This window comes from Carboxylicivirga fragile (assembly GCF_050589805.1).
In the GTDB taxonomy this organism is placed as follows: Bacteria; Bacteroidota; Bacteroidia; order Bacteroidales; family Marinilabiliaceae; genus Carboxylicivirga; species Carboxylicivirga fragile.
This window is the reverse complement of sequence record NZ_JBNGOY010000003.1, coordinates 1-115,343: the sequence shown is the minus strand read 5'-3', so window position 1 is coordinate 115,343 and position 115,343 is coordinate 1. Positions and strand designations below refer to the sequence as shown.

Annotated in this window: 105 protein-coding genes (1 of these 105 running past the window's edge); 32 read left to right on the top strand and 73 right to left on the bottom strand. The window is 35.2% G+C overall.

All coding sequences use genetic code 11. From position 1 onward, the window contains the following. The 59 genes from ACRD7B_RS02320 to ACRD7B_RS02030 all read right to left on the bottom strand — a co-directional run. Nucleotides 1-856, bottom strand: partial view of a T9SS type A sorting domain-containing protein gene (locus ACRD7B_RS02320; protein ID WP_430822846.1) — the 5' portion only. Its footprint begins 407 nt before the window's first position; only the first 856 of its 1,263 coding nucleotides appear in the window; it begins with the start codon at nucleotides 854-856; its stop codon lies beyond the left edge, outside the window. A gap of 56 nt (nucleotides 857-912) precedes the next feature. After that, nucleotides 913-1,866: a hypothetical protein gene (locus ACRD7B_RS02315; protein ID WP_430822845.1), complete on the bottom strand. Its 954-nt coding sequence runs from the start codon at nucleotides 1,864-1,866 to the stop codon at nucleotides 913-915. Nucleotides 1,867-1,876: 10 nt separating this feature from the next. Then, nucleotides 1,877-3,328 (bottom strand): MBOAT family O-acyltransferase, encoded by a 1,452-nt coding sequence (locus ACRD7B_RS02310; RefSeq protein WP_430822844.1) that lies wholly within the window; start codon nucleotides 3,326-3,328, stop codon nucleotides 1,877-1,879. A gap of 51 nt (nucleotides 3,329-3,379) precedes the next feature. Beyond that, on the bottom strand, nucleotides 3,380-3,946 hold the full coding sequence (locus ACRD7B_RS02305) for a serine O-acetyltransferase (protein ID WP_430822843.1): 567 nt from the start codon (nucleotides 3,944-3,946) through the stop codon (nucleotides 3,380-3,382). A gap of 65 nt (nucleotides 3,947-4,011) precedes the next feature. After that, the gene (locus ACRD7B_RS02300; RefSeq protein ID WP_430822842.1) at nucleotides 4,012-5,022 is read right to left on the bottom strand and encodes a polysaccharide deacetylase family protein; all 1,011 of its coding nucleotides are present in this window, start codon (nucleotides 5,020-5,022) and stop codon (nucleotides 4,012-4,014) included. Nucleotides 5,023-5,040: 18 nt separating this feature from the next. Then, the gene (locus tag ACRD7B_RS02295; RefSeq protein ID WP_430822841.1) at nucleotides 5,041-6,183 is read right to left on the bottom strand and encodes an aminotransferase class I/II-fold pyridoxal phosphate-dependent enzyme; all 1,143 of its coding nucleotides are present in this window, start codon (nucleotides 6,181-6,183) and stop codon (nucleotides 5,041-5,043) included. 94 nt (nucleotides 6,184-6,277) lie between these two features. Continuing rightward, nucleotides 6,278-7,189 carry a hypothetical protein gene (locus tag ACRD7B_RS02290; protein ID WP_430822840.1) on the bottom strand — a complete coding sequence of 304 codons (912 nt, stop codon included), beginning with the start codon at nucleotides 7,187-7,189 and terminating at the stop codon, nucleotides 6,278-6,280. Nucleotides 7,190-7,193: 4 nt separating this feature from the next. Then, nucleotides 7,194-8,441 carry an MBOAT family O-acyltransferase gene (locus tag ACRD7B_RS02285; RefSeq protein ID WP_430822839.1) on the bottom strand — a complete coding sequence of 416 codons (1,248 nt, stop codon included), beginning with the start codon at nucleotides 8,439-8,441 and terminating at the stop codon, nucleotides 7,194-7,196. 235 nt (nucleotides 8,442-8,676) lie between these two features. Then, on the bottom strand, nucleotides 8,677-9,696 hold the full coding sequence (locus tag ACRD7B_RS02280; protein ID WP_430822838.1) for a hypothetical protein: 1,020 nt from the start codon (nucleotides 9,694-9,696) through the stop codon (nucleotides 8,677-8,679). A gap of 2 nt (nucleotides 9,697-9,698) precedes the next feature. Continuing rightward, nucleotides 9,699-10,904, bottom strand: a complete 1,206-nt coding sequence (locus ACRD7B_RS02275; RefSeq protein WP_430822837.1) for an MBOAT family O-acyltransferase — start codon at nucleotides 10,902-10,904, stop codon at nucleotides 9,699-9,701. A gap of 557 nt (nucleotides 10,905-11,461) precedes the next feature. Beyond that, nucleotides 11,462-11,701 carry an acyl carrier protein gene (locus ACRD7B_RS02270; RefSeq protein WP_430822836.1) on the bottom strand — a complete coding sequence of 80 codons (240 nt, stop codon included), beginning with the start codon at nucleotides 11,699-11,701 and terminating at the stop codon, nucleotides 11,462-11,464. An 18-nt stretch (nucleotides 11,702-11,719) separates the two neighbouring features. Then, the gene (locus ACRD7B_RS02265; RefSeq protein WP_430822835.1) at nucleotides 11,720-12,376 is read right to left on the bottom strand and encodes a GNAT family N-acetyltransferase; all 657 of its coding nucleotides are present in this window, start codon (nucleotides 12,374-12,376) and stop codon (nucleotides 11,720-11,722) included. Continuing rightward, nucleotides 12,363-13,868, bottom strand: a complete 1,506-nt coding sequence (locus tag ACRD7B_RS02260; RefSeq protein ID WP_430822834.1) for an AMP-binding protein — start codon at nucleotides 13,866-13,868, stop codon at nucleotides 12,363-12,365. Before ACRD7B_RS02260 ends, ACRD7B_RS02265 begins: the two co-directional genes overlap by 14 nt. Before the next feature lie 25 nt (nucleotides 13,869-13,893). After that, nucleotides 13,894-14,544, bottom strand: a complete 651-nt coding sequence (locus ACRD7B_RS02255) for a hypothetical protein (RefSeq protein WP_430822833.1) — start codon at nucleotides 14,542-14,544, stop codon at nucleotides 13,894-13,896. A 33-nt stretch (nucleotides 14,545-14,577) separates the two neighbouring features. Further along, a complete protein-coding gene (locus ACRD7B_RS02250; protein WP_430822832.1) occupies nucleotides 14,578-14,865 on the bottom strand; it encodes a hypothetical protein in 288 nt (95 codons plus the stop codon). Between the two features lie 109 nt (nucleotides 14,866-14,974). Further along, entirely contained in the window at nucleotides 14,975-16,462 is a 1,488-nt protein-coding gene (locus ACRD7B_RS02245) for an AMP-binding protein (protein WP_430822831.1), read from the bottom strand. Nucleotides 16,463-16,499: 37 nt separating this feature from the next. Next, nucleotides 16,500-17,555: an ATP-grasp domain-containing protein gene (locus tag ACRD7B_RS02240; protein ID WP_430822830.1), complete on the bottom strand. Its 1,056-nt coding sequence runs from the start codon at nucleotides 17,553-17,555 to the stop codon at nucleotides 16,500-16,502. 46 nt (nucleotides 17,556-17,601) lie between these two features. After that, nucleotides 17,602-18,195, bottom strand: a complete 594-nt coding sequence (locus ACRD7B_RS02235) for a sugar transferase (protein WP_430822829.1) — start codon at nucleotides 18,193-18,195, stop codon at nucleotides 17,602-17,604. A gap of 157 nt (nucleotides 18,196-18,352) precedes the next feature. After that, on the bottom strand, nucleotides 18,353-19,669 hold the full coding sequence (locus ACRD7B_RS02230; RefSeq protein WP_430822827.1) for a phenylacetate--CoA ligase family protein: 1,317 nt from the start codon (nucleotides 19,667-19,669) through the stop codon (nucleotides 18,353-18,355). 15 nt (nucleotides 19,670-19,684) lie between these two features. Continuing rightward, complete coding sequence (locus tag ACRD7B_RS02225; RefSeq protein ID WP_430822826.1) at nucleotides 19,685-20,818, bottom strand: hypothetical protein; 1,134 nt, start codon at nucleotides 20,816-20,818, stop codon at nucleotides 19,685-19,687. Nucleotides 20,819-20,848: 30 nt separating this feature from the next. Further along, nucleotides 20,849-22,000, bottom strand: coding sequence for a glycosyltransferase family 4 protein (locus tag ACRD7B_RS02220; protein ID WP_430822825.1), 1,152 nt, complete (start codon nucleotides 21,998-22,000; stop codon nucleotides 20,849-20,851). A 16-nt stretch (nucleotides 22,001-22,016) separates the two neighbouring features. Continuing rightward, nucleotides 22,017-23,165, bottom strand: coding sequence for a glycosyltransferase family 4 protein (locus ACRD7B_RS02215; RefSeq protein ID WP_430822824.1), 1,149 nt, complete (start codon nucleotides 23,163-23,165; stop codon nucleotides 22,017-22,019). Nucleotides 23,166-23,172: 7 nt separating this feature from the next. Beyond that, nucleotides 23,173-24,072 (bottom strand): NAD-dependent epimerase/dehydratase family protein, encoded by a 900-nt coding sequence (locus ACRD7B_RS02210; protein WP_430822823.1) that lies wholly within the window; start codon nucleotides 24,070-24,072, stop codon nucleotides 23,173-23,175. Continuing rightward, the gene (locus ACRD7B_RS02205) at nucleotides 24,069-25,166 is read right to left on the bottom strand and encodes a glycosyltransferase (RefSeq protein WP_430822822.1); all 1,098 of its coding nucleotides are present in this window, start codon (nucleotides 25,164-25,166) and stop codon (nucleotides 24,069-24,071) included. Before ACRD7B_RS02205 ends, ACRD7B_RS02210 begins: the two co-directional genes overlap by 4 nt. Nucleotides 25,167-25,195: 29 nt before the next feature. Continuing rightward, a complete protein-coding gene (locus ACRD7B_RS02200; RefSeq protein WP_430822821.1) occupies nucleotides 25,196-26,146 on the bottom strand; it encodes an ATP-grasp fold amidoligase family protein in 951 nt (316 codons plus the stop codon). Between the two features lie 47 nt (nucleotides 26,147-26,193). After that, nucleotides 26,194-26,874 carry an HAD-IB family hydrolase gene (locus ACRD7B_RS02195; RefSeq protein ID WP_430822820.1) on the bottom strand — a complete coding sequence of 227 codons (681 nt, stop codon included), beginning with the start codon at nucleotides 26,872-26,874 and terminating at the stop codon, nucleotides 26,194-26,196. Between the two features lies 1 nt (nucleotide 26,875). Beyond that, on the bottom strand, nucleotides 26,876-27,979 hold the full coding sequence (locus ACRD7B_RS02190) for a pyridoxal phosphate-dependent aminotransferase (RefSeq protein WP_430822819.1): 1,104 nt from the start codon (nucleotides 27,977-27,979) through the stop codon (nucleotides 26,876-26,878). Between the two features lie 86 nt (nucleotides 27,980-28,065). Then, on the bottom strand, nucleotides 28,066-29,181 hold the full coding sequence (locus tag ACRD7B_RS02185) for a hypothetical protein (protein WP_430822817.1): 1,116 nt from the start codon (nucleotides 29,179-29,181) through the stop codon (nucleotides 28,066-28,068). An 11-nt stretch (nucleotides 29,182-29,192) separates the two neighbouring features. Next, nucleotides 29,193-30,449, bottom strand: coding sequence for an EpsG family protein (locus ACRD7B_RS02180; RefSeq protein WP_430822816.1), 1,257 nt, complete (start codon nucleotides 30,447-30,449; stop codon nucleotides 29,193-29,195). A gap of 7 nt (nucleotides 30,450-30,456) precedes the next feature. After that, nucleotides 30,457-31,560, bottom strand: a complete 1,104-nt coding sequence (locus ACRD7B_RS02175) for a glycosyltransferase (RefSeq protein WP_430822815.1) — start codon at nucleotides 31,558-31,560, stop codon at nucleotides 30,457-30,459. A gap of 41 nt (nucleotides 31,561-31,601) precedes the next feature. Further along, nucleotides 31,602-32,759: a glycosyltransferase gene (locus tag ACRD7B_RS02170; RefSeq protein ID WP_430822814.1), complete on the bottom strand. Its 1,158-nt coding sequence runs from the start codon at nucleotides 32,757-32,759 to the stop codon at nucleotides 31,602-31,604. Beyond that, nucleotides 32,760-33,794 carry a glycosyltransferase family 2 protein gene (locus ACRD7B_RS02165; protein WP_430822813.1) on the bottom strand — a complete coding sequence of 345 codons (1,035 nt, stop codon included), beginning with the start codon at nucleotides 33,792-33,794 and terminating at the stop codon, nucleotides 32,760-32,762. A 32-nt stretch (nucleotides 33,795-33,826) separates the two neighbouring features. After that, entirely contained in the window at nucleotides 33,827-34,798 is a 972-nt protein-coding gene (locus tag ACRD7B_RS02160) for a glycosyltransferase (protein WP_430822812.1), read from the bottom strand. Nucleotides 34,799-34,808: 10 nt separating this feature from the next. After that, complete coding sequence (locus ACRD7B_RS02155) at nucleotides 34,809-36,287, bottom strand: O-antigen translocase (protein ID WP_430822811.1); 1,479 nt, start codon at nucleotides 36,285-36,287, stop codon at nucleotides 34,809-34,811. Further along, complete coding sequence (locus ACRD7B_RS02150) at nucleotides 36,287-37,414, bottom strand: DegT/DnrJ/EryC1/StrS family aminotransferase (RefSeq protein WP_430822810.1); 1,128 nt, start codon at nucleotides 37,412-37,414, stop codon at nucleotides 36,287-36,289. The genes ACRD7B_RS02155 and ACRD7B_RS02150 overlap by 1 nt, the downstream gene beginning before the upstream one ends. 4 nt (nucleotides 37,415-37,418) lie before the next feature. Beyond that, entirely contained in the window at nucleotides 37,419-38,303 is an 885-nt protein-coding gene (locus ACRD7B_RS02145) for a formyltransferase family protein (protein WP_430822808.1), read from the bottom strand. Beyond that, the gene (locus ACRD7B_RS02140) at nucleotides 38,296-39,225 is read right to left on the bottom strand and encodes a DegT/DnrJ/EryC1/StrS family aminotransferase (RefSeq protein WP_430822807.1); all 930 of its coding nucleotides are present in this window, start codon (nucleotides 39,223-39,225) and stop codon (nucleotides 38,296-38,298) included. Before ACRD7B_RS02140 ends, ACRD7B_RS02145 begins: the two co-directional genes overlap by 8 nt. A 1-nt stretch (nucleotide 39,226) precedes the next feature. Continuing rightward, on the bottom strand, nucleotides 39,227-40,165 hold the full coding sequence (locus ACRD7B_RS02135) for a hypothetical protein (RefSeq protein WP_430822806.1): 939 nt from the start codon (nucleotides 40,163-40,165) through the stop codon (nucleotides 39,227-39,229). Then, nucleotides 40,147-40,572: a sugar 3,4-ketoisomerase gene (locus ACRD7B_RS02130; RefSeq protein ID WP_430822805.1), complete on the bottom strand. Its 426-nt coding sequence runs from the start codon at nucleotides 40,570-40,572 to the stop codon at nucleotides 40,147-40,149. The genes ACRD7B_RS02135 and ACRD7B_RS02130 overlap by 19 nt, the downstream gene beginning before the upstream one ends. Further along, nucleotides 40,566-40,967 carry a sugar 3,4-ketoisomerase gene (locus tag ACRD7B_RS02125; protein WP_430822804.1) on the bottom strand — a complete coding sequence of 134 codons (402 nt, stop codon included), beginning with the start codon at nucleotides 40,965-40,967 and terminating at the stop codon, nucleotides 40,566-40,568. The genes ACRD7B_RS02130 and ACRD7B_RS02125 overlap by 7 nt, the downstream gene beginning before the upstream one ends. Before the next feature lie 129 nt (nucleotides 40,968-41,096). Next, on the bottom strand, nucleotides 41,097-42,311 hold the full coding sequence (gene wecC / locus ACRD7B_RS02120; RefSeq protein ID WP_430822803.1) for a UDP-N-acetyl-D-mannosamine dehydrogenase: 1,215 nt from the start codon (nucleotides 42,309-42,311) through the stop codon (nucleotides 41,097-41,099). 97 nt (nucleotides 42,312-42,408) lie between these two features. Then, nucleotides 42,409-42,618 (bottom strand): four helix bundle protein, encoded by a 210-nt coding sequence (locus ACRD7B_RS02115; RefSeq protein ID WP_430822874.1) that lies wholly within the window; start codon nucleotides 42,616-42,618, stop codon nucleotides 42,409-42,411. After that, nucleotides 42,615-42,764, bottom strand: coding sequence for a four helix bundle protein (locus ACRD7B_RS02110; RefSeq protein ID WP_430822802.1), 150 nt, complete (start codon nucleotides 42,762-42,764; stop codon nucleotides 42,615-42,617). Before ACRD7B_RS02110 ends, ACRD7B_RS02115 begins: the two co-directional genes overlap by 4 nt. 69 nt (nucleotides 42,765-42,833) lie before the next feature. After that, complete coding sequence (gene wecB / locus ACRD7B_RS02105) at nucleotides 42,834-43,952, bottom strand: non-hydrolyzing UDP-N-acetylglucosamine 2-epimerase (protein ID WP_430822801.1); 1,119 nt, start codon at nucleotides 43,950-43,952, stop codon at nucleotides 42,834-42,836. Nucleotides 43,953-44,459: 507 nt separating this feature from the next. Further along, nucleotides 44,460-45,443 (bottom strand): T9SS type A sorting domain-containing protein, encoded by a 984-nt coding sequence (locus ACRD7B_RS02100; protein ID WP_430822800.1) that lies wholly within the window; start codon nucleotides 45,441-45,443, stop codon nucleotides 44,460-44,462. A 153-nt stretch (nucleotides 45,444-45,596) separates the two neighbouring features. Continuing rightward, on the bottom strand, nucleotides 45,597-46,385 hold the full coding sequence (locus tag ACRD7B_RS02095; protein ID WP_430822799.1) for a hypothetical protein: 789 nt from the start codon (nucleotides 46,383-46,385) through the stop codon (nucleotides 45,597-45,599). 434 nt (nucleotides 46,386-46,819) lie between these two features. Beyond that, nucleotides 46,820-47,926, bottom strand: a complete 1,107-nt coding sequence (locus tag ACRD7B_RS02090; RefSeq protein ID WP_430822798.1) for a glycosyltransferase family 4 protein — start codon at nucleotides 47,924-47,926, stop codon at nucleotides 46,820-46,822. A 1-nt stretch (nucleotide 47,927) separates the two neighbouring features. Then, entirely contained in the window at nucleotides 47,928-49,496 is a 1,569-nt protein-coding gene (locus tag ACRD7B_RS02085) for a lipopolysaccharide biosynthesis protein (protein WP_430822797.1), read from the bottom strand. A 10-nt stretch (nucleotides 49,497-49,506) separates the two neighbouring features. After that, nucleotides 49,507-50,541, bottom strand: a complete 1,035-nt coding sequence (locus ACRD7B_RS02080) for a polysaccharide deacetylase family protein (RefSeq protein ID WP_430822796.1) — start codon at nucleotides 50,539-50,541, stop codon at nucleotides 49,507-49,509. Further along, a complete protein-coding gene (locus tag ACRD7B_RS02075) occupies nucleotides 50,522-51,487 on the bottom strand; it encodes a glycosyltransferase family 2 protein (RefSeq protein ID WP_430822795.1) in 966 nt (321 codons plus the stop codon). The genes ACRD7B_RS02080 and ACRD7B_RS02075 overlap by 20 nt, the downstream gene beginning before the upstream one ends. Further along, nucleotides 51,488-52,366 (bottom strand): glycosyltransferase family 2 protein, encoded by an 879-nt coding sequence (locus tag ACRD7B_RS02070; RefSeq protein WP_430822794.1) that lies wholly within the window; start codon nucleotides 52,364-52,366, stop codon nucleotides 51,488-51,490. Beyond that, entirely contained in the window at nucleotides 52,363-53,604 is a 1,242-nt protein-coding gene (locus ACRD7B_RS02065; RefSeq protein WP_430822793.1) for an O-antigen ligase family protein, read from the bottom strand. The genes ACRD7B_RS02070 and ACRD7B_RS02065 overlap by 4 nt, the downstream gene beginning before the upstream one ends. Continuing rightward, nucleotides 53,597-54,841 carry a glycosyltransferase family 4 protein gene (locus ACRD7B_RS02060; protein ID WP_430822792.1) on the bottom strand — a complete coding sequence of 415 codons (1,245 nt, stop codon included), beginning with the start codon at nucleotides 54,839-54,841 and terminating at the stop codon, nucleotides 53,597-53,599. The genes ACRD7B_RS02065 and ACRD7B_RS02060 overlap by 8 nt, the downstream gene beginning before the upstream one ends. Next, nucleotides 54,842-55,975 carry a glycosyltransferase family 4 protein gene (locus tag ACRD7B_RS02055; protein WP_430822791.1) on the bottom strand — a complete coding sequence of 378 codons (1,134 nt, stop codon included), beginning with the start codon at nucleotides 55,973-55,975 and terminating at the stop codon, nucleotides 54,842-54,844. It abuts the gene before it with no gap. An 11-nt stretch (nucleotides 55,976-55,986) separates the two neighbouring features. Continuing rightward, nucleotides 55,987-58,365: a GumC family protein gene (locus ACRD7B_RS02050; protein WP_430822790.1), complete on the bottom strand. Its 2,379-nt coding sequence runs from the start codon at nucleotides 58,363-58,365 to the stop codon at nucleotides 55,987-55,989. Next, nucleotides 58,365-59,126 carry a polysaccharide biosynthesis/export family protein gene (locus ACRD7B_RS02045; RefSeq protein WP_430822789.1) on the bottom strand — a complete coding sequence of 254 codons (762 nt, stop codon included), beginning with the start codon at nucleotides 59,124-59,126 and terminating at the stop codon, nucleotides 58,365-58,367. The genes ACRD7B_RS02050 and ACRD7B_RS02045 overlap by 1 nt, the downstream gene beginning before the upstream one ends. 299 nt (nucleotides 59,127-59,425) lie before the next feature. After that, a complete protein-coding gene (def, locus tag ACRD7B_RS02040; protein ID WP_430822787.1) occupies nucleotides 59,426-59,980 on the bottom strand; it encodes a peptide deformylase in 555 nt (184 codons plus the stop codon). Between the two features lie 7 nt (nucleotides 59,981-59,987). Continuing rightward, nucleotides 59,988-60,401 carry a Holliday junction resolvase RuvX gene (gene ruvX, locus ACRD7B_RS02035; protein WP_430822786.1) on the bottom strand — a complete coding sequence of 138 codons (414 nt, stop codon included), beginning with the start codon at nucleotides 60,399-60,401 and terminating at the stop codon, nucleotides 59,988-59,990. Between the two features lie 74 nt (nucleotides 60,402-60,475). Next, nucleotides 60,476-63,790, bottom strand: a complete 3,315-nt coding sequence (locus ACRD7B_RS02030) for a ligand-binding sensor domain-containing protein (RefSeq protein ID WP_430822785.1) — start codon at nucleotides 63,788-63,790, stop codon at nucleotides 60,476-60,478. Between the two features lie 198 nt (nucleotides 63,791-63,988). On the opposite strand from ACRD7B_RS02030, the gene ACRD7B_RS02025 reads away from it, so the two are divergent. The 4 genes from ACRD7B_RS02025 to ACRD7B_RS02010 all read left to right on the top strand — a co-directional run bounded on the left by ACRD7B_RS02025 (nucleotide 63,989) and on the right by ACRD7B_RS02010 (nucleotide 67,112). Further along, a complete protein-coding gene (locus ACRD7B_RS02025; RefSeq protein WP_430822784.1) occupies nucleotides 63,989-64,567 on the top strand; it encodes a TetR/AcrR family transcriptional regulator in 579 nt (192 codons plus the stop codon). Nucleotides 64,568-64,615: 48 nt separating this feature from the next. Then, nucleotides 64,616-65,248, top strand: a complete 633-nt coding sequence (locus tag ACRD7B_RS02020) for a nitroreductase family protein (protein WP_430822783.1) — start codon at nucleotides 64,616-64,618, stop codon at nucleotides 65,246-65,248. A gap of 23 nt (nucleotides 65,249-65,271) precedes the next feature. Next, entirely contained in the window at nucleotides 65,272-66,432 is a 1,161-nt protein-coding gene (locus tag ACRD7B_RS02015) for an iron-containing alcohol dehydrogenase (protein WP_430822782.1), read from the top strand. Nucleotides 66,433-66,620: 188 nt separating this feature from the next. Next, entirely contained in the window at nucleotides 66,621-67,112 is a 492-nt protein-coding gene (locus ACRD7B_RS02010; RefSeq protein ID WP_430822781.1) for a hypothetical protein, read from the top strand. A 97-nt stretch (nucleotides 67,113-67,209) separates the two neighbouring features. On the opposite strand, the gene ACRD7B_RS02005 is transcribed toward ACRD7B_RS02010, so the two are convergent. The 3 genes from ACRD7B_RS02005 to ACRD7B_RS01995 all read right to left on the bottom strand — a co-directional run bounded on the left by ACRD7B_RS02005 (nucleotide 67,210) and on the right by ACRD7B_RS01995 (nucleotide 69,473). Next, complete coding sequence (locus ACRD7B_RS02005; protein ID WP_430822780.1) at nucleotides 67,210-68,151, bottom strand: collagen-like domain-containing protein; 942 nt, start codon at nucleotides 68,149-68,151, stop codon at nucleotides 67,210-67,212. Between the two features lie 57 nt (nucleotides 68,152-68,208). Further along, complete coding sequence (locus ACRD7B_RS02000; protein WP_430822779.1) at nucleotides 68,209-68,667, bottom strand: hypothetical protein; 459 nt, start codon at nucleotides 68,665-68,667, stop codon at nucleotides 68,209-68,211. Nucleotides 68,668-69,107: 440 nt separating this feature from the next. Further along, nucleotides 69,108-69,473, bottom strand: coding sequence for a hypothetical protein (locus tag ACRD7B_RS01995; RefSeq protein WP_430822778.1), 366 nt, complete (start codon nucleotides 69,471-69,473; stop codon nucleotides 69,108-69,110). Nucleotides 69,474-69,558: 85 nt separating this feature from the next. On the opposite strand from ACRD7B_RS01995, the gene ACRD7B_RS01990 reads away from it, so the two are divergent. The 5 genes from ACRD7B_RS01990 to ACRD7B_RS01970 all read left to right on the top strand — a co-directional run bounded on the left by ACRD7B_RS01990 (nucleotide 69,559) and on the right by ACRD7B_RS01970 (nucleotide 74,282). Further along, nucleotides 69,559-70,059 (top strand): hypothetical protein, encoded by a 501-nt coding sequence (locus ACRD7B_RS01990; protein ID WP_430822777.1) that lies wholly within the window; start codon nucleotides 69,559-69,561, stop codon nucleotides 70,057-70,059. Beyond that, entirely contained in the window at nucleotides 69,954-70,955 is a 1,002-nt protein-coding gene (gene xerA / locus ACRD7B_RS01985) for a site-specific tyrosine recombinase/integron integrase (protein ID WP_430822873.1), read from the top strand. Before ACRD7B_RS01990 ends, xerA begins: the two co-directional genes overlap by 106 nt. 310 nt (nucleotides 70,956-71,265) lie before the next feature. Beyond that, on the top strand, nucleotides 71,266-72,345 hold the full coding sequence (locus tag ACRD7B_RS01980) for a toxin-antitoxin system YwqK family antitoxin (RefSeq protein WP_430822776.1): 1,080 nt from the start codon (nucleotides 71,266-71,268) through the stop codon (nucleotides 72,343-72,345). Nucleotides 72,346-73,286: 941 nt separating this feature from the next. Further along, nucleotides 73,287-73,994, top strand: coding sequence for a hypothetical protein (locus ACRD7B_RS01975; protein ID WP_430822774.1), 708 nt, complete (start codon nucleotides 73,287-73,289; stop codon nucleotides 73,992-73,994). 3 nt (nucleotides 73,995-73,997) lie between these two features. Further along, nucleotides 73,998-74,282, top strand: coding sequence for a hypothetical protein (locus ACRD7B_RS01970; protein ID WP_430822773.1), 285 nt, complete (start codon nucleotides 73,998-74,000; stop codon nucleotides 74,280-74,282). A gap of 46 nt (nucleotides 74,283-74,328) precedes the next feature. On the opposite strand, the gene ACRD7B_RS01965 is transcribed toward ACRD7B_RS01970, so the two are convergent. Further along, nucleotides 74,329-75,501, bottom strand: a complete 1,173-nt coding sequence (locus ACRD7B_RS01965; RefSeq protein WP_430822772.1) for an MFS transporter — start codon at nucleotides 75,499-75,501, stop codon at nucleotides 74,329-74,331. Nucleotides 75,502-75,616: 115 nt separating this feature from the next. Between ACRD7B_RS01965 and ACRD7B_RS01960 the strand changes: the two genes are divergently transcribed. From ACRD7B_RS01960 to ACRD7B_RS01925, 8 genes are all read left to right on the top strand, one after another. Next, complete coding sequence (locus tag ACRD7B_RS01960) at nucleotides 75,617-76,468, top strand: helix-turn-helix domain-containing protein (RefSeq protein ID WP_430822771.1); 852 nt, start codon at nucleotides 75,617-75,619, stop codon at nucleotides 76,466-76,468. A gap of 369 nt (nucleotides 76,469-76,837) precedes the next feature. Then, nucleotides 76,838-77,596: an NYN domain-containing protein gene (locus ACRD7B_RS01955; RefSeq protein WP_430822770.1), complete on the top strand. Its 759-nt coding sequence runs from the start codon at nucleotides 76,838-76,840 to the stop codon at nucleotides 77,594-77,596. A 122-nt stretch (nucleotides 77,597-77,718) separates the two neighbouring features. Further along, nucleotides 77,719-78,663, top strand: a complete 945-nt coding sequence (locus ACRD7B_RS01950) for an alpha/beta fold hydrolase (protein WP_430822769.1) — start codon at nucleotides 77,719-77,721, stop codon at nucleotides 78,661-78,663. A gap of 24 nt (nucleotides 78,664-78,687) precedes the next feature. Beyond that, complete coding sequence (locus ACRD7B_RS01945) at nucleotides 78,688-79,254, top strand: Crp/Fnr family transcriptional regulator (RefSeq protein WP_430822768.1); 567 nt, start codon at nucleotides 78,688-78,690, stop codon at nucleotides 79,252-79,254. A gap of 84 nt (nucleotides 79,255-79,338) precedes the next feature. Then, nucleotides 79,339-79,938, top strand: a complete 600-nt coding sequence (locus tag ACRD7B_RS01940; RefSeq protein ID WP_430822767.1) for a CDP-alcohol phosphatidyltransferase family protein — start codon at nucleotides 79,339-79,341, stop codon at nucleotides 79,936-79,938. Nucleotides 79,939-80,074: 136 nt separating this feature from the next. Continuing rightward, a complete protein-coding gene (locus ACRD7B_RS01935; RefSeq protein WP_430822766.1) occupies nucleotides 80,075-81,217 on the top strand; it encodes a hypothetical protein in 1,143 nt (380 codons plus the stop codon). 529 nt (nucleotides 81,218-81,746) lie between these two features. Further along, nucleotides 81,747-84,266, top strand: coding sequence for a trans-4-hydroxy-L-proline dehydratase (hypD, locus tag ACRD7B_RS01930; RefSeq protein WP_430822765.1), 2,520 nt, complete (start codon nucleotides 81,747-81,749; stop codon nucleotides 84,264-84,266). A 174-nt stretch (nucleotides 84,267-84,440) separates the two neighbouring features. Further along, a complete protein-coding gene (locus ACRD7B_RS01925; protein ID WP_430822764.1) occupies nucleotides 84,441-85,352 on the top strand; it encodes a glycyl-radical enzyme activating protein in 912 nt (303 codons plus the stop codon). 200 nt (nucleotides 85,353-85,552) lie between these two features. Here the strand turns inward: ACRD7B_RS01925 and ACRD7B_RS01920 are convergent, their stop codons facing one another. Next, nucleotides 85,553-86,098, bottom strand: coding sequence for a hypothetical protein (locus ACRD7B_RS01920; protein ID WP_430822763.1), 546 nt, complete (start codon nucleotides 86,096-86,098; stop codon nucleotides 85,553-85,555). Between the two features lie 292 nt (nucleotides 86,099-86,390). On the opposite strand from ACRD7B_RS01920, the gene ACRD7B_RS01915 reads away from it, so the two are divergent. Beyond that, nucleotides 86,391-87,284 carry an SMP-30/gluconolactonase/LRE family protein gene (locus tag ACRD7B_RS01915; protein ID WP_430822762.1) on the top strand — a complete coding sequence of 298 codons (894 nt, stop codon included), beginning with the start codon at nucleotides 86,391-86,393 and terminating at the stop codon, nucleotides 87,282-87,284. Nucleotides 87,285-87,367: 83 nt separating this feature from the next. Beyond that, the gene (locus ACRD7B_RS01910; RefSeq protein WP_430822761.1) at nucleotides 87,368-89,197 is read left to right on the top strand and encodes a glycoside hydrolase family 2 protein; all 1,830 of its coding nucleotides are present in this window, start codon (nucleotides 87,368-87,370) and stop codon (nucleotides 89,195-89,197) included. A 107-nt stretch (nucleotides 89,198-89,304) separates the two neighbouring features. Here the strand turns inward: ACRD7B_RS01910 and mscL are convergent, their stop codons facing one another. Together mscL and corA are read right to left on the bottom strand one after the other, a co-directional pair. Continuing rightward, entirely contained in the window at nucleotides 89,305-89,727 is a 423-nt protein-coding gene (gene mscL / locus ACRD7B_RS01905) for a large-conductance mechanosensitive channel protein MscL (protein WP_430822760.1), read from the bottom strand. Between the two features lie 178 nt (nucleotides 89,728-89,905). Further along, nucleotides 89,906-90,970: a magnesium/cobalt transporter CorA gene (corA, locus tag ACRD7B_RS01900; RefSeq protein ID WP_430822759.1), complete on the bottom strand. Its 1,065-nt coding sequence runs from the start codon at nucleotides 90,968-90,970 to the stop codon at nucleotides 89,906-89,908. Between the two features lie 367 nt (nucleotides 90,971-91,337). Here corA and ACRD7B_RS01895 point away from each other — a divergent pair, with 367 nt between their 5' ends. The 4 genes from ACRD7B_RS01895 (at nucleotide 91,338) to ACRD7B_RS01880 (ending at nucleotide 94,900) form a co-directional block, all read left to right on the top strand. Further along, nucleotides 91,338-92,648, top strand: a complete 1,311-nt coding sequence (locus ACRD7B_RS01895) for an ADP-ribosylglycohydrolase family protein (protein ID WP_430822758.1) — start codon at nucleotides 91,338-91,340, stop codon at nucleotides 92,646-92,648. A gap of 114 nt (nucleotides 92,649-92,762) precedes the next feature. Further along, nucleotides 92,763-93,476 carry a porin family protein gene (locus ACRD7B_RS01890; RefSeq protein ID WP_430822757.1) on the top strand — a complete coding sequence of 238 codons (714 nt, stop codon included), beginning with the start codon at nucleotides 92,763-92,765 and terminating at the stop codon, nucleotides 93,474-93,476. Nucleotides 93,477-93,578: 102 nt separating this feature from the next. Beyond that, the gene (locus ACRD7B_RS01885; RefSeq protein WP_430822756.1) at nucleotides 93,579-94,682 is read left to right on the top strand and encodes an aminotransferase class V-fold PLP-dependent enzyme; all 1,104 of its coding nucleotides are present in this window, start codon (nucleotides 93,579-93,581) and stop codon (nucleotides 94,680-94,682) included. 29 nt (nucleotides 94,683-94,711) lie between these two features. Next, the gene (locus ACRD7B_RS01880) at nucleotides 94,712-94,900 is read left to right on the top strand and encodes a hypothetical protein (RefSeq protein WP_430822755.1); all 189 of its coding nucleotides are present in this window, start codon (nucleotides 94,712-94,714) and stop codon (nucleotides 94,898-94,900) included. A 30-nt stretch (nucleotides 94,901-94,930) separates the two neighbouring features. On the opposite strand, the gene ACRD7B_RS01875 is transcribed toward ACRD7B_RS01880, so the two are convergent. From ACRD7B_RS01875 to ACRD7B_RS01845, 7 genes are all read right to left on the bottom strand, one after another. After that, on the bottom strand, nucleotides 94,931-96,202 hold the full coding sequence (locus tag ACRD7B_RS01875; protein WP_430822754.1) for a bile acid:sodium symporter family protein: 1,272 nt from the start codon (nucleotides 96,200-96,202) through the stop codon (nucleotides 94,931-94,933). A 163-nt stretch (nucleotides 96,203-96,365) separates the two neighbouring features. Then, on the bottom strand, nucleotides 96,366-96,758 hold the full coding sequence (locus ACRD7B_RS01870) for a hypothetical protein (protein ID WP_430822753.1): 393 nt from the start codon (nucleotides 96,756-96,758) through the stop codon (nucleotides 96,366-96,368). Between the two features lie 407 nt (nucleotides 96,759-97,165). Further along, nucleotides 97,166-98,002, bottom strand: a complete 837-nt coding sequence (locus tag ACRD7B_RS01865) for an FKBP-type peptidyl-prolyl cis-trans isomerase (protein WP_430822752.1) — start codon at nucleotides 98,000-98,002, stop codon at nucleotides 97,166-97,168. 443 nt (nucleotides 98,003-98,445) lie between these two features. Continuing rightward, nucleotides 98,446-100,572, bottom strand: a complete 2,127-nt coding sequence (locus ACRD7B_RS01860) for a methyltransferase domain-containing protein (RefSeq protein WP_430822751.1) — start codon at nucleotides 100,570-100,572, stop codon at nucleotides 98,446-98,448. 26 nt (nucleotides 100,573-100,598) lie between these two features. Then, nucleotides 100,599-101,540, bottom strand: a complete 942-nt coding sequence (locus ACRD7B_RS01855; protein ID WP_430822750.1) for a diacylglycerol kinase catalytic domain-containing protein — start codon at nucleotides 101,538-101,540, stop codon at nucleotides 100,599-100,601. Then, nucleotides 101,541-102,554 carry an SPFH domain-containing protein gene (locus ACRD7B_RS01850; protein ID WP_430822749.1) on the bottom strand — a complete coding sequence of 338 codons (1,014 nt, stop codon included), beginning with the start codon at nucleotides 102,552-102,554 and terminating at the stop codon, nucleotides 101,541-101,543. Between the two features lie 176 nt (nucleotides 102,555-102,730). Further along, the gene (locus ACRD7B_RS01845) at nucleotides 102,731-103,432 is read right to left on the bottom strand and encodes an NUDIX hydrolase (RefSeq protein ID WP_430822748.1); all 702 of its coding nucleotides are present in this window, start codon (nucleotides 103,430-103,432) and stop codon (nucleotides 102,731-102,733) included. A gap of 319 nt (nucleotides 103,433-103,751) precedes the next feature. On the opposite strand from ACRD7B_RS01845, the gene ACRD7B_RS01840 reads away from it, so the two are divergent. The 9 genes from ACRD7B_RS01840 to ACRD7B_RS01800 all read left to right on the top strand — a co-directional run bounded on the left by ACRD7B_RS01840 (nucleotide 103,752) and on the right by ACRD7B_RS01800 (nucleotide 115,283). After that, a complete protein-coding gene (locus ACRD7B_RS01840) occupies nucleotides 103,752-104,684 on the top strand; it encodes a TonB family protein (RefSeq protein WP_430822747.1) in 933 nt (310 codons plus the stop codon). Nucleotides 104,685-104,749: 65 nt separating this feature from the next. After that, nucleotides 104,750-105,541: a hypothetical protein gene (locus ACRD7B_RS01835; protein ID WP_430822746.1), complete on the top strand. Its 792-nt coding sequence runs from the start codon at nucleotides 104,750-104,752 to the stop codon at nucleotides 105,539-105,541. A gap of 87 nt (nucleotides 105,542-105,628) precedes the next feature. Then, a complete protein-coding gene (locus ACRD7B_RS01830; RefSeq protein ID WP_430822745.1) occupies nucleotides 105,629-106,327 on the top strand; it encodes a hypothetical protein in 699 nt (232 codons plus the stop codon). A 1-nt stretch (nucleotide 106,328) separates the two neighbouring features. Continuing rightward, nucleotides 106,329-108,161, top strand: a complete 1,833-nt coding sequence (locus ACRD7B_RS01825) for a hypothetical protein (RefSeq protein ID WP_430822744.1) — start codon at nucleotides 106,329-106,331, stop codon at nucleotides 108,159-108,161. 153 nt (nucleotides 108,162-108,314) lie between these two features. Continuing rightward, the gene (locus tag ACRD7B_RS01820; RefSeq protein WP_430822743.1) at nucleotides 108,315-110,807 is read left to right on the top strand and encodes an AAA family ATPase; all 2,493 of its coding nucleotides are present in this window, start codon (nucleotides 108,315-108,317) and stop codon (nucleotides 110,805-110,807) included. A 2-nt stretch (nucleotides 110,808-110,809) separates the two neighbouring features. Then, nucleotides 110,810-112,051 (top strand): McrC family protein, encoded by a 1,242-nt coding sequence (locus ACRD7B_RS01815; protein WP_430822742.1) that lies wholly within the window; start codon nucleotides 110,810-110,812, stop codon nucleotides 112,049-112,051. Between the two features lie 13 nt (nucleotides 112,052-112,064). Beyond that, nucleotides 112,065-112,736, top strand: a complete 672-nt coding sequence (locus tag ACRD7B_RS01810) for a hypothetical protein (protein ID WP_430822741.1) — start codon at nucleotides 112,065-112,067, stop codon at nucleotides 112,734-112,736. 62 nt (nucleotides 112,737-112,798) lie between these two features. After that, nucleotides 112,799-113,221 (top strand): hypothetical protein, encoded by a 423-nt coding sequence (locus tag ACRD7B_RS01805; protein ID WP_430822740.1) that lies wholly within the window; start codon nucleotides 112,799-112,801, stop codon nucleotides 113,219-113,221. A gap of 13 nt (nucleotides 113,222-113,234) precedes the next feature. Continuing rightward, nucleotides 113,235-115,283 (top strand): DUF5724 domain-containing protein, encoded by a 2,049-nt coding sequence (locus tag ACRD7B_RS01800; protein ID WP_430822739.1) that lies wholly within the window; start codon nucleotides 113,235-113,237, stop codon nucleotides 115,281-115,283. Nucleotides 115,284-115,343 lie beyond the last annotated feature (60 nt).

The following is a 115,343-nucleotide window of genomic DNA, read 5'->3' as shown; positions in this document are numbered from 1 at the left end:
CTCTCCAGGTAGTTGTACTTTGAACACCAGCATCATTATATGTTAAAATGTCCGCATAATCCAATAGATAGTGAGTTCCACTCAACCCTCCCACATAATTACGAATATGCTCCCACTTTAAATAAGCTTGATAACCGACTTCATCAATTGCCAAATTACCAGCATCCGTATCAACAGGGCCAGTAGTCCATATCATTTTAGTGCCAAGGTTATTATCAGCAATATAATCTTCAAATTCATGCATCGCATCAATATAGTTTTGCATAGTAACCCGATTTCCTGTTAGAGATACATCACCAGCATCAAGTCCCCAGTTTTCAGAACCATCGATACCTGCTTCCGTTTTTCCTGCCCAACGCACATGATAAACAGGATCATATTGACCAGTTGGCTCTTTCTGACTAACTTCATAAGACCATCCATACATAAACCCAAACAAAGTCCAACCACCTTGATTACTATAACTCAAACTTGTTTTTACTTGCGAAATGGCAGCATCATTTGTCCAAAAGTCATCAGCAACATCATACCATGACCAACCTGTAGTAGATTCACGCGTACCCCAATGAGCTGCATTAAATCTAAGACCATTGGTTAAGCTTTTACTAGGGGTACCGTATGTTTGTTTATTAAATTGGAACTTACTATTTAAATCCTCGAGCAACTGACCTCCATTCACATAGTTAGAGCCATGACTTGCACCAACCATAGCCACCCATATTTTTTCCACCTTATCTATCCATTCCTGAGGTATTTTATCATATTGATCAACTACAGTATGATCAGCAACAATTATTTGAGCTGTACTGAAAAGATAAAACTGTCCTAAAATCAGAGTTAGTATGAGTTTTTTCATCATTCTTAATTTAATGGTTATTTGGGTTAAATTATAAACAAACTATTATTAAATAGTTAAATATCTGAAATGATTTTATTAAGCAAGTTAGTTTGATTAATTAGCTTAATCAACTCTTCATTAAAAATATTTACCCCTTTTTGATTTAAATGATTATCATCAAAAAAATGAATACTATCCTCAATGTTTATATTCTTGTTAAAATTATAATAGTTACCATGGCTAGTCATCAAGTCATTAAAAATGTCAACATTCACATAACTATCGTACAAAACAGAACTAACAGGAGCAAACACTAGCAGTAATTCCGAGCCATTATTATTAATTAGTTGTATTATATCCTCGAAAGCCTCTAGTTGTTCATCCAAAAAAATAAGCTCCTTACTACCTATCGAATCCCCAACAAATTGCTTATTCAATTTAGTTTCAACATATCCCCCATTAATATATATATCAATTCCTTTTACCTTTGGTTCAATGTGGTTGTCATGAATACCAAAAAAATCAGATATAACACTATAAAAAAGAGTATTGTACACTTTCGTATGATTTACCTTTAACGAAAGTTTAAGAATTTCAAAATTAACCTCATCATTCGATATAATGTCAAGAAAGGACTCCATGCCATCAATGGTCATTATTTCAGGATATACCTCTAGAATTACCAATTTTGGGCCTAATTGATCTAAATACTTATTTAAAAGAATTTTTGTTTGCATTGGTGTTTGGGCACTCGTTCCTAAGTTAAAAGTTTTATACCCATTCGCTTCAAAATTTCTTGTATCAAACCCCCTATATGCATGAGAAGAACCTAAAAACAATATATCAACATCACTAACAGTTTTAACCTCTTTCAACCTTGTATATGTGTGCCCGAAAGAACCAATTCGATAATTAAAATTTGTCTTTAGTTTCTCAGGTTCAAACTGAGCCCAAATAACAAGTAAACTTAAATAGCACACTATCGAAAAAAGAGCAAATGATAAGAGAGTTAAAAAAAATCTTTTCACAATTTATACTTTAAAACTGAAAATAAATAAATGGACTTTCGCTGGTTTGCATAAATAAACCAATCATGAAAATGATACACGAATAAAAAGCCCATCGAATAGGGCGCTTATAATTATGACCTAAGTTCTCAATGGCATACTTACCCCTTCTTCCATTCCACTCAATAATCACAAAAATTGCAATAAGAATTAAAGTTGTTAGTGCCCCACTTAAATTTGGAAAAAATGGCTTCATAAATAAAGAAGGCGATAATACTTTAATAATAATATCAAATGCCTGACCTACATTTTCTGCTCTAAAGAAGATCCATGCAAATACAGTCAATAAAAATGTGATAATAATGGCGCCAGACTCTCTTAATCCCGGTAGAAAGGATTTATTAGCAACTATTTCAATGTTCTTGCGATTATTCTTAGTCAGCATCAATGGAAGAAAATAGATAGCGTTTAAAGCTCCCCAAATAATGAAGGTCCAGTTTGCACCATGCCAAAATCCACTCACCAAAAAGATGATGAATGTATTTCTAATTTTCATCCATGTTCCACCTTTGCTCCCGCCTAATGGTATGTATAAATAATCACGAAACCAGGTCGACAATGAAATATGCCAACGCCTCCAAAATTCGGCAATATCCCGTGAGAAATATGGAAAAGCAAAATTCTGCATTAAATTAAAACCAAACAAGCGCGAGGTACCAATAGCAATATCCGAATAACCAGAAAAATCACCGTAAATTTGAAAGGTAAAAAAGATGGCTCCAAGAAATAGTGTGCTCCCAGAGTAGAGTTCACTATTGTTAAAAATAATATTAGCGAATTCTGCACAATTATCAGCGATAACCAGTTTTTTAAAAAATCCCCACAGAATCTGCCTTAATCCATCAACTGCCTTTGAATACTCAAAACTACGTTTTTTATAAAACTGTGGTAGTAAGTTAATGGCCCTTTCAATAGGACCAGCAACTAATTGTGGAAAGAAACTCACATAAGCCGAAAAAGCAATAAAATCCTTTGTTGGTTCAAGTTTATACTTATAAACATCAAAGGTATAGCTTAGGGTTTGAAACGTATAAAAACTAATTCCAACAGGTAAGATAATGTGTAATGAACTAATCTGAATGTCTCTGCCAAAGAAACTAAATGCAGAAGTAAAGTTATCTATAAAAAAATTATAATATTTAAAGAAGCCTAAAAAACCAAGGTTAACACAGATGCTAGTCCATAACAGAACTTTCCGAATATCTTTCCGCTCTTCGGTTCTTAGTCTATGCCCAATTAAGTAATCAACGACTGTACTAATAACGATCAATAACAAAAAGCGATAATCCCACCAGCCATAAAAAACATAACTGGCAGCTACTATTAATAAATTCTGCAGTCGAAGGTTTCTATTGCATATAAACCAATAGAGTATAAAAACAAGCGGAAGAAATACGGCAAAATCAAGTGAGTTAAATAACATTTTACAACAATTAACCTACGTCTAAATTATATGACAGATGATATACTTAATTTACTTCCATTTAAACACTTTGGACGTACCTGGCAATACCGTACTATTGTCGGGTACATTATTATATACTGTTGCATTAGCACCAATAATAACATTGTTACCAATCGTTATTTTTCCAATAATAACAGCTCCCGCAAAAACTTTTACATTATCCTTCAAGGTTGGAGCACCTTTATCGGTACCACCAATTGTTACTTGTTGAAAAATGGTACAGTTTTTCCCAATTGATTCAGCACCAATTGCACTTGCAAAACCATGAATAATGACCAATCCCTCACCGATATTTTGGGATTGTATATAAAGGGTTGATTGTTGGCGACAAATGAAATTAAAGAAAAAAGAAAACGGACGAGTTCTGTAATAAAAAAGATTTCTAAACTCTTTACAGAATGATAACATATAAAGTAACCCAAAATAAATTCCGTACTTTTTATCCATATTATCTAAACCGCGAATAATATCAGCTTTTATTACTTCTTTATTTGGATGTAACAAAAACAAAATCAAATGTGGAATACAACGAATGGCATTTATAAATAGTAGTATGTATTCTTGTGGGGAGTTCATATCGTAATATTATTTAATTTCAAAATTTAAACTATATAGTAAGTGATAAATACCACCATCACTATTTATACTTCAACAAATTTACTTATAAAAGGCGTCATACCATTTACAAACATATCAATATGCGCAGTAGTCATAGTACTATTAATTCCCAAACGAGGAATTGAATGTAATTCGTTGACTTGTTTTTTAAAGATATTATCCTTCTCAGTTGTAAAAGCCATTTTAAGACCACACTGCTCGGCTATTACAAAATCTTTTTCACCAGCCTCATTTTTTGTTCCATAAGGATAAGCAAAATACGAAACGCTATCTCCTATAACCTCTTCCAAGCGTTTAATCGACCCCTTAATCTCCTCAACCACCTCTTTTTCATCAAGTTGCCTTAACGCTAAATGATTAACCGTATGTGCTCCTATCGTTGCAAGAGGATGCTCACTTAACTCCTTCACTTGATCCCATGACATAATTAATTCATCATTCAAACCGTAAAGGTCAATATCAGTATTTTCAAAAATCGCATTTACCCTATTCCGATACTCGTTCTCACTTTTACTCTCTAAAAGCAATACCTTTATCTTAGAAAATGCAATTCTTTTCTCCTCTTCACTGCTTGTATGAAATAAATACTTTTTATCATCATAATCAAACTCTATTGTATCATTCTTAAGGATATATTGCTCCACTAGATACCACCAAAGTGTGACTTTTTTATCGGAATAACCTGTTGTTACAAATACCGAAAATGGTGCATTATACTTTTCAAAAACAGGTAATGCATGCGTTAGGTTATCAACATAACCATCATCAAAGGTAAAGGTCACAAATCGTTTAGTTTTTTTACGTGAGGTTAAACGCTCATAAAATTCATCAAGCGAAACCATGTCAATATTTTGAGAAATAAAGTATTGAATTATTTCTTCGAGAAAACTTTGAGTTATTTGTAAACCTTTTGTAATTAGATGACCTTCTTCATTCTGAATACGATGAAACATTATCGCATGTCCAATTCCTCCGTAAAAGGGACGAAACAACTTATGAATTTTAGTTTTTTGTATGCGTTCTGCCTTATTCATCCGGTTTCAACTTCTATATTAAAAACAGCTTTTTATAACGTTACATATATTCTCTCTATCAGTTTCTGAAAGGTTAGAACCAGAAGGAAGACATATTCCAGTTTTAAACAATTGCTCAGATGTTCCATTTAATACACTTGGATAAGAAGAGAATATTGGTTGCATATGCATCGGCTTCCACAAAGGTCTGGATTCTATATTATATTTCTCAAGCGCTACTTGAATATCGGAATAAGTAACCTTAGTTTTGTTTTCATTAATAAGCATAGTTGTTAACCATCTGTTAGAGAAAAAATCACTACTCGGTTCTTCTAGAACTTGCAAACATTCGATATTTTCAAAAGCCTTTTTATAGAAAACGCCATTGGCTCTTCTTTGTTGAACTCTTTCATCAATTACTTCCATTTGACCACGTCCAATCCCCGCCAGCACATTGCTCATTCGATAATTATAACCAATCTGGCTATGTTGATAATGTGGTGCATTATCCCTGGCTTGGGTTGCTAAGAATCTTGACTTTGAAATCAAAGTTTCATCATTTGAAAGTAAGGCTCCTCCACCCGATGTTGTAATAATTTTGTTTCCATTAAATGACAAGATTGCCATTCTTCCAAATGAACCCAATGCTTGCCCTTTATAAGTACTTCCCAGCGCTTCGGCAGCATCTTCAATAACTGGAATTTTATACTCATTGGCAACACTCATAATTTCATCCATCTTGGCAGGCATACCATATAAATGAACAACCACAATAGCTTTAACCTTACCAATGGTACCATTCTTTTTTCGTTCCACTAAGGCTTTACGAAGTAAATCCGGATCCATATTCCAGGTTTCCTTCTCACTATCAATAAAGACAGGCACAGCACCCTGATATACAATTGGATTAACAGATGCCGAAAAAGTAAAAGTGGAAACAAGTACTTCATCTCCTGAGTTAACTCCTAACATGATTAAAGCTAAGTGCAGGGCAGCCGTACCAGAACTCAAAGCAGATGCATGTTTCACATTGCAATACTTTGCCAAGATATTTTCCAATTCATTAACATTAGGTCCTAATGGAGCAATCCAATTCTGTTCAAAAGCTTCATTAATGTATTTCTGTTCATGCCCAGACATGTGTGGGCTAGACAAATATATTCTTTTCAAAGTATCACTCATAATAGTTAAATCTAATTATTTAATGTTCTTCTAGACTGAACGTTTGTATTTGAATTGCACTCAAACACAAAAACTCTTTCCACAATAACCCAAATTAATTGATTGAAGTAATTTTGTTTAATTCTTCACTGACAATACTATTAAGCACTTTTTGTCCATAGTTATTAATATGTAAAGGGTCAGAAAAATATTTTCTTTCTGAAATTATACTATCCACATTCATATTTAAATATGAAATCTGACTATTAGACAAACTATACGTTTCTAAAAAGTCGTTAAACTCTTTATAATCATTAACATTAAAAGTTCTCAACTTAGCATTATAAACAGGCATATTTACAAGTATAACTTTGGAATTTTTAGAAATTATTAAGTCAATCGCTTCTTTAAAAATCGCAATATTAGATTCTTTCATATAAATATTCACTGCTCCTTCACTCGCTTTAAGTTCTTCGTCAATGCGAGAATGTAGCTGACTTGTTTTTACATTTTGAAACTTCCCCAGGTAGCCTTTAATAATATTCACAATTAATCGAGAATCAAATCTCGATGTACGAACTATTTTACGAATATAATATTCACGTGTCGTCGCAAATTCTTTAATGTATACATTTATTGATTCATCATCCATAAATGGAAAGAATGCCGTATAGACATTTGCCGATGTTTCAACACCGGAAAAAATAACAGGCGACAACTCAAACACTACAGTTTCAAATCCCTCAGGATGTTTATGGTAAACTTGTTTTATCATTTCCAATCGCTCTCTGATTGAAACGCCTTCGTGCGAATAATTACTAACGGTTAACCCTGTTTTATTTTCAACCACATTTCTGTCAAAACCAGACATAAACATTGAAGAACCATTAAATAATACCTCAGTTTGTTTTTCCAAACCATAATACTTATTTAAACCTCTCAACAGTACTGTCGACAATCCAAAATCTATTATAAAAAATGCTACAACCAGCACGAGTAATTTTATAACAAAATCCTTTTTCTTCATTATATTAAAATTGAAAATAAATAAAGTTACCTCCTTCAAAAACACCGAATAATATTATTCCAAATAGAACCGTTAAGTAGGCGGCATAACGTAAGTATAATTTTCGATTCCAATAAGAATTGAACGCAACAGGCATAAATTCATTCTTAAAATCTTTTATAAGTAGTAAAAAGATGCCAATAAAAGAATATAACAAGGTTGTTAGATCAAGATATGGGACACCTATATTCGTAAATAACTTATCAAAAATTGCCCAAGAATCTTCAATTGTTACAGCTCTACCGAATATTTGGGAAGCCGAAAACAATACAAATGTGACCAACATACAAGAAAAAAGGTACAGTGAACTTTTCGTTAATTGATACTTTTCTTCAAGCCTAAACCTTCTTTTGTGCAGTAGCGCCTCTATACTTAAAAAAGTACCTTGCGTAAGTCCCCACATTATCGATGTCATATCGGCGTGATGCCATATCCCACTTAAAAGAAAGGTTACCATTAAAGCTATTATTATACCAAGCATTCCAATTTTTCTGAAAGCAAAAGATAATGGAGTGTAAACATAATCAGTTAACCAAGTTATTAACGACATGTGCCAACGACGCCAAAACTCAGCCATACTTGTTGCAAAAAATGGTCTATTAAAATTTTGCATTACATCTATTCCTAAGATCTTTGCAACACCTATAGCGATTAACGAATAACCACCTAAATCAGCATATACTTGGAAAGGATAAAGTACTGTGGCAATTAATAAGCTAGTTCCATTATGACCAAGAATATCACCATAGATAGCATCAACATATATTCCAATTCTATCAGCTACAACTAATTTCATAAAATATCCCCACAGCATCATTTTTAATCCACCCGAGATATTACTGAAATTTATTTGTTTAAGGTTTTTGAATTGTGGTAACATATTGCCCGCACGTTCAATTGGACCTGAAAGAATTAAAGGAAAGAAAGCAGTAAATAAAGCCACTCGACCAAAATGTTTATCAGCCTTTATGTCTTCATTATAGACATCGATAGTATAACCAATACTCATAAAGGTATAATAGGAAATACCTATGGGGAGAATGAATTTTATCTCAGGTAAAGGCCACCTAAGGTTATTCAATTCCAACAATTCGAGTAATTCATTATTTATTATTGTAAAATACTTAAAAAAGAATAGTGGCACTAAAATCAAAGCTACATTAATCCGCATCAGCAACAACTTCCTATCTTCATCTCCAGTTGAATCAATCATTCTGGTAAAAATATAGGTTGAAGCTGTGATTGCTAATAATAAGATTGCATAAACAGGCTTTATATTAATGTAGAAAAAATAACTTGCCCCCAGTAGCACCATCCACCTATACTTAACAGGCGTTAGGTAGTAAAGTAAGATTACTATGGGGAAAAAGATGAAAAAATTAAAAGAAGTAAAAAGCATATTATCTACTTAACATTTTGAATTACTATACAATAACTACACTCACAAATCATCTCCACTGTTTCACATCAATGGTATCTGAATAAACAATATTCATTATACTATCAGCAATAAATGGTCGATAGTGAAAAGTTTCATACCAATTGGTATAATCACTTGTTATGAAGTTTTCTCCTGTAAAATCGTAAAGGTGATCACCAAAAACCATTTTTAGACTACTCTTATCCTCTGGTGAGAATTTAACCTGATCGTAAATTGGACTAAGAACAACCTTGTATTTAGTATTATTCCGCTCCAATATCTCTTTTATTTCCTTTAGCATTTCAATATGTGAAGCTTGTAATTTTTGCTCTTCTTCATACGACTCATTCTCCTGCTCGTAAAAGATATGTCGGTTCTCCTTATAATATTTTGCAGTGTTGCTATTTATTTGAAGATCTAATGTGTCCAGCAGAATTTGATTATTCTCATAATCAATAGAGATACCTCCATCTTGTATTATTCCAGAAGTCAAAGCACTTTCTTGTCCAGTAATCATATACGAATAATAGCCAAGTAAAAACTTGAGCTCAAAATACGATTTAAAAAAAGTAAAATGAAATTTGAACCAACTCTCCTCAGAAACCAATGGGTGCTTAATATTCAAATGTTCGTCATAATTATCATTGATGCAAACACCATTTCGGCAAAATAAGATAAAAACATTATCAAGATTAGTTCCCCTCTTCTCTAAAAACTTTATCTTCTTATAGATTCCAAATAATGATTCTCCAGAGGCATCAAATACAAAAGGTTTTGCATTTTCATCCAGATACTTCTCCCATGACCTAGCCTTAAAGGCTATTGCTCTCGAGCTTCCAAAAATAAAGGAATTATAATCGTACTTCTGATCTAAAAAAATCTCGGTTGATATATAATCGCGATTAGGAACAATCTCAGTATCATAGAAGGTATCATATTCTCCAACAATCTTAAATGGATCAAAGTGAATGTAAAGCCCAATAAAAACTAACAGTGGAATAACCAATGCCGTACCAAAAACGACTATTTTAATGTAAAACTTTCTCATCACTAATATTTAAAATAGATAAAGGATCCACCATTGTTAAAAACCCCCATCAACAATATCATATAAAACACAATTGAATAAGATAGGTAGCGTACCAAGTTCTTATCAAATACCCATACCAAAATTCGAGGTTTAAACTCATTCTTAAAATCTTTTAAAAGCAATACACCAAGCCCTAAGAGCGCAAAGGCAAGAGTTGTCATATCGAGATATGGGACACCTCTATCAACAAAGATTTTATTAAATATCATCCAAGATTCACCCAAGGTATCTGCTCTACCAAATACCTGTGAAGATGTAAATAAGATGAATGTAGTAATTATGCAAAAAGTAATGTATAAAGCTCGGGAGTTAAGTCTGTATTTTTCCTCAAATTTATTTCTCCGTTTATGAAATATAGCTTCAATACTTAAAAAAGTACCTTGTGATAATCCCCACATAACTGAAGTCATATCAGTGTGGTGCCAAATACCACTTAACAAAAAGGTAACCATTAAAGCAATTATAATTCCAATCATGCCAATTTTACGAAATGTAAAAGACAATGGTGTATAAACATAGTCTGTTAACCAAGTAATTAATGACATATGCCATCGTCGCCAAAAGTCAGCCATACTTGTCGCAAAAAATGGCCGTTCAAAATTCTGCATAACATCAAATCCCATAAGTTTAGCCACACCAATGGCGATTAATGAATACCCTCCTAAATCGGCGTATACTTGAAAAGGGTAGAGTACAGTCGCTATTAATAAACTATTCCCATTATGACCAACAATATCACCATATACATTATCAATATATATACCTAAACGATCGGCAACAACTAATTTCATAAAATAGCCCCAAAGCATAAATTTTAAACCAGCCGACAAGTTATGAGCTTTAATTGATTTAATATTTTTGAACTGCGGAATCATATTTCCGGCTCGTTCAATTGGGCCTGATAATATCAAAGGAAAGAAGGCTGTAAATAATGCAACAATACCCAGATGTTTTTCTGCTTTTATATCTTCATTATATACATCAATTGTATATCCAATACACATAAATGTGTAATACGAAATTCCGATTGGTAATAAGAAGCTAACTTCAGGTAATGGCCACCTTAAATTATTAGCAACCATTAGATCCAACAATTGATTATTTACAAAGGCAAAATACTTAAAAAATAAAAGTGGCAACAGGATTAAGACGATATTGACTCGCATCAATAACCTTTTTTTATCTTCATCGGGACTTGAATCAATCCACCTTGTAAAAATGTAAGTTGACAGCGTAATGAACAGAAGTAAAACTACATATACAGGCTTAATGTTAATATAAAAGAAGTAACTAGCTCCGAGCAACACAATCCATCTATACTTTACCGGAACCAGATAAAATAACAACAGGACGATCGGGAAGAAAATAAAAAAATTTAACGAGGTAAAAACCATTACAAATACGAATTAATCATCTATTTCTAATATAATCGAACAAAAAATGACATAAGGCATAAAATAAGTATCATTTCATCATCCTTCAACGAAATTATAGCAATGCAAAAATAGAAATTTTGTCAGCGCTACAGGGCAGAATTTGGTCAATTTGATAAGTGATCTATTTGCACTGATAAACTACATTAAAATCCCCATCAAACAATAAAAGAATAGGCTCTCATCATTTACTAAATAAATAGTAAACAAGAAGAGCCTAATAGTCTTTTACCAATAAGTAGTATCCTATATATCAATACATAATATAGTAGGACTGCTAATTACACAAGCTATACCTTTGTCAATAAGATATCTACCATGTCACCGACATTGCGCATCTTATTCAATTCCTTTAATCTAAATTTAACTGAGTACTTTTCTTCAACTTCATTTATTAATAACATGTGAGATAATGAATCCCAGTTTTCAACGTCGTTAGCTGTTAGTTCATCAGTAACTTCAAGCGTATCGTTATTAAACACTTTTCTAAACAATACTGTCAATTCCTTATACATTTCAGCTCTTTCCATAAGTAATAGTTTAATTAGTTATAATTGTCTTTTTAATAATAATTTTTTGTTAGAAGGCAAATATTTTAACACAGTTAAATCCTCACACTCAACCGAATCAACCACCTCAAAACCAATTTTTTGATTCGCTTTTAAAGCAGGTATATTACACTCAAACACCTGAGTATGCGCTATTTTTATTTCAGGGTTCTTTTCTTTATAATAAGCAAATATCTCTTCTGTCAGTCGACCTAGTAGGCCTTTCTTTCGGAATGATTCAATAACATAACCTGCCCCTTTCTGTACAGTACCATCTATGTAATCAATGTGAACTTGATTTAATAATCCACTCACCTTTGCAGCCTTTTGTATTGCCTGAGGAGGTAACACAAAACTTAACAAGTTACCTTTCAATTTACTCGACGCTAATCCTTCGCTACCTTCAACCCAAGCGCTTAAAGCAGCTACTATTTGGTTATCTGACTCAGCCACCATAAAACTAGACACAGATAATTCACAACCATCTATCTCTTCTTCAAGCACCTGCGTTAAATAATCTTCAGTTTCTGCTTCAGTAACTCCGAAGATCGAACTATAAGATAACACTTCTGTACCACTCTTTTCAGCTTCAATAATAGTTTTAACCAGAAAAGGTATATCTGCCTCCGTCGCATGACGTATGTTAATATAATCCATCACTCAATTGTTTTTTTAACTCTAACCGATCCGTTTTACCATTCGTATTAATTGGAAACTTTGAAACAAATACAAACTTTGATGGTATCATATATATCGGCAACTTTGTTTTTAAATATTCCTTGACTACAGCTTCATTATTTGGCTCTTCATTTTCAATGAACATGGCAATTTCATCAGTACCAAAACTGTTCTGATACACAACTGCAACTGCATTACTACCTTCAAGTACGTCTCGCACATGACATTCAATCTCGCCCAATTCAATTCTATAACCTTGAATTTTAACTTGGTAATCTAATCTACCACTTAGCATTAAATCACCCTGATCATCAATATAACATGCATCACCAGTTTTATAAAAACGCATTTGTTCATTATTGTACTCAGTAGTAAAAAATGAACTTTCATTTTTCTCAGGATTACGCCAATATCCTAAAGTTACTTGATCACCGGCTACACAAAGCTCTCCTTTTTTATTCTTTGGTAAAATTTTACCTTCTTCATCACAAATAATAGCATAAACCCCATCCATAGGCTTTCCAATACAGAACATTCCATTTAACTCTTTATTCTCTCCTTCACGAGTGTATAAATTATGAGTACAATAAATGGTAGCTTCTGTTGGACCGTATAAATCAAATATTTTAGCATTTGGAATACACTTAGACCATTCATCAATTAAACTTAAAGGTGATGCTTCAGCTGTTAATATATTATACCTTAATTCTGGCAAATCAATTTCATCGAAATATGGTTTAAGAAACCTGACCATAGATGGCGCCATAGCCCCAAATGTTAACGCTTGCTCTTCAAGCAACTCAGAAGCATAGCTATATTTTATTCTATCATGAGGGATGGTGTACATACATGCTCCCTTTGTTAAAGGCACAAGAAAAGATTGAACAGATACATCGAAAGTTAAATCGAAACATTGTAAACATCTATCATTCTCATCAATCTCAAAGCCAATATCCCAGAATGATTTTAAAAATGCACCAACATTCTTTCTAGTAATAGTTACTCCTTTCGGAGCACCTGTACTCCCCGAAGTAAATAAGATATATGCTAATTCTCTATCATCAATTTCGCTAAGTTCCAGATTAAGACTCGAAAACTCTAAATCTTTAGTTTTAATCGTATTAATGGAATCAAAAAAAGATTTATCACTTGAGTCAACAATCCAAGAAACATCAGCCTGTTTAATGATCTCTTCACCTCTATTTCGTGGATGTCCTGGATGAATCGGAACATAAGCGAAACCTTCCATCCATAACGCTAATATAGATGCGTAAGTTTCAATATCATCATTCGTAATTAAGCCTATATTTTTAGACGGTGTATTTATGGATTTTAGCTCTTTTCTAATTTTAGAAATACTTTCACCTAATTCTGAATACGTATAGTGCTTCTCATCAATAAAAAAAGCATTTCTTTGAGAAAAAGATTCAATAGCATTAACTATTGGTTGTAAAATGTAATTTTGAAACATAATTTCTAATCCTTAAGATTTATTATCAGCGACTTAATTCTTTATAAAAAATAAACTTACCATTTGATGGCAACAACTCATTAATCTTTTCATTATTTGAATTGTATTCCTCACTTAGCTCAAACTTCATCAGTTTAAAGTTCTGAATGGAGGCTGCATTATTTGCAAAAACTTGACAATATACACCTGTTGCTTCAGGGTGTAGATTAATTTGTTCCTGACAGAGCCTAACTAAAAGTAAATTCCCTTGATGCTCGGGCGCAACATATGCGGCTCCCAACCAAAAACTACCAGGTTTATATTCTGTGGACAGCTCGGAACAAATATGGTTTAATTTATTAGCCCGCATAAGAGCTTCTCTAGGCAATAAAAAACCTAACAGATTACCTTTAACATTTACTGAGGGAATTCCGTTTAAGGCTTCAACCCAAGCACTAAGCGATGCAACTGGTCTACCTTCGTATTCTGCAACAACAAAACCCGACAACCATAAATCACAATCTTCCATATCTTCCATCAACGCCTCAGACAACAAACTACGGACTTCAGCTTCTGTCAATCCAAATAATGTTGAATAACTTAACCTATCAGTTCCCGATTTCTCAGCTTCAATAATGCTTTCAACTATAAAATCGATGTCGGATTCATTCGCTTTCCTGAATGTATAATCTTTCATATTTTAATATTTACAATATATTGAGACGACAGTTTATGAACTAATTGTATCGCTTATAAAACTAGCTAAGGATTCAACATTTTTATAAGGACTATCAGGTCGGCCTAGAGCTTTCTCATCCACTAAATCAATTCGAGTTTCGAATCGCTCGTAAACCTTTTCTTCAATACTTATCAATAAATTTGCGAGACTAAGCGAGCCAAAACAACTATCCTGCCCTATTAACATTGTTGTTTCTTCAACTATTATATTGCATTCTAAATCATTCTTATTTTGATTTTTGATGCAATCAAGTATCAACTGTATAACTTCTTTTTTCATGCGTCAATAATTTATTTTCATTATCCATTTGAACACGAACAATCATGCTCAACAGATTAGACACCCTCTATCAATGTGTAATTCTTTCTTAAAACACGTCTACTGTTTATTAAACTAATTTTCTCAATTGTGGCCTATCAACCTTACCATTAATATTCAATGGAAATTCAATGTCACAAATCAGTTTTGTCGGACACATGTAAACTGGCAACTTAGTTTTTAAATAATTTGCTAATTCCTTTACATCAATTTTTCCCTCAATAAACAATGCTATTTCTGTATGACCTAATCGATTATCAAAAATAACAGCCACTGCGTTATGACCTTGAGAAAATTCGCGTGCTAAATGTTCTATTTCACCCAGCTCAATTCGATAACCTTGCACCTTTACTTGATAATCCAATCTTCCGGAAAGCATTATATCAGAATCAGAATCAATAAAACAAAGATCTCCTGTTTTATAAAATCTTTTCTCTTTGCCATTATATAGTTCTATAAAAAAGGCTTCCTCATTTTTCAGTTCATTCTTCCAATATCCTTTTGTAACAAGTTCTCCTGAAACGCAAAGCTCACCTTTCTCACCCTTCAATACCTCCTTATTGTCTTCATCAACAACAAGAATATCAACACCGTTTAAAGGCTTTCCAATTGACAACATCCCATTTAAATGTTTATTTTTCTTATTCTGGTAAAACTCAGAATATGTGCAATATATGGTCGCTTCAGTTGGACCATATAAATTATAAATATTTGAATTTGGAATGCAATCCTTCCATTCCTTAATTAAATCAAGAGCTGATGCCTCCGCACAAAGAATATTACATTTTAAATGTGGTAAATCAATCTCTTCAAAATATGGGCGTAAGAACCGTATCATCGAAGGAGGTGTCGCTCCAAATGTTAATTCATGATCTTCAAGTAATTCAACAGTATATGTTGGTTTTATCTTGTCATGACCTACTGTATAAGTACAAGCCCCTTTTTGTAGTGGCACCAAATACGATTGAATTGAAATATCAAATGAAAGATCGAAATACTGTAAACACTTATCCGTTTCATCAACTTGGAAACCAATCTGCCAAAAAGCACTCATAAAGGCAACCAAGTTAGCTCGTGTAATGGGCACGCCTTTAGGTTTACCTGTGCTACCAGAAGTAAATAGGATATAGGCTAAACTATCTTCATTGGTATTGACTGGCACAAGGTTTAATTCGCAATCAGAAAGCTCCTTACTCTTAATAATGACAACTTCCTGATAATGACAATCCAGTGAAGAATCAATAAACAATCCAATTTCCGCTTCTTCAATAATTCCTTGCCCTCTATCCAAAGGATAACTAGGGTGAATAGGTACATATGCCAATCCTTCTAACCATATTGCAAAAATTGATGCATATGTCTCTAAGTCATCATTAGCCATTAATCCAACGTTCTTGCCTTCAAAGTCAGATTCTTGTATTCTTGCTCTAACCTTTGATATGCATAAGCCAAAATCGCGATACGTATAATAGGATTCTCCTATCATAAAAGCATTACGATCCGCAAACTGCTCAATAGAATTTAAAACTGGATTTAATATTTCTTTTACAAACATCATTATTCTTTATAAAACCACGAATTTAGAAAAGTTATTTCTAACTAAACAATTGTGACTCCTTCATGATAATTGGTTGCTCATCCACATCGCGAAGGAAAATCATGTCTTTTTCAAACTCATACAATTTGAATTCCATATCGAAGTTAGGATCTCCATCGAGCAATCTAATCATATCCTCAGGAATGTTAGCTCCACCAGCGGCATATGCTTGAGTAAATGCAACAAAACGTACATTAATCTCTGTCACCATAGGCTTACCATCAGCATCTTCTTTTAAATCTACCGTAAAAAAACCATGCTTTGGTGCGCCTGTCTTTTCAATCATAGTTTCAATAGCCTGCTTGGCAACATCAAATACACCCTCGTCATTTACTAAACGTCCAAAACACGTATTACCTGTTATTCCCGATGGGGAAACCTTTGACATGATGTAGTAAACCCTTTCAGCAATTGCACTTCTAACTAACTTACCATTATAATAAAGCATCTTACAGCCTAGATTTCTTCCTGGCAGGTATTCACTAGCCAAAAACTTCTCAACATTTGGATTTATTGTAATCCAATTTTTTAAGTCACCAGCAGATTTAATCAGCATTGAACCAAGACCACTTGAGCCTAAGGCACTTCTTATCCAAAATGGATAGGCCAACTTCCCTTCTTGTTCATCAATGTCAGCATCTTTATCGATGGTAAATGACTTTGGAACTATTCCTAACGGCATTAAGGCATCGGTTAATTGTGCTTTATCAACAATAACAGATGCGAGGTTATAATCAGGCAATAATACTTTACAAGGAAAATCATAACTTTGAGCTCTTTTGGCCCACTCTACAACTTCCAATTCAGGGTTTATTATTGCAATATCAATTTTCTCTTCTTTTATTATTTTATCAATCTCTTCCCAATAGTTTGGCGCATCAACACGAGGAACTAAATAAGTTTTATTAAACAACTCATTCATATAAAGTCCAATGGCGTACTTATTAATATCAGTGCCAATGATCTCATAACGTGCATACTTACTATATTTTCTTAATGAATGTGCAAAACTACGTGGAGTTACACCGCCTACACCAGTAATTAATATTTTCATAGCTATCAGGTTTTATTAATAATGTTATTGTATCTATTTTAAGATATTAGTTTTTACTACCAGTAAAACGTGGCATAGCCACATCCCCTTCATGCGAAATTCCTTCGCGCTTGAACACTTTAAAAAAGGTTAAGAATAATATTTTAATATCGAGCCAAAAACTTCGGTTCTCAACATACCAAACATCCAACTTAAATTTATCGTCCCAAGATATTGCGTTACGACCATTAACTTGTGCCCAACCTGTAATACCAGGTAAGACTTCATGACGTTTATTCTGAAAATCGTTGTACAATGGCAAATAATCCATCAACAAAGGTCGTGGTCCCACAAGGCTCATCTTTCCAATTAAGACATTGTACAAACCTGGTAATTCATCCAAACTCGAACTTCTCAGAAAAGCACCGAATTTTGTCATACGTTGAGCATTGGGTAAAAGCTTACCGTTTGGATCGGTCGCATTCGTCATTGACCTAAATTTATACATATTAAAAGGCTTGGCATCTTTACCTGGTCGAACCTGTGAAAACAATACAGGTTTTCCATGATAGATCAAAACAAACACCGCCGTTATTAATGAAACAGGCAATACAACTGTCAATCCAAGCAATACTACAACTAAATCAAGTAGTCGTTTCATATAATTCTAATTTACTTTCATTTGCCATATGGAACTCTCAAGTAAATTTTATCATCCTTCTGTGTGAAAATTTAGATAATCAAATTTACATGGTCGTTTCATGTGTAAATATTTTATTAGTCACATGGGCGCGCTAGCAAACGCACTCGCCATGAACTTATTTATTAGTAAAGTTATTTAATACTTTTTTTCTCTTACCTGATGATAATACCGGAATTTCATCAACATACTCAATCTCAACTTTGGCGCCTTCCCCTAAATAGGCTGCAAATTCTTCCTTTAATTCTTCAGCTCGACTAAATTCACCGTCAAGATTTAAAAGAAACTTATAGTCTGTTTCAGAATTCTGAATAAACTGATATTGTTTTACCTCTTTGTATTTCCACAGGTTATTTGTTACAATGTAAGAAGACATCAGAGAACCAGAAGTATCGTAAATCAAATCCATCTTTCTACCTTCAATACTTTTAAATACCGGTCTAATATCACCAAACACTTCTTTTTGATCAAGTACACCTATATCGCCAGTATCGTAACGAATTAGAGGCATGCAAAAGTTGAACAAATCAGTAATGACTATCCGACCAGCTTCTCCATATGCAACAGGTTTATCAGAATCCAAATCTAGAATTTCGACATGGTAACTAGCATTGTTTATTAAAAACTCATCAGAACCATCATTTAATTGTTGAGCAATAATGCCATTTTCCATGTTAGAATAACGTGAAACGGCATTGGCATTTAGATATTTTGAAATCAATTCTCTACTAGCCTTGCTAAAAGCCTCAGACATTGCGATGATTGCTTTCACATTGTGATTTAGTGGCTTTAATTCATTCTTTTGCATATAAAATGCGATAGCATCATAAACCGACGAATAGGCCAAAAGAGCTTTTGCACTTTTATCCTTTTGTAATGCTTTTACAATTTGTGGCAAAGTCTCATCATCAAGTATGGATACATCAATCGGAACTATATTTTGCATCTTCTGCAGTAGACTGCCCTTTTGATTGACTTTATTCCAGATTTTGAAATAGAACAACTTCTGACCAATATCAAAACCAGCGAGCTTACCAAAATAAATGGTATCACTGGTATTACGAATGCTTTTACGAAGATCTTGTTTTATCGAAAATGGAGTACCTGTTGAACCACTGGTTACAACACTTTTAAATTCTTGATAGGACTCATTAGAACTTACGAATTGCGCATCATTATCACGAATCAATAATTTATTTACTACCGGAAAATCAGTTAATGTAGTGCTTTCAATACCATTATAATATGGAACACTCTCGCATACATGCTTGAGTAGTGTTTTTAAGTAAGCTCCATGCTGTTGATTTGATTTAGTACCTGAATAATGCTCAACCTGCTGTTGCACATCATTAAAGTGCGATCGTAACTTACCTCCTTTTAACAAGTCCATTTGCCAAAAGGCTAATGCTCTAACTTTATCTCCTATACCTGCCATTCGTAATTAATTACTTTATTTCTGACTCACAAGATCCATTAACTCAACCGAATTCATGAATTCAATATCCGGCCAACGTTTTTTCACTTCCTTCAGTAAACGCTTAAGATCAGATAATCCTTTTTTACGGTTTTCGACTGAGATATGTCCACAATAATTAACCCGGTGTGAACTTATAACAGCAGGATGCTTCATTCGAAAGGCCACTTCAATCTGCTTTAGTGTATAATTTACCCAATCAAACCCTCGATCTTCACATGGTTCAAAAAGCACATTCCGGATGTTATAGATCATCCCTAATTTATTCTTCTTGCCGATGTAATTAATCTCTTTTCTAAACTGTCCTTCTCCAAGGTGTTCATTCTTGATGAATGGTGTATCAAGGTATTTTATTCCATTTCTATGAAGATGCTGATGAAGCGAACTATGCTCTGGCTGCCCGGGGGCGTTAAAGTAGACTGAGCGAAATCCAAATACTTTCTCAAAGGCATTTAAACCATCCTCGATAATAGGTCCAAAGTTTAAGGTTTCTTCTAATTTCCAAAAATCAAAAGCTGCACTCCAGTCGATTGTGGCATAACCCGTGCTTGAGATACTTGTGTAAGAACGATTCTTTAAAACCGTCAATATTTCAGGATCACGTTTTGCCAACTTCTCATTTAATACTTTCAAGCTAATATGCTCTCTGCCGTGAAATTGAGGCATAAGATAACCTTCATCCATTCCCTTTTTCCATAAATCCCAAGTCCCTGAATAGGCCTTATCGTCACGGTCTGCTAACTTTTTAAAAGTCTGCGGTAGCAATTCATATCTGTATTCTTGATAATCCTCCTCGACCATTCTATCATAGTCAATATTGCATGGTACCGAGAAAGCTGTTACTTTGGCATGCTCCCCATTTTTACCTTTAACAGAGTCAAGGGTTTCGTATAGTATTTCTAAATCTTCACGATTTTCCATCGCATCATAAGCATCAAACCTTAATGGCACTTCCAAACCAGCTTGATCCATGCGTTCCCTTGCTTCTTTTGAGTCTACTCTAACATTTCCATAATCATCAACCGCTAGTACAAGTATTTTACGATTAGTCTTCCAACCTAGCAGGTTTTTAAGGTGAAGTTGGACATTAGTTTTGAGCGTATTAATCATGGACATTTGATGTATTAGAATATTCTATTATTATTTTGATGCGCTCATGTGCGCCTCTCTTATTTGATCGGCATTTGCTGAAGTAAATTTCTTAGCTTCTTGAATGGCATTTTCACAATACTCAGCATATAGGTTTTTATCGTCTTTCAGATTCTGAACAAAAGCTGCCATCTCGTTAATATGATTCGAAGTAAAAGCATCGCCAGTTTTACTTGATTCAAGCAAACGAGATAAATCTGAATCTTTACCACCGATGCAAAGAATAGGAGTACCCGCACCTAACAAATTAAATGTTTTACTTGGTATTGAAACGTTAGCTAAAGATTGAGAAAGCGATACCACGCCTAAATTAGTCGCAGCCAAACCTGCCAAAAATAACTCAACTGATTGTTTCGGAAGTAACTGACAATTGTTCAATTTCCTCTGTTCAATTTCCTCATTTAGCATCTTGTATTTCCAGCCTTGTCCCGCAATTACTATCATTATATCATTGTTATCCTTCAATTGCTCAGCTAAATCGACCAAAGCTTCAACTTCATGCTCTTTGCCCAAATTACCAGAATACATAACGATAAACTTATCTTGAAACCCATATTTCACAACGAATGGATTATCCTTAGTAGAATAATCGGGTAAATTGAAGCCTGAAGACCAAGCTGGAATGACTTTAATTTTCTCTTTATCAACATAATTACTTAAACTATCAGCCATTCCTGAAGTTAAAGTAACCAACGATTTGGCATACTTTAAATACTTCCGATTAACCGATGTCCAAAATTTAATGATAAAATTATCATTCTTTGTGAAATTACCCATGTGTATTGCATCTGGGTATAAATCTAAAACCAATAACGAAAAACATCTTTTCTTTAGAAAAGCTAATAGGAAAACTATTGTTGGTGGATTAGTGGAAAAAAACAGCTCATATTTACGATACTTTGTTAGCACATTAAAGAACACCTGTATTGTTGCAAAAATCCATGATATGGCTCTTGTCAATGTACTCTTACGGTTGTATTTATATAGGTTATGAACCTTTATTTTTTCACTAAGTTCCGAATCCATACTCACAAGATAGCCTGTCATCAAAACTATTTCATCATACCCTTTGGCAAAGGCATTGGCAATATCAATAGACAGGTAACCCGAATCTTGATTAACTAATACAATTTTCTTCTTCATTTCTCAAATAGGATTCTTAATTGAAAACTTTCAAGAAGTTTTCAGCCTCAACTTTTATTCTCTGTCCGTAGTCTTCATAAATCTTTGCTTGCATATCCCTCTTTGGCATTTCTACTAAGATGTCAGCTAACTCCATATATTTTTCAGCGTTAAAGAACTTAGCAAATTCACCCACTTGTTCAATATTGACAGGAATATTTGATGCTACAACTGGCACCTGCAACGATCTGGCATCCTCAATAACCGTACTCCACCCTTCAAAAAGACTAGGCTGAATAATGGCTTGACTATTTTTCATCAATTGAATTTGATCTTGTCGAGGAATAAGCTTCAACATACTTATTTGATCTTCCAATTGGTTTTCTTCTATTATCCTCAATAATTCGGCGATATAAGGTGATTGCTTATTCTGAGGAAAACTTCCTGTAAAGACGATGTGCTTTTTAACACCTCTCTTCTTCAACTCTGCCAAGGCTAATAAAACGGCTTTATGGTTTTTATGCGTGTGAAATTGATTGCATACCATAAAATACTCATCGGGACAATTGTACTTAGAATTAAGCACTTCTTTGCTTACTTCTTCAAAATCTTCATTTATGGTAACAAAATGATAAACATGTATTTTTAAACGTTTCTTCAGTTTGTAAAACTTCGAAAAATCATCTTTAACAGCTTGACTCGAGACAACTAAATCCGATGTGTTTCGCAACATAAAAAATAGACGAATAGCTCGATGAATTAAGGTTTCTTTCGTGAAAAATTCAGGATAATACTTGTGCTGTAAATCTGCATACCAAGCAATAACCTTAGCCTTAGTACGTGTTTTAATCGGGTAATTTCGATTAGGATAAACCGCATCAAGTTCATGTTCCTCGATGAGATCGTCGACAAATAAGTTTTTTCGACTCATCCATGATTTCCAAAATCCTTTGATAATGGATGGAGTCGTCTTTTTTACAAATGTTATATATGGATACTTTATATCTCCTAGATGTTTCTCTAATTCGCTTGTATAAAAGAACACGACTTCAGGTTTATCCTTATCGTCTAAGTAATTTAAAGTCTTTACTAGATTAATTACATATGTAATGCCACCCATCCAGGTAGCTTGGAAGTCGAATAACAGTCCTAATTTGACTCTTTTATCTCCGGCTTGATTTGTCATTTTATACTTAGTTAATGCTTTTTACCCATTTATAATAATCCTTTAAACCATCATTGATATCAACTTCAGGTTTGTAACCTAACTCTTGTAAACGAGATATATCGGCTCGCCAGTTTAACGGATCTCCTTTACGATTTGAGCCTGAAAAACGATAATCTACTTTTTCATTATAAAAGCCAAAGAAAATACCAACAGCATCTTTTATTTTGACTTCTACGCCATTTGCTATATTAATAATCTCAGCTTCAAAACTTGTGTTCTTAGCAACTAATTCAATGGCTCTTACTAAATCATCTACATGAATAAAATCGCGAGACTCCTCTCCAGTACCAAATAATTCAATGGACCCTTTAGTTTCTGTCTTTTTATTCAAATCCCAGAATAACTGTTTCATTAAGCCCGTTCCATAAACAGAGAAGATTCGTAATGAACACGTCTTTATCCCAAAAAACCGATGGAACTCTTCACATATTTGTTCAGCTTGGTGCTTATGAATTCCGTATGGAGATAGTGGGCCTGTAGGATCACTTTCCTTTATAGGTAATTGTTGTGGATTACCATATACGGCAGCGCTACCAAGGTTGATAAATTGACATGCCGATTGATACTTATTTATCGCTGAGAGAATATTAAATACATTAACTGTATTTAGATAATAATCTCGCATCGGATTTTTTATCGAATCAGGTACACTTGCTGCTCCGGAGCAATTTACACACAAGTCAAATTCGTTATTCTGAAAAACATTATTAAAATCAGAATTAGAAGCATCTATTAAAAAATAAGTATCCGCTTCTGCATAATCAACAACTACATCCGCTCCCCAAACAGAATGCCCATTACTTTTAAAGTGTTTTACCAAATGTTGACCAATAAACCCTTTTGAACCAATAACAACTACCTTCATCTGTTATGTTTTTGAGTTATGAAATTATAGAAGCGCTCTCCTATGTGTTCTTTGGAGAAAGCTTTAATATCACTCTGCCCTTGGACACCAAATTCAGCTCGCATGGTGGCATCATCCATCAATTTTGACAAGTTCGTCTCAAACAAATCGTCATTAAAAAGAGGAATCAGAAAACCATTATTTCCATCATTAATCATTTCAGCTGGTCCGGCATTACAGTCGTAGGCTATTACTGGCAAACCAGAAGACATAGCTTCTCCAATCACATTTGGAAAACCCTCGGAGCTTGATGTAAAAGCGAAAATTGAGCTCTTATTTAAAATTTCATCAATGTTATTCTGCTTTCCCGTAAAAATTACTTGCTCCGCGATATTTAAATCACTTGCTAATTGTTTCAAACGATCCATATTGTTTTGCTTCAAATGATCGTATCCAACCAACATTAATTTCCAATCGGGATTAGCTATTTTTGCAAAAATCTGAATCAAGCGATCTTGATTTTTACTTTTGATTAAGCGCCCAACCATTACAACAACTTTATCTCTTTGCAACTCTGGTTCCGCCATTTTTATTTCTCGAATCGGATTACCAATAACAGCAATGTTGTCATGTAAGGTGTGCTTAAGAAAAATATCTTTCCCTCGTTCCGTTTGCAGTATTACACCTGTAGCTTTAGGATACAACCAATGACGTAAAGCATCGTGCAACTTCCCAAGACTCTTATCTGGTTGGCTCCGATCCGAAACGTAGGTTTTGTAGTTTAATCCGAGTAGTGATAGTAAAAAGAAGTTATTCCAATACTCACCAAAACTCAATAAGGTATCAGGGCCTAATTGCTTAACTTTCTTTCTTAAAAAAAACAATGTTTTTACAGTACTGAAAAAACGTTTCTTGTTATTAAATTCAAACGCCGGTTTATGTATTGTAATGTTATCAGGAACAGAGAAAAACATTTCACGTGTTATTCCATACAAAATCAAGTGTACTTCAACATTTGGTTTAGCTGAAAAAATCGCCGCCAATTCCGACATAACACGTTCCATCCCTCCAGCTTGAAGAGATGGGATAACTAAACAAATTCGTTTATTACTCATGATTGTACTCGATGAATAAATAAAGTTCTTTAGGACTTAATTGTAGATAAATCAATCTTCTCTCCAAAACTCAAATCCATTTCGTATGGCAATAATTGATCAAAACCTCCTCCATGGCATTGTGTAATTTCACCGAAGTAGAGCACCCCATCCACATCATAAAAGTCTACACGAACATATTTATATAATTTGGCAACTTCTTTACCAAATTCAATCATCTTATCCAGGGTCGCTGGTGGATCAATATCTTCGCCTGTAATATCAGATAAATCCTTCCCTTTGCGAGCCCATGTGAAATCCATCTGTTTCCAGTTGGCATCATAAATATTTCGCTTATTTGAGCCCTCACGATCAACCGACACATAAATAAACTCAAGTTTACCCTCCACAAAGTTTAGTTTGTAATCATTAGGTACATAACCATCCTTATCAAACAGCATCTTCTCTACTACAATGCGAGGTTCTATATTTTTATACTGCCACTCTCTCTCGATCCAAAAATAGTTGGTCTTCATCCATTTTCGATAGTAGTGTCTAATCTCTTTCCAATCCTCCTTGTTCTTATCCCTAACAATAACCGTATTTCCAAACCCATGGTTTGTTTTCATGGCGATTGGATAATCAGGTAGGTTCTCAGGTTTTAAATCACGGTAGTTCGTTGTATGAAATGGAAGTGGAATGAGATATTCTTTACCAAATTTCTCTGCAATGTATTCGCGAGCAGCATACTTATCTGCATGAATCGTATAATGTTCTTGACGATCGTGAATTTTCAACCATTGCAATTTCTCATTAAGAGTAAGTGGGTTTTCTAAATCCAATGGATAATCTTGAAAAATAGAAAATTTCTTTTTCAAATACGTTTCATCTGAATAACGTTTACTTGTAAAATACAGTCTCAAATTTTTAACGCCCAGATACAATGGAAAAAACAGTCTATTGTTTTCTATTAAATTCTTAAAGAACGACTTCGCACTCATCTTTTTATGGTTTATTTCTCTATTATTATCAAACCTTGATTACCCAATCACTTTGACCAGATAATCTCTTGGAAATTATTTTCTTTACTCCAATTCTGTGACATAGACTCTGACACAACTACGGCTTTCTCAGTTAATCGCATCATAGGTAAATCAGAAGGGCTATCCGAATAAGAAATACTATCTGAATAATCTAAATCTTCATTACCAAAATAAGCTTCGATACGTTTAACTTTTTCGGTATAAATACAATCTTTACCCAACATCTTACCTAAGCACTTTTTTCCATCCGAACTAAAAGCCAATTCAGTAGCAATAAGATGCTTAATACTATATTCTTGAGTAAAATATTTTAAATAAACGGCATACCCTGCTGAAACAACAATGATGTTATAATCTTTTTTTTGAAGGTCTAATAATTCATCAAGTACTTTGCTAATCAAGTTTGGTTTTATCTGCGTTAAGTAATACTCCTTTGCATATTCATTAAGTGTATCAGAAGAAACACCTTTTAACTGCATTAATTTAAACTTCTTAATAACACCAGCATTCGGAAAAAACTTATTTAAAAAAAGATTAAACCTTAGTTTTAAGAGCACAAGCAAACTGAAATTCAGAAATCTCATTGAAGACTTATTGCTTTTCTTTCGAACGAAGTCGACAAAAGCATCGGCCGTCTGAAAGTTTGCTAAAGTCTCGCAAAAATCAAAATAAGCAATTTTGTTCATCTTACTTATTCAGGAATTGCTTGATAACACCTTGTACACGTTTCATTTGTTCACGTGTGCCAATGGTAATTCTGAAACAATCTAGTAACAATGAACTATGTGCAAAATCACGAACGAAAATATCCGATGCTTCAAAGTGTGCTATCAAATCATTTTTATTCACTAAACTTGATACTCGAATCAACAAAAAGTTACCCGCATCATTAAATGTCTCTAACGAAGGACTCATAGAGCTAATGAATTGTACAAATTCTTTCTTTGCCTTGTTCACCTCCTTAACGTAATCATACATGTATTTTACGTCATTCAAGGCGGCAATAGCAGCTACTTGAGCAAAAGTTGTAAAATTCTTAGGATTACGAACTTTAGAAATAGTATTGATATTGTCAACAGAAGACAACATATAACCAACTCTAAAAGAAGCCAAGGCAAATGCCTTCGACATTGTTCTAGAGATAAGTATATTATCATACTTAAATATTAATTCTTTAGCTGTTACACCAATAAACTCAAAGTAGGCCTCATCAATTAAAAATAATGTTTCAGTAAAAGTACTCAACAACCTCTCTAAATAATCAAGTGGTAGTAAGTTGCCTGTAGGATTATTAGGATTACAGATATAAACCAATGATGGATTGGTACGGTAAATATCATTTTCAAAACGACTCTCCGAAAGCGTAAAATCATTGGTATATTCACTATAGTAGACTTTTCCTCCCTGAGCTTCACAAGTCAAACGAAAATTATCGTAGGTAGGCCCTAAAATTAAAACCGGATCTCCAACACTAATAAAAACACGTGCAATATACTCGTGTAACACATCAGAGCTAGCAAAGTATTGTAAGTTACCCTTTGGCACTCCTGCATATTCAGCAAAAGCTTTGTGCAACTCTTCACAATAAGAACTTGGATATAGATTATAATCAGGTTGATCATTCATCAACTCCATCAATCGCTCATGAACCAGAGGGCTTGGTGGAATTGTTGCTTCATTCCAATCTAGTTTTAAAATATTGCTTCTTTCGCTTTTAGGTACATCCCAAATTTTATGAGAAGCCAATTTATATGGTGCAAGGTTCCGTAAATATTTATTAACGTATCTCATTGTATTTTATTTATTCCGTTTTCTTCGAGTTAATTATTATCGGGGTATAATTTCAACACTAATTTAATAGTAATTACACAACTTATTTAGTTTTTATAAAGATTCCCTAACTTATCAGTTGTTATAAATTCAATATCAGGCCAGAGCTTTAACATTCGTTTAATTAATTCATCAAGCATAGTTAAATTAACCTTTCGATTATCTTCATTCAAGCTACCAACAAAATTAATACGATGTGTTCCAATTATAGCTGGTTTGCCCCAAAAAAAAATGATCTTAAGACGATTCAAAACATCATCAATCCAGTTAAACGTGGGTTTAAGTGATGGTTCAAAAAAACAATTACGTACAAAATATCGTTGACCTAATTTATTCTTCTGACCTTGATAATGATATATTCGTTTGTATTGCTTCACCGCATCTGGCGATAATTGTACTGGTAATCCTTGAAAATATTTTATTCCATTTTTCCACAAAACATCGTTATGCGAATTATGCCACACATAACAAGGTGCAATAAATGATTCTGATCGAAAGCCATATAATTCTTCAAACATTGAAGTGCCTTCCGATACTATATCTTCATGTAAAGCAATACCTTGATTAGAATGTGCATCAAAGGCAGCCATAAAGTTGCTCCTGTTGGTTAAATCAATATCTAAATCAATACCGAATACACCAGTATTAAATGCATCAAGTAGCACTTGATTTCCTGATTGCAAAGCTTTAAGCCACTGCTCTACATTGACATGTTCTCTACCATGAAATTGGGGATGATAAACCCCTTCCTTCATTCCTTGCTTGATGATCTCAAAAGCATTCTTTGCATTACCTTTATTGGCATAGGTATCTGTGCTTTTTTCAAAATGATATTCTTTAAAACCCGAGGCTTTTATCTTCTCAAAATCAGGATTAGCAACAACACTATTAGCAGTTATTACAGGATGATTTCCAAGGTGATCAACATGATTTCTAAGCATCTCAAAAGTAGCAGACAAATCATCATCTGATTCTAAAGAATCCAAATAATTAAACGGATTCTTTTTTACATCAACACCTTTTTTACTAAGAAAATCGACACTTTCATTTGATGGTATTCGCTCACTACCCCAATCGTCAGATTCAAAGAGGACATATTTCTTCTTTAATCTATGACCGGAGAAGTTTAGTAAATGCTTTTTAGTATTATTTAGAACAAACATTTACAGATGTTTTAATTAAATAGAAAATCAGACAAAGATATTTCTGTTACAAATAACGGTAAGCAGAAACCAGGTGTAATAATCCACGCATTTATACAATCTGCGGCATTTCTAAACTGTAAAGCTGCAAATATCAACATAGGAAATACACCAATCAAAGCTAATGGGTATACTCTACCCGTTGGCTTCTTTATATAATACATTAACATATATAGTGTACCGAAAAGAACAAATAGAATTTGAAACCTTCCTCCAAAGGATGGGATTGTTTTACCAAAATTAACAAAGGATATCAGTAATAATAAAAAACTATATAGATTTTTATCCTCCTTTTTGATTTCTATATTTCGGTAAGTATATCCTACTATCATAATGGCAATGGATAAGTAATAGAATATTATGTCTCTACCAAAACTTACATACCATATCGCTTGCTGCATCGTTTGTCTTCTTCCGGAAGCATACTCTTCATTAGAATACATCTCATATCGAGTTTCCAATGCACCACCTAATTTTTGAGATATAACTTCAAAAACAGGCCCCATAAAGCTAGGCAATATGAATGATAGAACAGCTAAGGAAAAATAAATAGAATTGCGATTACCTGCAAAATAATAAATTACCAATAGGGCATTTACTGAAATCATGCTAAAATGAACAAGACAAGCACTTAAGGTAATTAATAAGTACCTAGCATCCTTGTATAAAATAACATAGTAAGCACCATAAAAGAATATCCATATTGCCGTCCACATCCTAAACCCGTTAATAGCAGTAACAGGTAAAATAAAAACAAAGAAAGCCATAAAAAGATATGTATGCCATCCCATATTTTCTTTAAAGCGATTGTAAAGAAGATTTATTGATTTGACATGCGCAATGCTAAATACGGCGGCAAATACTGCAAACAAGGCACTGTAATGACTTGTGAATCGACTTACAATAAAGGTAATTAATGGCTGCACAATATCAACAGTTGTATCCGATGAGTACATTCCTCCAATCATCTGATAAAAATCAGAAAAAGGCAGATATGAGAACTTCACCAATCGCCTTGCATATTCAGCACCATCAGCAAATATATTTACAACAAATGTTAAGCCGATATATACCATAAATAAATAGACTATTTTTTTAGCAATAGGCCTACTATAGTTCAAAATTGCAAATACAAAGGCCAGAAATGGCCATACAATAAAAAGTATTAAAAAATACTTATTATCAGTCGCTACAGAATTAGTATTGTATTTGATTGCCTTACTTAACATATGTCAACTACATGATATCTAAAAAGCTTCGAGATATATTGCTAATATGATAATTGTTAATATCGGGAAGTTTCAACTTATTAGAATAATCCTGCTCTATAAACTTCTCAATACAATTAAATTGAAAATTCTTATCAATATTTAATACCGGTCTACCCGTTATTGCGTAATCAATAAGTTTACTAGGAACATTCCTTGTTGTATTATTATCAAAGTTTATAAGAAAGTCCATTTTCCCAAGCACTTCCATAAGCTCGCTTCTAGGAATATATGCTCGAATATTCAACTTATCTTTTAAACGCTCTTTATAGGGTAACAAAAGCTCAGGTTGATTTGTGAAAACATGAAACACAAACGGTTTAGCAATCTTAGATAAAAAACTCAAAAGCAACTCTGGATCTCGAATGCCTTTTAAAAAGCCTCCCGCATAAGCAAATTGCGGCACTTTATTGTTTACTTCTGACTTTGGTTTATTAATGTCAAAGTCGAATCCTTGAGGTATAATCTTAATTTTATCATGAAACTGTTTATAATACGAATCTATTGCGCTTTCTACAGGAATAGCAACTGCATCCGCTTTACGAAAAAAGGCTTTTTCGAGAAAACTGAAGTAAAACAATTTTCTAAACGAATCAAGGACATCGCCCATATATGGATCTCCGCAATCAGCTACCCAAGTTTTCGAAATTCGGTGACTTTTCTTGCGACTCCAAGCTACGCCCCAATGAACAGGATAAGGAACAGCAAAGGAAATCATCAAATCATAATCCTTCTCTGTTTTTAACATTTTTCTAACCCTAAACATTTCTTCAATTCCAGGGTATTCAAAAAACATTAACAACAAGCGTGTTAATACGGCTGAAATAATAGATAACGGTTTTGACTCAAATTGAGGTACAGAAGGGAACGAAACTTTTTTCCACATTTTAAATTGAAAAGGATATTCATTCAATAAATCAGAATAATCTGCATCTCTATGCTTAGTAATAACGGTTACTGAATGTCCTTGCCTAAAGAACTCTTTAGCCAATTCTGTCGCTCGAAAACTTCGAGGTGATATTTCAGGGTAAAATGCACTTGAAACTAATAAGATATTCTTTTTATCCGACATTTACTTTTTAATTAAAGCTCTTTGTTTTATCTGTTCTTTTACTAATTAACCAGTTCTTTGAATAGTTGCTCCCAAAGAGGCCCAATGTTTTCGACTTTAAATTTAGCAACTGAAACTTTCGCATTTAAAGCTATCTCATTCCTATAGCTATCTTCAGAAAGTAATTTATCAAGCTTCTCAGCAAACTGATCGAGATTATCTCTTGAGGCTAACAATCCATTTTTACCATCATCAATCACATCCTTTAATGAAATCCAATTATTAAAAGTTACTGGCGCCATCTCTTTCTCCATAGCTTCTACCAAAACAGAAGGGAATCCTTCATATTCCGAAGTCATACATAATACTGATGCTTCTTGATAGTAAGGTGCTGGTAAAACAAAGCCTTCAAATCGTACATTACTAATATTGAGAGAGGATGCTAACTCAATCATTTTATCTTTCTCAGGTCCATCTCCTAAAAAAATAAGCTCCCAATCGGGATGTTTATCATTTATTCTTGACCATATTTTTAACATCTTATCAGGCCGTTTCACAACTAATTCCATGCGCGCAACGAACAGAATTTGTTTCTTTTTGAGTATTTCACCTTCCACATTAAGAATCGCTATGGGATTTGATAAGGCCACAATTTTTGGTGTTTTTATATTAAGAACAGTCTCGATTCTTTGTTTGTGTTGCTTCGATAAAACAATTAATCGATCACTATTTCGTAATAAATCTTTGATCTGCTTTTTCTTCTTGCCAATTCTTAACTTTTGTATTAAACCTGACAAGTTATTGACAACTAAATTTCTTAGCAGTTCATTATTAATTCGTCCGCCTAAATTAGGTTTACGATTTAATTCATGCAGCGGATCAGTATGGTATAATGATATTTTTTTCACTGAACTTCTTCCTGTGTTCAGAAATAGCCTTGAACGATCATTTGCTGCATCATGATTTATCATTATATCTATGGATAAATCATCCAGTAATTTGTGATAAAAACGCACATTTACCTCAGAATAAAAATCTGAGTCAGGTAGCTGAATAAGCTCTGCAGGAAATTGATACTTATCTTCTTTCTCATACTCAAAAGTAAGATAGTACAACTGATGCCCCTTTGTCTTAAAATAATTTGCTAAGGTATCTGATACTCTTTGAACACCTCCTTTATTGGGGTTCATCCAATTCCGATAACAAAAAAGAATTTTCAATTATTTAAACTTTAATTTGTTTAATATATTTTTTACAGATAACCCTATTGGTCTAAACAAAAGATAGCAATGTAATAGACTAATTGAGATGTTAAAGAATCCACCCAACTTCTTATATGTTTTATCTATACCTTCCAGTTCTAATTTATTGAAATTATTTTTCAACAAACTGGCACGAACATATCTATATGTTTTGTAATCGGTAAATTTACTCGAAGCTGACAAAGAAAGAATAACATACTTTACAATAGGCTGATTCAAGTATTGTCTCTGTTCTACACTTAAAGACAATGTTTCTCTGAAAACTCTTAAATTAGAAGCAGACTTAATAAATCCATCAATTGCTCTTTTTGAATAAAATAAGTCACTATTTGTAGCTGAACCAGGCCTTGTTGTTCTCCAATAAAATGTCCCTTTAATAAATAAACAACGACTTGCAATGCATGAAATACGAGTCATTAATTCACCATCTTCAAGGTACGGTACGCCTTCCAAAAACCTAAGTTTATAAGTATTTAAAAGATCTCTTTTAATTAAAATACCATAAATTCTATCTGGATCTGGCCTACCTTCTACGTGGCATAATGAATATGCTTTAATTCCTTCAACAACAGTAGTGCTTATTCCCTCATGATGAACAGCAGCCTTTTCCTTATCAAACTCATCGAGAACTGTAAAACCAAGATGTACGACCTCAGCATCATTATCATCAGCTTTCTGAAGGATGTTTTTAAAGCAATTTGAGTCAGTATAATCATCAGGATCAATAAATAACAGGTATTTTCCTGTTGCTATATCAATACCATTATTTCTAGCCATAGAAACCCCTTGATTTTCTTGATCAAGTAACACGACATTGGAATACTTCTCCTTAAACTTTAATACAATATCTCTACTATTATCCGGAGAACCATCATTAACACAAATGATTTCATACTCCTCTTGCGGAATATCCTGCTCCACTAGATAACGTAAACATTTCTCCACGAAAGGTTCAACATTATACATAGGAACAACAATTGAAAGGCGCTTCATCTTTTCAGTATTTATTGAATAATAGTAATCAATTATATATAGAACTCACTTTGCCGAACACTTGGTATTAGTCTCTTTCTTAACCAAATCACATAAGTAAATGGATTAAGATAAAATGTTAATAAAGAGAATACTCTTTTACGCCACACTGTATTTTTATTATTCTTTTCAGCTCTGAACAACTGTGAATATAACCAAAATAATCGCGCACTACATCTTAAATCCAAAGGTAAATATTGGTAGGTATATATTTTTCTGAATTCCTCAGATCTAAAATAATTAGGGTTTATTAAATAATTAATACCTGTATTATTGATCGCTTTCTTATGTCGACGATAATTAACAGTAATTTTCTCCATGAAGTGAATCTTAAATCCTGCTCTTGTTAAGTTTAACCATAAAGGATAATCTTCTAACAACCGGAATCGCTCATCAAATCCGCCAACCTTTCTAACTGTTTCAGTATTAAAAAAAATTGATGGCGTAAAATGTATCCTATCGCTGACCAATAACATCTTGTATTGCGATTCAGCACTTCTGCTTTCCCCAAGAATACCTTCAGGACTATAAGGAATACCTGGCGTTGTTTCAATAAGGTTATTCTTATCAAAAGTATCCATGTATATTTCAATCCGAGATAATAATACTTTTACCTCTGGATGAGTAACGACCCAATGAACATTATCTTTAAGACAATCTATTTTTAAGGTATCATCTGCACCGAGTAATTTTACCCAATCGCCTTTAGCTTGTTTTAATCCTCTATTGGCATTGGCAGAAACGCCAGTATTAACATCTGATTTTAAAACAATCGCATTAATGAATCTATCTCCATTAGTCTCAATCCATTTTTCGCATACCTCAACCGTATCATCAGTCGAATAGTCGTCGGTAATAATGAGTTCTACATTTTCATACGACTGTTCTTTGATACTTTGCAAAGTTTCAATAATAAAGCCCGAAGAATTATAGGCCGAGATAATAACAGAAACTAATGGGGTCATTTAACTATATTTATTTATTGAACTTCTTTAAAATCAATGATTTTAAATCCATCAACTGGTTGAGCTTGTAAATTGAATAAAGTGTGGCACAAATCAACACAATAATGCCTGTTCCATATCTTAAATATTCATTTTCTATGAAAACTGTTGAGAAAGAAACAGCTACAATTACATACGTCAATAGTGACTTATAATAAAAGCTTCGTTGAAAACTTAATTTGTATTTTCTATTAAGTACAACATATGAGCCTACCATACCTATGAAATAAGAAATTATAAATGAAACACCTAATCCATTAATGCCAAAATAATAATAAAACAGTAGGTTAAATCCTAAAATAATCATGCCCGCTGCTATTTCCATAATAAGGAAAAGTTTTCCATCGCCCTTCGCTAAGTAAACATATCCCATTGCCCAGGAAATGGTCTTAAAGTGCATCCCCAATATTGTCAGATTAGCAAACATAACCACTGGCAAAAACTCCGCGGTATATAAAACACGAATTGCCAAAGGCATTGACACAATCAGCAATGCAAGCAATGGTGTCATTATTAATAAGGCCGTTTCACTTTGTTGTTTCACCAAGTCTTTAACTGCTCCATTGTCCTGCTGGATAGCAGATAATCTAGGGAAATAATCCGTTGCCATAGCAGTAAAAACAATACTAGTATATTGCCCTACTACACCCCATCCAGCACCATACAAACCAACTTGCTCAATTCCACCAATATTACTAATGAAAGCATTTAATATGTAGGCAGAAAAAGCTGTGATAAAGCCAGCTAAGGTCATTGACATACCAAGTTTAGCCATGCCCATACCAGATTTCACTGTGCTTTTATAGGACATCTTGACTTTATCCACCTCAATTTTTCTTGCGAAATACCAAGATAGAATTAATGCGGTCACTGCAGTAATAATCATTGCAGGAACAATACCATCTGTTCCATAATAATAATAAAGAGGAAGTGAAGTAAGTAAACCGATAATAGAACCAATGACACCTGATTTGGCCATATCCTTCAATCGACGTGACCCTTGCAATAATGTATTTTGCCCCTTACTAATGGCCTGTAACACCATGGTTACTGAAAGCCATATAAATGCCCAGGTATACTCTTGATTACCAAATGACCACTCACTTAATTTGGGTGACAAAACAATGGTGACAAGCGCACCTAATATTCCAGTAAACCACGACCATCGTCTTAATGTCAAAACAGTTTTTGCAATTCGACTTCTTTCGCCGCTAGCACTAGCTTCTGAAATATCACGAACAGCACTTAAGGCGATGCCAAGTCCGGTAATCGACATTATCATTTGCATGGGGGCATTGAACAAACTAATCATTCCTACACCAGCAGTACCTAATAATATGGCAACGAACTTGACTCGAACAATACCAATAAGTATATTAAACACCTGAACACCGCCAAACAATGAGGTAGCCTTGAAAATTTGACGATAAGATGATTGCTGTTTAGACATTAAATAGCTTTAAATTCATTTACAGTCCTAATCACTCTATCGACATCTATATCGCCCATAACTTGACTAATAGGTAGACTTAATACATCGTTGTGAATTTCCTCTGTAATTGGATACACATTAGTACTCAATTCTTTATACGCATTTTGCCGATGTGGTGGAATAGGATAATGAATTAAGGTTTGTATACCGTTCTCTGAAAGATATGCTTGTAATTCATCACGTTTTTCATAACGCACAACAAATAAATGGAATACATGCTGTAGGTTATTTATAGCACCATTATCAAGCTTTGGCAACTGAACACCTTCAAGTTTTATTTCATTGGCATATCGCTCTGCAACTTCTCTTCTGTACTGATTATCAATATCAATACGCTGTAGTTTAACTCTAAGAACCGCCGCTTGTATTTCATCTAAACGTGAATTTAAGCCCATAAAGTCATTTACATACTTTTTAGTTGAGCCATAATTAGCCAGAGCTCTAATCATGTTTGATAATTGCTCATCATTTGTGGTTACAGCTCCACCATCACCTAGGGCACCTAAATTCTTACCCGGATAAAAACTATGACCAGAGGCATCTCCCAATGCACCTGTTCTTTTTATATTTGAGGATTCAAAAGCACCAACCGCCTGAGCATTATCTTCAATAACTTTAAGCTGATATTTATTAGCAAGCAATTCGAGTTCCTCTGACCAACAGGTTTGTCCATACAGATGAACCACCATAATACCCTTTGTTTTTGGAGTAATTAATTTCTCGATTTGAGAAATATCCATATTAAAGGTATCCGCATCAGGCTCAACTAATACAGGTTTTAATTTGTTATCAGTAATTGCTAATAAAGATGCGATGTAGGTATTCGCTGGAACAATAATTTCATCTCCCTGGCTCATCACGCCTAGTTCGATGTATGCTTTAAGTATTAAACGCAATGCATCCAATCCATTTCCAACGCCAATACAATGGTTAGTCCCAATAAACTTAGCATATTCGGCTTCAAATTTATTCGTTTCCTCTCCTAACAGAAACCACCCTTTAGAAACTACCCTGTTTATTGCGTCGGAAAGCTCTGGTTGAAAACTGTTTGTAATTTTTTGTATATCTAGAAACTTAACATCCATATCATTAACTATTTAATCGCATTCCAATTTTAAAATCCTTAGCTATTACCACAGCTTCTGAGTCACATTCCAATTCCGATATCTGAACGGCCGTATCTCGCGTTTTAACCCACATCTTATTGTCAAACATATAAACAATACTACCCGGTGCACCAATGGATTGTGCAAAACCTTGTATTGGTTCTATTCGTCCAATATCGTAAGACTTTCCTTTAAAACTAAACTTCAGACCTGTACCCAAAGGTTTACCAAATACGTATCCCTTCTTAAGTAATAATTCTGTATCAACATTCCAATCTTTTACAACACCATCTGATGACCTAAGCTTTGCACAATAAACGAACTCAGCACTTTTCTGATCCTCTGCTAGAATACTACCTTCAGTTATAGCAATAAGAACTTTCCCCAGATTATCAATTATATCTTGATTAATAGCATTCTTAGCATTAAAATAAGATTGATCACTTCCAATATTATAAGCGTATTTATAATAGATAGCTCCTCCATCTAATACATCCGAAATCTCATGTAAAGTGTAACCAACTTCCTTTTCACCATTTATGACAGCCCAAGCATTTGCATTATTGCCTCGATACATAGGCAAAAGTCCCATATGAAGATTGACTAATATTTTGTCTGAAAATTTATCGACTTGAATGATACGATTATAATTCATCGATAGCACGATATCATAATCTGCATCATCCAAATTATTCAAGGTATTTAAACCAATATTTTTATCACTTAGATATTGAGCAAACTCGTCTTGTTGAGTATCCGGCAAAGTTCTGTCCTGCTCAACATTAACAACTTTGATATCCTCCTTTAAAAAAGAATTAATTATCATTTGTACAGGCTGACCATTACCAAGGATTAGGAGCTTAAGCATTACTTTCCTTTTTATTCAATTTCAAAAATGATTTCATAATAGTTACGAAATAATCCAAATCTTCTTTTGCTAAACCTTGATGCACTGGTATAAAAAAGGTGTTTTCTCCATAAAACACACTACATTGAACACCATGGACATTATAATACACTTTTAAACTGTTCAGATCTAAATACGTCGCTTTAAACATAAATACTCCAGGCACAACACCTTCATTAATCTCAAAACGTTCTTTTAATCCTAATTTTAGAAATTCGTTTCTCAAATATTGATAATTACTCAAGCGATCTCGAATGATTTTTTCTTTATTAATAATTTGAGATGATAACACCTTTTTGACGTGACCTACTTCTTCTTCAGAAATATCACTTTCTTTTAACTTCTTACTCTTATCATTACAAACCAATAAGCCTCCAATCTGTAGGTTAAACATTTTTGGAAAACTATAAATAACAAAATCACCAACGTTACCAATACCACCTTCCTTATCCTCAGAAAAGAAAGAACTTGCACAATCTTCAATAATTGGCAAGTTATATTTCTTTAATTCAGTTATATTTTCAAAAGGGTAACCAAACTCATGATTAACAAACAAAAGTTTGGTGGTATCCTTTATTTCGCGTGACCATTGACAGTATTTTTCAATTTCAGAAGTAACACATCCACTGATATAAGTATTACCACTAGTGGTTAAAATTGTAACCGTATCATCCTTTTCTAAACCATAAGCTCTCAACGCCAGATGTATTGCCTCTCTACCGTTAAGCGTGTACTCATAATGTTTATTGGCAAGGCGATTATGAAAGTATTTATCTATAGAATTACTTTCCGGTAATAATTGATTTAACCTTATGTCCTTTGTTTGAAAAGGGCCAATTCTATAGCAAGGTAAACAATAAGGATCGGGATTGAGCACAAACATACTAGATCTGAAGACTAAATTTATATTTAGGGCTAACAGTACACCCAATACTTTCTTTAAATTCAGCTAAGCCATGATTAGGTTCAGAATCTTCTGTAGAAGGGCCAATATCAACGATTGATAAATTGAGCCCTTTATAATATTCAAAGATGCGAAACGAAAGCACATTCATGGTTTTTAACTTAGAGAATTCTCCTAAGTCGCCCCAATAAATAACTTGTACAATTTCTTTTGTAACATGAAAAACAACTGCCGAAGCAATTGAAATTCCATTTGTATCTCTTAAAAGAAAAAAATCAGATTTAATAAATTCACTTGTGGTCTTCACCTGCTCCCAAGTCATCCTTAGAGGAAATCCTCTCTCCTTTCTATTCTGAGCAATGACTTGATAAGCTTCCTTCTTCTCAATTTCTTCTTCACATTTATGTAAAGACAAATTTGCCTTTAGACCTACCTTAAGGTTTTTACGAGCATTACGCGGAATATCTTCAATGTAACTATCAGTAAATTGATTGAGATCAAAAGCATAGTTTAAATCAACATTTACCGCATCATAACCATAGCGCCACAAGCAATTAATTTGCTTAGCAATAAAGCTAGGGTGATAAATATCCGGTGGTAAAGTTATATCAATTGCCTTGTAATCTTTTTCTTTCAACCACAAGCTCAGTTCTTTTATAGCTTCACCAACAGCACTTAATTTAGTATCAAAGGATATTGGGAAGAATCCTCCAAAAGGCGCTGAAAAAGGAGAAAACACTTTCTGACCTCGTACTCCTAGAACAAGGGCTAGTTTATATTTACTCTCTTTAAATAACAAATAATGTAATTGATCACATTTATCCTTATTCAACTCATTAAAACCAACACTCTGAAAAACGTGTAAGGGTTTTTCAGCTATATTTTCAAATTCGTTACAAGCTACTTCAACGACTTCCATTTCTCAAATTCTGAGTATTCACGAATATAATCATCCTCACTATACTTCTCCGATGCTAATACAAGGCAAATAGCACCTGATGAGAAATTTACTAACTCACGCCAAATACCAGGAATAACCATTAAACCAAAGTTAGGTCTGTTTAGCTGGATAATCTTCTTTTGTTTTCCATCATCTAACACAACATCAAAACTACCACTAGCTGCTACAATTAATTGGTGCAGTCCTTTATGTGCATGACCACCTCTATCCGAACCACCTGGTACATCATATAAATAATAAACACGCTTAACATCAAATGGTAAATGAAGGCCATTCTGAATAACGGTTAAATTACCTGCCGGATTATGATTTTTAGGTAACTCAAGCACATTGCAATTATGAATATCCGAAACGTAACTTAACATGACTGAGCCTCCTTCTTAAATGTATTAAAATTGCGGATATAATCATTTTCATCATATTCTGTTGATGAAATAATCATGGCTAACGAATTAGTTGAAAAATTGTCCAACATACGCCACATCATTTTCGGGACATAGATACCACTATACGAACGATTCAAATGAAAACGATATTCCTTTTGACCGTCGTTAAGAACCACATCAAGACTACCTGAAATAGCAACAATCAACTCTTCAGTATCTTTGAAAGCATGTCCACCTCTTATTTGTCCACCAGGCACATCATAAATCCAATAAACACGCTTTATTTTAAACGGCAATTGAGAATCCTCTTCAATAAAAGATAGATTACCTCTTTCATCTAAAAATTTTGGTAATTCTATAAGGCTTGGTTCCATTTTTTTAATAGTTAATAGTGTATGGTAAATGGTGGATGGTCTATGGTTGATAGTTAAAGGTGGATGGTATGTGCATTGTCATCATAACAAAAATTCATCACTTAAAACTCACAACTTAACATTTAAAACTTACTTATAAACCCCGCAAAAATCTAACACTTCTTTATCATCAGATGGCTTCAAGTCCTTAAACTCATCATGAGCAACTAAGAAAGCAACAATATCAGCCTTCACATAGGCATCTTTATAATCCGAAATTTTAAAAATCTGATGATCTTCAATATTTGGTTCCACAAAGAAAATTTGCTCATCATTAGTACCTTGAAGCACTTTTTGCGCAATGTATTTGGCTGGCGACTCACGTAAGTCATCAATATTTGGTTTAAATGCCAATCCCATAATTGCTACAGAAGCTGTTCTACCATTCTTTAATTGGAAATTGAGCATCGCATTCTGTATTTTTTCAGCTACCCAAAAAGCTTTATAATTATTCGTTTCTCTCGCCTTACCAATCATCTGCGATTCACGCGGGTAATCCGACACAATAAAATACGGATCTACAGCAATACAATGCCCTCCAACGCCACAACCTGGCTGTAAAATATTTACGCGAGGATGTTTATTTGCTAGTTCAATTAATTTCCAAACATTAATATCAGCCTTATCACAAATTAATGATAATTCATTGGCAAAGGCTATTTGTACATCGCGACTTGCATTCTCAGTTAACTTGCACATTTCAGCGGTACGTGCATTCGTTTCATGCAATTGACCTTTAACAAATAGCTCATAAAACTCAATCGCTTTTCGTGTGGATACTTCATCTACACCACCAATAACTCTATCGTTTTGTACCAATTCGTACATAACATTACCAGGCAAAACTCTTTCAGGGCAATAAGCAAGACTAATCTTCCCTTCCAGCTCCGGACGACTTGCATAAATCAAATCGCGCATTTTTTCAGTTGTACCTATCGGTGAAGTTGATTCAATAATAAATAAATCCCCTTCTTTCAATAATGGCAAAACATTAAGCGTTGCCGCTTCAACAAACGAAATGTCTGGCTCGTGATTTCCCTTAAAAGGAGTTGGAACCACTATTAGATAAACATCAGCTTCTTTTACTTCAGTTGATGCACTAAGCAAGCCCTTATCAACAGCTTCTTTTACATATTTATTTAAATCCGGTTCCACTATATGAACCTTACCTTGATTAATGGTTTCAACCACCTTGGCATTAATATCCATGCCATTAACTTTGATCCCACCTGATGCTACCAAAGCACTTGTTGGCAACCCTATATAGCCAAGTCCTACGGTTGATACTGTTATGTTTTTTTTCATTTAATAATAGATTATAATGGTTAGTGGATGGAGTATGGTAAAATGTGAATGGTAGATGGGTTATTGTAAATCGTTATTGCATGATACTTGATGGTAGCTATTTAATTCTTCTTTTAATTGACCTAATGAGTGCATTGATCATTTTTCGTATGGCTGTTATCTGCTCTAATTCCTTCTCAATTTCGTTTAAATAGCCTAAACGGTTGGCAATAATTAATTGGGTTTCAACTTCCGAAGCAGACCCTAAAGCAATGTATAGAAACTGTATAAATTCCTTATTAGTATTTCGATTGGCTCCCTCTGCTATATTTGAAGGTATTGAAACAACTGCTTTTTAACCTGGCTCGTTAATGCGTAAATTTCATCTTTAGGGAACAACTTTGTCAATTCATAAACCGAAACAACAAAATCAATTGAGTCTTTCCATACATTTAGATCTTTATAATCATGCATAAAACTATTGTTTAAGTTAGAAATTACAAACACTACTACTATCAACGATTAACTATCCACTATCTACCTTTAACAGCTACGTAAGTATTCCACAATTCTACCTGCCGCCTTACCATCGCCATATGGATTATGCAATTTACTCATTGCTGAATAAGCATCTTTATCGCTCAATAATCTCAGTGCTTCACTTGCAATGCGATTCTTATCCGTCCCAACAAGAAGTACAGTACCCGCTTCTACAGCTTCGGGACGTTCTGTTGTATCGCGCATTACCAAGACAGGTTTACCAAGACTTGGAGCTTCTTCCTGTACTCCTCCACTATCGGTTATAATGATTTTAGCCCTATTCATTAACCAAACAAAACATTCGTATGGTTGTGGATCGATTAATTTAATATTTGATACATCTTTCAATAATTCATAAACAGGTTTTTGAACGTTGGGATTTAAATGTACTGGATAAACGATATCACCGTCAAAACCTTCTGCTATTGATTTCAACGATTCACAAATATCAATAAAACCTTGTCCGAAATTTTCACGACGGTGCCCTGTCACCAACACCATATCTCGATCATTCTCAAATTGTTTTTTAAGATTAGCCAAGCCTTGATGCTCATCTAAACTATCAACAATCTTAATGCTCTCGAAAAGCGCATCTATCACCGTGTTACCAGTAACAACGATATCTTCCTGTTTTACACCTTCAGATAATAAATTATCTCTTGATTGTGTTGTAGGTGCAAAATGAAAATCAGCCAAACGACCTGTTAGTTGTCGGTTTACTTCTTCAGGGAAAGGTGCCAGTTTATTGTAAGTTCTCAAGCCTGCTTCAACATGCCCAACCTTAGCACCAGCATAAAATGCAGCAAGGGCAGTAGCAGTTGAAGTTGTTGTATCACCGTGTACTAAGACATAGTCAGGCTTAAACTCTTCAAGTACAGGCTTCATACCGGTAACTATATCTGCCGTAAGCGTGAAGAGATTTTGCCCCGGTCGCATTAGGTTTAAATCATAATCTGGCGTTATTTTAAACAACTCTAATACTTGATCCAACATTTCACGATGCTGCGCAGTAACACAAACTTTCATTTGAAAACCATCACCACACTCTTGAAATGCCTTAACAACGGGGGCCATCTTAATAGCTTCTGGCCTAGTCCCAAACACAACCAATACCTTTTTCATTGGGTTAAGTTTTTTTTCATGCAAGCATGAAATTGATCTAATTAATAGAATTAAAAAAACTTTAGTTTCATTCACTCATGGCGACTCTAATATACAGCTTCGCCTCCTCAGTCACATAAACCATAAATGGAATTAAGTCCAAATGTGATTTCAGATAATTGAGTTTCGTCTTTCGAAAGTAACATTAGTTTGGCTTCCTAAAATTTAATTGTGACAAAGAGGTCTTTTTTTTTGCCAAATGATTATTTAATCATGATTAACATCATTCATAAATATGACACATTCATCATCTGCAACATATAGGCCAAGTAAAAGCTATACATCTAAATAAATTACTATGTTTTTGGAATTAGTTATCATCAATGACGTTTCTAACAAATCAACTAAATACGATGAGGAAATTAACAACTATAACATCAACATTAGAGCCAATAATAATTGGTTGGTTTATAACAAAAAACCCATGAATTTAAATTCATGGGTTCAAATATACTTATGTATTTACTACTACTTCTTCCAATATATCTTTTCATTCCAAACACCTAATTCAGAACTCACAGACACGATGTATATACCTTCAGCCAAGTCAGAACAATCAACTTGCACTGCCCTGCCATTACTTATTTTGGAACTTACAATATTTCCAAGCATACTATGAATATTAATTCTTGCATTCAAATTCGCAGGTAATTCAAGCTTAATGTGATTCAATTCTTTCACAACTTGCAACTTATAGTCATGCTTATTTTTACTTATTGAGGTAGGTGCGTTATAAGTCAAATTCCAATTGTAAGAACCAGAGGTATATAAACCTTCCCATTGGACCAAGTATGTTGTATTTTCTGTACATGCAAATTCGACTTCAGATTGAATCGAGCAAAAATCATCATTGCCATCCAACTGAATACCAGAACAATCATCATAAATCCTAACACTTGTATTTTCTGTAGTTAAACCACAGGTAGACACTTTGATTGTTCCACTACCAGGTGCTACATAACTAAACCACTGATCACCAGCAGCGCTATGATTACATAGGTTTGTATTTCCTTCCAAAGCAGCAAACGGATCACTACAAATCTCGCCTTGGCTCCATGTATCTTCAACTATAGTCCAATCAAAAGGTGCAGCAGAACTCTTATTGCCCCAAACAATGGCATAGTCATTTCCAGTAGTTCCTATTATTGCAACTTGCGATTGCAGATTACAGTGATCGTCATTTTCTGCTTTAATTATTAACGGGATACAAATTCCTCCACCGTAAATTTTCACATACGTATCTTCTGATGTTAAGCTGCAACTCGAGATTGTTATCTTTCCAGTCTGAGTAGCAGTAAAACTAAACCATTGATCAGAATTATGCCCTCCTGTAAAAGTATTAGTCCCAACTGTTGCATTAATTGGATTCTCACATGCTTCGCCCTGTGCCGTCAATTTATTTGTAAGTAATAGACAAAATACTACAAATAATAATGTGTAGAGATTCTTCATTTCCTAGATTTTAGTTGTTTTCATAACAAATCTAGAAATATTGATTAAATAACAATGTAAACTATTGAATTATTCAACCAACATAAATAACTTTTTATCAAAAAAAAAGAGCTCCATACAAATGGAGCTCTTTATTATATAATTTAAAAATTCTTAGTTTGCAGGGATATACTCGTTCCACCACTCAGGTAAATCTACAGTTTTATCATCTAAAGTAGTAGGGTAAGTTCCATCTTCCAACATTGGAATTGACATAATAAACTCTTCGCGTTCTGAATCAAGTCCGCTCCTGTTTGTCAAGTCCCATACAGCTTCCTGAATATTATCTACAATAGTTTCATAACTTAATGCAGTTTCAGCTTTTAAAGCTGATTTATCAGCTACTTGCTCGTAATGCTCTAAATTAATTTTACGCCATCCAATCATACGCAACAATCTCCACATAACCTTTGAATTAGTAATTCCAAGAATACTGAATTCAGCACTTGAATCAGAACCTAGGTCACCTTTATTTATACAATACAAATTAAGGTCAAAAGTTCTAGTTTCTCCTGCTTGAATACAAATCCATGTCCACTGCATTAACATAGCATGCTGATAATTTGCTTTGTTAACTTTAAAAACTAACCCACGCGGCAACCATACAGTTCTTCTTTTACTAGATGTATTTTTTAGCGTCACTCGAACTCGTACATCATGTCCACTACCATAACAGTTGCGTGATTGAGCCGCTGAAGTAGATTTTAATTCATTTGCTATAGGACTAGCATCTGGGCTAACACCCTCTATCGCTCCAACAATTTCAATACCTTCAAACTCTGTCTCAATATTAAAAGGATCTACCTGTAACTCACCAGCTGCAGCACCCATACCTGGAATATTCGCAGGAGTTTCTTCGACTACCTCTTCATCTTTCTCACAGGCAGTGAATGCTACAAGCATTGCAATTGCCAACATTGATATAACTTTTCTCATTTCTTTTTACTTTTAGTAATTAGATTTGGAACAAAAATAAGACACTTTATTCTTTTAATCAAGTATACTTCAAAACAAGGTTCAAATCGAACAACAACAACAACATACTCCTAACAACTGACCTACTGCACATTAACCCAAACAACTATTATTTTACTATCATTTTTATCTTTGACGAAACAAAGAATTAAGAGGTTTGAATTGAGAAATTCTTTGACAAACACAAACCACGATCTCAAAACACTACATTACAACACATTACAATGAAATTTATTTAGCAAAAATCATGAAGCTCTCTAGCATTAAATTAACCCATCATTAATACGAAGACAGTTAGACCATTAGATCCTTGATGACCAAGCTCGTTGTATAGTCATTTATGATAGTTTAAACACATCTTATCACCAAATCAATGCGCCATACTCTTTTGCGTATAATAATCTTATTTTGCTCCATGAATAATTTTCACCTAGCTTTCTATAAGCTTTATCACTTTTACTTTTGTACAAACCGGGATTATCCAAAAAACGATTCACCTCTTTGCATAGACCATTCACATCGCCAACTTTAAAAAAAGTTATTTCATCATCATCAAAAATATATGTATTCTCCTTAATATCGCTACATATAATTGGGACCTTAACCAATACTGCCTCTAATAGCATTATTGACATGGCCTCATAAAAAGACGGAAACACGAAGAGCTTAGCATTACCTACTATACTCAATAACTTTGGCTTTTCTTTGATCATTCCAAGAAATTCAACGTCGAGAACTGATTTATATGCTTCCAATTGAGCTTTATAATCGGGCATTTGATGATGGTCGCCAACGATTAGAATTTTACCAGGGTAATTAATCTGCTTTAATGCTTCTAAAAAAACATGACATCCTTTATGAGGAATAATTCGTCCCGCTGCAAAAAGTATGTAATCAGAATAAGCACATTCCGTCTCCACTTCTTCATCCAAATTAATCCCGTTGGGAATTGTAACATAGCTTCCTCCATACTTTATTTCAGCATCCTCTTGTTCTGTCTTAGCCACAAAAGTCACCTGATTGGCGAGTTTCATCATCAACCACTCATTAAACCTAAAAAACTGACGCATGATTAGGCCCCATTTACTCATCTTATAAGTTCTTCCATGGTGCGTAGAGATTACCTTATAACGTAATCTCAGTATGGGTAGGATAAATGCTGTATCAATCTGATGTGTATGAACCAGATCATAATTACAAAAAAAGACGGCATGAAAAGCACTCATTAAATTATAGTAGAATACATTTAATTTATGAGGCAAGAATTTCTTAAAAACATACTGCCTAACATTATTAATCGGATTTTTCTTACTAGCATGCGATGAAGTCGCATAAATGGTGAAATTGTACTGATTAGCTAGCTCCTTTACAATATTCTCACCAACTGAAGCTGTGCCCCCAATTGCTGGCACACCTTTCAAGCCGAATACAGCCACTTTCCTTAAATTATTTTCATGAAGCTTTACCATACTAAAATTTTAATTTTAGTATTATAGGATTAATTCGCGCGTATAGTCTGGCAGTTTTATTTGAACTCATTAAAATAGTTTCCAAACGTCTCAACTCTTCAGGTGTGAATGAGTGATAGTTAATCAAAGTAAGGAAATAGATTAAAGGCAATATCAAACTTCCTAATACTAAAAACATCAATTCTTGCTGGTAACTATAGAATGGAAGAAACAGTGCAACGGACAATAATAGTATCAAGAAATACCTCATCAAAACTGACCAATCGTATTTTAACTTGACATATTTCCTAAATAGCACTAACATTAGTAGGTTTTTAAATAATTCACCGAGTAAGCTTGCAATGGCAACTCCCACAATTCCAATTTTAGCCATAAGAAAAACGCCCATAGTGATACTAAAAACAGCAACTATTCTTGTGTATAAAATAATCTCTACACGTTCTTTTAATTGAACTAACATACTTAACGGATAGAAACATGCATTCAAGCAAATTGATAAAAGTGCAATAACAGTCAACCGATAAGCTTCAATGTACTTTATATCAAAAACATGAATAATGAGCCCCTTTCCAAAAATTAGGAAATATAAAAGAGGAAATATCAGAACCGGAAGTATTACTTTAATAATAAACAGGTAATAGTCATTCAATACGGATGAGGCTGTCTTCTTTGAAAACTTCTTAAAGAAAACAGGTTTTAGCACCGATTCAAATTCTCGTAAGGGTAATATTTTATAAACAATTTCAAAAACTTTTAAAGAGAATCCATATAGGCCAACATAGTATGGATTTGACATAGCAGCTATAATATACTGATCACTGGTTCGACCAATGATACCATAACCCAACTCAGAAAACAAGGATAGACTCCAGAATCGCCACATTCTTTGCTTAACAATTACGATAGAATTTTGAATTGCTCGAAATTTTATTAGTTCAGGAAGCACTTTAAAATAAATGGCAAACAGAGCCAAGAGTACTGAAACTATAGAAACACCTGCTTCAATAAATAAGAGAGTTTCAACACCTAACTTGTTGTATAATACAAAATAACTAACACTTCGCACTACTACAACAAGCACTTTTATAAATGCTATCCACTTATGTAATAAGTAGGCTGACAAAAGAGATTCAAAATAGTTAGCCATGGCATATGCAAGCACAAATACCACGAAAGCGTTAACAAATAAATAAAACTGCGACAAATTAAAAAAAGGCATGATCTGCTCTCGAAACAAAACCAAACAAAGAGTGAATACAACTATTAATACGATGGCTCCAAAAAAAGTGGTCAGCAAAAGGTACTTTAGGGGCAAATATTGTTTTTTAGAGCGCAGTTCAGGTACAAATCGCAACAACAAATGTTTGATAGGACTGGTTATTAACAATTGATAAATGAAGAACAATCCAAAAATAAATAGGTAAGTTCCATAATCATCAACAGGTAATTTTCGAATAACAAGCACTGATGCAACCAAGCCCAATATCTGAGAAACAATTTTCCCAAGATACATCCACATTGTATTATCAACGAGGATTTTTTTATCGGTGCTCACCAGTTTATTATTCACTTACAAATATCTATTTTCGTTTATAAATTCCAAACCCAAACAATTGTTTCACAATGGCCTTACAATAATAGAACTTTAATGCCGAACATGCTTTCACCTGTGATGACTCAATGTCGGTTCTACGCCAATGAAACGCTACCTCATCATCTATCATGCCACCAACACCAAAGCTTGCCTCACAATGTGGTGCAACCATTTCAAAAAATTCATTCTTAATCTTATTATCATTCCGAGGGAAAGCAAAAACACGCTGCTTCTGTTTATACATTTCACAAACTTCATCGATACTCCCAACGGTTTGTTCATACTGTTCTTGAATCGACAACTCATTGAAATCAGGATGATCCAAGCTATGACCTCCAAAATAAAAACCTTGCTCAATCATTTCCTTTATCTGAGAAGAATCCAAATAAATCTTGTTCTTGGTTAAGTATTCATCAAAACTAAAGGACATGCACCTAGCCAAATCATTTAATACTTTTCTATTCCTATAGGATATCTGATCTATTCCACTTGATATTGATTTCGATGAAATACCAGCGTCTTTTAGTAAATTAGAAGCACTTTCAAAATCACCAATAAGGTCATTGTCCTTTAGTGATTTGTGAAGCAAATTCTTCTTTCGCTGATAGTGTAAGTCTTTATTATCGATGAAATGTGGATTAATAAAAAACACAGCAGGCACTTTATGCTTTAGCAATATGGGTCTTATTTGCGAATAAACGACACTAAGCCCATCATCAAAAGTCAATAACACACTATTAACTGGGATGGTAGCTTGTCGTTTAGCATAGGACAGAAAAGTCGGTAAGTCAATAAATGAATATTTCTTTTTAAGGAATAAAATATCCATCTCAAACTCATCAAGTGTTCTATAGCTATTGTTGGTTCGAATGACCTCATTCACATCCCAACCTTGAATGCTATGATAATTAAGCATAAGCACATCCCTTCCTGAAGCAGAGCGAAGTAAACCAAAGGGTAGTATACTGGCTAAGCTAAATCCAATACGCTTAATAAATCGCTTACAGCTCTTCAAACTCATACTTAAGCTCATTTGATGGATAATAGAAAAAGAACGCCAGTAAATTTAACACATCGCGACAAATATGATTGAGGTATCGAGATATAAAATCAATCTTAATTTTGAATTTAATTGAATAAAGAAGCGCCACTAAACTCAGTAAGCCATAAATGGCAATTACCCACAACTTTCCCGTAAAAATAAAAACGAGAAGAACGAGCAACAATATCAATAATGTTGGATCACTACTTAACAGGCGTTTCATAACATAAGCATTATTCAAATGCTTGCGATACAATAGGGCTCTGGGATATACGTTTGCTCCATTGATTAACGAAAGCCAAATACGATGCGAATCTTTATAATCGACGGTATGATGTAAGGCCATGGTTCGAGATTTACGTAACAACAAATGTCCTGCTTTAGCCAATCGATAACCGAAATCCAGATCCTGCCCCTTCTTAAACATTGGCCTCATGCCTCCAAACTTATCCCATAACTCTTTTCGAATTGCAAATAAACCACCAGTTGTTGATTGATATGTATCTTGTTGACAATAGGTTTTCCTATAAAATGCTTTTCTTTCTAACTTTCCTTCCTTGGAATAATAATGATTTATGAAATTACCTGAAACGAATTCATATTTCAGCTCCTGATTATCGCTTAGCACATTAGGTATAAATTCATGTAGTAGTTCCATGTCCGCATCAACAAAGAACAGGCTATGACTTTTGGCTAAGTTTGCGCCAACATTACGAGCGATGGCCGCATTGTACTTACCCGTAATACGAATTGTGCGTACGCCTCTTGTAGCTTTGGCTATTTCGATGCTATTATCTGTAGAATCAGAATCAAGATAGATTACTTCAGCATCCAATTTATTTTCATCAATACAGCTTCTAACACTATCCAAGCATTTAGGTAGTATCTTTGATTCATTGCGCCCTATGATGATAAATGAGATCATTTACTTAAGCGTATTTAATAAATTGCGCTTTCGTTTAAAAGCGTATATCTGACGTAAAACCTGAAAAACAACACCTGACATAGCACCGATTCCAGCATGACGTATATAATATTTAACCCACATGCGAATACTTGTTGATGAATATCGATTAAAAAAGGATCGTATAAAAGCTAACCAACTTTGATCGATAAAACTTTTTCCCTCTCCTGTTTCTTCAATAAATGAAGAGATGGCTACATCCCAAGTAATAAACGCAGGAAATCCATAATTGGATGCTCGAAGCACAAAATCGTAATCAGACGCATATTGAGGGAAGCTCAACTCATCGAGCAGGCCAACTTTTTCAAAAACTGCTCTTGGAATCAATGTACCCCTCCCATTTAAACAAGTAGTATGATGCAAACCTTTCAATTCATCCTTTTCAAGCAATGAAAATGCCTTGTGATATTTAACTTCTTTTGCTTTCCACCAAATATTCTTTTTTATCCCTGAGAAAAATACGTAAGGTTTCTTTCTATGAATCAAATTCAAACATCCAATCAGACTATCTGGGTGTTGCTCATTCAATTCAATTAAGTTTTGAATCAAGTTTTCATCAAAACTCACATCATTATTTAAAGTGATAATCAAATCAGCCCCCTCATCAAGAGCAACCTTAAAACCTTCATTCATTGAGCGGGTCCACCACCACGATCCATCTCCATGTATTATCTTAACATGCGGATAAATCGCCTTAATATCATTACTTGTGCCATCATCTGAACCATCATCAACAATGATAACCTCAAAGTTTTGAAAGGTCTGTTTTTCCAGCAAAGACAAACAGTTCAAAGTGTACTTCTTGCGATTATGCACAGCTATTACAACATATACTTTCATGAAGCAACCTCCTCATCTTTTTCACTTAATACGCCATCTTCTTGTGAACGTGGCTGATATAAGAGATGCAACATGGTTAGCCCAAAGAAGAATACCTTGGTAAAATACACTTCGGCAAAACCAATAATAAAAACTGCTAACAGTGCTAAAAATGCAAATTTTATGGGTCGATCATAATAGATGCACATGGTCTTAAGCGACTTAAAAATCATTCCAAAATAAAAGACAAAAACAAAGAGCCCATACATGGCTAAAAAGTTGGTAACGCCATTATTCCTATGTATAGTCCTATCATTACTTTCACCTTTAAATCGCGTTTTCTCGGAGCGTCCCAATCCCACAAATGGATTAGCTATAAAATCCTCAACATCCAGCTTGGCACTTTTAAATCGTGTATTGTAGGTTTGGTTGGTAAATGAGAGTTTTCTTTGAATTTTAGCCCCAATAAAATCGACCGACAAAAAGAGAATAATTGATATTAGAATGAGCAAAGGTACATAGATCATTTTCCGAACAAGGTTTCGTTGAGTAATAAAATATGACAATATCACGAATACCAATGCAATGTACCCTGATGTTGAAAGCGTACTTAACACTCCAAGTATCAATATCCAATTAGTCTTATTATTTAATCGTCCTTTTCGAATAATATTGAATAACAAAGCTATAATTAAGAATCCAGCAAAAGCACCAGGTTCCCAAAATGGTCCAGAGTTACGCTTCAGAAACATCAATCCTTCACCTTGGCTATTAAAAGTATATAGAATAATATTTGGCCAAATATGATAGCTTCGATTAGTAATTAAAGGATTATCAAAATTGGGTGCCACAGTATTTATCCAAAAATGTTCAACAACCGCAATATAGGTTGATAGGTAAATTATCAAACTACACAGCACAAAAACCTTCAATACATCAACATAATACTCAATGCTTCGAATACCCACAGCCCGAATGATTAAATAGGCAAACAGTATTCGTAGATGTAAGCCAAGAAAGGTTTGTAGAGGAAAATAATAAAATTTGAGCATTTGAGCTGCCTGAATCAATAAGGCAAATACCAAATAATAAATAATGAATTTATCGATTTTACGTTTTCGATAGACAAATACAAACAATGGTGCGACCAAACACATAGCGATCATTATTACATGCGCTCTGTAAAAGAATGGAATTCCTGAAAATGCTATTAACAGAAATATCAATGTATAATCAATTACTTTTGTTTGATTAATCATCCACTTCATTATTTAGTACCGATGCATAAAAGTTCAAATAGTCTTTAGTCACAATGTTTATATCAAACTTCTGTTCTACAGTGGCCTTTGCATTATTAGCCAATTTAGCATTATGTTCCTTATCACAACACCATTCTATTCCCCTCGCCAGATCATCCACATTTTGTTTTTTCGCCAAATAGCCATTTACCTTATGCTCTACCATATCACCATTACCTCCAATATTGAAAGCAACAACTGGTGTTGCGCATGCCAGGGACTCCATTATCATGTTTGACAAATTCTCTTGCAAGGACGGCACAACAGAGACATCAGCTGCCGACAAGATTTCAACCAATATGCTATCATCATTGATTTCTCCTAAAAAATGCGTTTTAATACCAGCAACTTCATTACTTTCATGTGACTCCCCAATAACAAGCACTTCGTACCTTTCCCCATCCAAACACTTAAGAGCTTCTTGCAAATACACATAGCCCTTGCGTGATTCGGATAAGGCATCGACCGCGGCATAAATAATGAGGTTTTTCTGTTCATTAATTCCCAATCGTTCTTTTACACCTTGACGATCAACAGGTTTGAATAGATCCAGATCAATGCCATTTGGTAGGTTCAGAACTTTTCTCCCCTTAAGTACGAAGCTTTCCTTAGCACAATTAGCCATCCATACACTCAGGCCCACAAAGAACATATCCTGTTTCTTATTATAAACTTTCTGTTTCGATGCCAATAAGGTATGGCTCAAATCGTGTAACTCAGAAGAAGCAAGAACCGGACAGTTTCCGCAAGACTTCTTATACAAAGAACATTCTTCGTCGTAATGACAACCTCCTGTGAAATACCACATGTCGTGCATGGATATTACAAGTGGAGCCTCAATCTTTGCAAGATCATTCAAGCTCATAAAACCACGATTAATCCAATGCACATGCACCAAATCGGGCTTTGCTCTATTTATCTTGTTGGCAAGCGTGAAACTATATCCACCGGTTGAGAACATCTCCTTGGGCCAATGACCTTTAATCCTGACACTTAACTTTTCAAGATTGCGATAACACCATAATTTGAGTTTTTTAAGTCGTCCACTATGAACTTTTCGCACCGTATCATCATCGTGTCGCTTATTTCCAACCCACATTTCAGACTCAACGCCAGCATGTTGCAACCCCTTATGCAAACGATAAGCTGCACGTCCTGCTCCGTAGAAATCTTTTCCTGTAAGGTGAATAACTTTCATTTATGATTGAACTAATTTAATTAAAGCATCTGCATTTTTCTCAACATCAAAGCTTGTACAGGCATACTGGTATCCATTATCAATAAAAAGCTCATCATTAAACTTGCCTTTGATCGCAGTATCTAAAACACCTCTTAATCGATCAAAATCGCCATTGCAAGACACTCCGCATTTTTTATTTTGAAGAACCTCATCTGGATCAACATTTAAACCCAAAACTAACACTTTATTAAACCACGCTTGAATAAATGTATTTGGCATACCTTCACTCTTACTCGTGTTCACCAATATTTTTGATCTCTGAAACCATGATTCTGTTTCAGAGTAACTCAACTCTCCTAAAAACTCTAAATTCTCAGGCAATATACCATACTCCTTTATTTCTAAACTAATTCTGCCAATCATCACGAAACGCCAAACAGGTGCAACTTCTAATTGATCAACAAGCTCTATAAATAAATGGGCTTGTTTTATGGAAGTCATATTGCTAACCCACAATACAATCCGTTCCTTTTCAATAGAAGCGCTTGACTGTGCCGGATAAGAACTGGGTATTAAAACTGCGTCACGCTTAAAATTCTTTTGAAAAAGTTCCTTCTGAACCTTATTTTGACATACAATATGAGTCGAACTTTTTTTACCATATTCCACCATACAATCAATCACCTTAAAATCAACTTTGCGAATCCAACGTTTAATCTTCGATTGGTACTTAAACGAAAGAAATTCATTAAAGTATTTATCAAGATGAGCATCTTTATCTTGAGCCACGGCATATACCATTGTCTTCTTAAACCGCTTGCAATAAAGTGCACAAGCTGCTGTTAAAGCAAAATCCGTTCGTTGATAATAGTAAGAAGCTTTAGTTCTTAGAAGCAGTTTATAAACTTCAAAAAACTCCAGACTTCTGATACTTCTCAATTTGTAATAATGAAAGGTAATTCTAGGATCATTGTATGAACTATTAGCTATCACCTGTTCCTTCCCTATGCCTCCACATATAATTTCAACCTGCCAATCCCTCTTCAAGAATTCGGTGACTAAATAATGCACTTGTATTTCCGCGCCACCCGTACTAAAGGTCACATATTTTGGTATGATGAAACAAATGGAATTTTGTCGAACATCGGCCATACGGTTCTTTATTACTTCAACTTAGCGCTTTTTGAATCATACTTGTTGTAATAATCGTAGCGATACTTCTTCCCTTCCATGCGACTTGCATTAAGAACCAAAGCTAGTTTTGGAATATTCTTATTCAACACCTCCTTTAAAACACCTTTCACAATGTGCTCGCGGCTATAATGCTCACGTATAACAAATAGATTCACATCGGAATGTTCCATCAGCAAGTAGGCATCGCTTACTACGCCAATAGGAGATGAATCAATTACTATATAATCATATTTCTTTCGCAACTCTGCAAAGATAGTAGCTGTTGATTCGTGCCCAATTAACTCCATAGGGTTAGGCGGTATAACACCCGGGGTAATAACATCAACATTAATATAATTAGATGGCTGGATAATACTTTTCAGCCCCATCTTTTTAACATAGTACGATGTTAATCCCTTCTCACTATTGGCCACTAAATCTTTAAACTGATTACTCTTACGCAAATCATAACCCACAAGCACCACTTTCTTATTAAGCTGAGCCAATGATAAAGCCAGATTCAATGACATAAAACTTTTTCCCTCAGCAGAAACCGCCGAAGTGACAAGGATTGATTTATGCGATTCGCCTTTCAGGAAGAAAAACAAGTTGGTACGAATGGTACGAAATGTTTCAGAAATTGGAGATGATGGCCTGCGAGCAACTACATCATTAAAACTTTCTTCATTACGTATAATAGCTCCCAGGTAGGGTATATCCTTATATTCTTCCAATGATTGTTCGCCCTTGATACGATCATCGAAAAAACCAATCAATAGCAATATTAAAGCTGGCACAAGTAAACCCAAGAAAACTGCCAAACTATAATTAATAATTGGATTTGGATACACCTTTCGAACCAAACGAGCGGGCTCAACAATCTCATGCTCAGGTAAATTTGACGCCTTGGCTATCTGCGCTTCGGCACGGCGTTGTAATAAGAATGTATAAATGGCATCGTTCAATTGAAACTTACGTTCAAAACCAACCAACTGACGTTCGGTTTTAGGCAGGGCTTCAATGTTATTTTTCATCTCATCAATCTTCACTGTTAAATCAGCCAAGGTTCTTTCAAGTGTTGTTATGGAGAAATTAATATTCTCAATGATTGGCCGCTTTAGACTTTCTATTTGAACCTCCAGATTCTTTAGGTACGGACTCTTATCCTGTTTCTTACCAATTAATTCGTTACGCTGATTAACCAAGCGAATAAGGTCGTGCATTAACTCATTCAAGGTTTGATCGCTTATACCCATTGATGATGGCACAACTAAATCAGCCAGGTTATCATTATCCTCAAAAAACTCATCCAAATATTGATAGTACTTATACTGCCTGTCAACGGTTGATTTCTCAAGTTCCAGTTGATGCATACGCTCAAATATTCGCCCGGCCTTGCTTGATATATCCATCACTTGATTACCCGATCTAAAACGCTCCAATCTTCTTTCAGCCACATTTAATGAATCTGAAATCTCTTCCAGTTGTTGATTGATGTAGGATATAGTATTAAAGGCAAAATGATTTTTACGCTCGAGGTTTTTACGAAGGTAAATATTGGTTAAAGTGGAAGTAAAATCAATGGCTTTCTCGTAGGAGTTAGCTTGCAACACCATCTCTACTACACTCACTTCAGGATTCTCTGGAGCTACTTTAAGGTTATTCTGCAACTCTTCAACCACTTCGACCTTATCCTTAAATACAAAACGATAAGTATTGCCCTCCAACAATGAAGCATCAGATGGGTTCTTCAAGTAAATACGGAATTTATAAAGCTCATCCTCTATCGCATCCGACTGAAAGAACATATCGTCAAGCGATAGACTTTTATTGGTTTTAGTAAGTCTATTTGTCGAATAGTTAAGCACCTTAACATCATCATTGTTGGCAGTCACATGAAATTCACCATCGTCGAAAAACACAACTGTAAAGGCCACATCAATGGCCTGCACATGGCTCGAATCGTAAAGCACAATAAATGGCGATTGTTTATAAATCTCGGTATCGATATACGATTCACTTTCGTAATACTGAATTTCTAAATCAAGCTGTTCAACCGTTTCAGTAACCAAAGGCGTTGACTTCAAGATGAGCATCTCATTCTGAAATGTTCTCTTTTGGTCAAAGAGTTGAAAGCTTTGCAAAAACTCCATTGCTTTTTGACTCTCAAAAGCGCCATTCTCTTTCACATAAATACTTGTGGCTACTTCGTAAGTCGGTGGAATTACCTTTCCTAAAACAAAAGCCAATGCAATAAACAGAACTTGTGCTATTATAAAAAAATACCACTTCTTCTTCACCACATTTACTACCTTTCGGAGATCGAGGTATTGATCTTGCGTACTATTGCTGAGCGGTGCCTTATCCATTAATTATTACTTATATAATTAGCCACTAAAATAAAGGTTGTTATACTTGACAGAACAATGGCCCAGGGAAAAGTTTCGATGCCCCACTTTCTGGTCTTCAAAGGCTCAACATAAACAACATCGTTGGGCTGTAAATAAAAAGCATCATCTCCTAGCAAAGCAACATTAGTTAAATCAACTCGCTGCTTACTTACCACATTATCCACTACGCGCACAATAACAGCATACTTACGATTACCATAAATGGTAATATCGCCAGCCATACCCAAAGCTTGAAGTATATTTAAATGCTCACTTGCATAAAAGTAGCGCCCAGGATTAGTTACATAACCAAGAACCGTAATATTCTTATTCACAAAGCTAAGTTTCACAGTTGGTGCATTAAGATACAACTGCAGCTCTTCTCTAATCTTATCAGCCGCTTCGTCAGCATTTAGTCCACTAACTTTAAACTTTCCGATGATAGGTAAATCAATGAAACCATTTGAATCAACAGTATACGAAACCATTGCTAAATCAGCCTCTGATCGTCCTCCGCCATATCGGTTGGCATCATTACTCATAAAGTTTATCTTGCCATCGTCGAAACTACTTACCTGAATGTATAATTGATCAAATGACTTGATCAATATTTTCTCCTTCTCGTTATTGAAAGTTTGTATTTCTTCGGTTGATTGATCATCCTGAAGGTAGACTATCTCCTTTTGAGGAACACAAGAAATAAAAAGCAAAGTGCTTACAATGAATATTAGTAACCTCATATAATTTTCAGATATTGGTGCGTGTTTATCCACACTAAAAATAAAGATTAAAGCATCTCTACTATCCTTTTTTTTATGAAAGCTTACTTTTAACTTATCAACACTCTTTTTTGTGGGATGTAGGATAAGAAGAAGGGGACTTATATTAATAAGTCGATAGATTATTTACAATACAGAAAACAAATTAACACCTAGAACATACACTCTATCAGATTACTTTATATTTTTCTTTATCTAAAGATAGCCCCACAAAAGAACTATTCAATAACTTACTGATAGAAAGAAGATTTAACACTATTTTACTCAGCTATTTTTATTTGGTAAGCAAGTTCTATTTCGCCCTTGGCAATTCTATTCAGCTTGCCTTTCAACATGAATCTTTTAAAGGGATTCAAATAATCGATAAAAAGCTTACCTTCTATGTGGTCGTATTCATGCTGAATTACTCGAGCAGTAAAACCATCATACTCTTCTTCGTAATGATTAAAGTGCTCGTCCTGATATTTAATACGAATGCGCGAGGGACGTTTAACCTTTTCATTAATCATTGGCAAACTCAAACATCCTTCTGCAGTTGATTCAAATTTACTTTCTAGAAACTCAATCTGTGCGTTGATAAATACCTTCTTGAATCCTGCTAATTCAGGAAACTCATCTTTTAACACATCGGCATCAATCACAAATAAACGAATGGATTTACCAATTTGTGGCGCTGCAAGACCAAGGCCATCTGCCTTATACATCGTATTCCACATATCAGCAATCAATTGCTCTAAACCCTCGTAATCTTTATCAATGCTAATCGCTACCTTTCGCAGCACCGGATGTCCATAAACAACAACAGGATATATCATTTGCTTCTTATCTATTTTGCTCCATAAATGTTTGTAGAATAATGGTTGCACTCACCTTATCGATCATTGCCTTATTCTGCCTTGCTTTCTTCTTTAAGCCGCCATCTATCATCGCCTGAAAAGCAATCTTAGAAGTAAAACGTTCATCAACCCAGGTAAGTGGTAAGTCAGGAAACTTATTCTTCAACCTATTGGCGAAAGGTTTAATGTAGCGCATCGACTCCGACTCTTCACCACTATTTTGTGTAGGATAACCTAAAACGATGTGCTCTACTTCCTCCTCTTGCATGTATTTTACCAAGAAATCAAAAAGCTCGTGAGTTGGAACAGTCGTTAATCCATTGGCAATAATTTGCATCGGATCACTTACTGCAATACCACTCTTCTTTCGTCCATAATCAATGGCTAATATCCTACCCATGTTTTATCTTTTGTTGCAAAGATAATGGAATAGAATCAGTTCTTTGTTGATTAATTCAAATTAGAAAATGGAAGTCAGTTTTTAGGAACAGTAAACCAAAATGTACTACCACTGTCTTTCTCACTATGTACACCTATCTCCCCCTTATTCTTCTCAACAAATTCCTTACAAATAATCAAACCCAAGCCTGTGCCTTTTTCTCCTGCCGTACCGTCTGTTTTCAACTTCTTATCAATACAAAACAACTTATCCAGATCATCGGTATCAATACCCACTCCATCATCCTGTATTTCAACTTTCCAAACTTGGTTATCTCTATGCAGATTAATGGTAATTTGACCACCAACATTAGTAAACTTCATGGCATTGCCCATCAGGTTGCGAACAACTGTATTAATGGTATTTCGATCACCTTTGGCCATTGCTTCCTCATTGATGTTAGAACTAATTTTTATTTCTTTCTTATCAGCTGCCAACTTATAAAGGTTGATGTTCACGTTAATGAGCGTAGCCAAATCAAAAGCTGCATCACTAAAGCTTATTTTACCTCGTTGCGAACGCGACCATGTCAACAAGTTCTCGAGCAAGATATATATCTGCTTAATGGAACTATTCATTTTGGAAACACACTCTTTGTTATCTTCCTTTGTGTAATCATCAAAATTTTCGGATAACATTTCAGAAATGGACATTAGACTTGAAAAAGGATTCTTAAGGTCATGCGATATGATGGAAAAAAACTTATCCTTGGTAGCATTCATTTGTTTAAGGTTCGCCTCCGATGTTCGTAATTGTTGGTTGGCTTCAGAGATTTTAAAATTCTGCTGCTTTAGTACCTTATTGGTTTTCATCTTCACCAGGTAACGATAAATAAATATCGCGATAATGAAGAATAACAATACCTCAAAACTGATAAACCAATAAGTTAACCAAAAAGGTGGATTAATGATAATTGTTAATTCAGAATAACTATCACTCCAAGCATCGTGCTGCTTGGCACATTTCACCCTAAATTTAAATTCGCCCGGTTTCATATTAGCATAGGTCACGAAATTACGGTTTCCAACATGATTCCATTGCTTATCCATAGGTGCAAGCTGAAAAGCATATAATGTTTTATCCGGGAAAATGTGGTCCATTCCCGAAAACTCAAGTGAAAAGAAACGATCTTTATAATCCAGGATAATTGTATCAGCAAAAGCAATATTCTTGCTCATCTGAAACTGATTGTTCACACTGCTGATTAATGGACTAGGCATGTCAGATCTAGGATTTACTTCTACCTTCTGCCCCATGACTTCCAACCCCGTAAAAACAGGCCTTAGTTCACTATCTGTTCCATTAATACGTGTAGGATCAAAACTATTCAGTCCATAAACCCCACCAAAATAAAGCTTACCAGATTTCCCTTTATGAAAGGCACCGCCATTAAACTCCTTGCTTTGCAAACCATCATTAACATCGTAATTACGACACTTTTCACTTTGCATATCAAAACAGCATAAGCCATGATTAGTACTTAACCAAAGACTCCCTTTTCCATCAGGCAAAAGCCCATAAATAACACCATTGGGCAAACCATCAACTACGTTAAATTGGCGAATTTCTTTGGTCTCCAAATCCATTACATTGAGCCCATCGTTGGTTCCAATCCACAGTTGATGATCGTTATCCTCGTGCAAAGTAAATACGAGGTTGTTACTTAAGGGGGATGGCGAATCAGTTGAATAAACCTCAAATTTACCACTGCTGACATTTAAACGATTGAGCCCTCCACCGTAGGTACCACACCAAATATTACCCTTACTATCCTCAAAAATAACTGAATAGATAAAATTGTTTGATAAACTATTTGAATCTCCTTCAATGTGCTTGTAATGCTTAAATTCTTTGCTCACCCTATCAAAAAGGTTCAAACCATTACGAGTACCAATCCACATTCTATTTTGGCTATCCTCGTATATTACTCTTACTGAATTATCCGATAAACTTCTAACATTACCTGCCTGCTTCGTAAAAGTCTGGAATTTATCATTAGATGGTATAAATCGTGATAAACCACCACCGTCGGTTCCTATCCAGATTACATTCTCACTGTCCTCATAAATACAGCGTACTGAATTGTTGTCGATGATATAATTAACAAAACGATCTTCGGATGGAATATATCGCGATATACCTCTATCGTTGGTACCAATCCATAATGACCCATCGGATGCTTCACACACCGACCAAATAAAATCACTGGCAAGACTATTGGTATTTATTGGATCGTGCTTTATCAGTTCAAACTTATTGGCCGCAGGATGATACATGTTTAAGCCAGCTCCAAATGTTCCTAACCAGATGGCTCCAGACTCCTTGTCGTTATAGATGCAATTAATAGCATTCTGACTCAGGCTTGATGGATCAACAGGATTATTTTGAATGTGTCGAACTTTTCCATCGGTCTGAATATAAAAAACACCATTATCATGAGTCCCATACCAAATATTGCCAAAATTATCTTCTTCCAGCGATCGGGATTGATCAATGGCTAAACTATTAGAAACATCACTTATCTTAACTATTTGTTTCAATTTCCGGTTCTGATATTTAAACAGTCCTACATTAGATCCTACCCATATATTGTTCGCTTTGTCAAGCAGCAACTTTTCAATCTGTAGCAAGGGAAACTGTGAAAAAGTAAAACTTGCTTCTATAGCCAGTTCCAAAACATCAATAATAAATAATTGATCCTGACCTGCTGCATACAATTTTGATCCGGATTGACACAAGGCATTGATATTTACATTAGAGAGTAAGGTATCAACGGCATTGGCTTTCAACAAGAATAAACCTTCACTTGCACCAACATAAATACCTGAAGGTGTTGGGTGAAGCGCATTAATCCTTCCATTACAAATACTCCTTTTCTTTACTCGTTTAGTTTCTAAACCTATACAACCCAAGCCATTGACCGACCCCACATACATGATTGAATCGTGAGCTTGCAACAGGCATGTGATGGTATCGTTTGACAAGCCATTGGTAGAGTTTAAATTCTTGAATTGTTCCGTTGCCGGATTAAAACAAGACAAACCTGCTCGTGAAGTAAACCATAATTGCCCCAAATTATCTTCATAAATCTTCTCGATCCACTTATCACAAACACTATTGGGATTATTAGCACTTGCATTATAAATGGTAAATTTAGAACCATCGAAGCGATTCAAGCCATCTTCGGTTCCGAACCACATGTATCCTTTTGAATCGCGATGCACGCAGTAAACCGAACTAAGCGATAGGCCATCGTGTATTGTGAGGTACTTAAAACGTATTGAATTATTACTCGCATGCACGAATGGAAGAGAAATTAGAAGGCCAAGTAAAATTAGTAGCTGTTTCATGTAGTCAGGGTTAGTTCGTTTAAATATAAGGATTTAAGTAATTATTCGCAAAAGAGAATTTTTAATACTTTATTAGAACTAAATATTTTCCATATAAAAAAGTGAATGTTCATTCTTTTTTGCATATATTTGCAAGTATATTAAAAATATAAAAGAGTAAGTAATCAGAATTAGAACCTTGCAAAAGCAAATAAATCCATGGTCAAACTTCAAAAAAGCATAGAGAAACGGGCTGCTCTATTGAAAGCAACTTTATGCCTGATTAACCATGAGGGTATACAAGGTGCTTCCATGGCAAAAGTTGCTAAAATGGCGAAGGCCTCACCTGCTACCATCTACTTGTATTTTGAAAACAAACAGGATATGGTTAATCAACTTTACCTTGAAGTAAAAACGGCATTTGCTGAAAAAACATTTGAAGAATACAAAGCAGAAGCACCTGTAAAAAAGAACTTTGAAAGAATATGGTTCAATATGTCACAATTTAAATTGAACCAACCGGAGGAAGCATCGTTCTTATCACAGTGCGATAATACACCTATGATAGATGAGCAAACACAACAAGAAGGGCTTAAGTATTTACAACCTCTTTTTGATCTCTGGAAACAAGGACAAGAAGAAGAAATCATAAAGCCTATTTCACCATATTTGCTATATGCATTTACGATTTATCCAATGGCATTTTTAATGAACATGCAAAAAAGAGATGCCTATCAAGTAGATAAAAAAGCACTAGAAGAAGCATTTCAGGCTGCTTGGGATAGTATTAAGGTTTGATCTTATTTCTCAAAAAAAAGAATGAATATTCACAAAAATAACAATACAATGGAATTACTAGAAAAACTTAATTGGAGATACGCTACAAAAGCTATGAACGGCGAAAAAGTAGCACAAGAAAAAATAGATACTATTATAGAAGCAGCTTCCTTAGCTCCTACCTCAAGCGGATTACAGCCCTTCGAAATAATCATGATCACCAACCCAGATGTTAAAGCGAAAATCAGAGCAATTGCCTGGGATCAATCTGTAGTAACGGACTGCTCGCATCTGTTGGTGTTTGCAGCCTGGGATACCTACACTGAAGAACGCATCAATAAAATGTTTGACCTCACCAATGAGGTACGAGGTTTCAAAAACCAAGGCTGGGAAGATTACCGCCAAATGCTTTTGAGTAGTTATCCACAGCGCGATGCCGAATACAACTTTAACCATGCTGCACGTCAGGCTTACATCGCCTTTTCGCAAGCAATAGCTGCTGCTGCTTTTGAAGGTGTGGACGCCACACCAATGGAAGGGTTCGATCCGGCTGCCTTGGATGAAATTCTGAATTTAAGGGAGAAGGGCTTGAGAAGCTGTGTGATGTTACCTTTAGGTTACCGTGATTTGGAGAACGATTGGCTGGCCAACTTAAAGAAAGTACGTAAGAGCAAAGACGATTTGCTAACTATTATTGATTAATTATCAAGTAAAAAAGAAACACAATGAATAATTTCGAATATAAAAACCCAACCAAGATTATTTTTGGTAAAGAAAGTATAGCAAAACTTTCGAAAGAAGTACCCAAGGATGCTAAAGTGTTACTATTATATGGTGGCGGAAGCATCAAGAAAAATGGCGTTTATGAGCAAGTAAAAAAGGCTCTTGCCAAACATGAAGTACTTGAAATGGGTGGCATCCCTCCCAACCCTGAGTATGAAGTATTGCTCAAAGCAGTTGAACTTGTTAAATCAGAAAATATCACATTCCTTTTAGCTGTTGGTGGAGGTTCAGTAATTGATGGTACCAAATTTATATCAGCTGCTGCTTTATACGAAGGCGAATCAGCATGGGACATGGTTAGTAGTCAGAAACCAGCCATGCAAGGCATGCCATTCGGGTCGGTTCTAACATTACCAGCTACAGGCTCTGAAATGAATGCCGGCGCTGTGATTACACGTAAAGAAACTCAAGAAAAACTGGCATTAATGGGACCCGGTTTATTCCCCGTGTTTTCAATCCTGGATCCTGAGGTAATCAAATCCATTCCGCAGAAACAAATTGCCAACGGATTGGCTGATGCTTTCACGCATGTACTGGAGCAATACATAACCTACCCGGTTGATGCGAAGTTGCAAGATCGATTTGCAGAAGGAATTATGCAAACACTTGTTGAAACGGCACCTGCTATTCTTAAAGATGGAACTGATTATACTGCAGCTGCCAACTTTATGTGGAGTTGCACCATGGCTTTAAATGGATTAATTAGTCAAGGTGTGCCATCAGATTGGGCCATTCATATGATGGGGCACGAACTAACGGCTATGTATGGTATCGATCATGCACGAACACTTGCTATTATTTGCAGAAGCCACTATACCTATAATATTGAAGATAAAAAGGACAAATTGGCTCAATTAGCAGAACGTGTATGGAATGTGCAAACAGGCAGTACAGAAGAGAAAGCCAAGGCAGCCATCGATCATATTGAATTATTCTTTCACTCATTGGGCATACCAACGAAATTATCGGAATACACTGATAGCTACGAAGGCACAGCTGAAAGAATTGCTGAACGATTTAACCAACGTGGTTGGAAAGGCATCGGCGAAAGAGGTGCCATTACTCCTGAAGGTGTTAAAGAAATTGTGAAGATGAGTTACTAAAAAATAATAAGCTTTTAGTTTTAAAAAGTGTATGGGTAAGAAATACTCTTGCTCGTGCGCTTTTTTATTTGGGAGAATATCTGCGAAACTGCAAATAATGTATCCCCAATGGGGAATGGATACTGTAATTGTCCTTTCAGTACGCTACACATCCCATTTTTTCAAACCTTAAGCTGAACTATTTCCTTATGAATAAAAGCCTGACATATCTAACAAATCGTTTCTTGCTGCTTATTCCCATTTTTATATGGAACATAGTATGGTATCACCAATTACCTGAAGCGTTTAACACTAACTTCTTCAACATAGGTATTCCAAATTATATCCTATATGCTGAAAATGGTTTACGTTTAATCGTATTCTCCCTCCCCCTGTTTATGCGATTATCCTTTCAGAAGAAACAGCAGAAGATTGGTTTGGTAGTTTACATTACCGGAATCTCAATCTACTTTTCATCGTGGCTGGCTTTAATACAATGGCCACAATCGAATTGGAGCATGAGCCCAGTTGGTTTTACAGCACCAGCCTATACAACTCTAATCTTTCTTATGGGCATGGCATTAATTGGCAAAGATAGCTTTATAAAGAGGTTTAAACCTTCACTTTACTACACCATCGTTTCCATTCTCTTTGTATTAGTTCATAGCTGGCATACGCTTATGGTCTTCAACAATTTGTAATACTACTCAACTGCTTTACTATAAATAAAAAAACACCCTCCTCTTTCATGATAAAAAAGGAAGATGCTTGTTTAAAAACAACTAAATCCAATCAGCACTATTCAATGCCCAATTCCCTGCTTAATTCTTGAAAAGCATGAGGATCTTTTTGTGCCGCTTGTAACTCTTCTCCAGCTTCGCCGCTTACGATGACCACCTTATAATTAAAATTGGTAACCGTTAATAATTCACTTTTATCGGTACGCGCTTCTAATATATTTGTTAGATCTAGTTTATATCCGCTACCACTGCTTACAAGTGAAAAGTTGCGACTTAACAAGTTTTGTTTTGTTGTATAACTCACATACGGTAGTTGATACTGAGATGTACCATTCTTCCAATAAACCAACACAAAACCATTGTCCATAATATCTTTGTTCAAGGCACTAAACGATGCAGAAAAGCTCAAACGTTTAAATTCATAAGCACTTGTATTTTGCAATACTGACCAACTTTCCGCAGGAACGGTCAGTGAAAATGTTTTAACATTGGCATTTCCCTTTACTCCTTTAAGCACTAATCCCATTCCCCACTGCAATCTCGACAATTTTGTTTTAGGCCCATACAGAGTATAGGTTTCGATATCAAGATAGTAATCACCTATTTCACCATCAGTACCTGTTGGAGCACCTTTACCTGATAATATTTTAGAGCCATCTTGTCCATCGGTACCATCTTCCCCATCCGAACCATTTTCACCCTTTAACATGAAACTAGCCGCATCGGCCCAAGTCGTATCATCCAATTTTGGCCCGTATAACAAGCCTGTTGAGATATCGAAATAATAATCACCTTTAGCACCCACCTCTTCGGCAGGTTCACCCTCATTACTATAAATAACTGAACCATCCGCTCCGGCAGGCCCAACTAATCCTTGATCACCTTGCAGTCCGGTTTCACCTTGCGGTCCAACCGCGCCATCATCACCACTGCATGATGATATTGATAAACTTAAAGATATGATGGCAAGTGCTAATAAATAAATTTTACTTGATTTCATGTGTCTAATTTTTTATTGTATTGGTTTAAATTTGGTAATAATACTGTTACACACTTTTTAATTCGATTTAACTGTACCTTTCACTGTGTGTGGAGGATTCGTTCTTAAGAAATCCTTATAGAAAACTCCATCAATTTCAATTTCGGATGTACTCACCACTTTAATCGTTCCGGTTAAACCCCATAGGCTCTCATCGGTGCCATCGCCATCGAGGTCGACAACTATTGTCGGTGCAATTTCACTCTTATCCACTTCAAAATCGAAGGTTTTACCTGCTTTAAAAAGACCATCGGTCATGATTGCTGTAAAAACAAAGGATTCATTCTCGGCAGAGATAGTTCGAACTTGAGCCACAGCTCCATTCAGTACCTGAGTACCTTCATATTTGGTTCCATCAATGGAAATACTGAAAGTACCTTTCATATCCAATACTTCTTCCGGATCATCATCCTTGCTGCATGATGAGAAAGCAAGCGTTAAAGCAGCCACTAAAATAATTGATGTTAAAATCTTCATGTGTTTATTAGTTTTGATTTGTGCTGTCAAAAGTAGATGAGATAAAATAGCTTCGGGGTGAAAACTTGAAAGCGTCCTTATTTAATATTTATTCGTAGTAAATCGGACTGAAAGTGTTATAAAGGCATAAGGTAAAGAAAGTACATTTGTATTCCGTTGTTAAAAAGCAATACAAAACACTCTATAAACAACACAACAACAGCACATAGAAACAATTATAAAACACCTAAAAACATAGACAATTCACATCACATGGCAATGATATTCATTAAGTATTCACTGTAATACATTATACTAAAATACAAGATATTACAGTCACATAACATATCACTTCATTTCCAAAAATGCAGGATGCATTGTAGAAAGAATAAATTCAAGGTTCGACTTACAACCAAATTGATGATGTAAGCACGGACGAGCGGAATAAGGATTAAACCACATTATTTCATGTACGATTGTTCTTGAATGATCACTACTTTTCCCGATTCCATAGAAGGTGTATACCCATAATCGTAACAGAAATAATACAGAGTTCCGCTTTGATTTCTCCAGGTATGCGTCAGGTATTTAAAGTTCATACCTAGTTTGATAAGAAAAGACTTTCGAACGGTAGCTTTACCAGATGGACATGCCGTATGTAAAGCTCTGCGATTGGTTCGAAGTTGTTTATTAAGTGTGCGCATATAGGCTTCGCTTGTTGATTCGTTCTGATTGTGATAAGCACTCTTGCATTGGGCTGTACAAAATTTCTTATCGGATCGTCCTACAATTAATTCGTCGCAATATAAACATGTATGAGCAGTCATAAGTATATGATTAGACGTTTAGTTACGTTTATAAACGCTTACAATACTCTTAAGGTATGAATATTAACTATGTTGTGCATAAAAAATGACAAAAAAACCTACCATATACTATAATAGCTTTCAACATGGGCAGACACCGCTTGTAAAGTTATTCTTTTATGATAACGATAGTATTGAACAGTGCATTAGGTCTTTAAACTATGTACGCTATAGCCAGCAATATCAATGTTATTATATAAGAGACGATAATAATTTTAAAACCTTATTGCAGGAAGATATTAAGGCTGTAGCGAATATTAGTACGAAATATTTAAACGCTGCCTCTTTTAACAACAAAAAAAAATCAAGCGATCTAAAAGCCAAAGATGCATTAAATGCATTTGAACAAACAGCGCTGGTAGCAATAACAATAGTTAATAATAAGGCCTACTTAAAACTACCTTATCTATTCAAACAGCGATGGACAAGCTATGGAAAGAAATGGGAAGTGTATTTGAAGCCAAAAGACGCTTTTGGATTATACCCAATTACGCTAACAATAAAGAAGCCATTCAGCAATATTTTGAAAAACAAGGATGTAAAATAAAAATAAAGGTTAAACATGACGAGAAAATCTTTTCTCACCAACAAAAAAGCAATTACAAAGAGGATAAAGAACTGCAATCATTTATTAAAATAATGACTTTGCAAGGTGCAGGTGCGCGGACAATAGATAACTATGCCTGCCAAATAAGTAAATTAAAAGCCTACTATCCTAACAAAGGTGTATTGGAGATTAGCAATAACGAAATAATAGACTATCTATTTTTTCTACGTGAGGAATTAAGTTACTCAACATCGGCACAAAACATTGCGGTAAGTGCCATTAAACGTTTTCTACAAGCATTTGGTGACCATGAACTAACAGACATCAGAATTCCTCGACCTAAACACAAAACAGCTTTACCAAAAGTGTTAGAGAAAAAGGAAATTGAAACATTGCTTAAACTTAACATATACCCTAAGCATAAATGCATGCTCTATTTAATGTATGCATCAGGTATTCGCTGTGGCGAATTAATTAACTTAAAAGTTGAAGATGTTGACTTTAATAAAAATGTAATAGTAATAAACAAAGGCAAAGGCAACAAAAGTAGAATAGTTGGTTTATCAAATAAAATGAGAGATTTACTTTTAAGATATTTGCGAACCGAGCAGCCCAATATCCATTTTTTTGAAGGTCTTAATGGTGGAAGGTATAGTGCGTCGAGCATACGAAGCGTGGTAAAAAACGCAGCTAGAAAAGCAGGAATAGACAAACGTGTTACACCACATATGTTACGCCACTCTTTTGCCACCCATCTACATGATTCGGGCATGGACATTCGTAATATTCAGAAACTACTTGGCCATTCAAACACCAAGACAACCGAAATTTACACTCAAATTTCAAATAAAGATATAAGCCGCTTAAAAAGTCCGCTTGATGACTTGGATATTTGATAAAAAATAGCTTTTTTTATGATGAGTAAGAAAACCATAACCCTGGTACTTGTTTAAGTGGTATTACAACTAAGAATGATCATATTCATTTGAAAGTAACACTTGATCGAGGAACAAGATAACGATAACATATGGTGTGCGGTAGAATTATATAGATGACCAGCTTAACTCGCACCATATAATTGTGACTGAGGAGGCGAAGCTGTTAATTCAATGAATCTTATCAAAATCTACAAATCAACAGAAAAATGACCTACAGCTATATTGGATATATAAACAATACGCATATCGGCTAGTTGTGCCCAATAATATGAAAATACTGCTAACAAATATATTCATCACTATTCTGACTTTAAATCTATATTCTCAGGATATTAAGTATCAATTGATTATTAAGGATACTTGTAACAATACTAATGAGGTTCACTACTCATACTGGATTTATCAAGACACAACAGAATTGCAGGAGTTTACTCAACCACAAGTTGATTGGATTAATGGATATTCAATACTTAAGGACACAGGGACATATTATCTATCACAAGGCTACTATTGGGGAATTCCAGACAGAAATCCTTTTCATAAAGTTCAAATACCTGAATTTAGAATCTATATTGACACAATAATTCTTGAGCCTTTACAAGAAGTATTTCATTATAATTATAATCCTGCTTGGACAGAATATTTATGTTGTGGAGAACCATGTAATGGCCTGGAATCTAGTTTTTATGAAAATGGAAACCTTAAAATGAAAGGTGAGTTTATCAATGGGCAACCAATTGGTGATTTGACAAAATATTACTATTCTGGAGAATTAAGAGAGAAAAATACATTTCATAAAAACAGTCGTATCTATAGATACTTTGATTTAAATGGAAATCTTATAAAAAGATATTCAGAAAAGCGCTCAAATAGTTATCCTTATTGGCTAAATGAAAAGATTGAATATTTTGATTCTTCAGGTTTCCCAATTGAGATTGTAGAATATAAAAACGGTGATATAAAACGAAAAATAAAATATAAATCAAAAGGAATAAAACAATATGAGACTAAGAGGAATCAAAGGATTGACTATTTTGATAATGGAAACATTAAAAGTAAATTAAACTGGACTAAAAGTTTGGTTCAATATGAGTATTGTTGGAATAAATTGATTTTTTGGGATAAAGACTGTTGGTGTTGTAATGAATACGACTTTACTTTGAAGTACCATGAATTCGACAAAGAAGGTAATTTGATTTTAAAAGCAAAATTTGATTCTTGGGATAGAGAGAAAAATTACTATCCAGAAACATATTTAGATGCTGACTGGATTAGGTACTTTGAGAAATTTGAAGATAATCAGATTATTGAACAAATTAATGATTCAGATATTGACGACATTGAATAAATTACTGGGCACAACAATGTATAAAAAACATAAGTGGCTCAGTGGTTTACGGAATATTTGCTCATTTAATCAGCTCCGCCAAATCTGCGATTTGACGGTTTGTTTTAAAACTCTAAATTTGTGTCTAATCGCAAATTTGGCTCAGTGCAAATTGATAAGTAAGAGCTTCGAAATCACTTACGTTTCTTATACTAACCGTTAGCCCCCATTCAAAAAAACAAGGCGCAATTTTTATTTACAAAACAGACTATTGGGAGTCGGGTTGGCCAATGATTTCTATTTGGCAAGTTGGCTTGAATATGAAAAAAGTGAACAACAGAGTAGTTCGAAAATTGCTAGGGTATTGGGCTCCCTCACACTGATCACGCCCGCACAGGCCAACGCACAGCCTCCCTCTCTGGCAGATCCCCCCGACTCGGCTTGCCCACTCTTAGCACTCAACTTGGTCATTGTTTCTATTTAGAGCCTCAAAACAAACACCGCAGCGGCCATCCAAGTGGGAACACCGCATCAGGCCGATAGTGTTAAGAATTGGCTTAAACAAGCGTGAAAAACAAAGCTGTTTGATCCCGACATAGAACTTGTAGGGTTTGGGGAACCCAAAGCCACAAGGTTCTATGTCGGGAGAGTTCTTTGTTTTTAGTGCAGTTAAAGCCAATTTAGCGTCATCGGGGTGCAGCGGTAGATTTTTTGTTTACTTTTTTATCATGAAAAAAGGTAAATGCCCGTCTGGCACGAGGACACGAAAAGCACCCGTCCTGAAAAAGGGTTTGAGTAAGTGACAAAAGTAAGTTTGAAATAGATTGGGTCAGGCTACATTTTTAGGAAGGCTACACTGACTTGAAAAATGATTATTTAAACTAAACCAATTTCATTTATAAATAAAATCCATTATTTTTAATCATAATTCTGGTAATACAAATCTAATGAGACTTAAAAAAATGAAATTTAAATTCATCGCTCCACTTATATTAACAATCCTTTTTACGGCTTGCATTTCCATACCAAAAGAAACTGTGGATTTATCACAGGTACTGGGCAAAGATCTAGTTGCACTGCATCAATCTCACCGGAATGTTGTAGAAATGTATTACAGACAAATTAAAAATGACATTAACGAGTTTGTAGATGAAGTTTACTCACCTTTTGTCATTCACTACGTTTTAAAAATTGAATTGCAGAAGTACCAGAAAGGTGAGCCTTCATTATATACCTCCATAGAGAATGCCGGAAAATCAGGCGGTAAGGCTGAAACTGATGAAGCACTGGCGACCATGCTTGAGTTTCAAGAAGCAGCTAATGCACAGATAACAGCCAAGAGAAATGAACTATTAAAACCGATTATCAAACAAGAAAAGGAAGTGATTGGCCACATTAATCAATCATATGAGAATGCTATTCGTGCAAACTCAACCATCACTAATTACCTAATATCTGTTCGTAAAGTAAAAGAAAGCCAACAGGATGCGTTAAACATTGTAGGCTTAGAAGGTGCTGACACTCTTGTAACAAATTCTTTAGTTCAAGTTTCGGAACTGGTAAGCGATGCTGTTGAGAAAGGAAAAGAGATAGATATTAAGAGTGATGACGCTTATAGCAAGTTGGAAGAGATATCGAATCAAATTAAAAAAATAACTAATAAAAACTAAGCCATGCCAGAAAACAGATTTAGTGCCTTATTTGCCGAAGCAGATGCCGCCTTTAATGGAACCTATAAAAGTGAGTTAGATAAGCTAACTGGGCTATCAAAAAGCGAAATTGATGCCATTACACCTGGGACAGAAGATCTGAGAGTTTATTCGGTTCTAATAAAAGTTGTTGAACAAGCTTCTAAAGAAAACCTATCACAAGCAGATCTTATCCAAAACATTAAAGACTTAGGAACAGTTGCTGTAAAAATAGCCAAGAAGATTCCGCAATTTGCTGCTTTACTGTAGAAATACTCATGTTGTGTTTTGACTTACAGACTTGCAAATAAATAATTTAACTATTTGTAAGTTTTAATCGTGAACTAATTTTCAATGCAGTAGCCAATAGGGCACCGAAACTCACCAAAACAAATAATACCATAAAACTGATGGATAGACCAAAGGTTTCGGCAACTATCCCCAAGAGTACAGGGCCAGCCAAGAAACCGACATATCCAGCTCCAGCCATAAAAGCGATACCATTGGCCGAATTCACACCTTCTATATTTGCCGAAATCCGATAAATCTCAGGAACAATAATAGAGAAGCCAGTACCAATGACAAAGAAACCAAAAACCACACTATAAAACTCCTGACTAAGAACAAACACAAAACCAATCAAACCCAGTGCAAACCCTCCGATTATTATTTGTAACGATCCAAAACGACGACTAAAAAAATCACCAACAAATCGTCCAACAGTCATTGATAAAGAAAAGGCAGCATACGCTAAACCAAGCCATTCTTTGTTTACCTTCACCACATCTTGAAGGTATAAACCACTCCAATCAGCAATGGCACCTTCAGTTACCATAACACTAATAGCAATTAAGGCTAAACATATTAGTAGTCCATTCTTTTTAGTTTTGGAAGATGGTTGCACTATTCGTGGTTGCGGTACACTCCTAACTGGCAACACTACCTTCGCAAATACCAATTGAAGTATAACCACTACACTCACTGAAAATACAATATGCCATACAGCACTATCTAAAGCAATTAGCAGCAAAGTACCCAATCCGGATGCGATCAATCCTCCCAAACTAAAAAAACCATGGCAACGCGACATGATAGCTACTTTGAATTTCTTTTCAATGCTTATCACCATGGCATTGACACTAACTTGAAATATGCCACCACTAAAACCATACAAAAAGAAACCTGTACATAATAAATAAAACGTTGGTGCTAAAAACATTGAAAGCATAAAAACCGACTGCATCATCATACTTACTAACGAAACTCTTCCTTCTCCAAACTTACCTATCAATCCTTTACCAATCACTGTACCGAAAAGAGAACCAAAGGCTCCAAAAAATAGAGCAACTCCAAGTTGACCTTCACTCATATTAAGTTTTTCAGTAATATGTGGAATGTAAATCACCCAAGTACCAAACAATATACTCAGCGATAAATACAATTGTGCTGAAGCAAAAAATGCCATTCGCTGCTCACTCACCTTAATCATTATCTTCTTTTAGTTTATTTCGATGCAAAAGTAGCTCACTAAACACAGGTGTTTTTGTCTTAAATTATCGATTATTTGACTTATTTTGCCATAAACAAAAGAAGCTAGTAAAAAAATGGAGCCCATATATGAAAACATACAAGCCAATCATGGCAGTTCATTTTACATCCATAGTAATTCGCCTGGGTGTTGCGAACCTTTTTGGCACATTCATCCTGAATATGAATTAGTATACATTAAATCAGGAAGTGCAGAACGCCATGTAGGAAGTAATGTGGCACGATATAATGATGGTGATTTACTATTAATAGGAAGTAACATCCCCCACTCTAACCTCGGCAATCAAGATAAGGATGACAACTATGAAATCGTTATTCAACTAAGTACTGAGTTTATTAATCAACGTATTCTCCCTTTTCCTGAATTTACAGATATAAGTAAATTAATGGAAAGATCGAGCCACGGAATTTCCTTTGGGCATGGCATTAAAGAACAAGTGGGGCCAGCATTAAAACACATGGTTGAACTCCCCGCTTTTGAAAAACTTATCTGCTTAATGCAAGCTCTTCAAACCTTAGCAAATACAAATGATTATCATTTATTGCATGCCACTAAGGCCGCTATTGAGGTACAGTCAAACGACTACTCAAGGATTAACAGGATTAACACATACGTCTCGGAGCACTACCAAAAGCCAATTCAGATAAAAGAATTGGCAGAATTAACAGGACTTACTGAAACCTCCTTTAGTCGTTTTTTCAAAAAAGTAACGGGCAAAACGTTTATCAATTTCTTAAATGAGTTCAGAATTCAGAAAGCTTGTACCTTGTTAAGCAATAAAAACACGAGTATTAGTGATATCATGATGCTTTCAGGTTTTGTAGAGCCAGCATATTTCACACGAATATTTAAACGCTACACTAATTTTTCACCTCGGGAATATCGAAAAAAAGTTAGAAACTGGTAGTCTTCTTCATTAATAGGCACTCATTTTTAACATCAAAAGAAAGAAACAAGGATGTCCAAAAAGTAAGCTCGCTCATCGAGCGTAGTCGAGATGAAACTTTATTAATGCTGATTATCAACTAATAATCACTTCGACTTCGCTCAGTGAACGGATGCTTTCCGAGTTTTTGGACACCCTCATTGCTACAAACAGCCATTATCTTCATATTATACCAATTGTATTCCAAAATGATTGATAAATCATTTTGCTAATTATCGGGGTCGTTTTGGTTTGTAAACGGTATTATTAGCTACTTTAGTAAAAAGTATATGAAAAGGCCTAAATGATACTTTAGAAACAAATGCCATCAAAAATAAACTTGAAAAACAAATGGAAAACAATTTAAACTTAGCGGTGCTCATTGATGGGGATAATATACCATCGGCTCACGTTAAAGAAATGATGGAAGAAATAGCCAAATATGGTAATCCAACTATAAAAAGAATATACGGCGACTGGACAAAACCCAATTTATCGAAGTGGAAAAACCTATTACTGGAAAATGCCATAACCCCCATTCAACAATACGGATATACAACAGGTAAAAATGCAACTGATTCGGCTATGATAATTGATGCAATGGATATTCTTTACGATGGGAAAGTAAATGGATTCTGTTTGGTGTCGAGTGATAGCGACTTTACAAGATTAGCCACTCGGCTGAGAGAAGCGGGCATGCAAGTAATTGGAATTGGTGAAAAAAAGACCCCAAATCCATTCATTGTAGCTTGCGATAAGTTTGTGTATATCGAGATTTTAAAGAAACAATCGGAGGAGAAAATCGAGAATAAAGACATCGAAGAATCTGGCGTTGATAAAATCACCAATAAAGAAATTAAGCTGATTTACTCCACCATTAATGATTTGTCAGATGAGGAAGGCTGGGCTTTTCTTGGAGATGTGGGAAGTTTATTACAGAAAAAACGACCAAACTTTGACTCAAGAAATTATGGATTTGAGAAACTAACACCATTAATAAAATCAATCGGTAATTTCGAAATTGAACAACGAGAGACACCCAAAAGCAGACACAAATTAATTTTTGTCAAGAATAAAGAAAAGCAACTGACAAAAGCGAAAAAGCATTAGAAAAAGGCTGAAACGTTTAACAAATAAAGCTCTAAACAAATACCTTTAGGAGTATATTCTGAATGCGTGAACGACTGTAAAATTCTTATCTTCATGCGCGTTATGATCCAAACCAAACCTGAATGAAATACTTTATTTTTTTACTTGCTACACTGGCAATTACTCTATCGTCCTGCCTGCACCGAGTTAAGCAAGATGCAAACACAAGAAACGCCTCCTTTGAACTAAGCAACTACCAATACTTGGATGTACAAGATAGTTTAAAAATGGCCTATTTAGATTTGGGTAATCCTGAGGGTGATATTGTTTTATTAATGCATGGAGAGCCTAATTACTCGTATGTTTATCGAAACATCGCCCCTAACTTAATCAAAGAAGGCTATCGCGTAATTATCCCAGACTTGATAGGATTTGGATATTCGAGCAAGCCCAGGGATGAGGAAATAATAAGCTATTCCAATCATACCAAATGGCTAACACAATTCATCGACCAATTACAACTTAATAACATTCGTTTGTTTGCGCACGATTGGGGAGCCATGCTTACATTACGAATTGTGGCTGGGCAGCCTATTCGCTTTCAAAAGGTAGCCATATCTTATGGTTATCTTTTTGAAGGAACTGAAACCATACCCGAAAGTTTCAAAGGATTCATCGCCTACGCTAAAAATGATTCTTCCTTTTCGCCGGGTAACATTATGAATTGGGGATCAAACATAAGTTTGGCCGATTCCATCGTTCAGAAATATAATCAACCCTTCCAGAAAATATCGGACTATAGAGCTGTAAGAAAATTTCCCTCGCTCATACCTCAACAGTCTAGCGATAAGGAAGCCATTATCAATCAAAAACTAAATAAGAAACTGGCCTTGTTCGACAAACCATTTATAACAATTTGGGGTAATCACAAGGATGAAATGTGGATAGGTAAAGACACTTTATTGCAAGAGATGGTAGAGGGAGCTAAAGATCAGACACATTACACGCTTGAGTCGAATCATTTTATACAAGAAGATCAGGCTGAACAACTAAGTGCGATACTCATAGATTTTTTTAATGCCAATTGATACTTAATAAACACCTAACCAAACATGGAAGAAATCAGGCAATTTATTGCAAGCATAACCCCAATGAATGATGATGATTGGCAACTATTCTCTTCCAAGCTGGAAATGGTAAACGTAAAAAAGAAAATAGTTTTACTTAAGGCAGGTGAGATTGAAAACTATCTATCATTCATAACCAAAGGGGCAGCTCGGGTTCACATTCCCTTGGAAGAAAATGATGTTACCTTTGGATTTCTTTTTGAAAATGAATTTGTTTCAGCTTACGATTCCTTTTTGACCCGCCAACCATCTGAATACCAAACTGAAACCATTACAGATACAACGCTTTGGCGGATTTCCTATCAAGACTTACAGGATGTTTACCAAAACACAGACAGCGGTAATGCTATTGGTAGACGGATGAACGAAAATATGTATCTCTTAAAGTCGAAGAGAGAACTTTCATTATTGAGCAAATCTGCCGAAGAACGTTACCTTGATTTATTCACCGAACGTCCTGAATTAATTAAACAGATACCTCTAAAACACATCGCCTCCTACATTGGCGTTACACCTCAAGCCTTAAGTCGCATCCGTCGACGCATTTATTAACCCAGGTTCATTGTTTGCCTTTAAAGTTTATGGGATTTTTGTCAAGTAACAAACAATACTTGCAAACCCTTAAACTTAAAAACGATGAATCTACCCCAAGCACTTATTCTATTCCGACTTCTTTTAGCACCTATCATATTAGCTTTAGCTTATTATATCGGAGCTGATTCAAAACCGATCATTCTGGTTTTGATGTACCTTGGTCTGATATCAGATATTCTGGATGGCATTGTTGCACGTAAACAGAATATCTCATCTGCAAAACTGAGACGAATGGATAGCCAGGTGGATATGGTATTTTGGTTATCCATAGGTATTGCAACATGGCTTTTATACCCTCAACTAATTAGCGATAACATTATACCCATTGGTGTAATACTTGGCATGGAAATTTCGTGTTATATTATCAGTCTGGTTAAATTTAAAAAGGAAACCTGTACCCATGCCTTTCTTTCTAAATTATGGGGCATCACCTTACTTATCGCCTTCACATCTCTAATTGGATTTAACCACGCGGGTCTACCCTTTCAGCTAGCCATCTTATTGGGTTTAATCTCACATATCGATCGAATTTTAATAACACTAATACTACCAAAATGGACACATGACATACCAAGCGCGTATCACGCCTACTTAATTCGAAAAGGTGTAAAGTTTAAACGAAGTGATTTGTTGAATGGGTAAATAGGTTGATAATAGATCTACCTCTCAATGAAGTATAAGTAATACGTGTAATTAATCCTGAAGATCACCTTAATCAACCTTTAAACACATCAGTGGTTTGATAATTTAACAAACTGCACATAAACTACTCCCTTCCATGCTAAAAATCAAGCTAATATTTTTTCCTATAATGCTTTCTTTATCCTTTTTTGAAGTTTCAAGTCAGGATTCTAAAAAAGATAAACTATTAGAAAATGTATCCGTTTTTGATTGTGAGATAGTCACAGAAAATTCAATTATTTTAATTTCTGATTACTTAATTAATGGAGATCTAGATTCTTGCGACATCGTGATAAACAGATGGGAAAATTATTGTGGCGGTTCTGAGGTTCTGTATAGATTAAGAATCTATTTAGCACTAGTTCAACGGCAAGGTATTCAAACCCATGTTAATCTTTTTTTCATCAACGATTATAGTGACAAATACCTAAATAGATTCTATGCATCTCAAAAGAATGATTACGGAAATATATATACGGAAAACAAGGCTTATTTTAGTTATGTACCATTGCGTAGCAAAATTGATTCCATATTAATATCCAATTATACTAATCTTCTAGAAGTTGGATACCTTACGACTGATGAAAAGATTATTTGCTTATTGTTTTCAGGAAATGAAGAAGCGTTTGAAAAAAAGCTAAAGTCTGCAAAGAAAAGAGAGAGTTACCTAAAGCAGCTATCTGCAAATAATGCTCGTGAGTACAAAGACCATACTATGAGCTACAATTTGTATACAGGGTTCTATAAATCCATCGGTAAAGACAACTTCTTCTCTTATAGTCCAATAATTGGATTCACCTTTTCAACGCCTTTGAGGTACAAACTTCAAGTTGAACTTGGAATCAAATTTAGAATAAATCAAGACTCTAAAAACTTTGATTTTAATGCCTTAGGCAAAACTCATAATGTGAGTTCCGATTACAGTGTTTTTTTCGGTGGATTGGTTGGTTATAAAGTAATTGATAAGGACCATTTGAAACTCATACCTAAATTAGGGCTTGGATTAGAATCAGTATCTACTGGCATAACAGAAGATGTGAAAAACTCTGATAAGAAAGAGTATTATGATGTAGATGTACCACACCTCTCACTAGGCATTGCAGCTCTTACTCCGATATTTAAAACAAACTACATTGGCATTGAACTATCTTATCATTATTGCCCATATCATTGGGATAGCAGTTTAATATCAACATTTAACAATAACTTATTTAGTACAGAATTATTAGTTAGATTTTAAATTAAAACGACATACGACATTTTATATAGCAAACAAAAAATATTGGCTCACACATCACACCCGATAATTCCTAGTGACGGTCAGAGCGAATTGTGATTTCTTCTACTTCATGAGTGAATTAATGATGATTTTAAATTGTTTTAGCATGCCCCGTTTATTGACAGCCAGGCGACTCCCTCTCTGCCTTTAACACTCGCATGTCACTAAAATACTCAAGCGTGTTATACTCAAATACTAGTGATCTATTTTTTTTACCATTTTTTTTTACCATTTTTGCCCGTATAATAATTATAAAATCGCGGTGGTAAATCATTTTAATATCATAAAAGGCTATCGTTGTTTGTATGAGTGCTTAATGTTCTACATACAAACCAATTCTTAATTGCAATTTTTCATACTTCTAAAATTGCGTGCTTTCAATCCAGGAAAGCAAACCAAATCAAACTAAACAATTTATCTATCCCTTGAATTAAGGCTTACTGCCAATATTCATTTTGGGGATTTGTATCATAAAGATAATACCACAACAATGACAAAAATACCACAAGGCAAAATAGATCCCAATGGAGCTAACCTTCCCACCGTAAAAGAAATATTAGGCAAAGAAGAATCTAATAAACCAGCCGAAAGAGCCGCCTCAGCCGAAGGCAACTTCTACCAACCACTAGGTAATAAAATTGGCCCAGGAATGAACCCAAGAATTCAGCGTCTACGTAAACTTAGTTTCGATGCCGAACCAAGCATTTCCATTGAGAGAGCACTTCACCAAACTGCATACTACAAAGCTCACAATGGTAAACACTCAATTCCAGTAATGCGAGCCCTTACTTTTTTGGATCATTGCGAGAAAAAAACCATCTATCTGGGCGATGATGAATTAATCGTTGGCGAAAGAGGCCCCATACCCAAAGCAGTTCCTACCTTTCCAGAGTTAACCTGCCATAGTGTTGAAGATTTTCATGTGCTTAACACAAGAGATCAGCAGCGATACACCATCAGCCAGGAAGACATTGACACTTTCGAAAAAGAGGTGATTCCGTATTGGGAAGGCCGCACACAACGTGAACGGATTTTCAACCATGTACCTACCGAGTGGAAACAAGCCTATGAGGCCGGCCTTTTCACCGAGTTTATGGAACAACGCGCTCCGGGTCATACTACCCTCGATGGAAAAATTTACAAAAAGGGTATGCTTGACTTTAAGACAGAAATTAAAGCACACCTCGACTCTTTGGATTACATGAGCGATGCAGATGCCAATAACAAGGCTGAGCAACTTAAAGCCATGGATATCTCGTGTGATGCTGCCATTGTTTTTGCAGAACGCCATGCCGATTTGGCCGAAGAAAAAGCACGTACAGAAAGTGATGAAAAACGCAAAACTGAATTATTAAAGATTGCCGAAACTTGCCGTTGGGTGCCAGCTAATGCACCACGAAACTTCTACGAGGCTGTTCAAATGTATTGGTTTGTGCACCTTGGAACGGTAACCGAATTAAACGGATGGGATGCCATGAACCCAGGCCATTTCGATCAACACCTCACTCCCTTCTACGAAAAAGAAATAGCTGAAGGCACTTTAACTCGTGAAGAAGCTAAGGAGATTATTTGCTGCATGTGGATTAAGGTAAATAACCAAACCGCTCCTCCAAAAGTAGGAATTACGGCTAAGGAGAGTGGTACCTATAACGATTTCACTAACATCAACATTGGAGGCCTTAAGTCGGATGGTTCAGATGGCGTTAGTGATGTATCATACATCATGCTTGAAGTGGTTGAAGAGCTTCACCTTCTTCAACCAGGATCGTCGGTTCACATCAGTCACAAGACCCCGGATAAATTTCTGAACGAAGCATGTAAAGTTATTCGTCAAGGCCATGGTTACCCTTCTGTTTTTAGTCCTGAGACATACATTACAGAGATGCTTGGCATGGGAAAATCCTTGCAAGATGCCCGCGAAGGTGGCTGCAGTGGATGTATCGAAGTAGGCGCATTTGGTAAGGAGGCTTATGTGTTGACAGGTTATTTAAACGTACCAAAAATATTTGAAGTAACGCTTAACAATGGTATCGACCCTGTTACTGGTAAGGTGGCTGGTTGCGAATCCGGCGATCCTCGAAGCTTTAAAACTTACGATGATTTATACAATGCTTTCCATAAGCAGATGAAATACATCATCGATCAAAAAATTAAGGTAAGCAATTACATCGATACAATGTTTGCCAAGTATGCACCAGCTCCTTTCCTGTCTGTTGTTATTGAAGATTGTATCTCTACAGGAAAAGATTATTACAATGGAGGGCCACGTTACAACACCAACTACATTCAATGTACTGGACTGGCAACTGTAACCGATAGTTTATCAACACTTAAACACCATGTATTCGAAAAGGAAACTTTCGATATGGATCGGATACTTACGGCGGTAGCTAAAAACTTTGAAGGTGAAGAATTTTTACGTCAGACCATCTTAAACCGCACACCATTTTTTGGTAACGATGATGATTATGCCGATGACATTGCCCTAAAGGTTTACGATGATTTAATTAATGCCATTGATGGCCGACCAAACGTAAAAGGTGGCGAATACCACTTAAATATGCTATCGACCACATGTCACGTATACTTTGGAAAGGTAATGGGAGCCACGCCTAACGGTCGCTTAGCCGCTAAATCTATTTCTGATGGAACATCGCCATCACATGGCTGCGATATTAACGGTCCTTCCGCAGTAATCCGTTCACTTACCAAGCTTGATCATACGCGCTCTGGTGGTACTCTGTTGAACCAGCGTTTTTTACCAAGTTTGTTAAAACGTGATGAAGACATTGCGAAACTGGGTCAACTCATTCGTAGCTACTTCACGCTAGGCGGACATCACATTCAATTCAACATTGTGGATACTGCAACTTTAAAGGCGGCGCAGGAAACACCAGAAGATTATAAGGATTTATTGGTGCGAATGGCAGGCTACAGCGATTACTTTAACGACATGAATGCCGACCTTCAGCAAGAAGTTATTGATCGTACTGAAAACGAATCGTTTTAAGTTTAGGCTTTAAATAAAGCTGTTCGAAATTTATAATCAAATGCGCTCACTGAGCAAAGCCGAAGTGATCTTTTTTATTTAGACTAAATTATTATCATCTCGGCTATGCTCGATGAGCATTCATTTTTACAAATATTGAATCAACACTAACTGAACTACACACGCATTCTCAACATGAATCAACCCACTTTAATATTTGACATTAAGCGCTATGCCATAAACGATGGCCCTGGTATTCGCATCACCATCTTTTTAAAAGGATGTCCGTTGCGCTGTGCCTGGTGTCACAACCCTGAAAGCCAGCACAAACATCAGCAGAAGATGTACAACAACAGTAAATGCATTTCATGTGAAGAGTGCGTTAAACAATGCCCTGAGAACGCCTTATCGCTAACTTCTGATGGCATTGCAACCAATATTGAAGCATGCACTCTGTGCGGAATCTGTGCCGATGTATGTCCAACTAAAGCCATCGAAATGACTGGCAAATTAATGAGTACAGAAGAGATCATGAGCCAAATTAAAAAGGAAATCTTATTGATGGATAAATCCGAAGGCGGTGTTACCTTTTCAGGTGGCGAACCCTTGCTACATCATGAATTCTTAATTCCTCTTTTAGATGCATGTGGCAATGAAGGAATTCATCGTTGTGTTGACACCACGGGATATGCTTCACCAGAAGTGTTGATGGAAGTTGCCAAACGAACTGATCATTTTCTGTACGATCTTAAAATGATGGACTCTGAGAAACACAGTCAATGGACAGGCATGCCTAATCAAAAGATATTAAACAATCTAAGAACACTGGCTGCCACAGGGGTTGCTATGAACATCCGTATTCCACTTATCAAAGGAGTTAATGACGATGATTATAACATACATGAATCAGCAAAATTTATAGCTAACCTGGAAGGCAAAAAGCCATTGGTTAACCTCTTACCCTTTCACAATATTGCAGAGAAAAAATACGAGAAGCTTGGTGAAAATTATAATAAAGGTGAAATGGCGGAACCAAGTCCTGAGCGTTTAAAAGAAATAGTTACCATTTTTGAATCATACGACATTAAGGCCATGATTGGTGGATAATCTGTAAATTGCCTTAGTTGTAAAAAAGAGGGTATCCAAAAAATATAGAACGATCTTCGAACTGATCCCTGAGCTTGTCGAAGGGGAAGCCGAGATGGAAATCTCACCTTGCTGACATTCAACTTAAAATCACTTCGACTTCGCTCAGTGAACGGTCTCAAAAAATATTTTTGAATATCCTCTTCTTGTTATAGCAAATGCTATTTGTTTTTATTTTTAACCAAAATCAATTTACCGGTACTGAAAAAATCGGTATGCCATTCTTCAGGTACGTCATGCACATACGCCTTTGTCATAGCCATGCCTGATGCCCCTTCGTATTTACCTGTTCCGCCAGTAAAGTACATTGGATCGTTAAACTTCGCTTGATAGTAATCTGAATTTGACTCATCATTGGGAACAATTTGTCCCTCGGGAATTTCAAGAAACAATGTATCTCCATTGGCCGCAACAAACCAACCTGTGGTTCCCCAATAAGAACCATCTTCCATATTGTTACAAAAAGTCATGGTAGTTGTTATTTTTCCCATATGGGTAATATTGCCCTCTCCTTTCATTGTTAGAAAGAAAATTGGCATTTCACCACAGCTTCTATCATTAATATCACTGTGATTATAAACCGTAAAATCAGCCTTAAATGGCACTATCTTAAGATTAGACTTACCATTTTCCATGAAGTATTCAGAGCATCCACCCATCAAGCTCAAACAGATAACCAATAAGATAAGAGATAATTTAGCCTTCATTTGCCTGTAATATTAAGTTTTAAAATAAATGAGCTCACTTTCAAACTCATATTTACCTACTTGTTAACACCTTACACTCAAGTGTAATTTGAGAAATCATTATCGTTTTAATGCAGATCAAAAAAGGAAAGAGGAATCCAGTAACCAACAAATTTAATATCGAATCTTTCCCTTGTAAAGCGAATCGCACAGCTATTTTATAGAAAAGAATTCAAAAATCGAATCATCACATCTTATTAAAAAATGGCCAGTTAAATGATTTTTCATAACTTAAGCTAAAATAATTATCGCCATGAATAAAAAACTTTTACTAGCAACCTTAGCACTTATACTGTGCACAAGCTTTTCTCAGTCACAGAATAAAAAGTCTAATGCAATTAAATGTGGTGAAGTTGAAAAGCTTGCCAGCGACTTTAAATTCACAGAAGGTCCTGCCGTTGACGCCGAAGGCAATGTGTATTTCACCGATATTCGAAATCACATGATATTGATCTGGACCATTGAAAATAAACTGGATACGTTTCGCACAGAAAGTGGCAGGGCCAATGGTTTATATTTCGATAGCAACAATTCACTAGTGGTATGCGAGGGCGAAGAAGGAAGAATTACTTCAACCAGTACCGAAGGGAAACTAACTATACTGGCGAGTAAGTTTAATGGCCAACGCTTCAACCAACCCAATGATTTATGGATCGATCCCAAGGGAGGTATTTATTTTACAGATCCATTATACGGTGGCGATGATAAGAATATTCCACAGGATGGGATGCATGTTTATTACATTCTTCCTGATCGTTCATCAGTAATCAGAGTTTGCAACGATTTGAAAAAACCTAACGGACTGATAGGAACACCCAATGGTAAAATACTCTATGTAACCGATGCTCAAGCCGGGAAAACCTTCCAATATAACATCAATAAAAACGGCACACTTGATAACAAGAAGCTCTTTGTTGAATTGGGTTGCGATGGTATGACGATTGATACAAAGGGCAACCTATACCTAACACCTCGAGGGAAAAGCAGTGTTGATATCTATTCTTCATCCGGTCATTTTTTGCATGCTATAGAAGTCACTGAACGACCTTCAAATGTATGTTTTGGTGGAAAAAACAGGGAACAGCTTTATATCACAGCACGCACTTCTATCTACAGAGTTGATATTAACAGACGAGGTATAAATTAATTAAGCCCTCTTATTAGGCTAAAATAAGTGCAAATTAATTTTAGAAAATCATATCTTTCAAAAGATCTAATTAATAAGTGTAAATGAAACGATACATCTTACTTGCAGCAATTATAATAGTAAATCTCAGCGCTATTTTCTCAAACAACTTACTACACAACAACTATTTGCGAAAGGGCATTAGCCTAAATGGCAAATGGAATTACATTGTTGACATGTATGAAACCGGTTATTACAACTATCGATGGCAACCCCACGATGGCTCACCCAATCCAGGAGCAGGCGCATTTTACACCAATACCAAACCAAAAAACAAAATGGATTTGGTGGAATATGATTTTGATGCTTCCCCCACCCTTTTAGTACCGGGAGATTGGAACTCACAAAAGGAAAAATTGTTTTATTACGAAGGGACCCTATGGTACAAAAAGTCCTTTGATCTACCCAATTATAATGCATCAAAACGATATTATTTACATTTTGGTGCTGTTAACTATCGGGCTGATGTTTATGTAAATGGCAAAAAGTTGGGTACGCATAAAGGAGGCTTTACGCCTTTCAATTTCGAAATGACTGATGTGCTAAAAGCCAAAGATAATTTTGTGATTTTGCGCGTTGATAATAAAAGAGCTGCTGATGAAGTACCCACCTTAAATACCGACTGGTGGAATTATGGTGGAATAACCCGCAATGTAACTATTTATGAGCTAAGTCCAACTTTTATTGAAGATTACAGCCTGCAACTAGATGAAAATAATTCGAAATTAATAAGTGGTTACGTTCAATTAAATGGAAATAATAAAGCCAATTCCAAGGTCACAATCAGCATTCCCGAGCTTAATCTACAGAAAGAATTCATCACTAAATCTGATGGTTCAATTGCTATTGCAATTCCCCTTAAAAAATATACAGCCTGGAGCGACACAGACCCAAAACTATACACAGTTAATTTGCATACCAATGAGGACAATGTAACGGACAAAATAGGTTTTCGTCAAATAGAAACGCGTGGATCAGATATTTTACTTAATGGTAAAACCGTTTTCTTAAAAGGCATTTGCATTCATGAAGAAAATGTAATGCGAGGTGGCAGAGCTCACTCCATGGAGGATGCACGTATGCTTCTGAACTGGGCTAAAGAGCTAGGTTGTAACTTTGTTCGCCTGGCACATTATCCGCACAATGAACACATGGTTCGACTGGCTGATGAAATGGGCTTGTTGCTGTGGGAAGAGATACCAGTATACTGGACCATTCAGTGGGGAAATCCTGAAACCTACAAAAAAGCTGAACAACAACTGAGCGAAGTGATACATCGAGATAAGAACCGCGCTTCGGTCATAATTTGGTCCATGGCTAATGAAACACCCATGTCGGATGAACGATTGGCCTTTTTATCAAAATTAGTAAATACAACACGTAAATTGGACAAGGTTCGTTTAATAAGTGCAGCACTTGAAGACCATGGAAAAGAGAGCGATAACAACATCATGGTCGTGGAAGATCCTTTTGCCGACATGGTGGATATATTAAGTTTTAATCAATATTATGGCTGGTATGGCGGCGACATTGATAACATTAAAAATATTCGTTGGGAAATCGACATCGATAAACCTGTAATAATATCGGAATTTGGAGCTGGTGCCTTACAAGGCTATCATGCAGATAACATGACCCGATGGAGCGAAGAGTTTCAGGAATTACTCTATGAAGAAACCTTACCTACCTTGGCTAAAATACCACAATTGAGCGGCATCACACCATGGATATTGGCCGATTTTCGTTCGCCACGTCGCATGCTCATTCCCTATCAGGATGGATGGAATCGTAAGGGTTTAATCTCAGAAACTGGCAATCGAAAAAAAGCCTTTTTTACTTTGCAAAAATTCTATTCCGAATTAGAAAATAAATAAGCCACTAAAATCAACATAAACGTGCCTGCTTTTAATTGTTAAACAATACTAAGAGCTGGCAAATTGAATATATAAGGATATGAGAAACAGTTATATTTTAGCAACACTTATTGTTTTTCCTTTAACAAATCCCTTATTTCTGATAACAATTCAATATCCCTTGGTGTGTTAACGGTATTATCCATTACATCTTCAGCCTTTCTTCTCAATTTATTAAATACCTTAATTACCAAAAAAACGGTGATTGCAATAATAAAGAAATCAAATACAACCTGAATAAAATTACCATATCGTATTACTAATAATTCTTGTATGATTTTCCCGTTTTGGTCAGTTAATTCATTTTGAAGCACAATGTTTAAATTCTGGAAATTAACCTTCCCAATTATTACACTAAAGGAAGGTAGAATAATGTCATTAACTAAAGATGATACGATTTTATTAAATGCCACACCTATAATAATTCCAATTGCCATATCAAACATATTACCCTTAATGGCAAACTCTTTGAATTCCTTGATTATTTTCATTCGAACATTTATTAATGTGATGATGTAATCTTTCTTCTTATAAAATTCCTTATGGCTCCTTCCGCAGCTGACGAATTACTGATGAGATCCTTGCACAAAGCTTTATTTATTTTTTTCACACTTCAATATGCTATAATTAATGATCACTGTTGGCTTGCTCATGATTCCTTATGCAATGCTAAAACCACTTTTTCCTTTTAAAATAAATTATCATGGAGATGGCTATTACCAAGATTACACCCCACATAATGAAGTAGCTATACTTATAATGAAGTTCAGGAATATTATCAAAATTCGTCCCATAAATACCTGCAATAAAAGTCAGTGGTATAAATATCACTGAAAATATTGTCAAGAATTTCAAGATAGCATTCAGTTGATTACTCACATTTGTATGAAACATATTTAATTGATTGGATAGAATCTCCCGATAACTATCCAACAAATCATTAGCTTGATTTATATTACTTTGAAGTTCTTTTAAATGTATACCAATGTTCTCATTCATCAACTCTGAATCTAATTTAACAAGACTCATTATCATCTCTAGGCATGGCTTTATAGCTTTTCTAATATATATAATTTCACCTTTGTATTTATTTATAGCTTCCAAAGTAGAATTAGATGGTTTAGATATCAATTCTTCATCCAAGGATTCAATCTTCTCCCCAATTCGACTTATTATGTAGATGTAATTATCAATAACAACATCTAGAAGTGCAAAAGCTAAATAATCTGAGGCAGAGCTCCGAATTCGTTTTTTGTTTTTTCTCAGACGTTTTCTAATAGGTTCAAAAACGTCTCCTTCTTTTTCTTGAAAAGAGATGAGCAAATTTTCCTTAATAATAAGGACTAAGTTTTCAGCTGTAATTTGATCATCTACCCCATTATATTGAAGCATCTTTACAGAAATGCAGATGCAATTATCATATTCTTGAATCTTAGGTCTTGCATGCGTATTCAACACTTCTGGAACGATCAATGAGTCTAATTTAAACCCCAATGATATCTCCTCCATAATTTTTTCATCATGCAGTCCATCGATATTTAACCATGAAGTTGTAGTTGAGTTATCGAAACGAATAGTTTCACAAACATTTTTAACTTCAAATTCATCAAGCTTTTCCAAATCAAAATCAAGCACTCGAAGTCTTATATAGTCACTTTTTTTCTCACCTCTAAAAAGAATCGCATCAGGTGATATTCCTATTGCTTCTTTTTTTGCTTTAATAAACCTTGCCATATCACATGTAAATTGAATTATTTGCTCGCCCTATCGCGATTATCATTTCTTTTGAATATTCCTCAGCGTTGTCGAATACTTATTCAACTTTTTCAACAAATCTCTTAGCTATATTAAGTAACACGATTGCTTTGGCTTTCATTTTTACATAAAATACTTCACCAATCTGTTACATCAGCAACTACTCAAAACTAGTAAAGATGTTATCCTTCGTGAGAGCAATGTAATTAAAAAGTTGAACACTGATAAATTCTATCCTATGCACTAAAGTGATAAAGCATTTTTCTTTATATTGCATATGGCTTACAGAATAAGTCTGATTGCATCAAGGAATAAGTATCATATCTATCTAATGTACAGCAAAAAAATGAAACTATACTTAAGCGTCTTTTTAACAGCAATATTACTTGCCTGCAATGGTCGTACTAATGAATCAAAAAAGAGCGATGGCACAGTAGTTATTTCTCGCGAAAAATATGCCGATCAACTTTATGGCTTTTGGCTGGGGCAATGCATTGCCAATTGGACAGGCTTGGTAACCGAAATGGATAAAATTGGTAACATCGGTGAAATTAAAACCGGTGACTTTTACACCCGACACGATTGGGGACAAGCAGATCAGCCCAGCATATGGGGACAAGGTGTACCAAGTGATTTATCTGAAACCATTGATTTTGTATTCAGAGACACTTCTGAAATATGGGGAGCTGATGATGATACAGACATTGAATACATGTATCAACATTTGATGTACACCCTCCAAACAAGCGTTTTAACACCGCAACAGATTCGTGATGGGTGGTTAAAACACATTATGTCGGAAGAAGAGAACTTCCTATGGGTTTCGAACCAAAAAGCATTTGACCTAATGGGCGATAGCATTCTGCCTCCTGAAACCAGCAATCCAACATTAAATGAGCATTACGACATGATTGATGCCCAACTAACCACCGAAATATTTGGTTTATTTGCTCCCACCCGACCTGATGTAGCTCTAAAGCTGGCTCACCTTCCAATTCAAACAACAGCAAGGGAAGATGCCGAGTTCATTTCGAAATTCTACGTTAGCATGTATGCTCTGGCATCAGTAAATCACTCTGATACCATTAGCCAACAAATTCATTGGATGGCACAAGAAGCAAGAAAGGTTTTACCGGAAGAGTCATACGCATCACTTATGTATGACTACACCTATCAACTATACAAAAGTGGCATTCCCTGGGAACAAACACGCGATTCAATCTACGTCAGATACCAGATCAATCAGGAAGATGGCTACGACTTAACATCTCGCGAAATGTATTGCAATGGCTGCTTTGCTGCGGGTATTAACTTTGCAGCCAGTCTGGTTAGCTTATTTTATGGCGAGGGCGATATTGTTGAAACCATTAAAATAGGTACGCTTGCCGGTTGGGATTCAGATAACCCAACAGCAACCTGGGGTGGCATGCTTGGTTTCATGATTGGGAAAGATGGCGTAGAAAAAGCTTTTGATCGCAAATTCTCAAACCGTTTCAACATACACCGCACGCGTCAAAATTTTCCGAATGATGGTAATGACACCTTTGAAAACATGGCACAAAAAGGAATATCCATTGTTGATATGGTAATAAAAGAAGACATGGGAGGAACGATTGATTTAAAAACAAATACCTGGCTAATTCCTAAATTACAATAATGAATTATCAAACTTAAACAGTTTCTAAATCAATAAGTATGCACTGCTTGTTAAAATCAGAGATATTTTAGTTTTCTTTATAAAAAAAAGAAATAAATTCATCCTAGATTAATTATGAAAACATACATACGAATTGTCATTTTAAGTCTTTTTATACTTTTACCTTTTGTAGGCAATTCTCAAATCCTCATCTCTCTACTGTTTGGCGAGGCATTAAATTCTCCTAATATCGAATTTGGCCTTTCTGGCGGCATGAATCGCTCTACAATTTACACCATTGACGATGCTGAGCCCATGAATAATTTTGATCTTGGCTTTTATTTTCACATCCTGCTTAAAAACAATAGTTACCTAAGTACAGGCGTACATGTTAAATCTCAGGTAGGTGCCACAGGTATGCCTACATACTCAATGGGTGATCCCGAATTCGATGAGGTTTATAAAGATGCAACGCTAACGAAGAAAATTCCCGCCTTTTATGTACCTATTCTTTTTCAGCAGCGATTTGCAAAGCGATGGTACATTGAATTGGGACCCCAGCTTGGTTTAATTTATAAACCAAAAGACACCTTTGATCGATCAGCGTTTGATGGTGAGCTTACCTACACACGTGATGTAAAAGATGAATACAAACACATTGATGCAGGTATGCTGGGAGGTATTGGTTATAAATTCAAAAAGGAGATAAAAAGCATGGCTGTTGGTGTTAATTATTATTACGGACTAACTGACATTAGTAAGAATCCTGATCAAAGTATAAAAAACTCTGCCGTTTATTTCTATATTAAAATCCCTATTGGTCTGGGTAAAAAGAAAGAAGAAAGTTGAAAATCATGCCTTTAAGATCGTAAGCATAACTGAGTTTATTCCTAAAGATACCAGATTACGAGTCGTACAGTAATTAAGGATCAGTCCATTAAAAAAGCAAAAATGAACTTAGAAGAATTGCGTTCTCTATTTCCGGTAACTAAAGAAGCTGTTTATCTGAATAGTGCTTCACAGGCACCATTGAATACTTTGGTTAACAAGAGACTTCAGAACTATTTAAAAACAGAAATTAACCCGCTTGGCAAAAAAGCATTCAATCGCAATGATACACGTAAGCTACTCTCTAAACTATTGGGTGGATCACCTGATGAGTATGCCTTGGTAACAAGTACAGGAGCTGGATTAGGAATTATTGCCCAAGGCATAAATCTGAATAAAGGGGATAATATCGTACTTGCCGAACGAGAGCACTGGAACAATACTTTCCCTTGGTTAAACCTGAAAGATAAAGGTATTGAAGTTCGCTTTGTAAAAACGAATAATGACAACAGTATTGATCCTGAAGCTTTTGAAAAACTGATCGATCATAAAACCCGTATTGTAACTCTTGCCGCGGTTCGATACAACAGTGGTTTTAGACCGAACCTAAGAGCCATTGGAGAACTAGCTCATAACATGGGAGCTTTATTTGTGGTTGATGTGGCACAAGCCGCTGGCATGATACCAATTGACATAGAAAGAGATCAGATAGACATTATGGCTGGCTGTGGTTTTAAATGGTTACTTGGCATGCATGGAACAGGATTTTTATACGTGAACAAAAAAGTGATAAATAGGGTTAATCCTATAATGCCAGGCATGTATGCAGCGGAAAATACTTATAAGGAACTTTCGTATCATGAGGATTCTAGAAGATTTGAGACTGGTACAATTGCTTATTCCCTATTTGATGCATGGTCGGCAGGAATTGAATTACTCCTTGAGATAGGAATTGAAACCATATATGAAAAAGTGCTTGTACATACAGATGTTTTGATCAAGGGACTAAAGGAGAAAGGCTATACCATTGTAACACCAATAAAAAAGCGAGAAGAAAGAACAGCCATCGTTCATTTTAATGCAGGTTCAATAACCAAGACAAAAGCACTTTACCAAAAGCTCACAGAAGCAAAGATTCTGTTGACTTTGCAAAAAGAGAATATCAGGGTTAGTCCTAATTTTTTCACAACAGAAGAGGAAATTAGAATATTTCTTAGTTTAATTTAATCTCAACAAACTTTGATATACAAATTCAGATGTATCCATACCACAACAAAATAAAGCAACGCATAAAAAACAACGAGCTAGAATCCTACGAATATGTAAAAGAATATAAAAACATAAGTCCCTGCTTATTATTACACTTTAGTACTGAACCTAAGGTACGACCAATTCGTCAACACCGCTTTGAAGAGTATGAAAACTTATTGAATGAGCTCGCCTAAATAGACAATTTCAGGTATCACAAAACAGTCTTACTTCTTTTTCTCTGATGGCACTTTATTTTTCCACCACGATGCAAGCGTTGAACCAGTAATATTCATGAGTGGACCAAAAACCGCTGGAGCCAATCCAACGGTAGCTACCTTACCCATTTGAAGTGCCAATCCCGAGGCTAATCCCCCGTTTTGCATACCTACCTCAAGAGCAATGGTTCTGCAATCTTGTTCTTTAAGTCCAAATAATCTACTAAGCGAATAACCCAATCCATATCCCAATGTATTATGAAGTAAACAGGCCAATATTAGCATCAAGCCAACTTCAAGCAAGCTATCTCTACCTGCAGCTGTAATAACAACGATAATTACTGCAATACCAAACATAGACGTAAAAGAAAGAATCTTATTCAGTGTCTCTCGGCCTTCTTTCATAAAGTTTTTAAAGGCTAGCGCAACAATAATAGGCAAGACAATGAAATTCAAACCATCAAATAATACACCTTTAAAAAATTCGTAATACATTACAGAATCTCCTCCTACAGAGTTAAGAATATTCTTAATAACTATGATAGCAAAATAAGCCAGAAGCTGAATAATTTTGGTCTTTCTTGTGTTGTCACCAAAGGCAAATAGATTAAATATCAGACCTGCACAAATTGGTAAAATAACCATATTAAAAATCCCAGCCATCATATCAAGGAAATTGATTGTCACCATTTCTGAAGCAAATATCTTCATCATCAAAGGCGTCATTAAGGGCGATAAAAGCGTCGCAAAAGCGGTTAAAGTAACCGACAAGGCCAAATTGGCTTTTGCAATAAATGACATAACATTGGAAGCCATGCCACTTGGCGATGACCCAACTAAAATAATTCCTGCAGCTATTTCAGGTGGAAATTTAAAGATGTAAGCAATCGAAAAACCTATAACTGGCATAATTGTAAACTGGCAAACAACTCCAATTAATACACCTTTAGGCATTTTAATGACACCCGCAAAATCATTTAAACTCATCTGTGACCCCATGCCAAACATGATTAGCTGAAGCAGAGGAACAATAAGTAACTCAGTTTTAAAATCTCCAATCGAGAGAAAGTATTCAGGGTAAGAAAGCGATGCTACAACAGCCCCTAATATCCATAGAGAGAAAGAAAAACCTCCCCAAAATTTTATTTTATTTGTAAAAATCGCCAAGCCAATAATTCCAGAAATTAAGAATATTGGTGCCAGACTTAAACGCTCTGTTATAAAGAGGACAAGCGAAATAAGGATTAAAACACTTGCCGTTATAATAAAATACTTTCTCATCAGAATCTTGCTATAAATATTTATACATCGCTTATAGCATCTAAAATACAATTATTTTGGTTCAATATGAATTATAGTGGCCACCCTATAAACTGGGGCTTTGCCCCACACCCCACTTCATTTTTTCATTAAAGTAAGCTTTCATTGACATAATAACAATGTTTTAACGACGCTGTGGTTTTTGACGCTCTTGTGTTTTCAAATAAGCTTCATACTTCTTGATCTGATCTTTGGTCATTTCAGCTTTTACATCCTTCTCTAAATCCGACTTCAATGCCTCCATTTCTGATCTATCCGGACGGCTCGAACCAGAAACTTTCGCATCAACTTCCTCAAAATGTTCCTCGTACAATTCGAGCACTTTTTCCTCTTGTTCTTCGCTTAAATCTACCTTCTCACTTATTTCGCTTACCATCTTCTTAATTTGTTTTGAACTTGGTAAGGATGGTGGTCCTTGTTGCCCACCACCTCTTTGTCCTCCACCAGGAGGTTGCGCAAAACTGATTCCACAAACTAAAATAAATGATAGAAGTACAATTGATTTTAAATTTTTCATGGTATGTAATTTTACTGAAGAGCCCTTATAAACCACTCTTCTGATTAATATTATTTATTTGACATCGCGCACTAATCGCACATAGTTATAAAAACGCTCTCCTCCCTCGAGGTAAAACTTCTTTATTTATTGTATTCAAATTGATTACAGAAGCGAATGTATTTATTGATAGTATTAATGGAAAATGAAATCAACAAACCAGAATATTTCATCTACAAAAGGCCTGTTTTTATAGATCAGAAAACATGGAAATTGATCTTTTTAACCTAGACATAAGCTTGTTTGCATATCACTTATAAAATCGCAACAAAAAAAAACCGCCTCTATTGAGACGGTTTTTCATATTAAACTAAGTTGTTTTTTGCTTCAATAAGAAGCAAGGCTTAATTTTTACAATAAGATTAAATTCAAAAGAAATTAATTACTTCAACCTCAAAAATCAAAATACTATTAGCAGGAATAGATTCTTTTACATCGCTACCATAGGCCATTTGAGATGGGCAATAAAAAATAGCTTTGCCACCCTTCTTAAGTTTTGGGATACCTACTTGCCATGCCTCTATTAGGTTATAAAGTGGATATGAACTTAAGGTATTTTCATCGAACACTTCACCGTTTAATAAGGTTCCTTTATAACTAACACTAACAGACGCATTATCAGGGACATTATCGCCCTCACCTGGTTCAATAATCTCATAATACAAACCCGATTCATCACGCTCGGCATTTATCTGGTTCTCGGCAATATAGGCTGCTAATATATCCTCATCAATATCCGCCTGATCGCGTTTAACATCTATTTCAAAAATAACAACAGAGTTGGCAGGTACACTTGCACTACTATTAGCACCATAAGCTAATCCTGATGGTATAAATAAATTAATCCGTCCTTCACGATTTACTTTAGGAATACCAATTCGAAAGCCATAAAGCATAGGAGATAAATACCCCGTTATGTTTTCACCCTCTGTATCAGCAAACACCTTTCCACTTGTTAAATATCCCTTGAGCGAAAAAGTGATCTTATCATCCTTAGTGATATCCTCTCCAATAGGAGCACCATCACCCATTTCAATAATTTCATAGTACAAGCCTGAAGGATCACGCTCGGCATCAATACCATTTTCAGCAAGATACTCACTTATAATTCCCTCATCAACGATGGCATAGTCTACAACCTCATCTTCTTTTAAACAACTTGCCAGTAAAGGCAATAGCAACGATAAAATAATTATTTTTCTCATCCTCTTTCTTCCCTTATTTAATTATCGATCAATTTAACTCCAATACTTAATCATCTAATATGCTAAAAACACCAAAAACATTTTCTGCAATACCTGTAGAATATTATGCCGCAACATCCAAACATATTTTCAAGCCGCAAGAATACAGATTACCAACGAATTCTGCAAATGCCTTTCTCTTTTCGGGCAAAGTTGAGTATTTCAAATACAAGATTTTCAAAATTGCGATTAAAAAGCTTACAAATCCCAGACCAAACTTCTTGGCTTTTCAACTTTATATTTGCCTTTAAAATTTTCTATAGCTAGGTGGCATAATCGGACTTTGCACGGGTGGTCTTCGGGTATTGTTCGATTCTATAGGTCGAAGCATAACGACACCTTTCCGAATGAAACGTGACTTATTGTGGGATTATTGCATGATACAAGGTAATTTCTGTCGATAATTATTCTAATTGATGCTTTAAACGATAAATGGAAATCAGTAGATGCCCATCTTTTAATTTATGTGCATTTTCAATTAATTGATCTAGAGTAATCCAATACAAATCTGGACTAGGCTTACTAAGCGTGACAATATGTGGATAAACCTGTTCTGGGCTAATACCAATACATGGCAGGTATTTCTCTCCTAATTTCGTAATTGTATCAACCTTTGAATTAAAGAAATCTCGCTTAAGCATGAATTCTTTCATCTCTTCTTGGTTACTAACCTCCTTAGGTAAACGAAATGCAGGAACCGTCAAAAGACAGCTATTACCATCAATCAATTGAGGAACTGGCAAGTTTCTTTTCTCGATCCCAACATAAATCAAACCTTTACAACGATAAACAGGTAATGTTACAATAGTATTTGAACTTAGTTTTTTTGGTTCGATATATTCGAGTACTTGTTCACTCCCATCAATGGGATACTCATAGAATTTGCTTCGATGATGAGATAAAAAGTTTGCACTTTTATTTGTGGGCTCAAATGGTGTTTCTATGTCTTCTTGGATAAACTGAATGTCCGTAACATTGAACTCGTCTAGTTCTTTTATGTTACAGTATTCATTCAGCCACTTACCTGGCGATAAATTAAACTGTTGCATTAAACGATAAATACTTAATTCCAAACGCGCATCAGGAAGCGCCCCTACTTGCGCCGATTTGAGAAGTTGCAAAGCATCATAAGAGCGATAGCTGCCTGAGTCATTAAACCCGGAATAACTGCCAATCTCCTTGGGAAATGCAATAAAATCTTTTACATCAACATGATAACTTTCAACCTTCTCATTAACGCCACCAGGTGAAGTATAAAAGCTCAGTTCATTACTTATACCTCCAATACGATCATCTGAAATATCCAATTGTTCTTTAAGCAATTGCACTAAGGCTTCTTTACTTGTCTTATTTCTAACTCCTGTAGTAATACCCTCAATTATATATCCACTATAACGCTTGTTATCAATCAATCTATTGTTTTGATGTAGAATAGGGCGAGGATAGGCATGTTTTGCAAGAATTCTCACTTTTTTGCCACTGCGCGTATATGGGAGAACATCAATCACGCTTCCCGGGCGCTGTGCCACATCAAATATTAAACCGTTACTGGTATTGATGAAGGATTCTACTTTGAGGAAACTAGCATCATTCATAGGTAATTGCCTTGCTGACTTTAGAAGTGTTCCTTTATGAGACACTTTTTCTGCGGCTATTACATAATTTGTTGGAGGACAACTTATTGATTTTCCTTCTATATCGTATATTTTAAATTTATCGATATACCTGTTATTGATTATCCAAGAATTATAAATAGGCTGAGATACTATTGTTCTTAACCCTAAACTGGTTATTACGCTTTCAAAATCATCCTGACTGTAATAGGCATATTCTTCCTGCAGTTCTACATCCCAATCATTTAAATAGTCTTTGCGTCGAATAAATTCAATCGCATCAGGATAGTTGAGCTGATAAGCTTCTCTCCCATTATAATCAATCTTTTCAATAGGAAAACCTTGTTCATCGGCTGGAGCTAGAGAGCGAGCTGTTTTTGCAAATTGCTCCAATAAATTAGCATCATGCTGTCCTTGTTTATTCTCAGGAAATTGAACGATGACATTTTTATCCTCAGGTTTAACAAAATCACGAATTACAACGACGCCATCTTCACTAAGCAATTCAGCTTGTCGTTGCAAGGTGAGATAGGCTTTATTCTGAGCATAATTATTAAACGACGTAATATGATGAATGGATGAACAATTAAAGAATCCACTTATTTTTTCATTGCTCAACGATTGGAGTGTTTCTCCGTCATCAATTCTAAACTCTAAGTTTGGTAAAGAATAGGTTTCGGCTGCAATACCAACCATCTTCGGATTAATATCAACACCAATGATTTTAGTATTAGGAAACAGTAAGGCCAGAATGTATGAACTCGTTCCGGAAGCCATTCCAACATCCACAATGGCATGCCCTTCTTTTTCATGAAAATAAGCACTGGCCGAGGCGACTTTCTCCACAATAATGGTGTCCATCCCGGCCAGATACCTTTGATATTTCTCTTGGTCTCCTCTATCCTGATCTGCGTACATACTCTGAATTTAATTGTACGCTAAAATTACATTATTAAATCATCTGTAAAAACAATATTGGCTTTTTCATTGGCTATGCCAATTTCAGCAATAGCACCTGCGTTAAAGGCTAAATAATCATTTTCCAGACCATCACTGAATATCTTCCCATTCATAGGCATGTGCGATTCAATTTTTAAGGCTTCGCCCTTAGGTATGATACCGGCTGAAAGCTGAATATTCGAATGCCGACTCTTAAATGGTTCTCTCACAACATACACCAAATGATCATCCCCCCACTCCATCTGCATTTCCATATCATGACCACTATTGTCAAACGTACGATTAATGCCATTTGCCATATTAAATACAGAACCTAACCAACCCGTTGAACCAGCACCAGTAGAAACAATGATTCCGCTGGATGATTGTACTTCAGCTTGCTTTTTATACCATAGCTCATATCTGGCAGATGTATGTGTTGACGGCCCTATAAATAAATCATTAAAGGCTTGAATCTTCTGACCATTATTTAGAGTAGCTTCCGCCATCGTTACTTGTTTAAAGTTATGCTTGTGACTTAAAAACTTCAATAATCCATTTTCGAAATTATCTGAATTATAAGGAAGTAAAACACCATCGTTTCTTATTGGATCAGGATTGACTGGCAACATAGGTAAGCCCCTGGCATATTTAGCCGTATTGGCAACCAATCCGTCTTGTCCAACAATTACAATGCTGTCGTTCTCTCCAAAAATAAAGTTAGAAAGAAATGAGCGATCAATTACTTTGAACTTCAGATTCTGTGATGTAATGCTTTGAATCTTTTCGAGCGACTTATAAAAACAATCATGCTCTTGCTGATAAGCCTCAAAACTACCTCCTGAATGCTCAATATAAAACCGAGCCTGAGCTTTTGTATTAAAACGTTCAATTAAAAGCTCAAGCCTGGTTTTGTTAGTTACTATGATTGCATTATCTGTTGTCATTTACGACTTCTTTTGCAATAAACTTTGTAATAGATCAGGGCTGATATTTAAATTTTGGATCTTGTCGGTATTCTCAGCCAACTCCCGAAATGCCAGAGCTATATTATCACTCGCATCCATGTGCTGTACATTCATAGCCATCAACATCTTCCAGTCGAATGCCTGGTATGGCGATAGCGTTTTTTCCAATAGATAACCTTTAGCATCCGCTTCTTTCTTCGTATTGGCTGTTTGCATTTCAGTCAATTTCGTTCGCGAGTTTTCTATGGATAAATCAGCTTCCATTTTTTGTTCACGAATTTCACGCTCGCTTTCTTGTTCCTTCACTTTTATCTGAGCCTTTTTCTCAAGAATTTCCTTTTCCTTCTCTTGAACCGCAATTTCAGTGTTTAATTCACTCTCTCGAATACGACGCTCTTGTTCTACTGCAAAGTTCCGACGTTCATAAATTGCCTGATCAGCTTCCTTTTGAAGTTCCTCTTTTGTTTCTGTCTCAAGTGCTTTGGCCATTTCTGGTGTTGGCGACACTGCAATAACATCCACATTAATAACTTCAACACCCAGATGCGCAATTGCTTCTGAAGACCTTAAACCTTTGTCTATATATTCGCCAATTTCTTTAGCACTGCGAATGGCGGTTTTCAAATGCAATTGTTGAATAAATTTGGAAGTGGACGCCTGAGCTTCATTATTCAATCGTTGATTTATCTTTTCAAAATTATCCTCCTTGTATTGTTTACGATTAAGCAATGTAAAATCCAGTACCTCCGATAACTTATTGGGATCCTTGATGATGTAGGTTATTTGTCCCTGTATCGCTATCTTCTGAAAATCAGAAGTTGTTTCACTAAATATAAATTGAATATCCCTACTGCCCATTGGTATGGCTGCTATCGATGTTCGAGGTGCATAGTAATAGAATGATAAACCTTTACCTTCTCTTTTTATTTTACCATTAGAGAATTGAATGACGTGTGTCATTGAGTCAAATTTCACAAAATTAATTCCAAACATAACTCATAAGTTTAATAAGTGAAGAGCTCTCTTAGCTCAAAAAATGATATAACAATTCCATTCAATGACTAATCTGTCATTGCTATTAGAAGGTAGCAAACCATTTAGCTGTACTTTGGTTGGTCAGACAAATACAGCTAAAGTCTGACTGGAGCTACATGAGCAAGTACTATTGTTTAAATCTCAAAATTGAATCCACGGCTTTTGAGCGCCTGATATCTTTCTTTATCAAATCGGAATTGGCGCGCACCTTTGTGTCCAACGCCTTCTATTTTATCTTCAATGGGTTCAAGAATATCTAAGCTTGTTATCTTTCGATTAAAGTTACGTCGATCAACTTGAATGCCAAGTATGGCTTCATACAAGCGTTGTAATTGGGGAATCGTAAATACTTCCTCTAATAATTCAAAACCAATAGGCTCATATTTTATCTTTCCCTTAAGTCTATCATGTGCGACTCTAAGAATACGATCGTGATCAAAAGCCAGCGACGGCACTTCATTGATTGGAAACCAAAGTGCATCACTCGCATCATCTCCACCAATCAGTTTAAAATCGGTGGATTTAATCAATGCAAAGTATGAAACGGTTATAACCCGCCCCCTCGGATCTCGCTTAACATCACTGAAAGTAAAGAGTTGTTCCAAAAATACGTCCTTCACCCCTGTCTCCTCTGCCAACTCGCGTCGGGCACATTCTTCGGTTGTTTCGTCCATTTCAACAAAGCCACCAGGCAATGCCCACTGTCCCTTGAATGGCTCAATACCACGTTCAATCAACAATATATGAAGGTCAATCCCATCAAAGCCAAAAATAGCACAATCAGTAGTGACCGATGGTCTTGGATATTCGTAACAATAGTTCTTTTTGTCTTCCATGATGTTTTTATGTGTCATTATGACACAAATATACAAACAGTTTATATACTTACAAATATTTACGTGTCAATTTTACACATAAAAACATACAGTGGATTTTAATCTCACCCGTTAGCTCTGCATCATACAGTAGATCAATAGATTTCGAGCAAATACCAAAACTAATATCTCAAAGATAATGATTGTATTACCTGATAATAGTAAAGGGTCTGGCCATATTATATGGGTGCACCATACTATATGGTTCAACAATACTGTATGGTATATACCGAATTAATAATTATATTTAACAATCGAATATTATATTAATTCAGCATTCATGAACAAAATTCTAATTCTCTTTATAATATGCTTACTAATACCATTGGCTTTGGTAGCGAAAGATAAACCTACAGGCTACCATTTCAAATTCAAAAAGGGTAAGTACTACCTACTTAATCCAAAGGGCAAAAAAGTAGATTGCGAACCCTTTACTTTTGCTGGTGATTTTAGTGAAGGCATGGCTGTGGTTGAGAAGGATCTAAAGTTTGGGTACATTGATTCAACAGGACAAGAGGTGATTAACTTTCAGTTTTATGATGCAGGACCGTTTATCAATGGCATAGCCTATGCTGCGAAGAATAAAGGGGAGTATGGTTATATTGACACGTCAGGCAAGTTCATAATTGGAGGAAAGTATAACTATGCACAAAACTTTGATGGGCAATTTGCTAAAATACAGATAGGCAATTTGGATACCAATCAGTTTGGTAAAGGGAAGAACATCTTTGGTTTAATTGATAGAAAGGGGATGTTGCTTGGAAACCGATATTTCAGTAATATTTCAATTCCAGATAAATTTGGTGTGTTTAATGGAAGCACTAAGGACTCAGTTTTTACAATTCAACCTTCAGGAGTAATTAATTTTCAAAGATTAGTAGAAAAAAACAATGAAAATGAATCATCTTCGAAGCTTAACTCTATGCCTGCATTTCCAGGAGGTGAGAAAGGCCTTAGGAAGTATATTGCAATGAACGTCAGATATCCACAAACAGCTTATAATTTAAAGATGCAAGGGAGGGTATTTATTTCATTTACTGTAGATAAAGATGGAAATATAAAAGATGTTAGACCAGCAATGCTTAAAGCGCCTATTATGATGCAGGAAGGTATTCGCGTTGTTAGTGATATGCCTCAATGGAAACCTGGATATCAAGATGGGAAGACAGTTAAGGTTCAGTACACAATTCCAATTAATTTCGTTCTTCAATAATCTAACATCCATGCATACCAACTTCGCTTTCCTCTAAAACGAATTCCCCATCCTAGCTAGTTAATATGATTGTTGATGTTAAAGACATAGAGCATGTTTACTATGAAATAACTGGTGAGCTTTCTCCTTTACAGGAGAAAAGAAAACTAATGCGCTCAAACATTGCTAAGCAATTGAAAAAGAAGGCCCCTCACTCTATTCGAAATTTCACTACCTATAAACGTCCAGGGGGCAATATTAGCTGGACCATTTATTACGATATCCCCAAAGGATACAAGGCTGATGATGCAGAGTTTTTATTCATCTGCTCGGTAGAGACACCTAGGCAGAAAGTTTTCATCATCTTAAATACCAGATTCAATGGAGATGTACCACCCAGAGATTTTCTAAGGATTTATGGGGCGCATTTCTTAGCACAATTTCAAAAGCGTTGTGAAGTAGAAGCTAAAAGTCAAGAGGAACTGCTGGCTAAATTCCTTTTGGAGGGTGAAATCTCCATTTTTAATCCATGGGATGAAGAATCGAATGAGATGCGCTATATCAATCATTGGGGCTTTTCACTTGGCAGAAGTGATGAGAAAAATTGCATCGTGTATTTTGACACATTCGTCAGAAAAGATATGCTTTTTGGCGATCAGAAACGATGGGTTTCAGAGATGTTGAATGATGCTATTGCTGATAATGAATACAAATCCAGCTTAGTAATGTATCAATACTGGCACGCATATATGGATGACGATATAATGGTTGAGCAAATAATTAGTCAAACTGATCAGCCTAATGTTTCGGATGAAGTTCTTAAACGGAAAGAAATCAAGAAGTGGCTTAATGAATTTATAGAAAAGAATAAGAAGTAGAAGAGAAAGAAATATAAATTAAAAGATAAAGGATCGGATATGGTGGCGGAGAGCTAGCATGTCCCTCAAAGAATTTAAACCTAACTAATGAAGAAATACATTCTTATTTTTGCTATTTCGTTGATAGCAATTAAAGGTCTATGTCAATCGATTGAGCCCCATATATCAATCGGATATGGACAATATAATATGGATAATATAAAAGCTATTCAGGCTGAAATGTATATTCCCTACGGATTACCCATGCAAACAACGAGTAGTTTTCCTGGATATTTGAATTTCGAAGGAGGAATAAATTATTTAATTAAGGAAGGGCGCTATAAGTTTGGAGTATTGATGGGCTATCAGTCAACCAGTGGCCGCTTATCAATAGAAGATTACTCTGGTGTCGTCGCTTTTGACCAATTACTAAGTGCAATTAACTATTCAGGTCTTTTGAGCACACGATTTCTTCAAAAAAAAGGATTCAATTTTTACCTAACACTAAAGCCAGGTTTTATCGTCACAAAATATGAAGAGAAGCGCGAATACCCCGAATACGCATCCAGGCTTAACAAGAGTAGACTCTATAATGGTAATTCATTTATACTGGATAGCAATATTGAAATAGTAAAAGTATTTAAACATTTTAATTTATTTGCACAATGTGGATATGCCTACGATAGTAAAACATCTTTAACAACCAATAACACAGATTTCTGGACTGTGTTTGAAGAAGACAAGGAGGCCGATTGGAGCGGATTAAGAGTTAAATGTGGTGTGTCATTTAATATTCAAAGACAATAAGATGAGATTATATATTTACGTAATAGTAGTTAGTTTATTCTTTTTTTCATGCACTCATCAACCTGATGAGTATTCACAATCAGAATTGGTTGCCCCTCCATCAGATATTCGTTTTGATATTGCTTTAAATGTTAGCAGTGATACAATAATAGTTTCGCCCTACAACGATTACTTTATTACGTATAAGGTAGAAGATTATAGGGTGTTAGAGGCACGATTAATGATTGATGGCTACTCCGTTGATGTAAAGAGAAATGATAGTGACACTTTGTTCTTTCAAGCGTATGATAATTTTGGAGATGGAACAACAAAGTCGACATTGAAAATTGAGTTTGATGTAAAAACAAACAGTGGCAGTGTAGCCGATAAACTTGATTTGGAATACTATCAATTATCAAAAGAATTTAAGTTGTTTTTAGAGCATAACTATGCTCCAAAAATTATAAGTAATGAAGTAGCGAATGGGATACAGCATCTAAAATGGGAACGTTTCAAGGGGCCTGATTTCAAATCCTATGTTATATCAAATGGTTATGGCGATCAAGTGGCAATAATTAATAATCCGGATATTACTCAGCTTCCTGACAGTAGTTTTGTTGGTTATTCTAGATCATATAAACTAACAACTCATACTTCAACGAGCAAACTTATAAGCAAATATTATGCAAGGGGGAAAAATCAGGAGGTAACAGTATTACCTCATATTGAGGGGAATCTTATCACATGGGATAAAAGTGAATATTTTAATGCCATTGATAAATACCTTATTTATGAGCGATTATATGATTCATACGAGGGTAAATTAATTGGTGAGGTTGGTGCTAATGAAACCAGTTTTATTCATAGCGATGCGAAATTTGCTACTGGAGCTTGGTATTATTTACATGCTGTTTCTAAATCCAATTCTCCTTCTCTCATAAACGTTAAAAACAATTTGTTTTCAAGTTTTAATGTAAATGGTTCTTCTGCATATAAATATGCTGGTGCAACGGGATATAGTATTGAGAATGTTACTTGTAGTTCAGAAGGGATTATTCATTCCGGTTCATATCTTCGATTAGGGAAACTAAATGATGATTATGAGTTTAAAGATGTTCTTGACTCTAAGGGAGGTGTTTGTTCAAGTAATGCTAAATATTACTTAATAAAAGACGATGACAATTTAAAATTGTATTCCTCACCTGATAAAACGTTTGTTTCTGAAGTCAACTTAAAAGATCTAAATCTTAGTGATTATGGATGGGGGTTGAATTCATGGCGGATATCTGATAACGGAATTGCACTAATAGTTATGCATGATATACATGTCTATGATATGATTAATCAACAATTGATTACTTCAATAAAAACAATTAGTCCTAAAGGGTTTAAATCACCATTAAAAATATCAACTAACGGTGAATTTGTAATTTTTACCGATTATTCGCCAACTAAAGAAGGTGGAGGAATTAAAATGGTAAAAATTACGGATGGTCAGGTGCATGATATTTGGGGCTACAATGGGATATGTTTATACGATTTTGATTATAATAATAATGATAAGTTTTTCGCATATATTGATGGCTCACTTAAATCATATTCATTAGACGGGGTTTTAATTAAATCTTTATATGTTGGCGATTTAGGATTGTTAAGTATTAATTCCTTTCAAGAAGAATTCTTGACCATCAATCATAATAAAAATGAATTTCATATCTATAATTTATCAAGCGGAGATCTAAAGCATTCAGTTCCAACTTTTAAATATGATTATAATAATTCTTCACACGAAGTAACTCTGGCGAACAAAATGCTCTTTTGGAATAGAGGGTATTATATGAAGTTGGATTATTAAATATCCCTGTTTATAGGTATGAAGAGATAAATATAAATTAAAAGATAATGGATTGGATATAGTGGCGAAAGGGTAATTTTATGAGACTATCTTATTGTTTTAAATTTTTGTAATATTTTAATTTACTGAATGCCTAATCTATAATATAATTATATGACTAAATTCTCCTGGATTCCGACATACAAAGGCTTTGTGGAATATTTGCAAGGCCAGAAAGATAACCAACGTGGTTTAATCAAACTATTAAAATCAATTGGTATCGATGGTTTTGTTGATCAGGATAGTAATGGCCAGAAAATTGAATTGGATGAGATTGATCCCTTTACCTTTTTCTGCTATTTAAACAAGTTCGGTCCGGAGAAGAGAATACAGTTATTTGCAGCAATTGCTAAAGAATTGGATTTGCCTATACCCGATGATGATTCTGGTCTGCCAAGTGCTGATGCACGAAAGGTACATTTGTTCCCTTTCAAAAAAGACAGGAATTCCAATGAAATAGACCGCTTGTGGAATATGTTTTTTTCGATACTCAACGATTCTGTAACTGATGAGCAATTCGAAGATATCTTAACCATTAAAGGAATCGGCCAGGTAAAACTAACAGAGCTGTTTTTTTACATTGATCCTCATAAGTACATTCCACTTAATGGCCCCTCAATACCATATATCAAAAATAAGTATGGTGTTGATACCGCTTTCAAGTCCTTTTCGGAATACAAGAATGTATTGGAGCAAATAAAGGGTAAAACAGATGAACCCTTTTACCTTATTTCAGCTGAGGCTTCCTTGGAAAGAGATACTCTAAAAGAAAGCATTGTTAATGAACCTGAAACTTTAACCGGAATGAATAATTCAAACGGTATTAATTATTGGATGTATGCCCCAGGTGCAAAAGCTAAACATTGGGAAGAGTTTTATGAAAAAGGAGTTATGGCTCTAGGTTGGGATGATCTGACAGACCTACACCGATATGGATCTCAAAAGGAATTAGCCAAGGTTCTTCAAGAAATTGAGGGAACTCAAAAAGACAAGAATATTAATGCATTGGCCAATATAGAGTTTCGTGATAAAGTAGCCATTGGAGATATTATTTTTGTAAAACGCGGTAGAAAGGAATTGATTGGTTATGGAGAAGTTAAATCGGATTACTATTACGATTCAGACCGCTCCTATTATTATCATTGCAGGGATGTTGAATGGAAACTAAAAGGAAGTTGGAAAACAGATTTCGACTTGCCACTTAAAACCCTCACTGATGTTACCCATTATAAATCAGAACATCCTGATTATGAATTTTATTTTCAAAGAGTGATGGGGATATTTAATTCTAATGGCCAACAGTTTATGAAATTACCTTTGAATACAATACTATATGGCCCTCCAGGAACCGGAAAAACCTATACCTTAAGCAATAAGTATTTCAATCTCTTTACATCGAAGAAGTCAACTGTTACGAGGGAAGAATTCTTAAAGACATTTATTCAGGAAAGGTCATGGTGGGAGGTGATTGCTTTGGTGTTAATGGATATTGGCAAGGCAAAAGTCGCGGATATTTTTAATCATGAATTTCTTCAGATTAAAGCTTCATTATCAAACTCTACAACTGTAACGCCTACCATTTGGGGGCAGTTGCAAGCTCATACAATTGAAAACTGTGATGCTGTTAAAGTTAAAAAGAAGGCGAATCCATTAATATTCAATAAGACTGATGATAAGTTTTGGGAAATAATTTTAGATGAAGTTGAACAACAATCTCCGGAGTTATTAGCCTTAAATAATGAGATTAAAAACTTTAGCAAAGATTCTGAGCTTGAAATAAAGCGATATGAGTTTATCACTTTTCATCAGTCATTCTCATACGAGGATTTTATTGAAGGTATAAAGCCAGTTATGTCTGAAGAAGAGGACGGCTTGGTTTATGAAATTCAGGATGGTTTATTTAAGAAAATTGCTAACAGAGCAAGAAAAGATCCGGATCAGGCTTATGCCATTTTTATTGATGAAATAAACCGAGGTAACGTTTCTCAAATATTTGGTGAGCTAATTACTCTTATTGAAGAGGATAAGCGAGAAGGCGAAGACAATGAGTTGTCTGTTGTTTTACCTTATTCAAAAACTGAATTTAAAGTCCCACCAAATCTTCATATTATCGGCACCATGAATACGGCTGATCGCAGTGTTGAAGCATTGGATACTGCTTTGCGTCGTCGTTTTTCTTTTGAAGAAATGATGCCTCAACCAGAACTGATTAAAGACTATGGAGCTTCTGAAGGTGAGATTGAAGAGATTGATTTAGTAGCCCTTCTACATACCATAAATAAACGCATTGAGGTGCTTGTTGATCGGGATCATACCATTGGCCATAGTTACTTTATGCAAGCTGCAACCATGGAAGATTTGAAGCTGGTTTTTAAGGATAAAATTATTCCTCTCTTACAAGAATACTTCTATGGTGATTATGGTAAGATTGGCTTAGTATTGGGCAAAGGTTTTGTTGAAAAGAAAAATGGAGATATCGTCTTTGCTAATCTCGAAGGCTACGGTGATACAGATCATTATAAAAATGACCGTTGGGAGTTGAAACCAATAGGTGATGATTTCCCATTAAAAGAAGCCATTGACTCATTATTGGCTAAAAAGCAATAACCGTGATCGGCTATAGTACCATACAAGTTTTTGAGCACGAGCGCTTATTAATTGGCAACAAAGGTTTCAAGCAAAAGCATCTGGATGCCTTATTGAAGTTGAATGAGTTGCACGATTTTCAGTATTTCGATCCCATTTATGGTGGATTGAAGTTTAAGCAATATGTGGGTGTTATTCAGGTGGATGGCTTGTGCATTGAAATTTTGCCCAAAGCTGATAAACATGGTGATAAGGGGCAATGGCAAAAAGTATTGATACATATGCTGAAGGCCTGCGGTCGTCTAAAACCGGAAAGTGCAGGAGGAGCTAATGTCAAGCGGCAGCATCTCAATTTATTGGAAGTCTACTTTGAATTATTTCTGAACGAGGTAGATGGCCTAATTCGGCGTGGTTTGGTCAAGCAATATCGCAAACATACCGGTCAGGTAAAAGCCTTAAAAGGTAAGTTGGAGTTTGCCGGACAGATACGTCATAATCTGGTGCATCAGGAACGTTTTTATACTTCTCACCAGGTCTATGACCAGGATCATTTATTGCATCAGGTCCTAAATACTGCCCTTGAAATAGTCGGGCATTTCACCAAAGGCACTAGTCTGTACGATAAATGCAAGCGTGTTCAGCTGGAGTTTCCAGAGGTAAGCTCAAAGCAGGTGACATCTGAGCTATTGGAGCGCATTAAATTGAATCGAAAAACAGCACCTTATTCATATCCATTGGAAATTGCGAGACTAATCATTTTGAACTATTCACCAGATATTAGCAGTGGTCAGGAACGCATGTTATCCCTCTTATTCGATATGAATCAGCTATGGGAAGAGTATGTGCTGGTCATACTTAAGAAAACGCTTAAAGCTTCTCCTTTTGTCGTAACAGGTCAGGAGACCAAACCCTTCTGGAACTACAATTATCTACAGCCGGATATTGTCATTCAGCATAAGGAAACCAATGAGACCTTTATTATCGACACCAAATGGAAACAACCTGGTTTATCCTCAGCCTCCGTTGGCGATTTACGCCAGATGTATGCCTACAACCGTTTTTGGAATGCTAAAAAGGCTATGTTATTATACCCCGGTGAAAACAGAAACACAGAGTTTAAATATTTTTTGAATGAGGGTGAGGATCATAGTTGCAAGATGGGTTTTGTGAGTGTGGTAGATGAGAAAGCACGGTTGAATGTGGATGTGGGGTATGATGTTTTAAGGCAGATTGAAATAACACCCTATCATTTCAATTCAAATTAAATTGATGAAGCATATGTTTAAAAGTATATTGAAGTTGATCGGCCTGTTTATTGTTCTATCTAGTTTTTGTTCATGTTCTGAAAGTATTGACAAGGGCTTGGGTAAAGGCCTTAAAATCACTACTGAGCTATTTGGTGAAGAAAGCATAGATCATTATCCAAAGTATGTTTCAGACTTTAATACTCGGTTTCATTTTCAACAAAGGCCAACGAATAAATCAAGAGGATCAGATGACTTCTTTTGTCCAAGTGAAGCCATGTTTTTTACTCGATACAAAGACTCTAATTATAAGTCAATTAAGAAAGCTTATGCTTCCTTTCAGACCTGGCGAGCTTCCGATACATCTTTAATTTATATTTTTCCGTATACTGAAGATTATAAGACACTAACTGAACCTCATGCCAGTCAGATAAATCCATTGGTATACGAATATGTAGAAGTCAATAAACCTCAAAATGCAATTCCGGTTCCTTTAATCGATATTAAAGGTTACTACGATATGGAACATGTGGATGTTAAGGGATTTAAGCATATACTTCTTGATTCAAAGGCAGGTAAACCCGATTTCGATATTCACCTGTATGATGCACCATGGTTACCAGAGAAATGGAAACATGGCTATTCAAAAGGCATTAGTTTTCATGATGAAATGAATGTGGTTGTTTATTGGTTTATAGCTTGGTAGATATTAACACATTTAAAAGCTGATTATAATATTAAAAGTAAATTTGAGAATAAATAAATATTATGAAACTCTCATTCACCCTTAAATCACTAGGAAAAAAGAGAGCCTACATCAACAAAGTAGGTCTTGAAATTGATATTTCCTCAAAGACATGTATTAGGGAGCTCTTACAGCAAGTAGTATCTCAACAAGTAAATACCTTTAATATGCGTAAAGAAGAACGTAACCTTCTGGTTTATTTGAATGAAGATACGGTCAATCATCAAGCTGAAACAGGTCAAATTAAGTTTGACGAGCGGTATAATTCTACTATGGCAGACGAGGAAAAGGCAAAAACAACAGTGTTGATGGCCTTTGAAGATGGTTTGATTGCCTTATTTATTAATGAGAAGCAATTTGAAGATGTAAATCAAGCTATTACCTTAAAAGAAAATGATTCAATAACCTTTATAAGATTAACCTTTTTAGCCGGAAGTATCTGGTAGAAAACCTTATCATATGAACAATCCTAAAGATTATCTTAAATCCAAAGAAAAAACAGATCATATTAAAGAATTGACAGCCAGACTAAGAAAAGAATATAACCGAATTGGTGGATTGGTAGGGTTCGTACTGGGCAAAAACAAAAAGTTATCGAAAGATAATGCATACATTGGCTTGGTTTTGTTAAATAAGATTGCGGAATTATCCGATAATGATTCCGATTATTATTGGAACAGAGAAATAGAGCAAAACTCCAGGCGTTTTAATGCACTGAAAAGCATATCTAACGCTCAGGATTTCTGGAATAATAAGCGCTATCCTCTTCTTGAATTCTTATTTGGTGAAAGGATGGCCGTTTATGTGAAAAAGGCCTGGGAGATGATCCCAACATTAATGTATCAGCAAGGTTATGCCCGAAGGTCTTTTAGGGGCTCAGGATTGGAAGCCATTTATTTTACCCGTCAGCTTAATTTTATAATTCAACTTATTCATGAATGTGATCATGAACTAACTCTGGAAGAATATGCTGTTTATAGTAATAATTTGCCAACAAATAGCCTTTCATTTGTTTTTGCTTCTGCGATAGATAAGGGTGATCAATTGCTTACTCAGCTATTTTTAGATGCAACTTATGGAAGGCATGAGCTTGCTAAGCCGAGTCGAGCGATAATCAAAGCCATGTTACTTTCTAAAAATACAGAGTGTTGGGAGGCAGTAGAAAAGCTATTATTAAGTGCTCAACGTCAAGAAGGGTTACGTCAGACAATATTAGAATGTCTAGATGAAACTTCATTGGGTGCAATGAAGCACATGATTAAGGTAATAATCGAGCATAAGTTGTCTCGTTTTTCTTCTGTTATAAGAGCCATAGACACATGGGCCGGGTTTGGTTGGGAAGTGGAAAAAGAAACAACAGTGAGACGATTTCTTGAGTATGCGGATTTATATCTATCTGATCCATCTAAAATAAAAGAGGCGATAAAAAGTGAAGATAATGCCAAAGTATATATGGCGTTATGGGCTCAGGGGGTTTATGACATTAAAGATTGCCCTCCCCTTTTAGATGAAGTTCTAAAAGGGAATAAAGAAAAGATATTATTGGCCTTATACTTTATAAAGCAGATTGGTATTTCTTCAACATCTATTAAATATGGTTCTTTATATCTTGATTATGATGATCCTTTAATAGTTTGTCAGGCTGTTAGTTTGGTTAATGTGCAGGTTTTTATCGATATGTTATCTAATAAAGATAAGAAACGTTTGTTTGATATACTGGAAGCTCAATTGGAGAAACTACCTAAGAAGGTGAGTGTTTCACAGCCAAAAGTATTTTCTTGGTTAACTTTCCGATACAGTAAGGAACAAGTTCTAGACTTGATGATTAACCTGTTAAATCTGAAAAAAGATGTCGATATTGATAAGGTATTACCTCACTTCGAAAGTTTATCAGTAAATCATCGTGAAAGAGTAACAGGAAAAATATTACCTGGATATACTGGCTATAGCTATAAGTCGGATGAGTACAAACCACCTTTAAACAAACGTAAAAGAGATTTTGCTTTTTCCATCCTTAAGGATCGTTCCGAAACAGTTAAAAGTGCAGCCATTCGTGCACTAACGGATGCAAGATTAAAGGATAATGAGTTGGAAGTGTTTGAGGGATTACTGACAAGAAAAGCTGCAGACTTTCGCAGGTCGGTTATCGAGTTAATAATTAAGCAGGGAGAAAATACCGTTAGGGAAAGTGCTGGTCGTCTTATTCTGGCTAAAAATGAGGAGCAACGCTTGGCTGGTCTCGATCTTTTGCTTTGGCTTAAAAAGAATAGTCCAGTAAGTGCTACTTGGATAGAATCAGTTGTAAATGAATATGCATCAAAGTCGGCTATTGGATCTAAGGAGAAGGTTGTTCTAAAAGGCTTACAGGATGGATTTAATAAACGTGAAGAATTCACAGAAAAGAATGGATTTGGCCTTTATAAACCTCAAAATATAAGTATTGAAATCGCCCTAGAAAAGGCAAGTCATAATAGTGGAATTACAAATAAAAACCGGACGTTTTTTTAAGACCTTAAGCCGCAATTAAAACTTGGTAATAATTTAATTCATATTCAATGGGAGTTACAT

Excerpts from the sequence above, each read along its gene's own strand:
- ACRD7B_RS02310 (WP_430822844.1), bottom strand. The coding sequence starts at position 3,328 with ATGTTATTTAACTCACTTGATTTTGCCGTATTTCTTCCGCTTGTTTTT.
- ACRD7B_RS02305 (WP_430822843.1), bottom strand. The coding sequence starts at position 3,946 with ATGAACTCCCCACAAGAATACATACTACTATTTATAAATGCCATTCGT.
- ACRD7B_RS02300 (WP_430822842.1), bottom strand. The coding sequence starts at position 5,022 with ATGAATAAGGCAGAACGCATACAAAAAACTAAAATTCATAAGTTGTTT.
- ACRD7B_RS02295 (WP_430822841.1), bottom strand. The coding sequence starts at position 6,183 with ATGAGTGATACTTTGAAAAGAATATATTTGTCTAGCCCACACATGTCT.
- ACRD7B_RS02290 (WP_430822840.1), bottom strand. The coding sequence starts at position 7,189 with ATGAAGAAAAAGGATTTTGTTATAAAATTACTCGTGCTGGTTGTAGCA.
- ACRD7B_RS02285 (WP_430822839.1), bottom strand. The coding sequence starts at position 8,441 with ATGATTGATTCAACTGGAGATGAAGATAGGAAGTTGTTGCTGATGCGG.
- ACRD7B_RS02280 (WP_430822838.1), bottom strand. The coding sequence starts at position 9,696 with ATGAGAAAGTTTTACATTAAAATAGTCGTTTTTGGTACGGCATTGGTT.
- ACRD7B_RS02275 (WP_430822837.1), bottom strand. The coding sequence starts at position 10,904 with ATGCGAGTCAATATCGTCTTAATCCTGTTGCCACTTTTATTTTTTAAG.
- ACRD7B_RS02270 (WP_430822836.1), bottom strand. The coding sequence starts at position 11,701 with ATGGAAAGAGCTGAAATGTATAAGGAATTGACAGTATTGTTTAGAAAA.
- ACRD7B_RS02265 (WP_430822835.1), bottom strand. The coding sequence starts at position 12,376 with ATGGATTATATTAACATACGTCATGCGACGGAGGCAGATATACCTTTT.
- ACRD7B_RS02260 (WP_430822834.1), bottom strand. The coding sequence starts at position 13,868 with ATGTTTCAAAATTACATTTTACAACCAATAGTTAATGCTATTGAATCT.
- ACRD7B_RS02255 (WP_430822833.1), bottom strand. The coding sequence starts at position 14,544 with ATGAAAGATTATACATTCAGGAAAGCGAATGAATCCGACATCGATTTT.
- ACRD7B_RS02250 (WP_430822832.1), bottom strand. The coding sequence starts at position 14,865 with ATGAAAAAAGAAGTTATACAGTTGATACTTGATTGCATCAAAAATCAA.
- ACRD7B_RS02245 (WP_430822831.1), bottom strand. The coding sequence starts at position 16,462 with ATGATGTTTGTAAAAGAAATATTAAATCCAGTTTTAAATTCTATTGAG.
- ACRD7B_RS02240 (WP_430822830.1), bottom strand. The coding sequence starts at position 17,555 with ATGAAAATATTAATTACTGGTGTAGGCGGTGTAACTCCACGTAGTTTT.
- ACRD7B_RS02235 (WP_430822829.1), bottom strand. The coding sequence starts at position 18,195 with ATGAAACGACTACTTGATTTAGTTGTAGTATTGCTTGGATTGACAGTT.
- ACRD7B_RS02230 (WP_430822827.1), bottom strand. The coding sequence starts at position 19,669 with ATGGCAGGTATAGGAGATAAAGTTAGAGCATTAGCCTTTTGGCAAATG.
- ACRD7B_RS02225 (WP_430822826.1), bottom strand. The coding sequence starts at position 20,818 with ATGATTAATACGCTCAAAACTAATGTCCAACTTCACCTTAAAAACCTG.
- ACRD7B_RS02220 (WP_430822825.1), bottom strand. The coding sequence starts at position 22,000 with ATGAAGAAGAAAATTGTATTAGTTAATCAAGATTCGGGTTACCTGTCT.
- ACRD7B_RS02215 (WP_430822824.1), bottom strand. The coding sequence starts at position 23,165 with ATGACAAATCAAGCCGGAGATAAAAGAGTCAAATTAGGACTGTTATTC.
- ACRD7B_RS02210 (WP_430822823.1), bottom strand. The coding sequence starts at position 24,072 with ATGAAGGTAGTTGTTATTGGTTCAAAAGGGTTTATTGGTCAACATTTG.
- ACRD7B_RS02205 (WP_430822822.1), bottom strand. The coding sequence starts at position 25,166 with ATGAGTAATAAACGAATTTGTTTAGTTATCCCATCTCTTCAAGCTGGA.
- ACRD7B_RS02200 (WP_430822821.1), bottom strand. The coding sequence starts at position 26,146 with ATGAGTGCGAAGTCGTTCTTTAAGAATTTAATAGAAAACAATAGACTG.
- ACRD7B_RS02195 (WP_430822820.1), bottom strand. The coding sequence starts at position 26,874 with ATGAACAAAATTGCTTATTTTGATTTTTGCGAGACTTTAGCAAACTTT.
- ACRD7B_RS02190 (WP_430822819.1), bottom strand. The coding sequence starts at position 27,979 with ATGAGATACGTTAATAAATATTTACGGAACCTTGCACCATATAAATTG.
- ACRD7B_RS02185 (WP_430822817.1), bottom strand. The coding sequence starts at position 29,181 with ATGTTTGTTCTAAATAATACTAAAAAGCATTTACTAAACTTCTCCGGT.
- ACRD7B_RS02180 (WP_430822816.1), bottom strand. The coding sequence starts at position 30,449 with ATGTTAAGTAAGGCAATCAAATACAATACTAATTCTGTAGCGACTGAT.
- ACRD7B_RS02175 (WP_430822815.1), bottom strand. The coding sequence starts at position 31,560 with ATGTCGGATAAAAAGAATATCTTATTAGTTTCAAGTGCATTTTACCCT.
- ACRD7B_RS02165 (WP_430822813.1), bottom strand. The coding sequence starts at position 33,794 with ATGAAGCGCCTTTCAATTGTTGTTCCTATGTATAATGTTGAACCTTTC.
- ACRD7B_RS02160 (WP_430822812.1), bottom strand. The coding sequence starts at position 34,798 with ATGACCCCATTAGTTTCTGTTATTATCTCGGCCTATAATTCTTCGGGC.
- ACRD7B_RS02155 (WP_430822811.1), bottom strand. The coding sequence starts at position 36,287 with ATGTCTAAACAGCAATCATCTTATCGTCAAATTTTCAAGGCTACCTCA.
- ACRD7B_RS02150 (WP_430822810.1), bottom strand. The coding sequence starts at position 37,414 with ATGGATGTTAAGTTTCTAGATATACAAAAAATTACAAACAGTTTTCAA.
- ACRD7B_RS02145 (WP_430822808.1), bottom strand. The coding sequence starts at position 38,303 with ATGCTTAAGCTCCTAATCCTTGGTAATGGTCAGCCTGTACAAATGATA.
- ACRD7B_RS02140 (WP_430822807.1), bottom strand. The coding sequence starts at position 39,225 with ATGTTTGTGCTCAATCCCGATCCTTATTGTTTACCTTGCTATAGAATT.
- ACRD7B_RS02135 (WP_430822806.1), bottom strand. The coding sequence starts at position 40,165 with ATGGAAGTCGTTGAAGTAGCTTGTAACGAATTTGAAAATATAGCTGAA.
- ACRD7B_RS02130 (WP_430822805.1), bottom strand. The coding sequence starts at position 40,572 with ATGTTAAGTTACGTTTCGGATATTCATAATTGCAATGTGCTTGAGTTA.
- ACRD7B_RS02125 (WP_430822804.1), bottom strand. The coding sequence starts at position 40,967 with ATGGAACCAAGCCTTATAGAATTACCAAAATTTTTAGATGAAAGAGGT.
- wecC (WP_430822803.1), bottom strand. The coding sequence starts at position 42,311 with ATGAAAAAAAACATAACAGTATCAACCGTAGGACTTGGCTATATAGGG.
- ACRD7B_RS02110 (WP_430822802.1), bottom strand. The coding sequence starts at position 42,764 with ATGCATGATTATAAAGATCTAAATGTATGGAAAGACTCAATTGATTTT.
- wecB (WP_430822801.1), bottom strand. The coding sequence starts at position 43,952 with ATGAAAAAGGTATTGGTTGTGTTTGGGACTAGGCCAGAAGCTATTAAG.
- ACRD7B_RS02100 (WP_430822800.1), bottom strand. The coding sequence starts at position 45,443 with ATGAAGAATCTCTACACATTATTATTTGTAGTATTTTGTCTATTACTT.
- ACRD7B_RS02095 (WP_430822799.1), bottom strand. The coding sequence starts at position 46,385 with ATGCTTGTAGCATTCACTGCCTGTGAGAAAGATGAAGAGGTAGTCGAA.
- ACRD7B_RS02090 (WP_430822798.1), bottom strand. The coding sequence starts at position 47,926 with ATGGTAAAGCTTCATGAAAATAATTTAAGGAAAGTGGCTGTATTCGGC.
- ACRD7B_RS02080 (WP_430822796.1), bottom strand. The coding sequence starts at position 50,541 with ATGAGTTTGAAGAGCTGTAAGCGATTTATTAAGCGTATTGGATTTAGC.
- ACRD7B_RS02075 (WP_430822795.1), bottom strand. The coding sequence starts at position 51,487 with ATGATCTCATTTATCATCATAGGGCGCAATGAATCAAAGATACTACCT.
- ACRD7B_RS02070 (WP_430822794.1), bottom strand. The coding sequence starts at position 52,366 with ATGAAAGTATATGTTGTAATAGCTGTGCATAATCGCAAGAAGTACACT.
- ACRD7B_RS02065 (WP_430822793.1), bottom strand. The coding sequence starts at position 53,604 with ATGATTAATCAAACAAAAGTAATTGATTATACATTGATATTTCTGTTA.
- ACRD7B_RS02060 (WP_430822792.1), bottom strand. The coding sequence starts at position 54,841 with ATGAAAGTTATTCACCTTACAGGAAAAGATTTCTACGGAGCAGGACGT.
- ACRD7B_RS02055 (WP_430822791.1), bottom strand. The coding sequence starts at position 55,975 with ATGGCCGATGTTCGACAAAATTCCATTTGTTTCATCATACCAAAATAT.
- ACRD7B_RS02050 (WP_430822790.1), bottom strand. The coding sequence starts at position 58,365 with ATGGATAAGGCACCGCTCAGCAATAGTACGCAAGATCAATACCTCGAT.
- ACRD7B_RS02045 (WP_430822789.1), bottom strand. The coding sequence starts at position 59,126 with ATGAGGTTACTAATATTCATTGTAAGCACTTTGCTTTTTATTTCTTGT.
- def (WP_430822787.1), bottom strand. The coding sequence starts at position 59,980 with ATGATATATCCTGTTGTTGTTTATGGACATCCGGTGCTGCGAAAGGTA.
- ruvX (WP_430822786.1), bottom strand. The coding sequence starts at position 60,401 with ATGGGTAGGATATTAGCCATTGATTATGGACGAAAGAAGAGTGGTATT.
- ACRD7B_RS02030 (WP_430822785.1), bottom strand. The coding sequence starts at position 63,790 with ATGAAACAGCTACTAATTTTACTTGGCCTTCTAATTTCTCTTCCATTC.
- ACRD7B_RS02025 (WP_430822784.1), top strand. The coding sequence starts at position 63,989 with ATGGTCAAACTTCAAAAAAGCATAGAGAAACGGGCTGCTCTATTGAAA.
- ACRD7B_RS02020 (WP_430822783.1), top strand. The coding sequence starts at position 64,616 with ATGGAATTACTAGAAAAACTTAATTGGAGATACGCTACAAAAGCTATG.
- ACRD7B_RS02015 (WP_430822782.1), top strand. The coding sequence starts at position 65,272 with ATGAATAATTTCGAATATAAAAACCCAACCAAGATTATTTTTGGTAAA.
- ACRD7B_RS02010 (WP_430822781.1), top strand. The coding sequence starts at position 66,621 with ATGAATAAAAGCCTGACATATCTAACAAATCGTTTCTTGCTGCTTATT.
- ACRD7B_RS02005 (WP_430822780.1), bottom strand. The coding sequence starts at position 68,151 with ATGAAATCAAGTAAAATTTATTTATTAGCACTTGCCATCATATCTTTA.
- ACRD7B_RS02000 (WP_430822779.1), bottom strand. The coding sequence starts at position 68,667 with ATGAAGATTTTAACATCAATTATTTTAGTGGCTGCTTTAACGCTTGCT.
- ACRD7B_RS01995 (WP_430822778.1), bottom strand. The coding sequence starts at position 69,473 with ATGACTGCTCATACATGTTTATATTGCGACGAATTAATTGTAGGACGA.
- ACRD7B_RS01990 (WP_430822777.1), top strand. The coding sequence starts at position 69,559 with ATGACAAAAAAACCTACCATATACTATAATAGCTTTCAACATGGGCAG.
- xerA (WP_430822873.1), top strand. The coding sequence starts at position 69,954 with ATGGGAAGTGTATTTGAAGCCAAAAGACGCTTTTGGATTATACCCAAT.
- ACRD7B_RS01980 (WP_430822776.1), top strand. The coding sequence starts at position 71,266 with ATGAAAATACTGCTAACAAATATATTCATCACTATTCTGACTTTAAAT.
- ACRD7B_RS01975 (WP_430822774.1), top strand. The coding sequence starts at position 73,287 with ATGAAATTTAAATTCATCGCTCCACTTATATTAACAATCCTTTTTACG.
- ACRD7B_RS01970 (WP_430822773.1), top strand. The coding sequence starts at position 73,998 with ATGCCAGAAAACAGATTTAGTGCCTTATTTGCCGAAGCAGATGCCGCC.
- ACRD7B_RS01965 (WP_430822772.1), bottom strand. The coding sequence starts at position 75,501 with ATGATTAAGGTGAGTGAGCAGCGAATGGCATTTTTTGCTTCAGCACAA.
- ACRD7B_RS01960 (WP_430822771.1), top strand. The coding sequence starts at position 75,617 with ATGGAGCCCATATATGAAAACATACAAGCCAATCATGGCAGTTCATTT.
- ACRD7B_RS01955 (WP_430822770.1), top strand. The coding sequence starts at position 76,838 with ATGGAAAACAATTTAAACTTAGCGGTGCTCATTGATGGGGATAATATA.
- ACRD7B_RS01950 (WP_430822769.1), top strand. The coding sequence starts at position 77,719 with ATGAAATACTTTATTTTTTTACTTGCTACACTGGCAATTACTCTATCG.
- ACRD7B_RS01945 (WP_430822768.1), top strand. The coding sequence starts at position 78,688 with ATGGAAGAAATCAGGCAATTTATTGCAAGCATAACCCCAATGAATGAT.
- ACRD7B_RS01940 (WP_430822767.1), top strand. The coding sequence starts at position 79,339 with ATGAATCTACCCCAAGCACTTATTCTATTCCGACTTCTTTTAGCACCT.
- ACRD7B_RS01935 (WP_430822766.1), top strand. The coding sequence starts at position 80,075 with ATGCTAAAAATCAAGCTAATATTTTTTCCTATAATGCTTTCTTTATCC.
- hypD (WP_430822765.1), top strand. The coding sequence starts at position 81,747 with ATGACAAAAATACCACAAGGCAAAATAGATCCCAATGGAGCTAACCTT.
- ACRD7B_RS01925 (WP_430822764.1), top strand. The coding sequence starts at position 84,441 with ATGAATCAACCCACTTTAATATTTGACATTAAGCGCTATGCCATAAAC.
- ACRD7B_RS01920 (WP_430822763.1), bottom strand. The coding sequence starts at position 86,098 with ATGAAGGCTAAATTATCTCTTATCTTATTGGTTATCTGTTTGAGCTTG.
- ACRD7B_RS01915 (WP_430822762.1), top strand. The coding sequence starts at position 86,391 with ATGAATAAAAAACTTTTACTAGCAACCTTAGCACTTATACTGTGCACA.
- ACRD7B_RS01910 (WP_430822761.1), top strand. The coding sequence starts at position 87,368 with ATGAAACGATACATCTTACTTGCAGCAATTATAATAGTAAATCTCAGC.
- mscL (WP_430822760.1), bottom strand. The coding sequence starts at position 89,727 with ATGAAAATAATCAAGGAATTCAAAGAGTTTGCCATTAAGGGTAATATG.
- corA (WP_430822759.1), bottom strand. The coding sequence starts at position 90,970 with ATGGCAAGGTTTATTAAAGCAAAAAAAGAAGCAATAGGAATATCACCT.
- ACRD7B_RS01895 (WP_430822758.1), top strand. The coding sequence starts at position 91,338 with ATGAAACTATACTTAAGCGTCTTTTTAACAGCAATATTACTTGCCTGC.
- ACRD7B_RS01890 (WP_430822757.1), top strand. The coding sequence starts at position 92,763 with ATGAAAACATACATACGAATTGTCATTTTAAGTCTTTTTATACTTTTA.
- ACRD7B_RS01885 (WP_430822756.1), top strand. The coding sequence starts at position 93,579 with ATGAACTTAGAAGAATTGCGTTCTCTATTTCCGGTAACTAAAGAAGCT.
- ACRD7B_RS01880 (WP_430822755.1), top strand. The coding sequence starts at position 94,712 with ATGTATCCATACCACAACAAAATAAAGCAACGCATAAAAAACAACGAG.
- ACRD7B_RS01875 (WP_430822754.1), bottom strand. The coding sequence starts at position 96,202 with ATGAGAAAGTATTTTATTATAACGGCAAGTGTTTTAATCCTTATTTCG.
- ACRD7B_RS01870 (WP_430822753.1), bottom strand. The coding sequence starts at position 96,758 with ATGAAAAATTTAAAATCAATTGTACTTCTATCATTTATTTTAGTTTGT.
- ACRD7B_RS01865 (WP_430822752.1), bottom strand. The coding sequence starts at position 98,002 with ATGAGAAAAATAATTATTTTATCGTTGCTATTGCCTTTACTGGCAAGT.
- ACRD7B_RS01860 (WP_430822751.1), bottom strand. The coding sequence starts at position 100,572 with ATGTACGCAGATCAGGATAGAGGAGACCAAGAGAAATATCAAAGGTAT.
- ACRD7B_RS01855 (WP_430822750.1), bottom strand. The coding sequence starts at position 101,540 with ATGACAACAGATAATGCAATCATAGTAACTAACAAAACCAGGCTTGAG.
- ACRD7B_RS01850 (WP_430822749.1), bottom strand. The coding sequence starts at position 102,554 with ATGTTTGGAATTAATTTTGTGAAATTTGACTCAATGACACACGTCATT.
- ACRD7B_RS01845 (WP_430822748.1), bottom strand. The coding sequence starts at position 103,432 with ATGGAAGACAAAAAGAACTATTGTTACGAATATCCAAGACCATCGGTC.
- ACRD7B_RS01840 (WP_430822747.1), top strand. The coding sequence starts at position 103,752 with ATGAACAAAATTCTAATTCTCTTTATAATATGCTTACTAATACCATTG.
- ACRD7B_RS01835 (WP_430822746.1), top strand. The coding sequence starts at position 104,750 with ATGATTGTTGATGTTAAAGACATAGAGCATGTTTACTATGAAATAACT.
- ACRD7B_RS01830 (WP_430822745.1), top strand. The coding sequence starts at position 105,629 with ATGAAGAAATACATTCTTATTTTTGCTATTTCGTTGATAGCAATTAAA.
- ACRD7B_RS01825 (WP_430822744.1), top strand. The coding sequence starts at position 106,329 with ATGAGATTATATATTTACGTAATAGTAGTTAGTTTATTCTTTTTTTCA.
- ACRD7B_RS01820 (WP_430822743.1), top strand. The coding sequence starts at position 108,315 with ATGACTAAATTCTCCTGGATTCCGACATACAAAGGCTTTGTGGAATAT.
- ACRD7B_RS01810 (WP_430822741.1), top strand. The coding sequence starts at position 112,065 with ATGTTTAAAAGTATATTGAAGTTGATCGGCCTGTTTATTGTTCTATCT.
- ACRD7B_RS01805 (WP_430822740.1), top strand. The coding sequence starts at position 112,799 with ATGAAACTCTCATTCACCCTTAAATCACTAGGAAAAAAGAGAGCCTAC.
- ACRD7B_RS01800 (WP_430822739.1), top strand. The coding sequence starts at position 113,235 with ATGAACAATCCTAAAGATTATCTTAAATCCAAAGAAAAAACAGATCAT.